The following is a 112,107-nucleotide window of genomic DNA, read 5'->3' on the forward strand; positions in this document are numbered from 1 at the left end:
TGGTGCTCACCGGCGGCGGCCCGGGCGTGATGGAGGCGGCGAACCTTGGTGCCTACGTCGACTCGGTGGACGAAGCCGTCGAGGAGCTGGCCGCGGCGCCGTACTTCACCGATCACCAGCCGTACACGGCGGCAGCGCTCGCGGTGCGCGCCCGGTACACCACCGACGACCCCTGGGCCGGAGGGCTCTCGATCCCGACCTGGCTCTACGGGCACGAGCCGGCGAACTTGTTCGCGGGTCAGATCGCGAAGTACTTCTCGAACGCGATCCGCGAGGACACGATCCTGCGGGCCGCGCGCGGCGGCATCGTGTTCGCGCCGGGCAAGGCCGGCACCGTGCAAGAGGTGTTCCAGGCGGCGACGAAGGCGTTCTACGGCAGCGACGGCGCGTCGGGCCCGATGGTGTTCCTCGGGAAGCGCTATTGGACCGAGGTGCTGCCGGTGGAGGCGCTGCTGCGGCCGCTGATGGCGCAGGCGCCGGCGTCGACGACGGGTATCCACCTGACCGACGACGTCGAGGAGGCGGTCGCGCTCCTGGTGCCGCGCTGAGACGAGAGCGTTCCGGTGGGCCGGAGCCCACCGGAACGTTCGCTCACTTCTTGGCGGTGCCGGCCGAGCGGAGGGACTGGCAGGCCTCGACGACGCGGGTGGCCATGCCGGCCTCGGCCAGCTTGCCCCACGCCCGCGGGTCGTAGGCCTTCTTGTTGCCGACCTCGCCGTCCACCTTCAGGACGCCGTCGTAGTTCTTGAAGGCGTGGTCGACGATCGGGCGGGTGAACGCGTACTGGGTGTCGGTGTCCACGTTCATCTTCACGACGCCGTAGTCGAGCGCCTCGTGGATCTCCTCCAGCAGCGAGCCCGAGCCGCCGTGGAAGACCAGGTCGAACGGCTTGGCGTCGGCGGCGAGGCCGAGCTTCGACGCCGCCACTTCCTGGCCGCGCTTGAGCACGTCGGGGCGGAGCTTCACGTTGCCCGGCTTGTAGACGCCGTGCACGTTGCCGAAGGTCGCGGCGAGCAGGTAGCGGCCCTTCTCGCCGGCGCCGAGGGCGTCGATCGTGTGCAGGAAGTCGCCCTCGGCCGTGTAGAGCTTCTCGTTGATCTCGTGCGCGACGCCGTCTTCCTCGCCGCCGACGACACCGATCTCGATCTCGAGAATGATCTTCGCCGCGGCGGCCTGGGCGAGCAGCTCCTGCGCGAGCTTCAGGTTCTCGTCCAGGTCGATCGCCGAGCCGTCCCACATGTGTGACTGGAACAGCGGGTTCTCGCCGGCCGCCACGCGGTCCTGGCTGATCTTCAGCAGGGGCCGGACGAACCCGTCGAGCTTGTCCTTCGGGCAGTGGTCGGTGTGCAGCGCGATGTTGACGTCGTACTTCTTGGCTACCTCGTGCGCGTACGCGGCCAGCGCGACCGACCCGGTCACCATGTCCTTCACGGTCGAGCCGGACAGGTAGTCGGCACCACCGGTCGACACCTGGACGATGCCGTCGCTCTCCGCCTCCGCGAAGCCGCGGATAGCCGCGTTCAGGGTCTGCGAGGACGACACGTTGATGGCCGGGTAGGCGAAGGCACCGGCCTTCGCCTTGTCCAACATCTCGGCGTACACCTCGGGGGTGGCGATAGGCATTAGTGCACTCCTCGGGGTCGCGGTCTTCTGATCTCGCAGTATTCCTTGCCGCCGACGAGCGTCGCAGCCGCCCAGCACCGCAAAGCGGGAAGCATCACGCCGAAACGGTCTCCTCTTCGTGGACGACCTCGGGCACCGGGCGGGGCACTCGAACGAAAAGCACCACGGCGACGCCCACCACGGCCGCCGCGATCGCGCCGAGCAGCATCAGCCGGGCGATACCGGCGGCACCGGCCTCCCGCACGGCCGCCTCGACGAGCCCCCGGGCCTGCACCGGCACGGCCGACAGGACCTGCAGGCCCGCCCCTGCCCCGACCGCGTCGGCGAGCTCACGCGACCCGTCCAGCCGGGACGTCATCTCGTCGGTGACCCGGGCCTGGAACACCGCACCCCACACCGCCACGCCGACCGCGACGCCCAGTTGCCGCAGGGTGTTCACGACACCGGTGGCCATTCCGGCCCGCGCCGGTTCCACCGCGTTCAGCGAGGCCTGCGTCACGACCGCACCCTGCGCGCCCATGCCGAGACCGGCCACCACGAAGCCGGGGATCAGCGCGGTCCACGCCGAGTCACCGTCCAGCCCGGTCATCAGAGCCATGCCGACGGCCGCCACCAGCACCGTTCCCCCGATCGCCAGCCGCGGGGACACCCGGTGCGACAGCTGCGCGGCCAGCGGCGCCGCGACGAACGACGCGACGGTCAGCGGCAGGAACCGCAGGCCCGCCTCGAACGGCGTGTAGCCGAGCGTGTTGAGGAAGTACAGCGAGAGGTAGGTGGTGGCCCCGATCAGCACGGCCGAGATCGTGAACACCGAGATCGCCGCGCCGGTGAACATCGAAGATCGGAACAGGCTCAGGTCCATCATCGGCTGCTCCGCCGTGGCCTGCCGCACGACGAAGGCGACAAGCAATACGCCGGCGACGACGAACAGCGCGACGATCCGCGTCGAGGACCATCCGTCCGCGTGCCCCCGGATCAGCCCCAGCAGGAGCGCGAACAAGCCGGCGGTGAGCAGTGCGGTGCCCGGCCAGTCGGCTCGACGCGGGTTCTCCGGACGCGACTCGGTGAGCCGCAGCCACGTCACCACCAGCGCCGCGACGCCGATCGGCACGTTGATCAGGAAGATCCAGCGCCACCCCGGGCCGTCGACGAGCGCTCCGCCCACGAGCGGGCCCACGGCGGTGGCGCCGGTGAGCGTCGCGCCGAAGACGCCGATGGCTCCGGCCCGCTTGCGCGGCTCGGGGAACGCCGCCCCGATCAGCGGCACCGCGGTGGCGAACAACAGCGCCGCGCCGACGCCCTGGAACGCCCGGAACGCGTCCAGCGAGAGCGCGGACCAGGCCAGCGCACACAGCAGCGAGCCGAGGGTGAAGAGCACCAACCCGGCCGCGAAGATCCGCCGGCGGCCGATCCGGTCGCCCAGCGTCGCCGCCGTGAGCAGGAGCGCCGCGAGCGGCAACGTGTAGGCGTCGACCACCCACTGCAGGTCGGCGAGGTCGGCGTCGAAGTCACGCTGCAGGTCACCCAGCGCCACCGCGACCACGGTCAGGTCCAGCAACAGCATGAACACGGCGGCGCAGACGACGGCCAGCGTCCATCTGGGGTGTCGATCGGTCTTCCCCATCGGGCCCTCCTTCGGTGTACGACCGTAGCCTTACGGCTGTAGGTGTACGCCTGTAGTGCTACGCCTGTCAATCGTCGATAGACTTGACGCATGACGACGGATGTGTCCCCACGCAGGCGGCCTTCGCGGCGCGGCGAAGGGGAACGGCTGAAGGGCGAGATCGTCGCCGCGGCGGCCGCGCTGCTCCAGGAGACCGGCGACCTGAGCACGCTGTCGCTCCGCGCGGTCGCCCGGAAGGTCGGCATCGCGACCACGTCGATCTACCTGCACTTCGAGGATCTGCACGCGCTGGTGCGAGCGGTGAAGAACCACTGGCTCGACATGCTCGTCGAGGAGGTCGAGGCGGCGGCCACCACGGCCGGCCTGGACCCGTGGGCACGCGTGCGGGCGATCGCGCACGCCTACGTCGACGCCGGAATGAACGACCCGGCGCGCTACCAGGTGCTGTTCCAGTCCGAGCTCGTTCGGATGCCGCCGGGCGACACCTACCTGGGCTCCCGGGCCTACGACACGGTGCTGGAGCGGGTGCGCCAGGCGGTGCCGCCGGACGTCGACGCGAACATGCTCACCGTGCAGTTCTGGTGCTCGCTGCACGGCACCGTCATGCTGCGCCAGTCCCGGCCGAACTTCCCCTGGCCCGACCTGAACGGCCAGGTCGACGACCTGGTGGACCGGCTATCTCCGCACGGCGTCTGACTATCTCCGCACGGCGTCCGACGCGGCGCGCGCGGCGACCAGGACCGGATCCCACACCGGGGAGAACGGCGGCGCGTAACCCAGGTCGAGACCGGTCATCTCGTCGACCGTCATCTGGTTCCAGAGCGCGACCGCCAGCACGTCGATGCGCTTCGCCGCTCCGCTACCGCCGACGATCTGCGCACCGAGCAGGCGCCCGGTGCCCTGCTCGGCGAGGATCTTGACCGTCATGCTCTCGGCCCCGGGGTAGTAGCCGGCGATGTTGTGCGACTCGATCTTCGCGGTGACGTACGCGAACCCGGCCTTCTCGGCCTCTTTCTCCTGCAGCCCGGTACGGGCGATCTCCAGGTCGCAGGCCTTCGTCACGGCCGTACCGACCACACCGGGGAACGTCGCGTAACCGCCACCGATGTTGATGCCCGCGACCCGGCCCTGCTTGTTGGCGTGCGTGCCCAGCGGGATCGCCGCCGGCTGATCGGTGACGCGGTGACGCACCTCGACGCAGTCACCGGCGGCCCAGATGCCCTCGTGGCCGGGCACCCGCATCCGCCGGTCGGTGACGATGCCGCCGCTGGGACCGATCGGCAGCCCGGCGGCGCGGGCGAGCTCCACCCGTGGCCGCGTGCCGAGCCCGAGCACGACGATGTCGGCCGGGAACTCCCCGGCGTCGGTGGTGACGGACTTCGCCCAACCGTCTCCGTCCAGCTCGACGCCATGCACCGTGACGCCGGTGCGGACGTCGATGTCGAACTTCTCGAGCATCGCGGCGACCAGTTCCCCCATGTCGGGGTCGAGCGTCGTCATCGGCTGCGGGGACCGCTCGAGGAGCGTGACCTGCAGCCCCTTGCGGATCAGGGCCTCGGCCATCTCGACCCCGATGTAACCGCCGCCGATCACGACCGCGCGCCGCGCGCCGCGTTCGACGAGCGTCGCGCTGACCGCGTCACCGTCGTCGAGCGTCTGGACGCCGTGCACGCCCTTGCCGTCGATGCCGGGCCAGTCGGGCAGCACGGGCTCGCCACCGGTGGCGATCACGAGCTGGTCGAAGTGATGGGACTCGGCGTCCACCGTGACCGTCCGCCGCTCCAGGTCGATGCCGGTGACGGTGTGGCCGGTGCGCACGTCGATGTCCCGCTCGCGGTGCTGCTCGGGGGTACGCGCGACCAGGTCGTCCTGGTCTTCGACCAGGCCACCGATCCAGTACGGGATGCCGCACGCGGAGTAGGACGTGTGCACGCCCCGCTCGAACGCGAGGATCTGCAGGTCCCGATGGTCACGCCGGCGACGCGCCTGACTCGCGGCGCTCATGCCCGCCGCGTCGGCTCCCACCACGATCAGCCGCTCTGCCACTTGCACACGCTAACCCGGTTGAACAGCAAGTAACGCACAGCACTCACTCAGTCGGGCCCTAGGAAGGTCACGGTAGCCTCGGGCCGTGCAGGTATCTCAGACCGTCCTCGCCGTCAACCAGCTGCTGGCCGATGGCCCGTTGGACTTCATCGACCCGGCGTCGCTGATCACCAAGTTCGGCGTCTTCGGCATCTGGGTGATCCTGTTCGCCGAAACCGGCCTGCTGGTGGGCTTCTTCCTTCCCGGCGACTCACTCCTGTTCCTCGCCGGCATCGCCGCTTCCGCGACCGGCGCGTCGATCGTCGGCGCCTCGCTGAGCCTGCCGGGCCTGCTGATCGGCGGACCGCTCTTCGCGATCGCCGGCGCTCAGTTCGGTCACTTCCTCGGTAGGAAGTACGGCCGGAGATTGTTCGACCGGCCGAACTCACGGCTTTTCAAGGGCATCTACGTCCAGAAAGCCGAGCAGGCGTTCGAGAAATTCGGCCCCGCGAAGGCCGTGGTGTTCGCGCGCTTCATTCCGATCGTGCGGACGTTCCTCAACCCGGTCGCCGGAATGCTCGGCATGCCCACCCGGCAGTTCTTCATCTGGAACGTGGTCGGCGCGATCCTGTGGACCGACGGAATCGTGCTCCTCGGCTACTTCCTCGGTGGTGTGGTCGACGCGACGTTCCCGATCGACAAGTACCTGGTGCCGGGCATCGCGATCATCATCCTGCTGTCGATCCTGCCGGTGCTGGTCGAGTTCGTGCGGGACCGCCGCCGAAAGAAGAAGGAACCGGTGACGACTCCGCCGGCGCATTGAGCGTTGTCGGATACTCGACCGGGCACACCCGGACACCGGACCCGGCTGGCTCCGCGCTGCTAGTCTCCAGCCAGCTCAGCCGTGGCATCGGCCTCGGAACAGGACCAGGCGGAGAACGAAAATGACGACGTCGGCGAGCGATCTCGGACCGTTCACCGGTCTGCGCTTGGTCCACGCCACGCCGACGGTCGAGCTCTTCACCGGCCTCGAACGCAACGGACGGCGCCCGGTGGTGCTGATCGCGCTCACCGAGCAGGCCGGACGCGACCCGAACTGGTCGGCCGAATTCACCGACGCGGTCGCGAAAGACGCCACGACGCTCGGCCCGCTCGACGTTCCGGTGCACGTCAGCGATTTATACGGACGACGTCCCTGGGCCGCATCCCGCATCGTGCCCGGCAAGCGCGGCGCCGAACGCATCCTGTCCGCGCTTCCCGGCGCGGTGCCGGAGGGCACGGATCCGAGCCAGCTGCTGCACCGTCCCGCGCCGCAGCGGCCGGGTGTTCCCCCCGGGCCGGGTGCGTACGCGCCGCCTGGAGGGAACGTCGCTGCTGGGCAGCGGCCACCTGCGGCGCAGTTCGCGTCCGGGCCGCCGGCGCAGTTCGCATCCGGGCCTCCGGCGCAGGTGAGCGTGCCGGGTTATCACCCGGCGCCGGGGCCGCCCGATGGTGCGCCGGTACCGGTTTCCGGCCCTGATGCACCGGTGCCGACGTCGTCGAGCGCGCCGTCCGCGGTGGAGCCGGCGACCGCACCCGCGGCCGGGGTGAGCGACGCCAAGCCCGTCGAGCCGATCCCCGTGACCGGTTCCCCAGTGTCTGTGCCTCCACCGCCGGGTTCGCCGGGCATCCCGCTGGCGGGCGCCCAGCAGACCAGCACCTCTCAGTCCGGCGGCTCTCAATCCAGCGCCTCTCAATCCGGTGACCCTCAGGCCGGTGGCTCGCAGACGGGTGCTTTCCAGGGCGGCACCGGCCAAGCAGGTACCCCGCAGCAGAACGCGTCCCAGACCGGCACGTCCCGGACCGGAACCCCGCAGGCGGGGGCCGATGCGGCGAGTGGGCCGCCGGCCTCGGGGGCAGCGGGTGCCGGGCTCGGGTCGCCGGTCGTTCCGCCGGTCACCGGTGGGTCGCCGCAGGCAGCGAGTGGGTCCCCGCAGGCAGCGGGTGGGTCCCCGCAGGCAGCGGGTGGGACTCCGGTCCAGGGGCCGGGGTCTCCCGTCCAAGGGCCGGGGTCTCCGGTGCAGGGGCCGGGGTCTCCGGCGCCGGCCGGATCGCCGCCACCCGGATCACCAGGTACACCCGGCACCCCGGGCCGCGTCCCGGCTGATGCCGTTCGCTCCGAGGGAGCACCGAAACTCGGTCCGCTCCCTCCGGGCGCTCACAACCCGACCGTGCCGATCCCGCACACACCCCCACCCGTCTCCGGCCTCGGCGGCCCGATCCCCCAACGCCCGGGCGGCCCGAGCCCCACCGGCCCCGCCGCCGCGAACTTCAGCGCACCAGGCACTCCTGGCGGACCAGGCGCTGGCGGGCACGGCGCTGGCGGGCACGGCGGCCCGGGCCAAAGCGGGCATGGTCAAGGCGGTCCCAGCGGTCCAGGCGGTCCCAGCGGTCCAGGCGGTCCAGGCGGTCCAGGCGCGCACGTCGGCTCAGGCGGGCACGTCGGCTCAGGCGGGCCCAGCGGGCCGGGCGGCGTCGGCCCCGGCGGCCCCGGCGGCCCCGGCGGACCCGGCGGACCAATCGGGGGGAACACCGGATCGTTCCCGCGCCCTCAGCTCCCCCCACCACCCCGCCGCAACGGTGCCCGCACCGTGATCCTCTCGCTCGTCGCCTTCCTGGCGGTCGTCGTCGTCGTGCTCTGCGGTGTAGCCGCGATCTTCCTGGCCACCGGCGACGATCAGGTCGACAGCGCCGCCACCTCGAACGCACCGCTCCCCGACTCGAACGCCGCCCCGGGCCCCAGTCGCAACGGCGAGCAGCCGAACGACGACGCCGATCTCCCGGCCTTCCGGAAGGCGCTCCCGGTCATCGTCACCGGCTCGATCTTCGACTCGGGCGAGCAGACCGACCTGATCCAGCGCGAAGGCTGGCCGTTCGCGTTCCGGGTTCCAGTCGGCTGGTTCTGCGACGAGGCGATGGTCATCGACGGCGCGAACAACGACGGCGTCGAGTGCCGTCCGCCGGGCCGGACGAACGGCTCCTCGGTTGCGGTGGGAATCCGCGACTGCGAGAGCCCGTGCGATTCCGAGACCCAGGAACTCATGAACCGGGACATCGCCTCCGGGACCCTCATCGAGGGTGACGCCACCACCTCGTACACCGAGGTCGCGAACCCGAAGGACAACGTCTACAGCCTGTTCGTGAGCCACTTCTTCGGTTCCGAGCCGGGCCAGCCGCTGCGCTGGCAGGTCGTCGTGCGTGGGTCGGGTCCGCACACCGACCGAGCCGCGATTCAAAAAGTGGCGAACGACATCCGGACTCAGACGCCGTAGGCGCGTTTCGGGTCTGTTACCGGGCTGTCGGCCGGGACGCAACTGGTTCCTGAGGTGCGATAGCCGTGTAGCCTCGTCCGGGCTGACCTCTACCGAAGGCCGAATGGCTGGTCCCGGCGGGCGGGTCACGTACGGAAGCGAGCGGAGCGAGAAGTTCGATGACCCAACCCGGCGACGAGTTAGGCGCGTTCACCCAAGTCCGCCTGGTGCACCACGCGGCGGTGGCCGACCTCTTCAGTGGCCTCGACCAGTCCGGCCGGCCGATCGTGATGGTCGCGCTCACCCCCGAGGCCGGTGCCGATCCGGCCTGGCGGTCGGCGTTCAGCGACCTGGTCAACCGGGACCGCGCCTCGGTCAACCCGGCTGATCCCCAGTTCGTCGCCGCGCACGCGGGTGACGTGCAGGGCGGGCGGCCGTGGGTGGCGAGTCGGTTCGAGCCCGGGCGCCGGGGGGTCGAGCGGATCCTCCACGTGATCCCGCAGGCACTTCCGCCCGGTGCCGACCCCACCGCGATGATCGGCTCCGCGCTCGCCGGCGCGCAGGCCCAGCAGTGGGCACCGCCGCAGCAGCAGTACTCCCCGCCGCCATCAGCCGCCCCCCAGTCAGCGCCCCCGATGTCAGCGCCCCCGATGTCAGCGCCCCCGATGTCAGCGCCCCCGATGTCAGCGCCCCCCATGTCGGCCGCCCCGATGTCCGGCCCGCCCATGTCCGGCCCGCCCATGTCCGGCCCGCCCATGTCCGGCCCGCCCATGTCCGGCCCGCCCATGTCCGGCCCGCCCATGTCCGGCCCCCCGATGTCAGCGTCTCCCATGTCGAGCCCGCCGATGTCGAGCCCGCCCATGTCCGGCCCGCCCCAGCCGTCGCCGTTCTCGGACCCGTTCTCGTCGCCGCTGAACCAGTCCGCGCCCCCGGCCTCGGCGCCCCCGGCCTCGGCGCCGCCGATGTCCGACCCCTTCTCCACGCCGATGGGCCAGCCATCGCAGGCGTCCGGCATCCCCGACCAGTACGCCCCGGTCTCCGGTGAGCCCCAGCCGGGCGGTTATTCCTCCGGCGGCTACCAGAACCAGCCCGCCGGCTACTACGCGGAGCCCGGCCCGTCCTCGTACGGAGACCCGGCCACCCCGTACGACCCGGCCACCCCGTACAACCCGAGCGACCCCAACAAGCCCGACGGCTCGTACGGTTCGGTCCCCCCGGAGGGCTCCAACCGACGCGGCGCCGGGATGCTGATCGGCCTGATCACCGCGGTCACCGCCCTGGTGATCGTCGCGGCCGGCTTCGCGGTCGTGTTCATCAACAGCGGGGACGAGAAGAAGCCGGTGAAGTCCGTCGCGGACAAGTCACCGTCGACCAGCCCGCTGCCGGCGCAGACCGCCAAGCCGAGCCCGACGCCGAGCCGTTCGCCGCTGCCCGACACCACGCCCACGCTCCAGGCCGACGCCGAGACGGCGAGCGTCATCGGGCCGACCTGGCAGGACGACGACCAGACCCAGCTGCTCGCCCTGAACGGCTGGCCGTTCGCCTTCCGGCTCCCCAAGGGGTGGAGCTGCCTGCGCGGCTCGATCGACGAGCTCCCCGACGCCAGTGCCTGGGGTTGCGTCAAGACCGAAGGCACCAGCCACCAGCAGCGGTTCAACATCATGCTGCGGCGCTGCGCCACCGGGTGCATCGCGACCGAGCAGACGACGATGACCGAGGCCTGGTTCGACGACGACGAGGAGGCGATCCTCAAGAAGTCGGACGCCACCACGACGTACGCCGAGACGGCCAAGAACGACGACGGCTTCTACGCCCTGTCGATCAGCCACTTCCTCGCCGAGAAGCCGGGCGGCGAGCTGACCTACCAGGTCGGCGTCTGGTTCCAGTCGCCCGACAAGTACAAGGACGAGATGCAGAAGTCTCTCAACGACGTCCGCACGCAGGCCCCCCAGCCGGCGTGACGTACTCCGCTCACTCCAGGCCGAGCTCGGCCAGGGAGTAGGCGGCGTAGTAGGGCAGGCCGGCGGACTCCACGGCCGGACGGGCGCCGCGGTCGACGACGACCGCGACGCCGACCACCTCGGCGCCGGCCGCCCGGAGCGCCTCGACGGCCGTCAGCACGCTTCCACCGGTCGTCGACGTGTCCTCCACCGCGAGCACCCGCCGACCGGCCACGTCCGGGCCCTCGATCCGCCGCTGGAGCCCGTGGGCCTTCTCGCCCTTGCGGACGACGAACGCGTCGAGTTTCCGGCCGCGGGCGGACGCGGCGTGCAGCATCGCGGTGGCGACCGGGTCGGCGCCGAGCGTGAGCCCGCCGACCGCGTCGTACGACAGGTTCTCGGTGGTGTCGAGCAGCACCCCACCGATCAGCGGGGCCGCCGCGTGGTGCAGCGTCACCCGCCGGAGGTCGACGTAGTAGTCGGCCTCCCTGCCGCTGCTGAGGGTCACTTTGCCGTGCACGACGGCGAGGTCACGGATCAGGGCGAGGAGCTCATCACGATCGGCCACGTCGTCAGCCTAGAGGTTGTCCAGGATCTCCCGTTCACGCGAGCGGGTGAGACGCTTCTCCTGCTCGGTGGCCCGCTCGGCGCCTTCTCCGGTCGGCAGGCCGTGCTCGCGCACCCACTCCCACACGTCCGCCAGCGACTCGGCCAGCGGGCGAATCCGCAGCCCGGTCTCGTAGGCGCCGGACACCCCCATGTCCCAGGCGTGGCCGGCGGTCGGCAGCCAGAGCGGCATCTCGGTCCACGGCTCCACCCCGGCGTCCAGCAGAACCTGGTCGTCGACCCAGGTGAACCGAGCGTCGGAGCCGGTCACCTCCCGGGCTGTCGCCAGCAACGATCCGAACGTCTGTGTCCCGGGCCGGGAGTTCACGTTGAAGACGCCGGGCGGGGCGGTCAGCATCCACTCGGCCATGTCCCGGGAGTCGATGAGCGCCATCGCCTGGTCCGCGCGTCCCGGCGCCAGCACCTCGCCTCCCTCGGCCACCCGGTTCACCCACCACGACACCCGCGCGATGTTGTCCTGCGGACCGAAGATCAGCCCGGACCGGTTGATCGTCGTGGCGTCCGGGAACGCCGCGAGCACCGCCCGCTCGCACCCCGACTTCAGGTATCCGTAGCTTCCGTCGTCGGGGCCGGCGTCGGGCGGGCAGTCGCTGACCGGCGAGCCCGGTCCCAGCGGTTTGTCGGGCCAGTCCGGGTAGACGTTCACGGTCGAGACGAACACGTACCGCCCGACGCGACCGGCCAGGCGTTCCGCTCCGAGGCGCACGTGCGCGGGCACGAACCCCGAGGTATCGACGCACACGTCCCACTCGTCGTCGCCCAGGGCGTCCAGACCGGCGGTGGTGTTCCGGTCCCCGAAGCGGGCGTCGACCGGGGGTGGCGGCGTTCCGTGGCGGCCTCGGGTGAGCGTGGTGACGTCCCACCCCGAATCGAGCGCGGTCCGCACCACCGCGCTTCCGAGTAGTTGGGTTCCTCCGAGCACGAGTAGTCGCATGGACCCACCCTCGACCCCGAGGGGTCGTCGGCGCCCTACGTTCGGCTACGAGCGAAGCCCGTCGGTCCCGGCGCTTCGTTGACGGCGATCATCGGCGCGTTCCGGTCGCCTCCGGTCGGCCGCGGCCGACGGCTTTCGCGGCCCGGCCGATGACCCGCAGGAAGATCGGGCGGGGCGCGTAGCGCACGATCCCGCCGAGCACCTTGTAGCGGACGCTCGGCACGCTCGTGGGCCGCCCTCGCCGCAGGTCGGCCAGTGCGTCGCGCACCACGTCGTCGGCGTCGAGCCAGAGCACGTCCGGGATGTCGGCGGTCGGGATCTCCGCCCGCTGGTGGAACTCGGTGCGGACGAAACCGGGGCAGAGCGCGATCACCCGCACGCCCCGGTGTTTCAGCGCGAGGTGCACCGACTCGCTGAACGTGATGACCCAGGCCTTCGTGGCCGAGTAGGTCGACCCGGGCGAGGTGGGTCCGAACCCGGCCACCGACGACAGGTTCAGGACGTCGCCGTGTCCGCGCTCGAGCATGCCCCGCACCGCGGCGTGCGTCAGGCGCATCACGGCCCGGACGTTGAGCGCCAGCATGCGCTCCTCGTCGGCGACCGAGTTCTCGACGAACCCCGACCGCAGCCCGATACCCGCGTTGTTCACGAGCAACTCGACCGGGCGCTCGGCGTCGGCCAGCCGGGCCTCGACACGCGCGCACCCGTCGTCGGACGCCAGATCGGCCGGCAGGATCTCGACCTGGACCGAGTACTTCTCGGTCAGCTCCTTCGCGGTGGCGGCCAGCCGGTCGCCGTCTCGCGCCACCAGGATCAGGTCCCGGCGTTCGGCCGCGAGCGCCCGCGCGAAAGCCGCGCCCAGACCGGCGGTGGCTCCGGTCACCAGTGCAGTCGTCACATGCCCCCCGAGAATGGCAGCGGGGCCGACGGTTTCGCGCCGTCAGCCCCGCGTCGTCCGATCGATCAGAACCCGGCGACCGGCTTACGGAAATAAGCGTTCGACGCCGGCAGCGCCAGCAGCACGATGATGCCGATGAAGCCGGCCAGCTCGATGAACGTGAGCAGGTACGTCACCGTGAGGTAACCACCCGGCAGGTAGTCGGCGTAGATCACCGCGGTGCCGATGCTCCCGACGCTCACGCAGCAGAGAGCGAGGCCGGACACCACCCAGGAGATGATCCGGGCGACGTTGGCGCCGCGGAGCACTCCGAGCGCGAGCGCGATGAACGCGGCCGCGAACAGCAGGCTGACGACGGTGGAGATCACCGAGCCGAACGTCTGGCCACCGGTGCCGGTGCTGGAGACGTTCTGAGCGTCCAGGTACTTGTCGACGGCGTCCTGGACGGTGTCACGGCTGATGAGCCCGAAGATCACGCTGATCAGCAGTAACACCGCTTCCCCCACGAGAAGCCCGGCCGCCGCCGTGACCGTGGTGGGCCGCGCACCCTTCGGGGCCTGACCGGGTAGCGGCGGTGGTGCCGCGTACGGCGGGGGTGGGTCGTAGCTCATGCCGTTCCTCTCTGCCGAGAAATGCCGAGTTCAGGCCCCTTACCCTGCCGTACTCTCAGCCATTCCTTAACCGACATTTAGCAGCTGACCCAGCTGTTTTTGCTCAGTACAGACCCCGAACCGCTTCCCAACCCGGATCCGGACGCCATTCCTGGCTCACGTTCGAAGCCTGTTGCGTCGCCCAGGTGGCCACCTGGTCGGGTACGACCCCGCTGCTGTCGGCGTAAAGGTGCAGTGTCCGCACGCTCGCGACGGTCACCACCGCGACGAGCACCGCCGAGTCACCGAGCCGCCCGAGCAGGCCCGCTTGAATTCCGTCGAGACCGGCTTCGTCGGCCGAGCCGGGCTCGAACGGGATGCGCACCCGGCCGTGCAGGTCGTAGAGCGGGTAGTCGAGCCGGGCGAACGGCACCCGCACCCGCACCGCCACCGGTCGGTCGCGGTCGTCGAAACCGTCGACCGTGACCCACTCGCCGTGCTGGTAGTGGGTGGACAACTCGACCACCGCCGCGCGCAGGGCGTCGACACCGTAGGGCTGGTCGTCGCCGGTGACCTTGACCTCGCCCAACCACCGTTCGACGTCGTCCTCGCCGAGGGCCCAGTCCAGCAGCAGGAACGAGGCCTGCAGGCGGATCGCCTCGTCCAACCGGGGAAAGTCGGGATGCCAGACCGAGACGTGGACCCGGGCGCGGTCGAGGTCGATCTCGAAGCCGAAGCGGGCCGAGCCGGGGTGGAACGGCCGGCCGCCGAGTTGCACCGACCCGGTGTACGCGGCCGGGTCGGGCTGGCGGGACGCGTAGTACTCCCAATCGGCGTCGGGGCCGGGGCCCGCGCGCAGCCACCGCTCGGTCACCGGACGCAGCGCCGGCGATCCTTCGGGACTCACCACCAGCGCGTGCTTGGACTGGCGGCCGGACGTCAGCTCCCAGGCCAGCTCGGGGTGGATGGCGCGCACCCGCCCGGTGAGGTCGCGGTGCAGCTTGCCGAGGTCGTCGCGGTCGAGCCCGGCACCGACCTGGTCCCTGGTCCGCTCCCACCACGTCCAGAACGCGGCAATGCTCTCCCGCGGGTCGCGGGGCCGTCGTTCGAACAGCGCCATGGAGGCAGTCTGCCAACCCGCGCCAATACGTGCCGCAGGGGTCCGGCCCGCTACCCAATGTTACGAGACGGTTACCGCGTCAATTACCCGACGAACCAATCCGGAGGCGCGTTCGCTTCGGATCATGGAGGAGGGAATCCAGCGGTAGCCCGTAATGTCCCGGCTACTGCGTGAACGGGTGCGGGGGGTAGCTACGGTGAGTCCGATTCTTGGCGTCCGTAAACTGACGCATCGGACGAGAAGCCGGCAGCGACCCGGGAGGTGTGACCGCTTGCGGTACCGGGGGTCCGTCCTGTTCGCGAGCCTGACGATCGGCGCGCTGGCCCTGGCCGGCTGCAGCCCGATCGACGGGAAGATGGTCACCTACGACTCGGTGGCCAACCACCTCCGGACGGCGGCGTCAACGCTGGAGAGCGCACCTGGCGTCCGTGTGACCGGCACGGTGAAGGATGCCGCGGGCCAGAACGTCTCGATCGACGTCAGGCTCAACGGCGCCGGCGACGGGGCGGGGAAGGTCAAGCGGAACGGCACGGTCGGGGACGTGCTCGTGGTCGACTCGACGACCTACGTGCGGGCCCGCGCACCCTGGTGGGGCACCGACAACCGGGCCGAGACCTACGACCGGGCCTGGGTGGCGGTCGACGACGGCACGGTCGGCATCGACCTCGCCGGGACGCTGCGCCCGAAGGCACTGGGCGAGCTCCTGGACTCCGGTTTCGGCTCCCTGCAGCTGGACGGCATGCCGACCCCGAGCGAGGTCAACGGCGTGCAGGCGCGCCGGGTGGAGGCGAACGCCGGGTCGGCCTGGGTCACGGTCACCAAGCCGTACCAGATCGTCCGGGTGGAAGGTGACCTGATCACCGGCGGCGAACGGGCTTCGGCGCTGAACATCGCGCTCACACCGGCCGCGGCCACCGCGCAGATCTCCCGGGACGTCGCGCTGACGCTGCCCGCGCTGCGTGCTGGCAGTTTCGACTCCTACCGGAGCTTGAAGTTCGACGGGCCGCTGAAGAGTTCCTGCACCGCGCAGAGCTGCATCATCACCGGCAAGATCCTGAACTCGTCCGACGACTCGCCGGTCACGGCCGTCCTCAACGGCAAGGTCATGGGCGGGCAGAAGGTGCTCGGCCGCTGCCGCTCCGGCCGCGCGCCGGTGGCCGCCGCCGGTGCCGCGACGGTCAGCTGCCGGATCATCTCCAAGGCGTGGCAGTCGTTCTACGCGACTGCGACCGCACCCGGCGCGGGAAGCTCGACGACGTCGTACCAGGTCAGCGCGAACGCGAGCGCGGTGGCACCGGCGCCGGAGGCGGTCGCCTGCCTGCCCGGCGCGATCGGCTGCGACGACCCGAAGATGACCGACTCCGAGGTCACCGCGACGCTCGACGCGAGCGGTCCCGGCTGGTACGAGCGGACGCCGTCCGACCGGGACGTCTCCGAGTGGCGCTCGATGATCCGCACCGCGGCGGCCAGCAGGGATCGGGTGCCGTGGGCGGCGGACGGCAAGCCGACGGTGGCGTACCTCGGGGCGGCCAAGGGCCGTCCGTTCGTGGCCCAGTTCGACCGCGGCAACGGAGACCTGGTCGCAGCCTACGGCCCCGAGGACGCCGAGACCGCCGCGATCCGTGCGGCGATCGCCGGTCAGACGCCCACCCGATAGGTTTCGGCCCGCCCGCTCGGGAGATCCTTGGTCCTTACCGATCAATGGAAGGACCGACGATGAGCGACGTGCCCAACCTGACGCTGAACAACGGAGTTCAGATCCCGCAGCTCGGCTTCGGCGTGTGGCAGGTCCCGCCGGACGAGGTCGTGGAGCCGGTCCGGCTCGCGCTGGAGACCGGCTACCGACACATCGACACGGCGGCCGCGTACGGCAACGAAGAGGGCGTCGGCCAGGCGATCCGGGAGTCCGGCATCGCGCGTGAGGACATCTTCGTCACGACGAAACTGTGGAACGCCGACCACGGGCGCGCCGGCGAGGCGTTCGACGTCAGCCTGCGCAAGCTCGGTTTGGAGTACATCGACCTGTACCTGATCCACTGGCCCCGGCCCGATCAGGACCGGTACGTCGAGGCGTACCAGGCGATGGAGAAGGTACTTTCGGAGGGCCGGGTACGGGCGATCGGCGTCTCGAACTTCCACCGGCCGCACCTGGAGAAGCTGCTCGAGAACACCGACGTGGTCCCGGCGGTCAACCAGATCGAGCTGCACCCGGGCTTCCCCCAGGACGAACTGCGGGCGTTCAACGCGCAGCACGGCATCCTGACCGAGGCGTGGAGCCCGATCGGCTCGGGCCGGGGGCTGCTCGAGGAGCCGCAGTTGGCGACGATCGCCGACGAGGTCGGCCGGACACCGGCGCAGACCGTGCTGCGCTGGCACGTCCAGCTCGGGAACATCGTGTTCCCGAAGTCGGTGACGCCGTCGCGGATCCGGGAGAACCTCGAGGTGTTCGACTTCGAGCTGAACGACGACCAGATGGCCGCGATCAGCGCGCTGCCCGGTGGGCGCCTCGGCTCGAACCCGGACACCGCGACCTTCTAGGACGCCGAAGGGGGCCCCGCGTCCGCGGGGCCCCCTTCGTGTTGCTCAGAGCTGAATGATCGGCTCGCTGCTGACGACGAGCGAGTCGCGCTCGGCGTCGACATCGACGTACACCGTGTCGCCGTCGACGACCTCACCGGCGAGCAGAGCGCGCGCGAGCTGGTCACCGATCGCCGACTGCACCAGCCTGCGCAGCGGCCGGGCGCCGTATACCGGGTCGAACCCGCCGATCGCCAGCCACTCCCGAGCCGCGGCGCTGACCTCCAGGGTCAGGCGCCGGTCCGCGAGCCGCGAACCCAGCCGGTCGAGCTGGATGTCGACGATCCGGGTCAGCTCCTCGGTGTCGAGCGAGTGGAACACCACCACGTCGTCGAGCCGGTTGAGGAACTCGGGCTTGAACCGCGCCCGCACGACCTCCATCACGGCGTCCTTGCGACCCTTGTCGTCCATGTGCGGGTCGGTGATCGCCTGCGAACCGAGGTTCGAGGTGAGCACCAGGATCGTGTTGCGGAAGTCGACGGTGCGGCCCTGGCCGTCGGTCAGGCGGCCGTCGTCGAGCACCTGCAGCAGGATGTCAAAGACGTCCGGGTGGGCCTTCTCGACCTCGTCCAGCAGGAGCACCGTGTACGGACGCCGCCGGATCGCCTCGGTGAGCTGGCCGCCCTCCTCGTACCCGACGTAACCGGGGGGCGCACCGACCAGCCGAGCGACCGAGTGCTTCTCGCCGTACTCGCTCATGTCGATGCGCACCATCGCGCGCTCGTCGTCGAACAGGAACTCGGCCAGCGCCTTGGCCAGCTCGGTCTTACCGACACCGGTCGGGCCCAGGAACAGGAACGAACCGGTCGGACGGTCGGGGTCGGCCACGCCGGAACGGGCCCGGCGCACCGCGTCGGACACCGCCGAGACGGCCTCCTTCTGCCCGATCAGCCGCTGCCCGAGCTCGTCCTCCATGCGCAGGAGCTTGGCGGTCTCGCCCTCGAGCAAGCGGCCGGCGGGGATGCCGGTCCACTGCGCGACGACGTCGGCGATGTCGTCCGGGCCGACCTCGTCCTTGACCATCGGCTTGACCGCTTCGGCGCTGCTCGCCGCCTCGGCCAGCTCCTTCTCCAGGTTCGGGATCTGCCCGTAGAGCAGCTGGGACGCCTGCGCCAGGTCACCCTCGCGCTGGGCCCGCTCGGCCTGGCCGCGGACGTCGTCGAGCTGCTGCTTGAGCTCACCGACGCGGTTCAGGCCGGCCTTCTCCTGATCCCAGCGGGCGTTGAGCTCGGCGAGCTCCTCCTGCCGGTCGGCCAGGTCCTGGCGGATGCGCTTGAGGCGCTCGAGCGAGGCGGCGTCGGACTCCTTCTCCAGCGCCAGCTCCTCCATCCGCAGCCGGTCGACGGCACGCTGCTTCTCGTCGATCTCGACCGGACGGGAGTCGATCTCCATCCGCAGCCGGGACGCCGACTCGTCGACCAGATCGATCGCCTTGTCGGGCAGGAAGCGGGAGGTGATGTAGCGGTCGGAGAGCGCGGCCGCGGCGACCAGGGCGGCATCGGTGATGCGCACACGGTGGTGCGCCTCGTAGCGCTCGCGCAGGCCCCGGAGGATCCCGATGGTGTCCTCGACGCTCGGCTCACCCACCAGCACCTGCTGGAAGCGACGCTCGAGCGCCGGGTCCTTCTCGATGCGCTCGCGGTACTCGTCGAGCGTGGTGGCGCCGACCATGCGCAGCTCACCGCGGGCCAGCATCGGCTTGAGCATGTTTCCGGCGTCCATCGACGAGTCGCCGGAGGCACCGGCGCCGACGACGGTGTGCAGCTCGTCGATGAACGTGACGACCTGCCCGTCGGAGCTCTTGATCTCCTCGAGGACGCTCTTGAGCCGCTCCTCGAACTCGCCGCGGTACTTCGCGCCGGCGACCATCGCGCCGAGGTCCAGCGAGATCAGCCGCTTGTCGCGCAGAGACTCGGGCACGTCACCCGCGACGATGCGCTGGGCGAGGCCCTCGACGACCGCGGTCTTGCCGACGCCGGGCTCACCGATCAGGACCGGGTTGTTCTTGGTGCGCCTGGACAGCACCTGCACGACGCGCCGGATCTCGGAGTTACGGCCGATGACCGGGTCGATCTTGCCCTCGCGGGCGCGTGCGGTGAGGTCGATGCCGTACTTCTCCAGGGCCTTGTAGGTGCCCTCGGGATCTTGCGACGTCACCCGGCGGTTGCCGCCGCGGACCGTGGTGAAGGCACTGACGAGTGCGTCTTCACCGGCGCCCACGCTGCGAAGCCAGTCGGACACCTCGCCGCCGGCCTTCGCCAGACCGGCTAGCAGGTGCTCGGTGGAGACGAACTCGTCGCCGAGCGGCTTCGCGATGCGCTCGGCCGCCTCGATCGCGTTGAGGGTGGAACGGGCGACCTGCGGCTGCGCAACGCTCGCACCGGACGCACTCGGCATCCGGCGGAGAGCGGCCGTCGCACGCGCCCGGACGTCGTCCGGACTCGCGCCGACCGCACGCAGCAGCGCCGGCGCGGTAGACCCGTCGACATCGAGCAACGCGGTAAGCAGGTGCGCCGGCTCCATCGTCGCGTGCCCGGCCTCGGACGCCGCGGACAGAGCAGTGGCCAGCACTTCGCGGCTCTTGGTGGTGAGGATCTCAGCGTTCATAGCTAGCTGCGGAGCTCCCGTCAGACAGAGGACTATTCGATCCGAGCAACGGCAACAAACTTGAGTGTATTCCACTCAACTTTGCCCGACGGAGGCAAGGGCACCCCGCCGGGCGTGGTCCGCGCCGCGGCTGGGATCCTCGCCCGATGGCGCAGCCGCTCGATCCCCGCCGTCTCCGTCCCCGCCGCCGCTGGTACGCCATAGCTGTCGCGATCGGCGTCCTGTTCGTCGGTTCAGGGATCGTCAGCGAGCGCGTCGGCCACGCTTCCGCCATCAGTATCATCCCGAAATTCCAGGTCTATTCCGACAAAGGTGCCACGGAGCAGCAACTGGCGGGCGGCCATGGTTATGCCCTCTACATCCCGGCGGACTCGCCCGGAAGCTGCGTGGTCGGCCTGGCGGACATGGGCGAGATCGCGGAGACGGCGGTCAGGTTCACCCGGGACGGGCAAGAGTGGGTCCACGTGGGCAACTTCGTCGTCACTTACTCGAAGGACAACGTGATCGAGTGTGAAGCCTCCCGGTACGCACTCAGTGATGAGTTCACCCACAGCGACTACCAGTTCCGGGAATCGCTCGGCGCGACGGGGCTGATCACGTTGTCCTGCCTGGGCATCACGATCGCCTTCTTCCTCGCGTTGATCGTCGGGCTCTCGCGGGGCTTCCACCGCAGGATCCTGCTGGCGCAGCGCCCTGTCGGGTAAGCGGCGTGCCCGTTCCCAGCACACCCGCCCTTCCCCACGATTGAGCCATGGACCCCCGACAAATTCGTCCGCGACGCCGCTGGTACGGCGTCGCCATCGGCATCGCCGTGCTGTTCACGCTGATCGGCGTCGGCGGTTTCGTCGCCGGAATCGTTACCGCGACGAACTCCGTGCCGGACTTCGACGGCACGTACACCGGCAAGCAGCAGTCGTCGGTACAGCTCGAGGCGGGCCGGAAGTACGCCGTCTACGTGCCGGAGACCGCCGCTACCGACTGCACCGTCGACCAGCGCGTCACCACGACGAGCCCGAGCGGGACGTTCTCGTTCACGCGCAACGGCAAGCAGTGGGTCCACGTCACGAACCTGGCGGTCGGCACGACCGGCGCCTACACGATCAACTGCAGCGCGCCGACGTACGCGGTGGGCCGGGCGCCCGAACTCGGCCAGTTGGCCGGCGGTATCGGCGGTGGGCTGGCGGCGCTGATGGGTCTGCCGTGCCTGGGCATCACGATCGGAGGCGTGATCGCGTTGGTGACCGGTCTGCGCCGGAGCAGCCACAAGAAGCGGCTACTCGCTGACCGCCCCCCAACCTGGTAGCAGCGGGGGCAGGTCGTCGTACGGCTGCGCGGGCTGACGGGGTCCCGGCTTGTGGCCGTCGTCCTTCACCCAGCGCAGACCGTGCTGGTCGGGCAACGCGCCCCATCCCCAGTACGCGGTGGGGAGTTCGGGTGGCTCGCCCAGCAGGGTCTTGCGCGGGTCGAACGGGCGCTCGATGACCGTGCACAGGTGCTGCCAGGCGTCGTCCCGGTCGAAGACGTACGCGAACGTGTCGCCTTGGTTGAGCTCACCGATCTTGGTCAGCTCGGTGTCCTCGAGCGGCCCGTCCTCGAGCACGAACTGCGCGGGTTTCGGCAGGTCCCACCGGCCGAGCGCGGAGTCGACGGCCGCGGCGAACTCGGCGAACGAATGCGAGCGCGCCACGGCGAACAGCCGTCCCGGCCGTGGCCAGAGCGGCCCGCCGGGGCCGGCGATCACCTCGACCTGGATCGCCAGCCAGTTTCTGCGTCGCACCCGTGTTCTCTCCTCGTCAGGCGTCACTCACCTGACCACAGTCTTCCCCAGCCTCAGCTGTTTGAATGGTTGAAGAGTTCGAGAAGGCGACCGAACTCAGCGACGTCCTTCTCGTCCCACTGCTCCAGCAGCCGCCTGACCTCACCCTTGCGCTGCTGGCTGACGCCGGTCAGCCGGGCGTGCCCGGTGGGCGTTATCGCCACGAGGTGCGCCCGACCGTCCGACGGGTCCGGGGTCCGCTCGACCAGACCCCAATCGATCAGCCGGCTCAACTGGCGGCTGACCGTCGACTTGTCGAGTGCGAAGCGCTCCCCGATCGTCGACGCCCGCAGCGGTCCTTCGGTGTCGAGCAACCGAAGGGTGGCGTACGCACTGAGTTCCAGCCCGGCGTGGACCGTGGACGCGCTTGTCACCATCAGTGTCCGCGCTTGCCGGATCAGGAGCGACAACTCTCGCTCCACCCGGTCGTGGTCCTGCTCGCTCACCGGCGCTCCTGTCGTCGGTACAGGTCTTCCGAGCAGGGTACTTGTTGGTATCTAGTCGGCGGTGTCGCTGCTCAGCAGATTCTTGGGTTCGCTCACCGAACGGGTGTTTGCAGTGGCAGTCCGGTCGACGCCGCCAACGGTTCGCCGGCCTCCAGCCGCTCCGCCGCGCGGGTGATGTTGCGGACCATCCCACCGAACACGATCCCGTGGAACGGCACGATCCCGATCCAGTACGCGTGGCCGACCAGACCACGCGGCAGGAAGACCGCACGCTGCCGGTAGCGGGCGCCCTCCGGGTCCGGGGCGACGCTCAGCTCCAGCCAGGCCCGCCCCGGCACCCGCATCTCCGCCCGGAGCCGCAGCAGCTTCCCGGGCTCGATCTCTTCGACCCGCCACCAGTCCAGCGCCTCGCCGACGTAGATCTCGTCGCGGTCGCGGCGTCCGCGACGGAGCCCGGCGCCGCCGACGATCCGGTCCATCCAACCCCGGATCGACCAGGCCAGGGGGAACGAGTACCAGCCGTTCTCGCCCCCGATCCCGACCACGACCCGCCAGAGCGTGTCCGGTGAGGCGTTCGCCGTCCGTTCGCGCACGTCGGTGTAGGCGCTGCCGCCCGACCAGTCCGGGTCGCTGGGCAGCGGGTCGCTCGGGGCGCCCGGCGTCGAGGCCCAGGCCCACGTCGTCTCGACCGCGTCGTCGCGGATGCGGCGCAGCGCGAGCTCGACCGCGTGGTCGTAGGGCGTCGCGCCCTCCGGCGGGTCCGGAACGTACTCGGCGATGTCGTGCTCGCCGCAGACCACCTCGTGGATCAGCGATTGGACCAGCGGGATCGCGATCGCCCTCGGCACCGGGGTCACGACGTTCACCCACTGCGCGGACAGCGTCGGGGTCAGTACGCCGACCGGCACGATCACCCGACGGGGCAGGCCGGCGACCCGTGCGTAGCGCTGCATCATGTCCGCGTACGTCAGGACGTCCGGGCCGCCGATGTCGAACGCCCGGTTGACGTCGGGCGGCAGTTCGGCGCACGCGACCAGGTAGCGCATCACGTCGCGGACCGCGATCGGCTGGATCCGGTTGCGCACCCAGCGCGGTGTCACCATCGCCGGCAGGCGCTCGGTGAGGTAGCGCAGCATCTCGAACGACGCCGAGCCTGACCCGATGATCACCGCGGCCTGCAGCACCACGGTGGGCACCGGGGAGTCGAGCAGGATCTGCCCGACCTCGGTCCGGGACCGCAGGTGGGGCGATAGCTTCTGCGCGGGGACCCCCTTCGGGTACAGCCCACCCAGATACACGATCCTCTTGACGCCCTGAGCAGCGGCGGCGTCGGCGACGGTCTCCGCCGCCCGGCGATCGAGGTCGTCGAACCCTTTTGTCCCCAGGCTGTGGACGAGGTAGTAGAGGACGTCGATGCCCTCGGCCGCTTTTCGCAGCGAGTCGGGGTCGGTGACGTCGCCTTGGACGATCTCGATCTTCTTGGCCCACGGGACGTCCCGGAGTTTCGCCGGTGTCCGCGCCAGGCAACGGACGTCGTGCCCCTGTTCGATCAGCCTGGGCACCAATCGGCCACCGATGTAGCCGGTAGCGCCCGTCACGAGTATGCGCATACAACGATCTTCACGCGGTATGTCCGTCTCCGCATTTTGAGCGACCGCGGGTCGGACGTAGCGGCCGACCGGATTCTTCGAAAGGCTTGGACGCGTGGAGCGGACTCTGGACGGCAAGGTCGCGCTGGTAACCGGCGCGAGTCGCGGTATCGGGTACGAAGTCGCAGCGGGGCTGGGCCGGGAAGGCGCCACGGTCGTGTGCGTCGCCCGCGACCCGGAACGCCTCGACGAGGCGGTCTTCAAACTGCGCACGGACGGCATCGACGCGGTCGCGGCCCCGTGCGACCTGGGCCAGCCCGGGTCGGTGGCCCGGCTGCCGGAGAAGCTCTCCGAGCTCGGAGAGGTCGACCTGCTGGTCAACGGCGCGGGGATCCTGGGCGGGCGCACGTCCAAGACCTTGAAGACGACGTACGCCGAGTGGCGCTCGGTGTCCGCGGTGGTACTCGACGCGCCGTTCCTGCTGATCCAGGCGTTCGCACCGGCGATGATGGCTCGCCGGAGCGGCCGTGTCGTGAACATCTCCGCTGACGAGGGACGCATGACCGGCCCCGGCAACACCGGCGGCGTCGCGCCCTACCGGGTGGCGAAGGCCGGCCTGAACGCGTTGACCCGCAACTTCGCCTACGAGACCGGGCTCGGCCGCCGAGGTGTCTTCGTCGACGCGGTCGCCCCGGGCCGCAGCCGCACCGACATGGGTGGCCCCGACGCGCCCCGCTCGGCCGCCGAGGGCGCGGAGACCGTGATCTGGCTCTGCACCCGCCCGGCGGCCCAGCCGGACGGCACCCCGGCTCCGACCGGTCTGCTCTGGCAGGACCGCGAGGCGCTGGCCTGGTAGGCACATTGAAGTGCCCTCTGCCGCGCGCGTCCCACCGCGGCGACAGTGGGGCGCGTGAAACCAATCCTCATCGTCGGAGCCGGCCCGGGCCTCGGCCTCTCGATGGCCCGCCGCTTCGGCCGCGACGGCCACCCGGTGGCGCTGATCTCCCGCCGGCCGGACCGTCACGACGCCTACGTCTCCTCGCTGCGCGCCGATGGCGTCACCGCGATCGCCGTCGCGGCCGACGTGACCGATCCGGACCGGACCCGGGCCGCGGTGGCCACCGTGACCGACCGGCTGGGCCCGATCGGCACGCTCTACTACGGCCCCGGCGCCGCTGACCCCACCGCCCACCCGGTGCCGATCGACCAGACCGAACCCCACCACCTGGACGAGGCGATCCGCGCGCTGGTCCGCCCCGCGGTGGACCTCACCGGCCTGGTGCTGCCCGGCATGCTCGACCACGGCGCCGGAACGCTGCTCTACGTGACCGGCCTGGGCGCGGTGGTGCCACTCCCGATGCTCGGCGCCCTGGCCCCCGCCTCCGCCGCCCTCCGCACCTACGCGCTGACGTTGAACGCGGCCCTGACCGATACCGGGGTCTACGCCGGCACCTTGGTGATCGGCGGCCTGATCGAACGGGGCGACATCCATCGGCACGCGGTGGCAACCTTCGGCCCCGAGGGCCTCCCCACCCTGAACCCGGACGAGATCGCCGACTCGGCCGCCGACCTGGCCACCACCCGCAAGACCCCCGAAAAGGTCTTCAACGCGCTGACCTAGAGCCCCGGTGCCGCCGTGGGCCCTGACCTGCGGCGCGCGGTGCCCACCGTTGCCCGCGGTAGACCCCCGGGCCCCTCCGCCAAAGTCACGGCGGGGGTCGGCTAGATGCGGTCGGCAGCTGCGAGAACCGAGCCGCGGAGGAGACCGGTAGCGCCGACGACTTCGACTCCCAGCAGGTGGCCGGCGGCGTCGAAGTCGAGCACGACGTCACCTCGTCCGGGTCGGTCGACGACGACCTGTTCGACGGCCTCCCCGTCCTGGACGTCATCGGCAATCTGGACGTAGGCCGCATCGACTTCCGCGTCGACCGTGATTCGCACACCGGTAGTCGACCATGAACCGACCTCATCCCGTCCGCCGTCGACCCACCCCCCGCGACCTCCTGGCAAGGATGGGCCACAGCTCCCCGGCCGAGTGGCCGGCCGATAACGTTGGCAGCCCGTCCCGGTGCGAGCCCCGCTGCCCTCATGGCGCGGTTGGGGCACGACAGCTCCACCGCCGCCATCGTCTACCAGCACGCGACGACCAGGCAGATCGCGAGATCGCAAAGGCAATCGCCCAGCACCTAGCCAGCCGCTAAAGCCTCGGCCGACGACGGCGAATCCGCTGCCCACGACAACTCAGAAGACCCGGATGACGGCGCCGGGCATCCTCGCCCCAACGAACTAATGGCACGCAAATGGCACGAGGGGTCAGCAGGACAGCGAGAGCAACCCTCGCACCGTGGGGTTTCCGGGGCTCGGCCCCGGAGCGAAATGGCGAAGGGGCCGAGGTCAGCGCATTCCGCTGACACACGACCCCTACCTCTGAGCGGGTGACGAGAATCGAACTCGCACTGTCAGCTTGGGAAGCTGATGTTCTGCCATTGAACTACACCCGCAGCGACAGCTACCTTACCGCCTTCTCTCCCCGTCGACACGGTGCCCCCGCACTACCCACGAATCTCCATTGTGCTCGAACTCCTGCAACGATGTAATCACTGCAACACATCACGGGAAGAAGCACGATGGAACGCACGTACTGGCGCCGCGCCGCGATCCGACGCGACGAAGAGGACGGGTTACACCGCCCCGTCGGCTGGCTGGAACTCTTCTTCGATCTCGTCTTCGTCGTCGTCATCGGCATCCTGGCCGAGGATCTCGCGCATGACCCGCACCATCTCGCGGGCTTCGCGCTGCAGTTCGCGGCCGTGTTCTGGGTCTGGAACGCGTTCACCTACTACACCGAGCGCTTCGAGACCGATGGCCTGGAGAACCGCTTCTTCACGTTCCTGGCGCTGCTCACGGTCGCGGGTCTGGCGATCTGGGCCCCGCACGGCGTCGATGCCGGGTTCGCCGGCGCCTACCTGGCCGCGCGCGGGCTGAACATCGCGCTCTGGCTCCGCGCCGCCCTGCACGAGCGCTCGTTCCGGCCGATCGCGCTGCGGTTCGCCGTCGGATACCTGCTCGCGACCGGGCTGATCGTCGCGAGCCTGACCACGGACAACGACGCGCTCTTCGCCGCGGCGGTGCTCGTCGAGATCGTCACGCCGGCGTTCACCACCAAGCAGCAGAGTGTCCTGCCGCCGCTGAGCCGCTCCAAATGGCCGGAGCGGTTCGGGCTGTTCACGATGATCGTCCTCGGCGAAGCGGTCGTCGGAGTGATCCACGGGCTCGACGAAGCCGAGAAGAATTTGACCGCGGGCGCGCTCGGCCTGGCGATCTGCTTCGCGTTCTGGTGGCTCTACTTTGATTTCGTGGCTCGCCGCCCGGCCCGCCAGGCGATCGCCACCGCGCTGGGCTGGGTCTACCTGCATCTGCTGGCGCTGCTCGCGATCACGGTGGCCGGCGCGATGATCACCGTTGCCCTCACCGGGCACGACGTTCCCGGCCTGCTGTTCGTCGGCGTCGGTGCGGCGCTGGCGACGATCGGTGTCCTGGAGTTGACGCTCGAGCGCGACCCGGACGAGCCGACCCACCCGGTGCTGAGCCCGGCGCTGAAGATCGGGCTCGGTGCCGCGTTGGCCGCCGTGGCTCTGCTGCCGGTGCACTGGGAAGCGACAGCGGCGTTGCTGACGTGTCTGGCCGTGCTCACGGTGCCGGCCGCGTACGGCGCCCACGTCTGGTACCGGCGGGCCGCGCCGCCCCGATAGCGGTCGATAGGGTGCGAGCATGCTGCTCTCCGACCGCGACCTCCGCGCCGAGATCGACGCCGGCCGGCTGGGCCTCGAACCGTACGAACCCGAGCTCGTCCAACCCTCGAGCGTCGACGTCCGGCTCGACCGGTGGTTCCGGGTCTTCCGCAACATGCAGTACACCCACATCGACCCGTCCGAGCAGCAGGACGATCTCACCGAACTGGTCGAGACGCCCGACAAGAGCCCGTTCGTCCTCCACCCTGGCGAGTTCGTCCTCGGCTCGACGTTCGAGCTCGTCACGCTCCCCGATGACCTCGCCGGCCGCCTCGAGGGCAAATCCAGCCTCGGTCGTCTGGGCCTGCTGACGCACTCCACCGCGGGGTTCATCGACCCGGGTTTCTCCGGTCACGTGACGCTGGAGCTCTCCAACGTCGCGAACCTGCCGATCACGCTCTGGCCGGGCATGAAGATCGGGCAGCTGTGCCTGTTCCGACTCTCCAGCCCGGCCACCGAGCCCTACGGCTCAGCCGTCTTCGGCTCCCGCTACCAGGGTCAACGCGGCCCCACGCCGTCCCGCTCGTGGAAGAACTTCCGCACCTGGTCTACAGAACGCTAGGGGCCTCACCGAAAACGGCGTGCAGAACGTCGTCCAGGGTCACCACCCCCACCGGGGTCACCCCGTCGGTCACCAGCACGAAGTGCACCCGCTCCCGCCGCATCAGCACCAGCAGGTCGGCGAGCGTCATCGACGGCGGCACTGCTTTCAGCGTCCGGATGATCGACGGGGCCAGCGGCGCCCGCCGCTCGGCACCGCTCATCCCGAGCACGTCTTTGACGTGCACGAATCCGACGATCTCCAGCGAGGACCGGTCGACCACCGGGAACCGTGACCGGCGCACACGCGTGGCGAGCACCTCCAGCGCGGCCGGGCTGATCTCCTCGTTGACGGTGTCGACCTGCGGCCACGGCACCGCCACCGTGCCCGCGGTCTTCTCGGCGAGCGAGAGCGCACCGGTGATGCGCCGGTGGTCCTCGGCGTCGAGCAGGCCCTCGGTGCGTGACTCGGCCACGAGGCTGGCCAGCTCGTCCGCCGTGTAGACCGTCTTCACCGCGTCTTGCGACTCGATCCCGAGCAACCCGAGCAGCGTCCGCGACACCCACTTCAGCGCGACCAGGATCGGCTTCGTGGCCTGCGCGAACCACAGCATCGGCGCGCCGAGCCACATCACGGCCTTCTCCGGGCCGGCCAGCGCGATGTTCTTCGGCACCATCTCGCCGAGCACCGTGTGCAGGAACACCACGATCGCCAGCGCGAGCACGAACGCGATCGGGTGCAGCAGATCGTCGGACACCCCGAGCGATCCGAACGGCGCTTCGAGCAGGTGCGCGAGCGTCGGCTCGGCGATCGCACCGAGCCCCAGCGAGCAGATCGTGATCCCGAGCTGCGCGCCCGCGATCATCAGCGGGATCTGCCCCATCGCCTTCAACGCCGCTGCCGCGCGCCGCGAGCCCAGCGCCGCGAGCGGCTCCAACTGCGTCCGCCGCGACGCGATGAGCGCGAACTCGCCGCCCACAAAAAACGCGTTCCCGAGCAGCAGCAGGAACGTCACGACCAGATTGAGCGTGTTCACTGCGCCTTCCCCCGCGAACCAGACAAAGACTTCTCTTCCGACGCCGCCGAGCCGGGCACCGCACGTGAGGTGCCCTCTCCGCGCTCGCCGCTCGCGGTGGCGGCTTCGCCGCCCGCGGCGTCGGAGGCAGCACGCACCGCGGAATCGGCTTCGGCGCGAGCGGCCCGCCGCTCCTCGAGCCAGTCCGGCGACGGCCGGACCTTCACCTGTTCGATGCGGTGCCGCTCGACCGACGTGACGACGAACGTCCAGCCGTTGTACTCGGCGCGCTCGCCTTCGACCGGGATGTGCCCCAGCTGGGACATCACGAACCCGGCAAGCGTCTCGTACGGGCCGTCTGGCAACCGGAACCCGGTCTGCTCGGCCAGCTCGTCCTCACGCAGCACGCCCGGCACCAAAACGGCCTGGTCCGCGTCCGGCGCGGTGATCCGCGGGGTGTCCAGGCCGGTGGGCGGGTCGTACTCGTCGTCGATCTCGCCGACCAGCTCCTCCACCAGGTCCTCGGTGGTGACGATGCCGTCGGTGCCGCCGTACTCGTCGACGACGATCGCGATCTCGGCGTTCCCGGCGCGCAGCGCGGCCAGTACCGCGTCGAGGTCGAGGCTCTCCGGCACCAGTACGGGATCGCGGGCGATCGACCGGGCCAGCGTGTCGCTCCGGCGCTGCGCGGGAACGCTCAGCGCGTCGATCACCCCGATGACGCCGACCACCTGGTCGAGCGTGTCGATGTAGATCGGGAAGCGGGTGTGCCCGGACTCGGTGGCCAGCGCGAGCAGGTCCTCGACCGTCGCGGTGGCCTCCAGCCCGACGACGTCGACGCGGGGCGTCATCGCCTCGGCCGCGCGCTTGTCGCCGAAGCGGATCGTGCGCTGCAGCAGCGTCGCGGTCTCGGTGGGCAGCGCGCCGGCGCGGGCCGAGATCGCCGCGAGCAGCCCGAGTTCCTCGGGCGAACGGGCGCTGGCCAGCTCCTCCTGCGGCTCGATGCCCAGGCGCCGGACGATGACGTTCGCGGTGCCGTTGAGCAGCGCGATGATCGGCCGGAGGATGATCGAGAACACCCGGAGCGGCCCGGCGGTCCAGAGCGCGAGGCCACGCGGGCGGGCCAGTGCGGCGTTCTTCGGCACCAGCTCGCCGAACAGCATCGAGATCAGCGTGGCGATGACGAGCGCCAACGCCACCGCGATACCGTCCGCGACCTCGTCGCTGCCCGGGATCACCGGCTCGATCAGCTCGGCGATGGCCGGCTCGGCGAGGTAACCGGTGAGCAGCGCGCTGAGCGTGATGCCCAGCTGCGCTCCGGAGAGCTGGAACGAGAGCGAGTGCAGGGCCGTGGAAAGCCGTTTGGCGGACCGATCACCCGCGGCGGCCTGTTCCGAGATGCTCGCGCGGTCGACGGTGACCAACGAGAACTCCGCGGCCACGAAGAACGCGTTCGCAGCCGTCAGCGCAACGAACGCGATCAGCGGTATTAGAACGTCAATGACCGGTCACCTCTTGGAGGCAACTATGTCGGGGTCTCACGGAAACTAATGGTACGGCTCGATGTCTCGCCGCACCCGTATCAGGTCTGCCCGACATGTAACGCATATGCGTACGGCGGCCACCCGTATTCGGGTGACCGCCGTCAGTGAAGAAATCAGCTGTGCGTCGGCTCGTTCGGGCCGATCTCCTCGGCCGAAACCGGGTTGCCGGTCGGCGTCGACGCGGGCTTCGCCGGCTCGGCGGCCGGCTGGATCGACTTCAGCAGCAGCTGCGAGACGTCCATGACCTCGACGGCGTCGGACGCCGTCCCGGCCGCCTTCGCTCCGGTCACCCCGTCGGAGAGCATCGTCAGGCAGAACGGGCAGCCGATCGCGACGACCTCGGCGCCGGTCGAGAGCGCCTCCTCGGTGCGCTCGACGTTGATCCGCTTTCCGATGCGCTCCTCCATCCACATCCGCGCGCCACCGGCGCCGCAGCAGAACGAGCGCTCCTTGAACCGCGGCATCTCGGTGAGGGTGGAGTTCGGCGACGCGTCGACGACCGCTCCGATCACCTCGCGCGGCGCCGAGAACACCCGGTTGTGCCGGCCCAGGTAGCACGGGTCGTGGAACGTGACGTTCTGTTCGATCGGCGTCACCGGCGTCAGCTTGCCGTCGCGCACCAGCGTGGAGAGCAGCTCGGTGTGGTGGACGACCTCGTAGTGGCCACCGTCCTCGCCGATCGTCGGGTACTCGTTCTTGAGCGTGTTGAAGCAGTGCGCGCAGGTCGCGACGATCTTCTTGTCCTTGGGCTGACGCTCCTCGAACGCCGCGTTCAGCACCTCGACGTTCTGCATCGCCTGCATCTGGAACACGAACTCGTTGCCGATCCGGCGGGCCGGGTCACCGGTGCAGGTCTCGCCGGTGCCGAGGATCGCGAACTCGACCTGCGCCTCGTGCAGGAGCGTCGCGACGGCCTTGGTGACCTTCTTCGCGCGGTCCTCGAGCGCACCGGCGCAACCGACCCAGAACAGGTACTCGACGTCCTCGGGCAGCGGTTCGCCCTGCTCGACCTTGCGGACCTCGAACCCGAGGTTCTTGGTCCACTCCTCGCGGTCGTTCGGGTTGGCGCCCCAGGGGTTGCCCTTGTTCTCGATGTTGCGGAGCATCACGCCGGCCTCGGACGGGAAGCTCGACTCGATCATCACCTGGTAGCGGCGCATGTCGACGATGTGGTCGACGTGCTCGATGTCGACCGGGCACTGCTCGACGCAGGCGCCGCAGGTGGTGCAGGACCACAGCACGTCCGGGTCGATGACGCCCAGCGAGTCCAGGTCACCGATCAGCGGACGCTCGGCCTCGGCCAGCGCGAGCGCGTTGACCCCGGCGAGCTGCTCCTCGGACCCCTTCTCCTCGCCCTCCACGGTCTTGCCGCCGCCGGCCGCCAGGTACGGCGCCTTGGCGTAGGCGTGGTCACGCAGGCCGGTGATCAGAAGCTTCGGCGAGAGCGGCTTGCCGGTGTTCCAGGCCGGGCACTGCGACTGGCACCGACCGCACTCGGTGCAGGTCGTGAAGTCGAGCATGCCCTTCCAGCTGAAGTGCTCGACCTGGCTGACGCCGAAGACGTCCTTCTCCGGGTCGGCCTCCTCGAAGTCCAGCGGCTTGCCCTCGCTGGTCATCGGCTTCAGCGCGCCGAGTGCCACCGCGCCGTCGGCGTTGCGCTTGAAGAAGATGTTGAAGAACGCGCTGAACCGGTGCCAGGCCACGCCCATCGTGGGGTTGAGGCCGAGCACGATCATCCAGGCGAACGAGATGATCACCTTGACCGCGGCGGTGAGCACGATCGCGGTCTCGAGCGCGCCCTCGGAGAGCCCGGAGAACGCCGCGCCGAGTGGGTAGCTGAACGCGAAGTGGATGCTCCACGAGTCGGCCTTGCCGGTCAGCGCCGCCTCGAAGCCGCGGATCAGCAGGATGCAGATCGGCACCGCGATGATCACGAACTCGACGAAGTAGGCCTGCCAGAAGTTCGACCCGGCGAACCGTGACTTGCGCTCCGGGTTGCGCGGGTGGGCCCGCTGCCGGATCACGATCAGCGCCGCGATGCCGAGGATCGTCGCCACCGAGAAGAACTCGGTCATCAACTCGTAAGGCCAGAAATGGCCGATGATCGGCAGCACCCAGTGCGGCGCGAACAATTGGCCGATGGCGTTGGCGAGCGTCGCGACCAACAGGATGAAGCCGAGCGCGACGAACCAGTGAGCGATGCCCACCGAATGCCACTTCATCATCTTGGTGTGGCCGAAGAACTCGCGGAGCATCGTCTTCGTGCGGTCGCCCTTGTCGTTCGTCCGCGAGTAGTCGGGCGCACCGAGCTTGATGGTGCGCACGATCGTGGCGATCGCGCGGACGAACAGGACGAGGCCGACGACGGCCACACCGAGGGCGATGACCGCGGCGACTATCTGGACAGCGTCCATTGCTGACGATCCTCCTGCGGATCAGCGCGCGCTTCTTTGAACGCACAACGGGCGTGCAGGCACCTTACGCCCGGCAGTACCCGCCAGTAACGTGACGCCGCTCTCGTTGTGGAAAAACTAACGCTGTCAGCCGACGTCGCGCAGGCCCGGCGGCAGCGCGCCGTACCGCTTCCGCCAGTACTTTGCCGCGTTCCGGGCCGCCAGCAGCTGCGCCAGACCGATCACCGCACCGGAGAGCAGGGCGAACCCGATCGCTTCCTTCCAGGCCACGTCGGGATCTTCCGGGTTGTTCGGCGGCGGGTTACCGGTGACCGCGCGCCAACTGCCGTCCAGGCTCTTCTTCGCGACGAAGGCCGCGGCGGCTACCGCTCCTCCACCAACGACCTTCCAGAGCACTTTGTCGGCGACGGTCTGCGACACGGTTCCTCCTCGGGTGAGCTGCACTCCCCTTGCCCATTAGTGCGGAACCCTACGCAGGCCGATCAGGCCGGGCTGAGCGAGCCCGCGATCTGCTCGAAGCCCGCCAGGTAGTCGTCGTAACTGCTCTGCGGGGCCCGCAGCGAGACCTCGTAGAACTGGCCGCCCTGCACGAAGCGGAAGATGCGCACCCGGTGCTGCTGGTTGACCACGACGCCCTGGTGGGTGAACTCGAGAACGGCACCCTGGTGCTCGCCGTAGGTCTGCTCCTCGAGCTGTACGCGCGCGTACTCGGGGAACGAGCCCTTCTTGGCCGCGACCGACTCCTCGCGCTCGAGCTGCTCCAGCGCGGTGCCGTCCGCCTTGCCGACGATGACGAGCACGTACGGGCTGCGTCGTAAGTCGGTGTTGTCGTCGGTGTGCTGGGCGGGAGTCAGCTGGTCGAAGTAGCAGCCGTCGTGCCCCTGCCGCTCGATCTCGGCCGGGTCCTCCATGCAGTAGACCTTCCACGTCTGCGGATAGCGCAGCGTGTACCGGTCGCCCTTGTACGTGTTCGCGGCCGGTTCGGGCGCCCCTGACGACGAGGGCGGAGCCTCGGTCGGCGAGCTCGTCGGGTCCGCGCCACCGGAGAGGTCGAGCCAGCCGTTCTTCCTCGCCACCACCCCCGCGGTGCCGGCGAGGAGCACGACGAGCAGAGCGGCCAGCAGCCAGAGTCCCAGCCGGCCCTTCCGCGGCGGCTCCGGAGCGGCCTGCGGCCCGGCGGAGTACGGCGGGGCGGAGTGCGGCGGGCCGGACGGCGGCCGGACGTACGCCGCCGGCGGCACCGAGGTCGGCCGGGCGGTGCCGGAGATCCGTCCAGTGGCCTGCCGGGCGCTCGACTCGTAGAGCCCGGAGACGTTGATTCCGGGGCTGCCGGAGACGGGCCGGGGCCCGGACAGGTCGGGAATCGACGAGGGGGTCCAGTCGGCGCGCGGGCTCGGCTCCAGCCGGTACTCCTGGGGCGTGCCCGACACCGGCGCGCCGGAGATCGACCCGGTCGGATCGCCGGGCATCCAGACGTTCTGCCGCTCGTCGTTGGGTGGCGGCGTGCCCCAGGACGTCGCGGTGAGGGTCTCGACCGGCAGCCCGTCGGCGACCCGGCGCAGTGCGGCCCGGGTGCGGGTGGCGTCCCAGCGCTGCTCGGGATCCTTGTCGAGCAGGCCGGCGATCACCGGCGCGAGGTTCCCGGCCCGGGGCGCCGGCGGAACCGGCTCCAGCGTGATCGCGGTGATGACCGCGAACTGCTCGTCGCGGACGAACGGCGCCTTGCCCTCGACCGCCGCGAACAGCGTGCAGCCGAGCGACCAGAGGTCGGCCGGCGACCCCACCTCCCCGCCGGTGAGCCGCTCCGGTGAGAGGTAGGCCGGCGAGCCGACCAGGTGGCCGGTGCGGGTCAGCGACGCGTCGCCGACGACCGACGCGACGCCGAAGTCGGTGAGCACCGCCCTCTCGCCCTGGTCCTCCCGCGTGACCATGACGTTTGCCGGTTTGACGTCCCGGTGCAGCACGCCGGCGCGGTGGGCGTGGTCGAGCGCGTCCAGGATCTGCAGACCGAGCACGGCCGCGCGTTCGGGCGACATCGGGCCGTCCTGGCGCAGGGTCTCAGCCAGGTTCCGGGCCTCGATGAACTCCATGACGATCCAGACCCGGTCGGGCTCCGGGATCACGTCGTAGACGCCGACGACACCGGCGTGGCGCAGACGGGCGGCCGCGCGGGCCTCGCGGAGGTACCGCTCCCGCAATCGTTCGGCTTCGTTCGCCGGCAAACCGTCGGGAATCGGGACTTCTTTGACCGCTACGTCGCGGTGCAGCAAGTCGTCGGTGGCACGCCAGACCGTGCCCATACCGCCCGACCCCAGATGCGGGCCCAGCCGATATCGGCCTCCGACGAGTTGACCGTTTGCCCCGTCCGTCACGGGCACGAGGCTAGATCGTCGGAAGGCAATCGTGTCACCCACTAGACGGGGAGGTGACAGTGTCCCGATTTGGGCATAGTCCAGAAAGCGCTGGATGTGCGCCCTGTCCGAATCTGACCCCGCTGGCGCGGAACAAGACACGGCGAGCTATCGTTGAGCCGATCAGCAAACTTGCGCGAGGTTGACTCAAGTTCGGTGAGCCTCGAATGAGAAAACTCTGCGGAGCACAGATCTCCGCAACCCCCTAGGAGGAGGGATCCATGGCACGAGCGGTCGGCATCGACCTCGGTACCACCAACTCGGTCGTCAGCGTCCTCGAGGGTGGCGAGCCGACGGTCATCGCCAACGCTGAGGGCAAGCGGACCACTCCGTCGATCGTCGCTTTCGCCAAGAACGGTGAGGTACTCGTCGGCGAGGTCGCTAAGCGGCAGGCCGTCACCAACGTCGAGCGGACGATCCGGTCGGTCAAGCGCCACATCGGCACTGACTGGACCGTCGACATCGACGGCAAGAAGTACACCCCGCAGGAGATCAGCGCCCGCGTGCTGCAGAAGCTCAAGCGGGACGCGGAGTCGTACCTCGGCGAGCCGATCACCGACGCGGTGATCACGGTTCCCGCGTACTTCTCCGACCACCAGCGGCAGGCCACCAAGGAGGCCGGTCAGGTCGCCGGCCTGAACGTGCTGCGGATCGTGAACGAGCCGACCGCGGCGGCGCTGGCCTACGGCCTCGACAAGGGTGAGACCGAGCAGACCATCCTGGTCTTCGACCTCGGTGGCGGTACGTTCGACGTCTCGCTGCTGGAGATCGGCGACGGTGTGGTCGAGGTGAAGGCCACCTCCGGTGACACCAACCTCGGTGGTGACGACTGGGACCAGCGCCTGGTCGACTACCTGGTGAAGCAGTTCTCCGCCACCAACGGCATCGACCTGTCGAGCGACAAGATCGCGATGCAGCGCATCCGCGAGGCGGCCGAGGTCGCCAAGATCGAGCTCTCCGGCCAGCAGTCCACGAACGTGAACCTGCCGTACATCACCGGTGGGCCCAACGGCGCACTGCACCTGGACGTGAACGTCTCCCGCGCCGAGTTCCAGCGGATGACCGCTGACCTGCTCGACCGCTGCAAGGGCCCGTTCCACCAGGCGATCAAGGACGCGCAGATCCGCGTCGCCGACATCGACCACGTGGTCCTCGTCGGTGGTTCCACCCGCATGCCGGCCGTCACCGACCTGGTGAAGGAGCTGACCGGCGGCAAGGAGCCCAACAAGGGCGTCAACCCGGACGAGGTCGTGGCCGTCGGCGCCGCGCTGCAGGCCGGTGTCCTGAAGGGCGAGGTCAAGGACGTCCTGCTCCTCGACGTGACCCCGCTGTCGCTGGGCATCGAGACCAAGGGCGGCATCATGACCCGCCTGATCGAGCGGAACACGACGATCCCGACCAAGCGTTCGGAGATCTTCACCACCGCCGACGACAACCAGCCGTCCGTGCAGATCCAGGTTTACCAGGGCGAGCGCGAGATGGCCGCGTACAACAAGAAGCTCGGAATGTTCGAGCTGACCGGCATCCCGCCGGCGCCGCGTGGCGTCCCGCAGATCGAGGTCACCTTCGACATCGACGCGAACGGCATCGTGAACGTGTCCGCCAAGGACCTCGCGACCGCCCGTGAGCAGAAGATGGTCATCTCGGGTGGCTCCGCGCTCAGCAAGGACGACATCCAGCAGATGATGCGCGACGCCGAGGCGCACGCCGAGGAAGACAAGCAGCGTCGCGAGCAGGCCGAGGTGCGTAACGTCGCCGAGTCCCTGCAGTACCAGACCGAGAAGTTCCTGGCCGAGAACAGCGACAAGATCCCGGCCGACAAGAAGACCGAGCTCTCCGAGGCTCTGTCCGAGCTCCGGTCCGCTCTCGGTGGCACCGACCTCGAGGCCATCAAGACCGCGCAGGAGAAGGTCGCGAAGATCTCCCAGGAGGTCGGCACCGCGATGTACGCGCAGTCCCAGGCCGCGACCGGTGCGGCCGAGGCCGGGGATGGCCCGACCGCCGGTGGCACCACGCCTCCGCCGTCGGCCTCCGCCGGGAACGACGACGTCGTCGACGCCGAGATCGTCGACGACGAGAACCGCGGCGGCGCTCACGAGAACCGCGGGGGCGCTCAGAAGTGAGCACGACGAACGACGGGCACTCCGAGGACCCGCAGCCGAAGGTCGTGATCCGCGACCGGCGCCGCATCGATCCGGAGACCGGGGCACCGCGAGAGGTCGCGGTGTCCAGCCTCAGCGGGGACACGGCGGGGGCTTCGGCCTCCGCCGGCCCCGCGGCGGATGGTCCGTCGGACGGCGGCTCAGGCGTCGACGCTCCGGCCGGTACCTCGGCCGGGGCGTCCGACAGCGTGGGGGAAGGAGGCGGTATGGGTGCGACGGAGACCACGGAGCAGACGGCTGACGGCAGTGATCTGGCGAAGCTGACGACCGAGCTTGCCGAGCGCACCGCCGACCTGAAGCGGGTGACGGCCGAATACGCCAACTACCGCCGTCGGGTCGAGCGTGACCGGCAGGCCGTGGCCGAGCAAGCAACGGGTGCGGTGCTCACCGCGCTGCTCCCGGTTCTCGACGACCTCGACCGGGCGCGGGCACACGGTGACCTGACCGGTCCCTTCGGCGCGGTCGCCGAGCAACTGGTCGCGATCCTCACCAAACTCGGGCTCGACGCGTTCGGCGAGAAGGGTGATCCCTTCGACCCGACGTTCCACGAGGCGGTCGCGCACACCACGAGTCCGGACGTCACCGAGACAGCCTGCATCGAGGTGCTGCGCAAGGGTTACTCGCTCGGTGACCGGCTGCTGCGGGCGGCGATGGTCGCCGTAGCCGACCCGGAGAATCCGAGCGACTCGGGAAATAATGGTGGCGTCGAGACGTCCGGTGAGTCGTCCGCCGAGTGACGAAGGGAGGCGCGCCCGGTGAGTACCAAGGACTGGATCGAGAAGGACTACTACGCAGTCCTGGGCGTGTCGAAGGACGCTTCCCCGGACGTCATCAAGCGGTCGTACCGCAAGCTCGCGCGTGACCTGCATCCCGACAAGAATCCCGGCAACAGCGAGGCCGAGGCCCGGTTCAAGGAAGTTTCCGAGGCCTACGGCGTCCTGTCCGACGAGCGGAAACGCCGCGAGTACGACGAGGCGCGCACGCTCTTCGGGTCTGGCGCGTTCCGGCGCCAGGCCGGGGCCGGGGGGTTCGGGGGCACCGGCCCCGGCGGTGTGCCGTTCGACTTCACCGATCTGTTCAACGCCTCCCAGGGCGCCGGTGGTCCCGGCGGGCCGGGGGCTGCCGGTGGGGCGCACCGCGCTCGCAGCGGCGGCCTCGGCGACCTGTTCGGCGCGATGTTCGGTGGCAGCAGGCAGCCCGGCTCGTCCAATCGCGGCGGTGACATCGAGACCGAGGCGACCCTCGATTTCTCCGAGGCCGCTCGTGGTGTGACCGTCCCGCTGCGGTTGCACGCGCCGGGCGTCTGCGAGACCTGCCACGGCAGCGGGGCCAAGGCCGGCACCAAGCCGCGCACCTGCCCGCTGTGTCTCGGCACCGGGCTGGTGAGCCGCAACCAGGGCGCGTTCTCGTTCTCCGAGCCGTGCCGTGAATGCCAGGGTGCGGGCACCGTCGTCGACGAGAAGTGCGCGGACTGCAAGGGCAGCGGTGGGGTCACCAAAACCCGCACGATGCACGTGCGGATCCCGGCCGGCGTCAGCGACGGGCAGCGGATCCGGCTCAAGGGCAAGGGTCAGCCCGGCCAGCGCGGCGGGCCCCCCGGCGACCTCTACGTCGTGGTCCACGTCCGCGGGCACTCGCTGTTCGGCCGGAGCGGGCTGAACCTGACGCTGACGGTTCCGGTCACGTTCCCGGAGGCCGTGGCGGGCACCGAGATCCGGGTGCCGACGCTCGACGGATCGGTGACCCTGCGGATCCCGCCGGGCACCCCGAGCGGACGAATCATGCGAGTGCGGGGCAAGGGCGTCCGTAAGGGCGATTCCCCTCCGGGTGACCTGTTGGTCACCATCGAGGTGGAGGTTCCGCAGAACCTCAACGAGGCGGCCCGGAAGGCGCTGGCTGATTTTGCCGCCGCTACGCCCGGCAACCCTCGGGCACACCTGGAACGGGAGGGAGCACGATGAGTGAGCCCGCCAAGCAGGAGTTCGAGATCGAGATCGACGTGGCCTTCGAAGGGCCCGTTTTTGTGATCTCGGTGGCGGCGCAGCTGTCCGGAATGCATCCGCAGACCCTTCGCCAGTACGACCGGCTCGGGCTCGTCCAGCCCGGTCGCTCGGCCGGTGGTGGACGTCGGTACAGCGCACGCGACGTCGTGCTGCTGCGCGAGATCTCCCGGCTCTCCCAGGAGGAGGGCGTGAACCTCGCCGGCATCAAGCAGATCATCGAGCTGACCAAGCGCGTTCGTGACCTCGAGGAACAGATCGAGGAGCTGGTGGGTGAACTGCGGCAGGCTCGGCGCGAAGCCGCCGAGGCCCAGGCCGCGATGCCGTACCGGGGTGAGTTGGTGCCCCTGAGCCAGACGGTGTTGCCGGTCTGGCGCCCCCGAGGACGTTGATCGTACGGAGAACCCGCCCGGGTCCGACCCGGGCGGGTTTTTTCATGCCCTCCGCGTGGCCGCGGTGACGAACATCGGGAGCGCGAGGAACAGGCGTTCCTGCTCGCCGCGAGCCCGCTGGTCGGCGATCCAGGTCTCGGTTCGCGCGTCGCTCGTCGCTTCGCCAGTGCGCGCCTTGGCCGCCAGGTCGGCGAGCATCGGCACCATCGTCGAACCGGTGAAGATCCAGGTGTGCACCTCGACGGTGACGTCGGTGAACCCCGCGTCGAGCAGGAGGTTGCGGCTGCGTCGGACGACGCGCGGGCCGCGGATCCGGTCGGCGGCCGCCTGCACGATCGTGCGGGTGAGCGCGGGGTCGTCGGAGTCGATGACGATCGTGTCCCAGTCCTGCCCGACGAGCACGATCCGACCCCGCGGCGCCAGCACCCTCCGCGCCTCGTCCACCGCGCGCGCCGGGTCGTCCAGGACGTGGAACACCTTGTCGGCGCGATATCCGCGCAGTTCGGCGTCGCCGAACGGTAGTTCTTCCGCGGTGGCGACCCGGTAGTCCACGGCGGGCCACCGTTCGCTCGCGACCGCGACCATGCGTTCGTCCGGGTCGACGCCGACCGCGGTCACGCCGAGCGCGGACATCTCCGCGGCCGCCCGGCCGGACCCGCAACCGACGTCGACCACCGCGCTGCCCGGCGCGAGGTCCAGCAACTGGTACGAGCGCCGGCGCAGCTCCTGGCCGCCGGGGATGCCGTCACCGATGTCGAGCAGGGCGATGAGCGCGTCGGTCTCCGCGTGGGTGCGTTTCATGCCGGCGATGCTGCGACTTCAAGCGCCCTTGAAGTCAAATACGGCGTCGAGCGCTGCTTCCAGGAGCTGGTCGGGTACGGGGGCGGTCTGCATCGCGGTGCGGTAGACCAGGGGCCCGATCAACACAGCCGCGGCGACCGCGTCGTCGACCGCGACGACGGCTTCGCCGGACGCGCGGGCGAGCGTCAGCGCGGCCCCGATCCGCTCGGTGATGTTCGCGACCGAGGCGTCACGCTGCCGCGCGATGTCGGCATCCCAGAGCGCACCGTGCATCAGCGTGAGTGTCACGGCGGCCACCTCCGGCTGGACCATCTCGTCGGCCAGCCGCCGGAGCTCCCCGAAGAGCCAGGTCCGCACCGGCGACTGCGGGTCGCGGAAGTAGGGCAGGTCGGCACCGGGCATCGTGGCCAGCAGGAGCTCTTCGGCCCGCGACCAGTGCCGGTAGACCGTGGCCCGGCCGACGCCGGCCTGCTCGGCGACCCGCTGGTGGGTCACCGCGCCGGGCCCGTGGTGGAGCAGCAGCTCACGCGCGGCCGCGAGCATCGCCTGGCGGCTGCGCTCGACGCGGGGATCGGTGGGTCTCACCGCATCAGCTTATGAGACAGCTTGACTCACAGAACGTCGGCACTAATCTATGAGACAGTCCGTCTCACAGATTGGGGAGCAATGATCAGCATGGTCACCGGGGCGACCGGTGGGATGGGTCGAGTCATCGTCCGGGAGCTGGCCCGGCGCGGCGGCACCGTGATCGCCGTCGCGCGGAGCCGCGTGGAGTTCGAGCCGAAGAACGTCGAGGTCATGACCGCGGACCTGTCCTCGCTGGCCGAGGTCCGCCGGCTCGCCGCCGAGTTCACCGCGAAGCACGACGCGCTGCACCTGCTGGTCAACAACGCGGGCGCGCACTTCCGCCACCGCGCGATCAGCGCCGACGGCGTCGAGATGCACATCGCGGTCAACCACCTCGGCGGGTTCCGGCTGACGAACCTGCTGCGTCCGGCGCTGCGGGCCGGGGCACCGGCGCGGGTGGTCAACGTCGTCTCGGCCGCGATGACCGACACGCGCCAGGTGAAGATCCGCCGCCGCCCGCGGCCGGTGTCGCTGGAGCCGGCCGAGCTGCCGGATCTCAACGGCGAGCGGGGGTTCGAGCCGTTCACCGCGTACGCGCGGGCCAAGTTACTGACCTTGATGGCCGGCTACCACCTGGCCGAGACCGTGGACGGCGTCACCGTCAACGCGGTGAACCCCGGCCTGGCCGGCACCAAGATCGTCGACGACATGATGCCGACGTTCATGCGGCCGTTCGGCGGCCTGGTCAAACGTTCGCTGCTGACGCCGGAGCAGAGCGCGGCGTTCATCCTCCGCGTCGCGACGTCACCGGACTTGGACGGCGTCACCGGGCGCTACTTCGACCGCGACGTCGAGGCCCGGTCTCCGGAGATCTCCTACGACCGGGCGCTGCGTGAATGGGTCTGGAACAGCTCGCTGGAGTTCAGCGAGGCACGCTGAACCCGGTTCAGGTGAGCGAGCGGATGCCCGCGACGTCGTACTCGGCCACCGAGGCGGAGAGCATCGCGGCCGACTGGTCGCCGTCGGGTCCGCTGCCGCGGAACGCTTCGACGGCCTGCTGGGACTCCCACCGCTCGAAGACGTTGATCCGCCCCGGCTCGACCAGATCCGCCGCGATCGAGAAGTCGAGACACCCCTCCGCGGCCCGCGCCAACTCCACGACACGCACGCACCCCGCGAGATAGGCCTCCCGGTCGGAAGCCTCCACCACGATCTGCCCAGCCACGATCACCATGCGTCTACTTTCGCCCCACCCGTCAAAAGTTGAACGTCAGGGCTTTGAAATCCTCGGTTTGGCGGCGGATGCCGACCTCGGTGGGGAGGCGCTCGATCGACGAGGCACCGAAGAAGCCGACCACACCCTCGGTGTGATCCAACACGTACTGCGCGTCCGCGGGCTCGGCGATCGGGCCGCCGTGGCACAGGCACAGGATGTCGGGGTTCACCCGGCGAGCGGCGTCGGCGAGCGCTTGGACGCGTTGCGCCGCGTCCTCCAGCGACAGAGCGGTCTGCGCCCCGATCGTCCCCGACGTCGTCAGCCCCATGTGCGGCACCAGGATGTCGGCGCCGGCCCGGGCCATGTCGGCGGCCTGTTCCTCGTCGAACACGTACGGCGCGGTGAGCAGGTCCAGCTCGTGGGCGGCCCGGATCATGTCGACCTCGAGTCCGAAGCCCATCCCGGTCTCCTCGAGGTTCGCGCGGAACACCCCGTCGATCAGCCCGACGGTCGGGAAGTTCTGCACCCCGGCGAACCCCAGGTCGCGAACCTGGCGCAGGAAGTGCGGCATCACCCGGAACGGGTCGGTGCCGCACACCCCGGCGAGCACCGGCGTCCGGGACACGACCGGAAGCACCTCGTTGGCCATCTCGAGCACGATCGCGTTCGCGTCCCCGTAGGGCAGCAGACCCGACAGCGAACCCCGTCCGGCCATCCGGAACCGGCCCGAGTTGTAGATGATCAGCAGATCGATCCCACCGGCCTCGGCCGACTTCGCCGTGATCCCGGTTCCGGCCCCTCCGCCGATCAACGGCCGTCCGGCCGCAACCGACGCCCGGAACTGCTCCAGAACGGCCTGCCTCATGCGGATGCTCCCTTGATGTACCCGTGCAACGCCTCCGCCGCCGCGGCGCCGAACCCAGCGTCGTTGATTGCCGCATCCCGCTCGTGAACGGACACGCCGGACCCCGCCAGCCCCGCTCGCAGCGCGTCGAACAGCGCTTCGTCCGCGGCCGCATCCCGGAACGGGCCACCGTCGACGTCGATCGCGCTCACCCCACGCAACGGCAGGAACAGGGCGGTCGGCCCGGTGGCGGCGGCGAGCTTGCCGGCGATGCGACGCCCCAGCTCCGCCATCTCGGCCGGCGTCGTCCGCATGAGCGTCACCGTGGGGTTGTGCACGAACAGGTTCCGGTCTTCGAACTGCGGCGGCACGGTCTCGCGCGGGCCGAAGTTCACCATGTCGAGCGCGCCGACGCTCACCACCTGGGGCAGGCCGAGCTGCCCGGCGATCTCCAGCCGCGACGGTCCGGCGCTGAGCACTCCTCCGACCAGGTCGTCGCACAGCTCGGTCGTGGTGAGGTCGCAGACGCCGGCGAGCAGACCCGACTCCACGAGTTTCTCCATCGCCCGGCCGCCCGTGCCGGTCGCGTGGAAGACGAGTACCTCGTAGCCGAGGTCGGTGAGGCGCTCGCGGGCCTCGTCGGCGGCCGGGGTGGTGACGCCGAACATCGTCAGGCCGACGAGCGGCTTCCGGTCTGCGGCCGGAACGCGATCGGCGTACGCGCGAGCCATGCCGGCGATACCCGCGGCCGCGTTGCCCAGGACGGCCTCGGAGACCGAGTTGATCCCGGCCACGTCCACGACCGAGTACATCAGCGTCGCGTCGACCTCGCCCACGTACGGCTGGACGTCGCCGCTGGCCATCGTCGACACGAGCAGTTTGGGAACGCCGATCGGCAGCGCCTGCATCGCGGGCGCGGCCACCGACGACCCACCCGAGCCACCCACGGCGAGCAACCCGTGCAGGCGGCCCTCGTCGAACAACCGGCGGACGACCACGGCCGCACCGGCGCCCATCGCGCTCATCATCTCGCCGCGGTCGCGGCGTTCCCGAAGCGTGTCGGGGTCCGCACCGGCAGCGCGCAGCACGTCGTCGGAGTGAACGTCGGCGAGCGTGCTGCTCGAGAAGGAGCCGACGTCGATGGCGACGACGTCGACGCCGGCCCCGCTGAGGCGGTCACGCAGCCACGAGTACTCGTCGCCTTTGGTGTCGAACGTGCCGAGCAACGCCACGGTCGCCATTGACCCGGTCCTTTCGCCGTGCGAACGATTACGCCGAGGCTAGGCGGCCGGCAGCCCTCAGATCTGGACCAATTTCCAGGGATTGGCCCACACCCGCACCCCTCCGCAGTGGGACAGTGCACGAGTGGCGATGACGGCACTGGACGCGAGTGAGGTCTGCCGTCTGCTCGGTGGCTGGACGACCGGCTCGGCCACCCTCACCGACGACCTGGTCGCCGCACTCGTCGAGCTGATCGACGCCGGGTTGGTGCCCGCCGGAGCCCTGCTCCCGCCCCAACGGCGCCTCGCCACCGCGCTCCTGGTTTCCCGTGGAACGGTGACGTCCGCCTACGAGTCCCTGGAAGCCCGCGGTTACCTGGCCACGAACCGTGGCTCGGGATCCCGGGTGCGGTCGGCCCGCGGCCAGTTGCACGGCCGTCCGAGCGGCCGGCTCTTCTCGTTCACCAGTGCGCCGGGCGACGTCATCGACCTGTCGACAGGTGCGCTGCCCGCCTCGCCGATCGCCGCGGACGTCCTGGCCCGGCCGCGCACCGAGCTGACCGCCTACCTGGCGACCGACGGCTACTTCCCGGCCGGGCTGCCGGTGCTACGCCAGGCCATCGCCGATCAGTACACCCGCGACGGGCTGCCGACCCGCTCGCAGCAGATCCTCGTCACCTCCGGGGCCCAGCAGGCCACCTGGCTGGCGGTCACCAGCCTGGCCGGAAGCGGCGACCTGGTGCTGACCGAGGAACCGACCTATCGCGGCGCGCTGGAGGTGCTCCGCTCCACCGACGCGCGGGCCGAGGGCATTCCGCTCGCCGGCGGCGGGCTCGACGTCGAGCAGGTGCGGCACGCGTTGAGCCGCAAACCCCAGGCCCTGTTCTGCCAGACCGCGATCCACAACCCGACCGGTCGGAGCATGAAGGACGGGAGCCGCACCGAGCTGGCCACCCTGATCAACGACGCGGGGCTCACCACCATCGAGGACACCTGCTCGGCGGATCTGACGCTCGCCGGTCCTCCGGTCGCCCGCACGCTGGCCGGGCTCGTCGACCCCGAGCTGCTGGTGACCGTCGGCAGCACCTCGAAGCTGTTCTGGGGCGGCGTCCGCATCGGCTGGATCCGGGCGAGCGAGACCCGCATCCACGGGCTGGTCGAGCTGCGAAAGGCCGTCGACCTCGCGTCGTCGGTCGCCGACCAGCTCGTCGCCGTCGAGTTGATCGCGCGCACCGACCTGGCCCGGCACCAGCGTCGCACCATGCTGACCGAGGCGCTGGCGGCCACCGAGGCGGAGTTGCGGTGCGCCTATCCCGACTGGCACTGGAACCCGATCGACGGCGGCTCGGGCCTCTGGGTCGACACCGGCCAGGACGCCGTCGCCCTGGCCGAGCGCGGCAAGCGGGCCGGCGTCCGGGTGGCCGCGGGCCCCGGTTTTTCCACGTACGACGGACAACGCACGTTCCTGCGGCTACCGGTCTGGCACGAGCCGACCATGCTGCGGGCCGGACTGACCGCACTCTCGTCCTAGGAGGAGTTCCATGGCCCGGTCGTACTACAGCACCGTGTTCGAGCACGACGCCGCCGCCGTCTGGGCGGTGGCACGCGACTTCAACGGCCTGGCGACCTGGTGGTCCGAGGCCTGCAGCGAGAGCAACATCGAGGACGGCAAGGCCGCTGACCAGGTCGGGGCCGTGCGGGCCTTCCGGCTCGGCGAGGCCACTATTCGGGAACGTCTGCTGGCGCTGTCCGACCTCGAGCGCACCTACAGCTACGAGTTCGTCGGCACGCCGCCGTTCCCGGTGACCGACTACATCGCGACGCTCCGCGTCACGCCGGTCTCGGACGGCCGCTCGTTCCTCGAGTACAGCGCGGTGTTCGAGTCGGACGAGGCCGCGCGCTGGACCGCGTTCTTCCCGGCCGAGGTGTTCGGGCCCGCGCTCGAGGCGCTGGGGTCCTACCTCTCCCGGTAGAGGGCCGCCAGTTCCGAGCCGATCCGGGCCAGCTGGGCCCGGACCGGCTCGGGCTCGAGCACCTCGACCTGACCGCCCCAGCCGGCCAGATTGCGGGCGATGTCGAGCGGGGTGGGGGCGCCGACGCGGACGGTCGAGCGGTCGTCGGCCTCGCTCCGCACGTGGCAGTGGCGACCGAAGTGGTCGCGCAGGATCGGCACGAACCTGGTCGCGATGGTGACCGTCGCCCAGGTGCGCGACCGGCGTTCCTCCACCTCGCCGACCACCTCGGCCCAGGCCTCGGCCAGGGCGAAGTCGTCCGGACGGGTGCTCGGCTCCTCGATCGGTTCCGCGTCGAGGATCCGGTCGACGCGGAACGTCCGCCGGCCGTTCGCGGTGCCGGCGATCAGGTACCAGATGTCGTCTTTGTCGACGAGCCCCCACGGGTCCACCAGCCGCTCGGTGCGTTCGCGGCGGCCGTTGACGTAGACCAGCCGGACCTTGCGCCTCCGGACGATCGCGGTCTGCAGTTCGTCGACGCGAGCCGGTCGGCTGCGGTCCCGCTCGCCCCATCGGGTGCTGTCGATCATCGTGGCGCCTGCGGCCGCTTCGGCGTCGGCGCGGAATGTCCTGGGCAGCGCCTGGACGAGTTTGCGCAGCGCGGTCTTCGCATCGTCGGACACCGCCGCGGCCGGCCCCACCAGGAGGAACAGCGCCTGGGCTTCGGGCGCGGAGAGACCGCTCAGGTCGGTGCGCGCACCCCCGACGAGCGACCAGCCCCCGCCGCGGCCGGGCTGGGGATAGACGGGGATACCGGCGGCGGAGAGCGCCTCGAGGTCCCGGCGGGCCGTGGCGACGCTGGTCTCGAGCTCGGCGGCGAGGTCGGCCGCGGTGATCCGGCCGCGGGCCTGGAGCAGCAGCAGGGTGGCCACGAGGCGGTCGGCGCGCATGCGTTGAGTGTGTCGCCGAAAGTGCTCAGGAGGTGAGCACTTTGGGGTGGATGCTGAACTCAACCCCGTTCGAAGGAGCTTGGAAATGCTGCGAGGACTCACCACGATCACGTACTTCGCCGACGACGTGCCGGCGGCGGTGGCCTGGTACTCGACGCTGCTCGGCGTCGAACCGTACTTCGCGCGGCCGGTCGAAGGCCCGCCGGCTTACGTCGAGTTCCGCCTCGGCGACTACCAGCACGAACTCGGTCTGCTCGACCGCCGTTTCGCACCGCCGACGGCCCCCGGCGCGGGCGTGGTGGCGTACTGGGCCGTGGACGACGTCGAGGCCGCCTACGCGCGGCTGCTCGAGCTCGGCGCCACCGAACACGACAAGCCCACCGAGCGCGGCCCCGGCTTCGTCACCGCGTCGGTCGTCGATCCGTTCGGCAACGTTCTCGGCGTGATGTTCAACCAGCACTACCTGGACGTGCTGGCGACCCGCTGATCTCGTCGAGCGCCCACCGCTGGAAAGCCCGAGCCTCCGGTCCGGACGGCGGTCGTCCACCCGCGCGTGCGGCGATCGCCTTCTCGATCGACGCGACGCGCGCGGGGGCCGCCCCGGTGGCGACGCGGCGGCCGGCCGGGACCTTCGGGAGCCAGCCGCCGTGGCGGTGTTTCACCAGCGAGCGGCACGCGCCGAGGATCGCGTCCTCGGTGCCGGGGGCCGGGTCGTCACCGGACGGTGTCGGCAGGGCGATCCACCAGCTCAGGGCGTCGACCAGGAGCTGGTGCAGGTCGGTGGGCGAGACGTCGGCGAACGCCTCCACCGCGGGCGGGCCGACCAACGTCCGGCCGGACTGGTGCAGGATGCTGCGGTCCAGCGCGTACCAGAAGTGACCGTCGGCGACCGGCCGCGCGTCGGGAGCGTAGGTCTCGCGGAAGTCCATCCGCGGCCCGGTGTTCAACTCGACCTCGAATCCCGGCTCGGCCGAACCCGAACGCGCCACCGCCTCCCGGTAGACGACCAACTCGAGACCACGCGCCGGGCAGGGAAGGTTCTCGTGCCGGAGCGCGGCCACGAGGGCGCGTTTCCGCTCCCCCGCAACCGCGTCCGAGACCGTGAGCGCCACGTCGACGTCGCTGCGGCCGGGCTGGAAGGCGTCCAGTCCGATCGACCCGGCCGCGTAGACGCCCACGAGGTTGTCTCCGAGCACGCTGTGGGCGGCCGCGATCAGATCGTCGAGGTAGCGCCGAACATCACCGTCCATCCGATCATCGTGCGGCCGGGGCGGCGGCCGGGCCGTCCAGCGGTCAGCGTGTCTTGCGGGCGAGCAGGAACGCGTGCGGTGCGGTCATCGTCTCGTCGGGCTCGCGGCGCATCCGGGTGTGGACGCGCAGGCCGGCGGCCTCCAGCAGCTCCACCACGCGTTCGACCGGGTGACGCAGGTAGTCGAGGTCGACCGGGATGCCGAACAACTCGTCGAAGTGCCGCGTCTCGCCGTCGGTCTGGAAGATCAGCAGCGCGTGGCCGCCCGGTGCCAGGACCCGGGCGAACTCGCCGATCGCCGTCGACAGCAGTTCGTCGGGAACGTGGATGATCGACCACATCGCGGAGAGGCCGGGCAGCGACGCGTCGGGCCGGTTCAGCGCGAGCATCGAGCCGACCTCGAACTCGAGGTACGGGTGACGTTCGCGGGCCACCGCGACCATCCGTGCGGAGAGGTCGATGCCGGTGGGTTTCAGGCCCATCGCGTGGAGGAACGCGGTCTGGTCACCGGGGCCGCTCCCGACGTCGACGACCCGCGCCCCGGCGCCGGAATCGGCGATGACGAGCTCCGCGAACGCGGCCACGAACGCGCGGTCGATCGGGCGGGTGCCCAGGTCGTCACCGGCGAAGTGGTCGGCGTACTCGGCCGCGATCGCGTCGTACCCGGCTCGCGTTCGTTCGATCTGCGTCATGGCCGTGCACGCTAGGGGTGGGGTACGACAAGGTGGAGCGATGACTGGCGTCGTAGAACTGCCGTCGGGGGCCCGGGTGCGTGGGCGCCGGATGCGTGACGTGCCCGACACTCCGGCGGACTTCCTGATCGCGCTGGTACCCGGGCCGCTACCGGCCTGGCCGCACCGCCGGATCGTCTGGCCCGACTTCTGGGTCCCGCGCGATCGGGCCGACGCGATCGACGCGCTGAGCGAGGCGCTGACGAAGGCGCACGACGGGGCGTTCGTCGAGGTGGCGTGCATGGGCGGGCGAGGCCGGACCGGTACCGCGCTGGCGGCGCTCGCGGTGCTGGACGGGATGCCCGCGGGCGACGCGGTGGCGTGGGTGCGAGGTGCCTACCACCGCAAGGCGGTCGAGACCCCCTGGCAGGCGCGGTGGGTGCGCTCCCTCGGGACGAACTGAACGGGCGCGATCTCCCGAAGGAGACCGCGCCCGAGGTGGTACGTGTGCCGGCCCGGCAGCCGCCTCTCGGCGAGTGGCCGCTCGTAGCGGCTTAAGGTGAGGCCCGGGGGCATGGACCGGACCGGCACTCTGTAAAAGGTACCCGGCCCTCGGATCATTCCCACCCCTCCGAGACGTTTCTCGCACGATCGATCGCCGGGTCTCCGCGCCCGCCTGCCTAGGCTGAGATCGATGGTCTGGATCCCGATCGCCGCCGCAGTCGCGCTCCTGGCGTTGGCGCTCGGCGCCGTCGGGCTCCCGTCCGCGACGCTCTTCGCCGCGCTGCTCGTCGGCGTCGTGGTCGCCGTCCGACCCTTCGCCCGTCGGCCTCGGCCGGAGGCCGTCGTCGTCGTCGGCGCCGACGACGAGGAAGCGACCACCCGGGTCGAGCTGCCCGAACTGGCGAACCGGATCGCCCAAGCGTGTGTCGGCGTGCTGACCGGTGCGCTGGTGCAGCCGAGCGCGCTGGGCTCGCTCGCGAGCGACTGGCTGGTCGTTCTCGCCGCGGTCCTCGCCACGCTGCTGGTGAGCCTCGCCGCCGGTGCGCTGCTCGGCCTGCACCGCGACGTCGACACCGTCACGGGCTCGTTCGCTCTGATCGCCGGGGGCGCGTCCGGGCTCACCGCGATCAGCCGGGACCTCGGCGCCGACCAGCGGGTCGTCGCGGTCGTCCAGTACCTGCGGGTGCTCGTCATCGTGGTCTCGATGCCGATCGTGGCCGGAACGCTCCCGGCCGGCGACGGAACCGGCTCCGAACTGACCCCTGGCCACGGAAGCCTGGTGTTCACGGCCGTCTGCGTCGTCGTCGGTGTGGTGCTGGCCCGGCTGCTGCCCCGGGTGCCCGCGCTCTCGCTACTCGGGCCGATGGTGCTGTCTGCGGTGCTGACCGTCACCGGCTTCGCGCACGGGGCCACCGTCCCCACCGCGATCGAACAGGTCGCCTACGCGATCATCGGACTCCAGGTGGGGCTGTCGTTCACCCGCGAGAGCCTGCGCTCGGTCCGCCGCCTGCTCCCGCTCGCGATCACGTTGGTGCTGGTGCTGATCGTGGCCACGGCCGCGGTCGGTATCCCGCTGCTGAGCCTCGCCGGCGCGTCCCCGCTCGACGGCTATCTCGCGACCACCCCCGGCGGGCTCTACGCCGTGCTGGCCACCGCGACCAGCACCGGCGCCGACACGACGCTGATCCTCACCGTGCAGATCCTGCGGTTGCTCGTCATGCTTCTGCTCGCCCCGTTGATCGCGACGCTGCTGAGCAAGAGAATGAGGCATCCCAGGTGAGAGGCAGCAACCGTGGACAACGACTACGGGTACGTCGACGGCAACGCCGCCGCAGGCCCGTTACAGGAACTGCTGGCGGTGGAGGCCACCACCGTGCGGGGGCAGTGCACCACCTGCGGCCGGACGTCGATGCTCGCCGACACCCGCGTGTACTTCGGCGGTCCGGGCCTGGTGATGCGGTGCCGGGGCTGCGGCTCGGAGCTACTGAGCGTCGTCACCACACCGACGTCGACCCGGCTGGACGTCAGCGGTCTGACCTGCCTGACCTTCCCGCTCGACGCCTGACCCCCATTCGGTGTACAGAACCGGACACCGACCGGTTCTGAGCCACGAAGCGGATATCTTCCCAAGTCATGGGGCCCATCACGGTGTCGGTGCTCGGTCCGGTACGGGCCACCCGGCTCGGTGTACCGATCGACCTCGGCGGACCACGTCAACGCTCCGTCGTCGCCCGGCTGGCCATCGCCCAGAAGCACGTCGTCTCCACCGACCGGCTCATCGACGACCTCTGGGACGGTGAGCCGCCGCCGAAGGCCCTGGCCACGCTCCAGGTGCACGTGTCGCACCTGCGCCGGGCGTTGGAGCCGGAGCGGGCCCGGCGCACCGCGGCCACGGTGCTGGTCAGCGCCGCGCCCGGCTACGCGCTGGCGCTGCCGACGGACGCCGTCGACGCCTGGCGGTTCGAGGCCCTGCTCGAGCAGGCGCAGGCCACCGACGATCCGTCGACCCGGAGCGAGTTGCTGGCCCGCGCGCTCGACTGCTGGTCCGGCCCCGCGTACGCGGAGTCCGCGGACGCGTCCTGGGCGGTACCCGAGATCGCCCGGCTGGACGGCCTGCGTCTGGTCGCCCTGGAAAGCCGGGCCGACGCCGAACTGGCGCTCGGCCGGGCCGCGCTGCTCGTGCCCGACCTGCAACGACACCTGCACGACCACCCCACGCGGGAAGACGCCGTCCGGCTGCTGAGCCTGGCGCTCTACCGCAGCGGCCGGCAGGCGGAGGCACTCGCCGTGCTGCGTCAGGCCCGCGCTCACCTGGCCGACGAGCTGGGCATCGATCCGAGTCCGGCCCTGCGCCGCCTCGAGTCGTCGATGCTCGCCCAGGCCCCCGAACTGGACGTGCCTCGCGCCGCCGCACCGCTCCCCGAGATCACCACCGGAGCCGCGGAGCCGACCGAAGAGCGGCGTGCGCCCGAGACGGCACGCGTCATCGGGGCGGTCACCAGCCGGACGGGCGCCGGCGTCGTCTGGGTCGCCGGTGAAGCCGGGGCGGGCAAGACGACGCTTGCTGAATCCGTCACCGCGGAACTGCGCCACCGGGGCTGGCAGGTCGCCTGGGGGCGCTGCCCGGAGGTCGACGGCGCGCCGCCGGCCTGGGCCTGGAGCGAGGTCGTCCGGGCGCTACCCGGCGACGCCGACGACCCGGGGCTCGCGCCACTGCTGGCCGAGCGCCCGGTCGAGGGCGCGACCGGCGACGCGTTCTGGCTGGCCCGTGCCGTCGCCGCCCTGGTCACGGAGGTGACGAAGAGCGCTCCGCTGCTGATCGTGCTCGACGACGTCCACCGCGCGGACGGCCTCACGCTGCAACTCCTGCGCCAGATCGTCGACCAGGTGGCGCTGCTGCCGGTCGTCGTCCTCGCGACCTACCGCGGCTCGGAGGACGGCGACCAGCTCGCGGCCACCCGGGCCGCCCTCGCCGTGGCCAGCACGCACCGGGAGTCCCTGACCGGCCTGGACGACGACGGCATCGAGCGGCTCGCGCGCACCGCCGGTCTCCCGCTCGTCGATCGGGAGGTCGTCACGCTGCTCCGGGAGCGCACCGGCGGCAACCCGCTCTTCGTCCGCGAGCTGGCCCGCCTGATGGCCGCCGAGGGCACGGCGGCCGCGCGCACCGTCGTCCCGACCGGCGTCGGTGACGTGCTGCGGCGGCGGATCGCCCGGCTCCCCGGCCCGTCGGTGACCGTGCTGCGGCAGGCCGCGGTACTCGGCCGGGAGGTCGACGTCGATCTGCTCGCCGACGTGGCCGGCCGCGACCCCGACGAGATGATCGACGCACTGGAGACCGCGGTGCTCGCGGGGCTGCTCGACGAACCGGCGCCCGGCCGGGTGCGGTTCGCGCACGCGTTGATCCGCGACACGCTCTACGCCGACACCCCGGTGCTGCGCCGGACCCGCCTGCACGCCGCCGCGCTCCGCACCCTGGCCGGCCGGGAGGCCGACGCGGCCACGCTCGCCCACCACGCGGTGGCCTCGGGCAACGACGAGCAGGCGATCGGCTACGTGGTCGCGGCCGCCCGCGCCGCCGAGAAGCTGGGGGCGCTCGGCGAGGCCGCACAGCAGTGGGCCACCGCGGTCCGGCTGGCCGCCGGCCGGAGCCCCGCCGAGCAGCTCGAACTGCTCCTGCCCTCGATCTCGGCGCACGCCCGCGCCGGTGACGCGATGACCGCGCGGACGCAGCAGCACACCGCGGTGCGGATCGCGACCGAACTCTCCGACGATGACCAGCTGGTCCGGGCGTTGGCGGCCTGGGACGCACCGCTGGTCTGGCGGGTCCGCGAGCAGAGCACGATCAGTGCCGACCTCCTCGACCCGCTCCGCGGGCTGCTCCGCGATCGAACGCTCCCGCAGAGCGTCCGCATCGGCTTGTTGTGTGCCTTGTTCCGGGAAATCGAAGGCGCGGACGACGACGAAGCCCTGCGGACGAGCGCGGAAGCGCTCGACCTCGCCCGGACCGAGGGGAACGCGCGGCTGCTGTGCGAGGCGCTCAACGTGCGCACGTACGCGGCACTCGGCCCGGATCTCGCCGATCAGCGCGACGCGCTGGCCGCCGAGCTGCTCGAGGTGGCCACCGAGGCCGGGCTGGTCGACTACCAGGCGGTGGCGCACTGGCTGCTGTTCCTGACCTGCGCCGGCCGCACCGATCTGACGCGGGCACGCGCACACGTCGACCAGGCGGTGGCGCTGTCGAGCAGCGGTCAGCTCGGCCACCTGCTCGGGGTCATCGGGATCTTCTCCGGTGCGCTGCTCGTGCTGGCCGGGCGTCACGACGAGGGGCTGCGGCAGTACGAGGTGGTGGCGGCGCGGCTGGCCGAGACCGGCGCGACGAACGGCGGGTTGATGGCGCTCGTCGGCCGATTCGTCGTGGGGTTCGAACGGGGCGACCTGTCCCCGGTGGTCGGCGACGCGGACTGGTTGGCCGACGCGATCCCCGGCGCGATGTCCGAGGTGGTGACGTTGTGCCGGCTGGACGCGGGGCGGGAAGCGGACGCGCGGGCGGCCTGGGCGAACCGGGTGCCGGTCGCCAGGGACTACTTCTGGCTGATGACGACCGCGGTGCGTGCGCACGCGGCGGCCCGGCTCGGGGACACCGCCGAGGCGGTCGTCGCGCGGAAAGCCCTGCTGCCGTACGCCGGGCGGGTGGCCGGGCTCGATTCCGGCACGATGCCGGTCGGCCCGGTCGACGACGCGCTGGCCGCGGTCGTGGAGTTCCTGGGTGACCCGGACGGCGCCGCCGCCCACCGATCCGGCGCCGCCCGGGTCCGTGAGCGCGTGGCGGCCGAGCTACGAGCGCTGGGTCTCTGAACCGAAGACGACCCGCTCGCGGCGGCGGAAGCGCGGCACCAGGAGCGCGATCATCAGCCGCACGGGCAGCGGGGCCTCGGCCCGGAGCGTCGCGTACTCGGCCGGTGTCGTGGCCGCCACCACACGCGGGATCTCGAACGTGAGCGACGCGCGCTTCCGGATACGCGACTCGACCTCCTGCCAGTTGCCCACCGACACGTACTCCTCGATCACCGGGAACACCGACACCTCTTCGTCGGCGATGTGCTCGTTCAGCAGGTCACGCAGCTCGGCCAGGCCCACGGCCAGGACGGTCGCGGTGTCCTCGCCGGGCGCGGCCGCGAACCGGGTCGCCGCCGAACGCAGCTGATCGAGCCGCGGATCGAGCACGCTGTGGTCGTCGGTGAGCGCGGTGAGGTCGATGTGCGGCCCCGCCGACGCCGCGATCACCGGCCACAGGATCTCGTCCTCGGCGGTGTGGTGGTGGTGCACGGAGTCGGCGAAGTCCACGACGTAGGCGGCGACCGCCTGCGCCCGCTTCCGGTCGTACGCCGTGCGCCCGGCGGCCAGGTCCGCGGCGAGCGCGACGAGCCGGGCCGCGTCCTTGAGCATCACGCGGTGGGCGAGCTTCATGCCGAGGATGTCGGGGACCGGTTCGCCGGCGGAGCGGGGGCGGACGTCGATCGGGGTCGTCATGGCGGGGCCTCTCTCTGGTGGTGGGCGGCACCTCGGACTGTGGGCGGAGCCGCTTGGAAAGCTCTTGCGATCGGCCTGGCAACTCAGGGACAAGCGCGTGGGCGCACGGTGCGGGCCATGACAACCACGACCGTCGTCGCCCCGCCCACCAGCACCAACGCCAAGGCACTGGCCGTCGTCGCCGGCGGAGTGCTCTTCGCCGTCGGCAACGCGATGCACCCCTGGGAGCACAACGAGGCCGCCTTGAGCGCTCCCACCTGGGCCGGCGCGCACGTCGTCTTCGCCACCGGGGCCGTGCTGATCGCGGCCGGCCTGGGAGCACTGAGACAGCGGCTGGCCCGGTCGAAGGCCGCCGTCGTCGGGCTCGGGTTCCTCTGGGTCGCCCTCGTGCTGATGCCGGTGAGCTCCTACGCCGAGGCCTACGTTGCCCCGGCCGTCGGCCGGGACGGCTTCACCGCAATCGAGGAGTCGACGATCCTGTTCGGGCTGGTGTCCGGCCTGCCGCTGCTGATCGGTCCGCTGCTCGTCGTCTTCGGTGCGCTGCGGCACAAGCTCCTGCCGACCTGGATCACGCTGTCCTTCCTGGGGACGACGCTCGGCCTCGTGCTCGGCCCCGCAGTGCCCAAGGAGGGCTACGCGATCATTCCGGGCACGGTGATCTTCGGTCTCGGGGTCGCCGCCGCCGGTTGGCTTTCCCGGAAGCCCGAACGTTTCATGTGAAACGCTCCGCCCATGACCGTGATCGCGCACGTGAGTGACCTGCACCTGGACGGTGGCCCGCGCGCGGCGGGTCGGGCCGGCGCCGTCTTCGACTACCTCGATCGCTGCTCGGTCGACGCCATCCTGGTGACCGGCGACATCGCCGACCACGGCGCCCCGGCCGAGTACGAGGAAGCCGCGAAGTTGTTCGCCGACCGGGACAACCTCTTCACCTGCCCGGGCAACCACGACCGGCGCCGGCCCTACCGAACCGTCCTCCTCGGCGACCCGACCGGCGGCGACGAGCCCGTGAACCGGCTCCACCGCCTCGGCGCCGACGGCCCGGCGTTCCTGCTCTGCGACTCCTCGATCCCCGGACGCCACGACGGTATGCTCGCCGAGGAGACGCTCGCGTGGATCCGGACGTCGCTCACCACGCTTCCGCCCGACGTCCCGGCCTTCGTCGTTTTCCACCATCCCCCCGTCGTGCTGCACCAGCCCTACATCGACGAGATCCGGCTGGCCGACGCGGACAGCCTGGCCCTCGTGCTCGGCGACTTCCCGCAAGTCGTCGCCGTCCTCACCGGGCACGCCCACACGGCCGCCGCGTCCACGTTCGCGGGGCTGCCGTTACTCGTCGGCCCCGGCGTGGTCTCCACCCTGCTGCTGCCGTGGGAGGGCGATCGGATCGTCGACCTGGACGCCCCGCCGGCGCTGGCGTTCCACGTCTGGGACGACGGGCGGCTCACGACCCACTACCCGGGTAATCGGTTAGGGCGGCGGCCTAGGCTTCGGCTGTGCTGCCCCATGTCACTGCCGTCCGTTACGTGACGCCGCTCCGTGAGGGCGGCTCGCTCCCCGGCCTGATGGAGGCCGACGACCTCGGCACCTACGTCGTGAAGTTCGTCGGCGCCGGTCAAGGCCGCAAGACGCTGATCGCGGAGATCATCTGCGGCACGCTCGGCCAGGCGCTGGGGCTGCCGATCCCGGACCTCGTCACGGTCGACGTCGCACCCGCTCTGGCCGGCGGAGAGCCCGACCAGGAGGTGCAGGATCTGCTCCGCGCCAGCGCCGGGTTGAACCTCGGCATGGACTACCTGCCGCGCGCGCTCGACTTCGACGCGACCGCGTTCAGCGTCGACGCCGGGCTGGCCGGCCGGGTGCTCTGGTTCGACGCGCTCGTTGGCAACGTCGACCGGTCGTGGCGGAACCCCAACATGCTGTACTGGCACGGCGATCTGCAGCTCATCGACCACGGGGCCACGCTGACCTTCCACCACAACTGGCCGGGAGCGGCGAAGTCCGCCGACCGTCCGTTCGACGCCACCCAGCACGCGCTGATCGCCTGTGCGCCGGCCGGCGGGGAGCCGCCGGCGCTCGACGCCGCCGACGCCGCGCTGGCGCCGCTCGTGACCGCCGATTCGCTGGGCGCCGCGGTGGCGGCCGTGCCGGACGTCTGGCTCGAGGACGAGCCCGGGTTCGACTCGCCGGACGACGTCCGCCGCGCTTACGTCGAGCGCCTGCTGGCTCGCCTGGCCGCCCGTCCGGCGTGGCTCCCACCGCTCGAGGAGACGGCCCGGACCGCCCGCGGTTCGCGCCGGAGCGTCGCGTCGAACCGGCCCACCTGGCTCGAGGGCACCAAGTGAGCACGCGGCACGTGTTCGAGTACGCGGTCCTGCGGGTGGTGCCCCGGGTGGAGCGCGGCGAAGCGATCAACGCCGGGGTGCTGCTCTACTGCCGTCCGCTGAGCTACCTGGGTTCGCGCGTGCACCTGGACGCCGACCGCCTGCACGCCCTCGACCCGCGGGCGGACGCCGAGGCGATCACGCTGGCGCTGAAGGCGGCCGCCCGGACCTGCTCGGCCGACGCCGTCGGTCCGGCCGGCGAGGAGGAGATCGGTCGCCGCTTCCGGTGGCTCACCGCACCACGGAGCACGGTGATCCAGCCCGGCCCGGTGCACACCGGTCTCACCGACGACCCGGACGGCGACGCCGACCGCCTGCTACGCGTGCTGGTGCTGCCGGTCGACTGACCGCACGGTCGCCCCGCGCAGCCCGACGTGGGCGAGCGAGAAGAGCAGTGCGCCGTCGAGGTAGTGGCAGTACATCGCGCCGAGGTACGACGGTCCGCCCCACGCGTTGTGGGTGAAGTTGGGATCGAGCCCGGCGAACACCTGCTCGCCGATGCGCCAGCACATGTAGAGCTGGAGGAACACGAGGAACGCGGCCGCGGCCCAGCGCAACGGGTTGCGCGAGGTCCGGAACGTGGCCCCGATCCGGCTCGTGATCGGCCGCAGCAGCGGCGAGAACACGACCTTCGCTCCGAGTGGGCTCCGGCGCGCCGCGATCACCCACCACACCGCGACGACCGCGGTGATCACGAGGTGCGGTATCCACGCCTCCGTACCCGGGACGTGACGCTCGATCGCGTCGTCGCGGTGGGCGAGGTACCAGGCGACGCCGCTGGCCAGACCGATGCCGGTGGAGACGGTGGCCAGGACGAGAGCGGGACGCGAGAAGGTGTTCATGCCGTTCACCGTGACGCGGAGGGGCGTGGTCGCGCGTCGCACCGGGTAGTGATCCGGCTCGTCATGCTGAGGAGTGACGCGCCGGCCCGCCGGACGTCACTAGCGTTCGTTCCGTGCGAACGAACCGAGCCGACCTCGTCGACGCCGCGCTCGCGATGGCTTCGTTCGGAGTGTTCACCGGGCCGATCGTGGTCGGCGTGGCCGATGGCACCGGGCCCACCTGGGCGATCGTGGCGCTCGGGCTGCTGGCAGCAGTGCCCCTGGCCGTACGGCGGCGGGCACCGGTGGCGGTGCTGGCCGTGGTGGCCGCCGCGCTCGTCGTCGCCGCGGCGACCGGCGTCCGCTTCACCGTGTTCGTGAGCAACGGCGGGCCGGCGCTGGCCATCGCGGCGTTCACCGCCGCCGAACGGCGGCCGAGGCGGGTCGCGGTGATCGCGGCGGGGGTGGCGGTGGCGGCCGTCACCGCCACCGAAGTTACCGCGATCGGACTGCACCCGGACGTCGAGCAGGACGCGATCCAGCTGGTCACCGCCGTTCCGGCGGCGTTCCTCGGATACGCGATCGCGGTCCGGCGCCGCTACGACGAGCAGCTGCGCGAGCGCGAGGAGCAGCGGGCCCGGGAGGAGGAGCGGCGGATCCGGGCCGAGGAACGGCTCCGTGTCTCCGCCGACGTGCACGACATCGTGTCGTCGACGCTGAGCATGATCGCGGTGCGCTCGGGGGTGGCCCGGGTCGTGCTCGAGCAGCAGCCGGACGAGGCCCGGGTGGCGCTGAGCACGATCGAATCGGCGAGCCGAGCGGCGCTCGACGAGCTCCGGGCCGTGCTGCACGCGCTGCGCGAGTCGTCGGCGGCCCCGTCCGCGCCGACGCTCGCCGACCTGCCCGAGCTCGTGGCCACCGCCGACTGCGACGTGTCGCTGAGCACGCCGCCGCAGGTCAGCGCCCCGCCGCTGGTGCAGGAGTCCGCGTACCGAATCGTCCAGGAGGCGCTCACGAACGTCGCCAAGCACGCCGGTCCCGTCCCCACCCGGGTCGACGTGACGTGCGTGGACGGAGGGTTGTCGGTGTCGGTGGTGAACGCTGCGGGCCGGGCGTCCGTCCCCGGTGGTTCCGGCTTCGGCCTGGTCGGGATGCGCGAACGCGTCGCGCTGCTCAACGGCACGTTCGACGCCGGTCCGCGCCCCGACGGCGGGTTCGCCGTCGTCGCGAACTTCCCGGTGGGAGTCGACCGTGGCTGACATCCGGGTCCTCGTCGTCGACGACGAAGCGCTGATCCGCGCCGGGTTCCGGGTCCTCGTCGACGCGTCACCGGGCCTCACCGTCGTCGGCGAGGCGGCCGACGGAACGGCCGCGGTGCGTCAATGCCGGGCGTTGCGGCCCGACGTCCTGCTCATGGACATCCGGATGCCGGGCATGGACGGGCTGGAAGCGACCCGGCACGTCGTCGGCGACGCGACGCTCGACGCCCGGGTGCTGATCGTCACGACGTTCGGCGAGGACGAGCACGTGTTCGCCGCGCTGCGGGCCGGGGCCAGCGGGTTCGTGCTGAAGGACACGCCGCCGGAGGACCTGGTGGCGGCGATCCGGGTCGTCGCGTCCGGTGAGTCGTTGCTGACGCCCCGGGTGACCACCCGGCTGATCGCGGAGTTCGTCCGCCGGGAACCGGTGGTGCGCACGACCGAGCTCACCGGCCTGACCGAGCGCGAGCGCGAGGTGCTCGTGCAGGTGGCGGCCGGCATGTCGAACACCGAGATCGCCGAGTACTTCGTGGTCAGCCTCAACACGGTGAAGACGCACGTCAGCCGGCTGTTGATGAAGTTGTCGGCGCGCGACCGGGCGCAGCTGGTGGTGCTGGCCTACGAGTCGGGGCTCGTGGTCCCGGGCAGCTGAGCCACGAAGTCGGTGAGCAGGCGCGCGAACGTGGCGCGCTCGTCGTCGGACCAGGTCTTCATCGCGGTCGCGAACATCGACCGGCGGAAGCCGTGGAGGTGCTCGGAGACGTTCCTCCCGGCTTCGGTGCGGGCGAGGAACGCCCGGCGGCCGTCGGACTGGTCGGCGACCCGGACGAGCCAGCCCGCGTCGACGGCGGCGGCCACCACACGGCTGGCGCGGGGCTGGTCGACCTGCAGCGCGGTGGCGACGCTCGACACGGTGGCCCGGTCGTCGGCGGCCTCCACCACGTCGAGGACGTCGTAGGCCGCGGTGCTCTCGCCGTGCCCGGCCGCCCGCGCGAACGTCCGCCGGGTCATGCTCCGGCGCATCGCGACGACGGCCCGCTCGACCGCGTCGACCTCGGTGCTCATAGATGCTACTTTACATCTAGTTGTTTCCTCGCATGGAGGTGAACCGTGGATCGACCGATCGGGTACTGGGTGAAGAACCTCGACAACGTCCTCGAGGGTTCCCTCGATCGCACGCTGGCCTCGCGTGGCGTCGGGCGGCGGCACTGGCAGACGCTGAACCTGCTGGCCGACGCGCCCCGGACGGTCGCGGAGGCCACGGCGGAGCTGGCCCCGTTCCTCGGGCCCGGCGAGATGCTCTCGGTTCTGGCCGAACTCGAGCGGTTGGGCTGGGTCGAGGGTGGCGATCGGTTCGTGCTGACCGCGGAGGGCCAGGCGGCACTGGAGTCGTTGCGTACCGAGGTGACGCAGATGCGTCAGCGGGCCACCGAAGGGCTCTCGGAGGACGACTACCGGACGACGGTGGCGACGCTCCGTCGAATGGCCGAGAACCTGGCCTAGAAGCTCGTCGCCGCGGCGACGGTGCGGGACGCGTACGAACTGCCGAAGAGGACGCAGTGCACCAGCAGCGGGAACAGCTGGTGCAGGCCGACGCGCTCACCCCAGCCCGCGGCCAGCGGCGAGGCCTCGTCGTAGGCGGCGAGCACGGTCTCCAGGAACGGAAGGCCGAACAGCGCGAGCATCGCCAGGTCGGTTTCGCGGTGCCCGCCGTAGGTCGCCGGGTCGATCAACCACCAGCCCTCGACGTCGCCGACCCGTCCGGGGAGAACGTTGCCCGACCACAGGTCACCGTGCAGCCGCGCGGGCGGTTCCGGCGGGCCCGCGACATCCGGGACACGCGCCAGTGCGGCGTCGATCGTGGACGCTTGCCCGGCGGTCAGCGCCCCGCCGTCACGCGCGCGTCGCAGCAGTGGCTCGCACCGATGTTTCACGTAGAACGTCGGCCAGTCCGGCTCGGGGGTGTTCGGCAGCGGCAGCGTGGCCAGCACGCCGTCGGTCTCGGCGCCGAACGTCGGCTCTCCGGTCGCGTGCAGCGCCGCCAGGCGGCGGCCGAACTCCCCGGCCCCGGCCGCGGTGGGCGTGGTCCGGTCGACCCAGGCCGTGACCAGCATCTCCGGCACGGCGGTGAAGACCTCGGGAATCCTCACGGCCCCGGCGTCGGTGAGCCGTCGCAGCGAGCGGCCCTCGGCCGGAAGCGCGGCGCTCGGCTCCGCGGTGACCTTGGCGAACAGGCTCGTACCGTCGTCGAGCGTCCAGCGCTCGACCCGGCCGCCCTTCGCACCGCCGAGTGGCGTGATGCGAATCCGCTGGTGCTCGACGAGCCGCGGAATCGTCTCCGGGTGCGCACGCAGGTAGTCGAGGTCCACTGGTGTTTTGTAACAGCATGGAGATGCCGACGGTCGTCCGCGCCGGAAATACCAACAGCCTGGTCGACGTGCCGGGAATCCGCGTCGGCCAGGCGCAGCGACGCGGTGACGGCTGGCTGTCCGGGGTGACCGTGGTGCTGCCGCCGCCGGACGGTGCCGTCGGCGGCGTCGACGTGCGCGGCGGCGGGCCCGGCACGCGTGAAACCGATGTGCTCGACCCCCGGAAGCTGGTGGAGAAGGTCCACGGCATCGTCCTGACCGGCGGATCCGCGTTCGGGCTGGCCTCGATCGACGGTGTCGTCAGCCGGCTCGCGGACGACGGGATCGGCTTCCCGGTCGGGAACGGCGTGGTTCCGATCGTGCCGGGCGCGGTCATCTTCGACCTGGCCCGCGGCGGCGACTTCCGATCCACACCCGACGCCGCGCTCGGCGCCGCGGCGTACGACGCGGCGACGGCCCACGTCGAGATCGGCAGCGTCGGCGCGGGCACGGGTGCGGTGGCCGGCGGGTTGGCCGGCGGAGTCGGGACGGCCAGCGCGGTCCTCAGTGACGGGTACACCGTCGCCGCGCTCGCGGTCGTGAACGCGGCCGGCAGCGCGGTCGATCCGCGTACCGGCGTGCTCCACGGCATCAGCGACGGTCTGCCCGGCGAGTTCGACCTACGCGCGCCGGCCCCGGAGGAGGTGGAGCGCTGGATCGGACCGTCCGAACCCGGCCGGTTCAACTTCAACACCACGCTCGGCGTCATCGCCACCGACGCGCCGCTGAGCAAGGCCGGCTGCGGCGGGCTGGCCTCGGCGGCCCACGACGGGCTGGCCCGTGCGCTGCGCCCGGCCCACACGATCACCGACGGGGACACCGTGTTCGCGCTGTCCACCGGCGTCGGCGAGCCGCTGACCGGTATCGACCAGCGTGCCGTGCAGATCGTGGCGGCCGACTGCCTGAGCCGCGCGATCGCCCACGGCGTCCTGGCCGCCTCCGATCGCCGGGACGCGCGCTCGTACCGGGCGTTGTTCCCGAGCGCGATTCGCTAGATTCCGGTCCGCCGACGAGGCTCACGGGGCTACCGTGACCGTCCATGGCACGGGCTTGGGCCGTCGGCGCGGCCGCGTCGGTTTTCGCGCTCCTGTTGTACGAGAGCGCACGAGGCTGGGCTTCGACGATGGGGCCCGACCTGGTGACCCCGCTGTTCCTCCTGCTGTCCTACGTCGGCATCGGCACCGCCACCGGACACGCCGCGGTCTCGCTGACCGGCAAGCCCCGGCGGGCGTGGCCGGCCGTCCTGGTGGTCTCGGTGGTGGGGGCCGTGCTCATCGGCTGGGGGCGCGACGCCGAGCTGCTGCGCCCGGCGCTGGGTGCGATCCCGGCCGCGCTGGGCGGCGGAGCGTGCACCGCGGTGGGCGGGTGGCTCGGGTTGGTGCTGCCGAACGTCCATCGGGCGGCGGCACCGGTGTCGGTGCTGAGGTCGCTGAAGACCGTGGAGCTCCGCCCGCGGCGGACGCCGGTGACCACCGCCGGCCGCCATCACGAACGGCCGGCTCCGCCTGCGCCGACCGACGAGCCCGACATCCTCGAGTTCGGTCGTTAGAGCTCGATGCGCTCGGCGCCGGCGTAGATGTTCATGGTCTCGCCGCGCAGGAACCCGACGAGCGTCATACCCGCCTCGGCCGCGAGGTCGACCGCCAGCGTCGACGGTGCCGACACCGCGGCCAGTAAGGGCACACCCGCCATCACGGCCTTCTGCACGAGCTCGAACGACGCCCGGCCGCTCACCATCAGCACCTGGCTCTTCGCCGGCACGGCGCCCGCTTTGAGGGCCGCGCCGAAGACCTTGTCCACCGCGTTGTGCCGCCCCACGTCCTCACGGACGATGCTCAGCTCGCCGTCCGGACCGGCGAGCGCGGCCGCGTGCAACCCACCCGTGCGGTCGAACACGCGCTGGGCCTCGCGCAGCCGGTCGGGCAGCTTCGCCAGCACGTCCACGCCGATCCGCAGCGGATCCTCGTCGACCCGGAACGAGCTCTGCGTCCGCACCGCGTCGATCGACGCCTTGCCGCAGATGCCGCACGAGCTCGTCGTGTAGACGTTCCGCGTGATGTCGGGCGTCGGCGGCGCCACCCCGGCCGCCAGCACGACGTCCATGACGTTGTAGGTGTTCTGCCCGTCCGGGCCGGTGCCCAGGCAGTAGCGCGCGCCCGCCACCTGCTCCGGTGCCGTCACGACGCCCTCGCTGAGCAGGAACCCGTGCACCAGGTCCACGTCGTCGCCGGGCGTCCGCATCGTCACCGCGAACGACTGCCCGTTGACGCGGATCTCCAGCGGCTCCTCGGCCACGAGGGTGTCGGGTCGGCGAGTCTGTTCGGAACCGTTCACACGAACCACCGGTCGGCGTCCGGTCACCCTGCCCATGGTGTTCTCCTCGCGGTCGACAGTATTCAGCGTACTTTCGATTCGTGGATTCGTACGGGGCGATCGTGCTCGCCGGTGGACAGGCCCGGCGGTTGGGCGGTGTGCACAAACCCGGTCTGCTGATCGGTGGCGTCCCGTTGCTGCACCGGGTGCTGGCCGCGGTGCCCGGTGCGCGCCCCCGCGTCGTCGTCGGGCCCACTCAGCCGGTTCCCGCCGACGTGCTGGTGGTGCGCGAGAGCCCCGCGGGTGGCGGACCGGTCGCGGCGCTCGCCGCGGGATTGACGGCCGTCGGCGACGTCGAGCTGGTCGCGTTGCTCGCCGGCGACCTGCCGTTCCTCACCGTCGCGGTGCTGGCGTCGCTGCGTGAAGCCGCCCGTGACCAGCCGGGCGCGGTGCTGATCGACGCCGACGGCCGGGACCAGTTCCTGGCCGGGGTGTACCGCGTCTCCGCCCTGGCCGAGGCGCTGCGCTCCGTCGGGCCCCCGTCCGGGGTGCCGATGCGGCGGGTCGTCGCCGGGTTGCAACTGGCCCGCGTGCGGGTATCGCCCGACGGCGCACCGCCGTGGCTCGACTGCGACGATGCCGACGACGTCCGGGCCGCCGAGCGGCTCGCGTCCGGAGACGACGTCCGGGCCGCTGAGCGGCTCGCGTCCGAACACACCGAGGAGGCAAGCGGATGAGCACCTTGGACGACTGGGTGGCAGCCGTCACCGTGGACCTGGGCCTGGAACACCGGGTAGACCGCGCGCTGGTGCTCGACCTGGCGCGCGACGTCGCGCACGGCGTCGCCCGGCCGGCCGCGCCGCTGACCACGTTCCTGCTCGGCCTGGCCGTGGGGGCCGGCGCCGATCCCCGGGAGACCGCGGCGAAGATCGCCGCGCTCGCCGAGGGCTGGGACCCCGACCGGGTCTCCGAGACGACGCTGGAGGACTGAAGCCGTGATAGTCGCTTTTTCGGTCAGCCCGATGGGAACCGGCGAGTCGGTCGGGGAGGCCGTCGCCGCGGCGGTGCGGGTGGTCCGCGAGAGCGGCCTGCCCAACCACACCGACGCGATGTTCACCTCGATCGAGGGTGAGTGGGACGAGGTGATGGACGTGGTGAAGCGGGCCGTCGAGGCCGCCGGGGTCGGCGCCGGCCGCGTCAGCCTGGTACTCAAGGCCGATATCCGACCGGGCGTCACCGACGGCCTGACCAGCAAGGTCGCCACCGTCGAGCGCTTCCTGGCGGACTAGATCCCGCTCTGGACGAGCCAGTTGTCGCCGCTCTTCACGAGCGTGAAGCCACTGCCGCTGCTGACGTCGGGCGCGGCGTGGTGCGACGTCTTGGTCGTCGTCTTCTTCTTGCCGTTCTTGTCCTTCTTGGTGGTCTTCGTGGTCTCCTCGACCTCGAGATCACCATCGCGGACCGTGGCGGTTGAGCCCTTGACTTGGACGTCGTTCACGTCGATCTCGTCCAGGTCGTCACGTACGCCGCTGGACAGGTCGGCGTACCGCTTGCTGAGCGCGGAGGCGCAGTCGCCGCCCAGCTTCTGCTTGGCCTTCGAGTCGACGTAGTCGCAGGCTTGCCGGTAATCCTGCTCGCCGACCTCGTCGAGATACTCGGACAGCGCCGTCCGAACCTTGTCCTCGTTCGAGGACGAACAGCCCGTCAGCACCGTGGCCAGCGTGGCTGCGGCCGCCGTCGCTAGGAGGACAGGACCTAACCGCATGACTCTCTTTTCTCCTTCATAACCGGACCTCGTGTCCGATCCCACAACGAGTGTGCGGTGGAAGCGTCGAAGGAAGGATTGTTGAGTCAGCCACCCGTCATACGGGCAAGTAGGGCAGCACTAGGGTTGCCGAAGCGCGCCTGAGGCCGCGAACGCATGACACAGGAGGCGCCATGCCGGGATTCGACTGGTCCAGTGTGCCCACCAGGCTGGCCGCCGAACTGGCGCGTGAACTCGCGCTGGAAGAGGCGGCGGGAGGCCCGGCGGCCGCACTGCGGGCCACGTTCGGTCCGGTACCGCGCGTCGATTTCGTCCGGATTGCGTGGCCGATTCTGCGTGACGGCTGGCTCGTCTCGGACGCCGACGCACGCTCCGACGTCGTCGCCGGACTACGCGCCGCCGGGCTCGGCGACCACGAGACGGCTCCGCGCGGCGCCGACGCACAACTCGCCTACCTGCGGTCTTGCCGGAACAACCGGCGGCTGCGACAACTCGTGCTCGACCGGTTCCTGGAACTGGGTGAAGATGACGTCCACGAGATCCGTGAACCGGGCGAAGACGGGGGGCCAGTGCCGAAGCCGAAGCGTGCCAACTCTCGACGGCGCCCGGTGGAGGGCTCACCTCTTCCGCTCCCCGAGGACCCGTCGACGGTGGACCTCGGCGCGAAGGTCGAGGCCGCCTGGAGCGAGCTGCGTTCGGCGCTGGCCGGCGTGCTCGCCCAGCTGGAGCTCGGCGCTCAGCTCACGATGACGCTCGACCCCACCGCGGGCGGCACCGGTGACGCCACGTACACGGTCGAGTTCGTGATGTTCGACGAGAACCTGCTGCACGCCGAGGCGGTCGGCAACGCCGCGCTGCCACCGGGGCACCGGCTCGACCGGCACGCGATCGCCGATCTGGTGGCGCTGGGGTGGTCGCCGCCCGGCGTCGTCGACGGCACCACCGACAACTTCGGACTCCAGATGCCGACGTCGGACGCCGACCGGTTGGCCGCGATCGCGATCCGGACGCTGCGCGAGGTCTACGGCACACCGCACCCCGCGTTCCTCACGTACTCGGCCACCGCGCTGGAGGGTGAGGTCGAGGTGCTCTCGCTCGGCGCCGCCCGGCGGGTGCCCGGCGGCGGTTCGTCCGCGGGCGCGCCCGCCGCTCACGATCCGGCGGCTCCGCTGCCCGACCGCGTCCGCGCGGTGGTCTCCGAGCTGCTGGCGCGGCCGGTCGACGAGCTCCCGCTGGACGCCGACGGCGACATCGCGATCCGCAGCGGCTCGGCGATGGTGTTCGTCCGGATCACCGACGACCCACCGCTGGTCGAGGTGTCGTCGCCGGTGTTGACCGAGGTACGGGCCACGCAGCGGCTCTACGAGCGGCTCTCGGCGCTGACCAAGACGCTGCCGGTCGGCCGGTTGTACCTGGAGGACGACACGGTCTGGGCGTCGGTCGGGGTGTTCGGCACCGACTTCCAGCCGACCCACCTGTCGACCGCGATCCGGGTCATGACCGGCCTGGCTGACGTGCTCGACGACCGCCTCCAGGGCGACTTCGGGGGCAAGGTCTTCTTCGGCGAAGCACTCCCGGAACGCCGCGAACCGGGGCCGCACGGCGAGCGGACCGGGATGTACCTGTGAGTTCGGGGTATCCGTTGCACGGTTTCGTCGGTGGGCTCTGGTAGGAATCCCCCCAAGACGCGGGCTCGGAATAGGAGCCCGACGCACTGGAGGAGGCAGGATGCCGACCACCCGCAGCCGAGGGCTGTCCACTGCCGACCTCGACTCGCTCCGTACGGCGGTCGAGGCCGGACGGAAGCCCAAGGTCCAGTTCACCTCGGCGGCCGGGCAGATCGCCGGCCAGATCGGCCAGGTCGTCCGCCTGGACGACCCGTCCGCCGACGAGTGGGTCGTAGTTCGGTTCGGTCGGGACGAGCTCCCGTTCGCCCCGACCGATCTGCAGATCGCGCCGAAGGCCCCGCCGCGTCAGAAGGCCGTCCCCAAGGCGGCGATCGCGCCTGCGGGTGTCGAGTCCGTGGCCACGGCGCCGAGCGCACCGCCGGCCGCGGTGGCCGCCGCCACGTCCACCGCCACCCGCCCGGTCACCGCGGCCGCCACCCCGGCCGAGGCCGCCGCTTCGGCCAAGCCGGCCACTACGGCCAAGCCGGCCGCACCGGTCACTGCGACCAAACCGGCCGCACCGGCCGCCGCGGCTCGGGTGGTCGAGGCGCCGAAGCCGGCGCCTACCGCTCCGCGGCCCGTTTCACCGACGGTCGACGACGGTGCGGCGAAGCCGGCCGCGAAGGCGCGTCCCGCGCGCAAGGCCGGCGCCAAGCGTGCTCCCGACCTCACGGTGACGCTCGCCCACCACGAGGGCCACTGGACGGTCTCCGCCGCCCGCGGGGCCCGGGTCCTGGTGAAGCCGACGTCCGTCCGCGCGGCCGACGCGCTGAAGATGGTCGGGCTCCTCGAGTCGCCCGCAGTCGCCGACGCCGTCGACGAGATCGTGTCCGCGGCTCGCGCCGAGGCCGAGGAGCAGGCCGAACGCCTCCGGCAGCAGCTGGCCGAGGTCGAGGCGGCGCTGGCCGATCTGTCGGACCCCGAGGAGTAGGCCCTAGTAGGCCGGTTGGCCGGTACTTCGTCACGTTCGCCCCGCCTGCCGACGGTAATCTCCGTGGCGGACACGCCGAGTGATGACGGCGGCAGCTCGACCGGAGAGCGAAGGGCGGGGCTCGGGGTGACGACCGACGAGGGTGTACATGCCACCTCGTGGCCGGCAGTACCCACCGCGGGGGGCGTCGCGGATCGGTTGATCTCGCCGTTACGAGCTCTCCGGGCCGGCCTCGACGAGGTTCGTTCCGGGCTGCCGCTGCGCGGCAGTGAGGACGCCGCCGCGGTGGCGTCCGGCCTGGCCGACCAGATCGACGACTACCTGCTGCCCCGGCTCTCGCACCCGGGGACGCCGCCGGTGCTGGTGATCGGCGGCTCCACCGGCGGCGGCAAGTCGACGCTGCTCAACACGCTCGTGGGCGCACCGATCAGCCCCGCCGGCGTGCTGCGTCCCACCACGCGCTCGGCCGTGCTCGTCTGCCATCCCGACGACCACGCCACGTTCGTCTCCGGCGGCCCGGTCCCGGGGCTGCCCCGCACGGCGGACGGCGCACCGGGCACGGTGCGTGTCCGGTCGACCGAAGCGGTGCCGCCCGGCCTCGCGCTCGTCGACGCGCCCGACGTCGACTCGGTCGTGGCCGAGAACCGGCAGCTGGCCGTCCGGCTGCTCGGCGCCGCCGACCTGTGGATCTTCGTCACCACCGCGGCCCGCTACGCCGACGCGGTGCCGTGGGACCTGCTCCGCGGCGCGGTGGCCAGGGGTGCCGCGGTCGCGATCGTGCTGTCCCGGGTCAACCACCTGGCGCACGCGACGGTCAGCACGCACCTGCGCGAGATGCTGCGCGCCGAGGGGCTCGGCGCCGCGCCGCTCTTCGTCATCGAGCAGGTCGCTCTAGAGGAGCACGGCCTGCTACCGGAGCAGGCCGTGCGGTCGCTGCGGATGTGGACCGGCCGCATCAGCGCGTCGGAGGAGCAGCGCACGACGATCGTCCGGCAGACGCTCACCGGGGCGATCGCGGCGGTCCGCGACCGGGTCGACACGGTGGCCGACGCCACCAAGGCCCAGCAGGGTGCCGTCACGACGTTGCGGGGGCAGATCGGCCAGGCCTACGCGGCGGCCGAGGCCCGGTTGCGTGCGTCGGTGGAAGATGGGGTCCTGTTCCGGGGCGACGTCGTCGGCCGCTGGCAGGAGTACGCCGGCAACGGCGGTCTGGCCGCGATCCTCGACGCGCGGTCGGGCAGCAAGAGCGGTGTGCTGAGCGGCCAGGCCTCGATCCGGGCGGCCCGGATCAGGGCGGGGCTGGTCGGCGGGGTCGTCCGCCTCTTCACGTCGGTCGCCGACGAGGCGGCGGCCGAGCTGGTCGCCGCGTGGCGGACGAATCCCGGCGGGGCGGCCGCCGCCGAAGCGGTCACCGAGCGTGCGTCCGCGGAGGCCGCGAAGAAGGCCGAGGACGCCACCAGGGCGTGGCTCGACGGCGTGGACGCGTCGATCGCCCGCGCCGACGGGAGCATGCGGGCCGGGGTGGTGCCGGTCGTCGTCTCCGCCGCTCTGCAGGACGGCACGCTGCCGGTCGGGCGGGAAGTGGACGTGGCCGGCGGCACCGTGACGCTCTCGGCCGAGCTGCTGGCCGAGGTCTTCGAGGACGAGGGCGTGCGGGCGGCCGGGCGGACCGCGCGCGCCGATCTGCTCGACCGGCTGGCCACCGCGCTGGCGTCGGAACAGCACCGGTTCGCCGCGCGCCTCGACGAGCTCGACCCGCCGATCGGGCTGGCCGACCGGCTCCGGGATGCCGCCCGGGCCATCGACCGCAACCGCTCGGTCGTCGATCAGCTCTTCGCCGATCCGTCCACGCTCGATCTGCGCCCGAATCCGAGCCCGGCCGCGCGGGATCTGTCAGAGCTCCCGTCGACGGAGACGTTGCAGGCGGTAGCGGCCGCGCTGCGTCCCTCGACGACGTTCGACCTACGACCGGCGCCCGACGACACCGCGAGCGACTCCTCAGACGCGACGAGTAGCGAAGCATCCGCCGAAATGACCGAAAACCCAGCCGAGCCTGTGGACAGGGCACCGGCCGTGCCGACGGCGGCTAACGTCGACCCCGACGACACACCGGAGCCCGACGACTCGCCGAAGGGATCGTGATGAGCCGACCGTCCGCCGCGGACGAGCTGCCCTCGATCGCCGCGCGCCTGACGTCGCTCGAGCGCGTGATGGGCGTGGTCGACAGCCGCGTGGACGACAACGCGTTAAGGTCCGCCCGCGATGTCACCCGCCAGATCACCGAGCGGATGTCGCTCTCCCCGGCCCACACGGTCGTCGCGCTCGCCGGGGCCACCGGCAGCGGCAAGTCGTCGATCTACAACGCGCTCGCCGGCCTCGACCTGTCCGAGGTCGGCGTCCGCCGTCCGGTGACGAACGCGCCCCACGCCTGCGTCTGGGGGCCCGACGGCGCCGGCCCGCTGCTCGACTGGTTGAGCATCCCGTACGACAACCGCACCGGCCGGGAGAGCGCGCTCGACGCCGATTCCCAGGCCGAGCTCCGCGGCCTGGTCCTGCTCGACCTGCCCGACCACGACTCCACCCAGCTGGCCCACCGCCTCGAGGTCGACCGGCTGGTGGAGCTCGTCGATCTGCTGGTCTGGGTTCTCGATCCGCAGAAGTACGCGGACGAGGCCGTGCACTCGCGGTACCTGCGCCGCCTGTCCCGGCACGCCGGTGTCACGCTCGTGGTGCTCAACCAGGTCGACATGCTCAGCAGCGCGGAGACCGAGGCGTGCCTGGCCGACGTCCGCAGGCTGCTCGACGCCGACGGGCTGCGCGGTGTGCCGCTGGTGCCGCTCTCGGCGCTGCGCGGCGACGGCATGCCCGAGCTGAAAGACCGCATCACCGCCACCGTGTCGTCCCGCCAGGCCGCGGTGCGTCGGCTCGCCGCCGACCTCGACACCGTGGCCGACGAACTCGCGCCGCTGGCCGGGCCGGAGGTTCGCGAAGGCGTCGACCGTGCCGCGGCCAAGCGCCTGTACACGACGCTGGCCGAGGCCGCAGGCGTCGGTGCCGTCGGCGAGGCGGTCGAGCGGGGCTTCAAGTTCACCGCGAGCCGCAGCTTCGGCTGGCCGTTGATCCACTGGTTCGGCCGGACGAAGTCCGATCCGCTGGCACCGCTGCGTGAGAACGCCACCAAGACGCGACGCCGCACGACCGCGCGGCCGGCCGTGCTGCACCCGGTGCAGCTCCCCGCGGTCGAGGAGTCGCTCCGCCTCCTCGCCGACGAGACAGCCGAGGCGCTGCCCGATCCGTGGCCGCGGCTCGTGCACCGCGCGGCCCGCTCCGAGATCGATCAGCTGCCCGACGCGCTCGATCGGGCGGTCGCCACCGCCGACCTGGGGCTCGCCCGCCGTCCGCTGTGGTGGTGGGGGTACCGGGCGGTCCAGTACCTGATGGTGTTGGCGCTGCTCGGCGGCCTGGCGTGGACGCTGGGGCTGGCCATCGCGGCCGCGGTCGGCGACGCCCTCGAGGTCGGCGACCTGGTGGTGCCGCTGACGCTGCTGTTCGGTGGGCTGGTGCTGGGCCCCGTCCTGCACGTGGTCGGCATGATCGTGGCGCGGCGAGGCGCGCGGCAGGCTCGTCTCCGGGCCGAGCAGGCCGTGCTCGACGCGGTCACCACGGTTGCCCGCGATCGGGTGCTGGGTCCGGTGCGAGCCGAACTCAGCGCCTACGCGCAGGTGCGCGACGCGCTGCTCGAGTTCGGCATCTCCACCGGCTTAGATACCGCGCCCGCTGCGGAATCCGGCCCGGACGTCGAGGCGGAGGCGCCGAGTGGGTTGGGGCCGCTCCCGCCGGCGTCGAACTATCCGGACCCGTTCGAGCGCCCGGCCGCCCACCCGGCGCCGGACACGACCACTGAGCGGCCCGGTCTGGTCGGTCCCCGGCCCGTCCGGCCGAGCACGATGTTCTCCGAGGCGGCCTCGACGAGCGCCCCGACACCTTCCGGCGCCGTCGAGCCGGAGACGGGACAGGCGATGACCCACTCGACCCCGCCCGGCAATCCCGACCGCCCGGCTTCCCCACCGCCGCCCGAGCCCGATCGTCCGCTGTCCGAGCCTGATCGTCCGCTGTCCGGTGCTGGTCGCTCCGAGACGTCGCGGCCGGCCGCGCCGGGATGGGCGGGAAGTGTCCCTCCGCCGCCGCGCCCCGACGCCGTGCGTCGCGGCGCGATCCCCCCGGCCCCGGCGACGCCTCCGGTCGCGCCCGGGTTACGTCCGTTCCCGGGCGCGAACACTCCCCCGCCACCGGTGGGGTCCCCGCCGATTCCGGGCCTGCCGCGCCCCGGCACTCCGATCTCGTCTCCTTCGAGGTCCGGGCAGCCGAACGCCGGCTTCCCGACCCAACGCCCGGGCGGCTCCTCACCTGAGCGTTCGGGTTCCGACTCGCTGACCGCGCGCCCGACGTCTCCGGGTCGTCCCGGCGGGGATCCGTCGGCGCTACGACCCGGCGATCCGTCCGCGCTACGACCCGGTGTGGATCCGTCGGCGGTGCGGCCCGGTGCGGATTCCGCTGCGGCACGGCCTGGCGACGGGGCGGCCTCGGGTCGGCTGGGCGCGGACTCGGCTGCTGCGCGGTTGGGCGCCCGGGCGGCGCGGGCCGGAGCCGAGCTGGACACGGCTCGTTCCGGCGCGGCGGAGGACGGGGGGCCGTCGCGGTCGCCGCACCTCCGTCGCAGCGGACCCAAGCTTCCCCCGGCGCCCCCGCCGCGCCCCGAGGTCGAAGCCGACCCCGAGGTGGTCTGGGCCCGCACCCGCCCGAACGCGCCCGCAGACGGGTACGCCCCCGGCGGCCCGTCGACTCGCGAGCCCGCCGACCGACCGTCTCGACGCTCCGATCCGTCCCGGCCCGACCCGGACACTGCCCCTTCTTCGGGATCCGAGGCACTGCGGGAAGACCAAGCGGAACAGTCCGGGCGCAAGGGCCTGCGCGGGTTCTTCAACCGACGCAAGGAGTCAGCCGACGTGGTCGACCGCTGGTGGGCAACCGCCGACGACGGCGACGACCCGTTCGGCCGCCCGTCCTCCGGCCCGTCCGACGACGATTCCCGAGTCCCCGGCCAGCGCTGAATTCCCGGGGCGCGCCTCGTTTCGTGTGACGTTCGAGCCAGTTTCCGCAGCTCCAGGCCGGTCACCTCTGTTAGGGACACGAAATATTCGCCCCTAGGAGGGATTCGATATGGGTACGCGTTCCACCGCCCTGGACGAAACCATCCGCTCCGAGGTGGGTCACCTCCTCGAAGGTGTCGCGGTCGATCTGATCGCCCTGTCGCTCAACCTGAAGCAGGCGCACTGGCACGTGCAGGGCGCCACCTTCAAGCAGGTCCACGAGCAGCTCGACGAGGTCCTCGCCGACGTCAGGACCTACTCCGACGACGCCGCCGAGCGGGCCGTCACGCTCGAGATCACCATCGACGGCCGCCCCGCCGCAGTGGCGAAGTCACCGGTCGCGGATTTCCGCACCGGTTGGCTCGACGCCCAGGAAACGATCGCGCTGGTAGCCGACGAGGTGGCCGCGGTCGCCGCCCGGGCTCGGGAGACGCTCCCCACGCTCGAGGAGAAGGACGCGGTCTCGCACGACCTGGTCGTGCAGATCGTCACGGGCTTGGAGAAGCACCTCTGGATGCTCCGCGCCCAGACGCGCTGACCCCCGAGGTTCGTCGAGCGCCGAACCGCACGAGGCGGGCCCCGAACACCGGGCGCCCGCCTCGCGGCATCTCGCCCGGCCCAACCAGGCGGTCGCAAAGGCCTCCGCCTGCCGCCACACCTCACGGCACCCCGACACAAGCGCCCTACCGCGCAGCCCCACCGCCGCGCAGCCCCACCGTGCGCCTACCGCCCCATCAGCCGGCGGACGATCTCCGCCACAGCGTTGACAAAAGCCTCGTTGTCCAGCTGCTCGTCCCACGCCGTCTGGACCAGCAGGCCCTGGTAGACCGCGATGAAGACGCGGATCAACGCATCCGGATCCATCCCGGGCGGCACCTGCCCCCGTACCGCCTCGCACGCCTGCTCGATCCCGTCTCGCGCGAGTGCTCGCAACTCCTCGGAGCGGACCGACTCGGCCCACACCTGCAGGGCCAGGCGCGCATCCGGCGCTTCCGGCGTACCGATCTCACGCAGCAGTTCCAGATACGCCCCGGCGCCGTCCCCGGAGGTCAACGCCGAAGCGCGGTGTGCGTGCCATTCGCGGACGATCTCGGTGATCATCTCGTCCTTGCTGGAGAAGTACCGGTACACCAGCCCGGCGCTGATCCCGCACTCCCGCACGATGTCCTGCATCGACGTGCGATGAAAGCCGTCCCGCGCGAAGCACGCGGCCGCCGCGTCGAGGATCTGCTGCCGCCGCGCCTGCAGATGCGCCTCACTCACCTTCGGCATGCGCACCCGCCCGCCCGATCCGGTTCTCCGTACCCCCGTCGGCCCGCACAGCCGATTCGCCCTCCGCACGCACAGCCACTGCCTCAGCCCCGCCCTCGGCGACATCAGCCCCGCCCTCGGCGACACCCGCCCGCACAGTCCCGCCTTCGGCGACACCCGCCGGTACGACCGCGTCTCCGGCCGCGCCCGACTGCGAAACGCCGCCCCCATCGTCGGCGCTCACGCGAACCCGCGCGATCCGGTAGAACTCCGCCGCCGTGTCCGGCCGTCCGTACAACCGCGCCACGTCCCGCGTCGAAACATCCTCCGCCAGCAACAACCCCCGCTCCTCCAAGTACCGCCCCAACAAAGCCGGATCGAACCCGAACGTCCACGGCTCCCCCACCGCCGTGACCGCCCCGCGCCAGGCATCCGCCACCCCGGCGTCCAGCGCCACCCGGTCGACGTACGTGAAAATCACCTCGCTACCCGCAGGCAACGCCCCGCCGAGGTACCGGAGCATCTCGTCGACGGCCGCCTCGGTGAGGTAGTTCGTCACGCCCTCCCACACCACCACGGTTCGCGCCGAGGAGGAGAAGCCCGCCGAAACCAGCGCCGCCGCCAACGAGTCGCGAAGGAAATCCAACGGCACGAAGCGGACGTCGTCCCGCCCGTGTCCCGTCACGACCTGCTTCTTCACCGCCTGGGTCGCCGGATGATCGACCTCGAACACGTCGACGTACTCCAGCGCCGGAAGCCGGTGCGCGCGGCTGTCGAACCCGGCCCCCAACACGAGCGCCTGCCGAGCGCCCCGGCGGACGGCATCGCCGACCCAGTCGTCGATCAACCGGGTCCGAACCACCGCGGACGCGCGCGGGCCGCCCCACCGGAAGTCGATGTAGCGCTCCAACCGCCGCCCGACGGGCCGGAACCGGGCCGCCCACACCGCCGCTCGGTAGCCGCGCGGAAGGAACAGCCGGGCGTACGAATCGTGGAACAGGCCGTCCCGGCGCGCCGACTCCAGCGCACGGAACAGCGCCACGTGAACCGCGGTCCTACTACCGGTAGCCAGCACCGACCCAGAATAATGAATGAACGTCCATTTTTATAGTCCTGCACTAGCCTCAAGGAGCAACTAGCGACGAGAGGGACGGACCGTGGAGCTACTTCATTCCGGCAAGGTTCGGGACGTCTACCTGGACGGAGACGACCTGATCCTGGTGGCGTCCGACCGCGTGTCGGTCTACGACGTCGTGCTCCCCACGCCGATCCCCGACAAGGGTGCGATCCTCACCCAGCTCTCGCTCTGGTGGTTCGACCAGCTTCACGACGTGGTCCCGAACCACGTCATCAGCACTGACGTCCCCACCCGGTGGGCCGGCCGCGCGATCCGCTGCCGTCGTCTGCGCATGGCTCCGGTGGAGTGCGTCGCCCGGGGCTACCTCACCGGTGGCGGGCTCACCGAGTACCAGCAGACCAGGACGGTGTCCGGGATCGAGTTGCCGCCCGGCCTGGTCGACGGCGACAAACTGCCGGAACCGATCTTCACCCCGTCCACGAAGGCGACCGAGGGCCACGACGAGCCGATCTCGTTCGACGAGGTCCAGAACATCGTCGGCGCGGACGAGGCGAACCGGCTGCGCGACCTCACGCTCGAGATCTACCGGCGCGGTGCCGACCTGGCCGCCGAGCGGGGCATCATCGTCGCCGACACCAAGGTCGAGTTCGGCTGGGCACCCGACGGAACGCTCGTGCTCGCCGACGAGGTCCTCACGTCGGACTCGTCACGCTTCTGGCCCCGGGACGAGTGGGAGCCCGGCCGCCCGCAGCGCTCGTACGACAAGCAGTTCGTCCGCGACTGGGCGACGAGCACCGGGTGGAACAAGCAGCCGCCCGCACCGGAGATCCCCGACGACATCGTCAAGGCCACCCAGGCCCGGTACGTCGAAGGCTACGAGCGCCTGACCGGGAATAAGTGGTTGAACGGGCAACTATAGCTGTCATGCGTGTAGACATCTGGTCGGACATCGGCTGCCCCTGGTGCTACGTCGGCAAGCGCCGGTTCGAGAACGCGCTCGCCGCGTTCGAGCACCGCGACGACGTCGAGGTGGTCTATCACTCGTTCGAGCTCGACCCGAGCCATCCGACCGACAAGACCGTGCCGGTCACCGAGATGCTCATCGGCAAGTTCGGGATGCCGAAGGCCCAGGTGGAGGCGGCGGAGAAGCGTCTCGAGGACACCGCGGCCGCCGAAGGGCTCGCCTACGACCACGGTCGGCACGCCGGCAACACGTTCGACTTCCACCGCCTCGCGCATTGGGCCGCCGAGCAAGGGAATCAGCAGGAACTGCTCGACCACGCCTACGCCGTGCACTTCGGTGAGGCGAAGTCCGTGCACACGGTCGACGCGCTGGTCGAGCTCGCCGCAGGCGCCGGGCTCGACCCGGACCGGGCTCGAGAGGTCCTCAACGACAAAACCCGGTACGCCGACGCCGTGCGCGCCGACGAGAGCCAGGCACGTGAGCTCGGGATCAGCGGCGTGCCGTTCTACGTCCTCGACATGAAGTACGGCGTCTCCGGGGCCCAGCCCACCGAGGTGTTCGCGGAGGCGCTGGCAACGGCCCACGGCCGCTCCTAACCCCTGTTACCAGGAGTGATAGTCGAACGGACGTGAGTGTCTCCTTGCCCCGGCTCACCGGTCGGGGTCAAGGTTGACCTCATGGACCCGCATCTCATGGCGACGCTGCATCGCGTCGCCGCCTCCGGTGGCCCGGTGATCGTGGCCGCCGCGGGCACCGAGAGCTGGGCCGCGGTGAAGAACCAGTTCGTCAAGATCCTCGGACACGGTCACCGCGGCCGCGAGGAGGTCCAGTCGGAGCTCCTCGAGGAAACCAACCAGGCGATCGCGCACGCACCCGCAGGCCTGGTCGATCAGGTCACCCACGACCAGCAGAGCCGCGCGCAACAACTGCTGCTCCAGGCGATGCTCGTGGACCCGTCCGTCTCCGAGGACCTGGAGAAGCTGGTCGCGGAGCTGAGCCCGCCGCCGGACGACGACGAGGAGCCGGCACCCGAACCGCCGAGCAACCGCCCGCCCGTGCTGCGGCCACGCATCCTCGGCGCGCCATGGGCCTGATCAGCGCCCGGGCGCACCGGATCCGGACGGCGTGGGCGTCGGCGTCGGTGTAGGTGTGGGCGACGCGGACGGGGTGACCGGCACCGGTCCGGGCCGAACCCGCACCCGCCCCACCGCCGGCCGCCGTCCGTCGGCGGGGTCCGCCGTACCAGCGGAGTCAGGCGCGGCGTCGGTAGGCCGTACCGACCCCTCCCCAGGGGACGCCGGCTCGGCCTCCGGCATCACCGCGCCCGACTCGCCGGGTCTCGGTGTCGTGTCGTCCATGCTCCAGAACTCCTCGTGCTCGCTCGCCCCGCCTCCGGCCTCGACCGGGGGCGGCTCCGACGTTTCGCCGGTCGGTTCGATCCGTGGTTCGGCCGACGCCGACGTCGACGCCGGCGCGGACGGGCCGGTCGCACGTGGCCGGCGTGGTCCGGGCTCCGACCAGCCGAACGCCGATTCACGCGACGGCCTCACCGAGCCCGCTCCGCCTTCCGGTAGCCGGTCGACACGGTCGGGCGCCGCGGCCCCGGATTCCAGCGGCGTGATGCGCACCAGGTCGACGCCGGCATTGGCGACGACGAGCAGCGCCGCGGTGGATCCGGTCGCCAGCGCACAGAGCGCGACCGCCCCGCCCCACTGGGCGCGACGACGGCGCGGAGAAGGGCGATACAGCGTCCGCATCACCACTCCTCCCCGCCGGCGACGGCAACCGTGCTGACCGTCCCATCGTCCGCTGCTCGCCCGCCGCCGGGCGAGCCTGGCACCCCCGGCGTTCGCCCAGGCTCCGCTGCCCGATCGGGGGACGGCACTGTTCACCAACGCGAAGTTCGGTAATGCTGACGACGAGGGCTACCTACGTCCTCGACGTACCGAACGCCCGTTGCCGACCGCGCCACCCCTGCGAGCGGCATCGGTATCGATCACCTCCGTGCGGTGACCCCGCCCCGGAGGGCACGAGCGAGGAGATCGGCATGTCCGAGTCCGCCCCCGAAACTTCCCGACCACTCGGCGAGGCCGCCGTGGCCGAGCGAGGCTTCGTCCAGTTGCTCACCCCAGAGGGCGAACGCGTTCACGACAGCGACTACGACGTCCACCTCACCGACGCCGAATACCGCGGCTTCTTCCGCGATCTGGTTCTCGTCCGGCGCGTCGACGCCGAAGCCACCGCACTCCAACGTCAGGGTCAACTCGGTCTCTGGGCCTCCCTGCTCGGCCAGGAGGCGGCTCAGATCGGCTCCGGTCGAGCCCTCCGCCCGCAGGACATGGCCTTCCCCACCTATCGCGAGCACGGCGTCGCCTGGTGCCGTGGCGTCGACCCGCTGCACGCGCTGCGCATGTTCCGGGGCGTCGACCTCGGCGCAGCCGACCCGCACGAGCACAACTTCGCGATGTACGCGATCGTCATCGGCGCCCAGTGCCTGCACGCCACCGGTTACGCGATGGGCATCCAGAAGGACGGCAAGGTCGGCGGCGGCGATGGCGAGGCCGTGATCGCCTATCTCGGCGACGGTGCGACCAGCCAGGGCGACGTCAACGAGGCGTTCGTCTGGGCCGCCGCGTTCGCCGCGCCGGTCGTCTTCTTCTGCCAGAACAACCAGTACGCGATCTCGGCTCCGACCGACCGGCAGACGCGGGTCCCGCTCTACCGGCGAGCGGCGGGTTTCGGCTTCCCCGGCGTCCGCGTCGACGGCAACGACGTGCTGGCCACCTACGCGGTGACCCGGCGCGCGCTCGACGACGCGCGGAGCGGTCAGGGTCCGTCGTTCATCGAGGCGTTCACCTACCGGATGGGCGCGCACACCACGTCCGACGACCCGACCCGCTACCGCATCGCGGCCGAGCTCGAAGAATGGCGGCTACGGGACCCGATCGAGCGGCTCCGCTCGTTCCTGGTCCGCCAGCAGGTCGTCGACCAATCGTTTTTCGAAGAGGTCGACGCGGAGGCCGACGCGCTCGCCGCGCGGGTGCGCGCCGGCTGCCTGGAAATGCCCGATCCGGAGGCCGCGCACCTGTTCAACCACGTTTATTCGGGTGAACATTCGGTGCTGAAAGAGCAACAGGAAGCGTTCGCGGCCTATCACTCGGAATTCCTACCTTCTGACGACGAAGTCGGGCGGAGTACCGTCCCCGGCCGGGAAGGGAGCCGTCGATGACGTCGATGACGCTGGCCAGGGCATTGAACGCCGGGCTGCGCAGCGCACTGGACACCGATTCGAAAACGCTGATCATGGGAGAGGACGTCGGACGGCTCGGAGGCGTTTTCCGAGTGACCGACGGTCTTCAGAAAGACTTCGGAGAGCATCGAGTAATCGATACACCGCTGGCGGAATCGGGCATTATCGGAACGGCGATCGGGCTCGCTATGCGGGGTTACCGACCGATCTGCGAAATTCAGTTCGACGGGTTCGTGTACCCGGCCTACGACCAGATCGTCAGCCAGCTCGCGAAGATCCACTACCGCTCGCAGGGCCAGGTGAAGCTGCCGGTCGTCGTCCGGATCCCGTTCGGTGGCGGAATCGGCGCGGTCGAGCACCACAGCGAGTCGCCCGAGGCCTACTTCGTCCACACCGCCGGGCTGAAGGTCGTGACCTGCTCGAACCCGGCCGACGGTTACACGATGATCCAGCAGGCGGTCGCATCCGACGACCCGGTGATCTTCTTCGAGCCGAAGCGGCGCTACTGGGAGAAGGGCGAGGTTCCCGACGAGGCGCCGCGGTCCGACTGGTACCCGCTGCACTCGACCCGGGTGGTGCGACCGGGTACCGACGCCACGCTCGTGGGGTACGGGCCGATGGTGCGCACGTTGCTCGAGAGTGCGGACGCGGCGGTGGAGGACGGACGTGACCTCGAGGTCATCGATCTGCGGACGCTGTCCCCGCTCGATCTGGAGCCGGTGTACGCGTCGGTGGAGCGCACCGGACGGCTGATCGTGGTGCACGAGGCGCCGTTCACGCTCGGGCTCGGGTCGGAGATCGCGGCGCGGGTCACCGAGCGGTGCTTCTACGCGCTGGAGGCTCCGGTGTTGCGAGTGACGGGGTACGACACGCCGTACCCGCCGTCTCGCCTGGAAGACGACTACCTGCCCGACCTCGACCGGGTTCTCGACGCGGTCGACCGCTCGTTCGAGTTCTGAGGAGACGGTATGGCGGACATTCGCACGTTCGACCTGCCTGACCTCGGCGAAGGGCTCACCGAGGGGGAGATCCTGCGCTGGCTGGTGGCTGCGGGGGACACGGTCACGCTGAACCAGCCGATCGTCGAGGTGGAGACCGCGAAGGCCGCGGTGGAGATCCCGTCGCCGTTCGCCGGGGTGGTGACCGTGCTCCACCACGAGGAGGGCACCACCGTGGAGGTCGGTTCGCCCCTCATCGCGATCGACACCGCCCCCGATGCGGCTTCCCCGCCGTCGTCGGTTCCCGGAGCCCATGCTGACGCCGATCAAGCCGCGCCTGCGCTCACCGCGCCCGACGCCGCTCCCGGAACCGCCGGGGTGGACGCGCCACTCGGAGCCGGCAGCGGTTCCGGTGGCGCTGGGGTGAGCGCGTCAGCAGGCGGAGGCGGCTCCACCGGGAGCGAATCTGTCGCGGGCGGGACCGCCGCGGGCAGGACCGCCGGGAGCGGGACCGTCGGGAGCGGGGCCGCCGGAGGCGGGGAGCCGGAGGGGGGCGGCTCGGGTGAGTCGGGTGGTGGCGAGGCGCCGGGTGGGCGTACGCCGGTGCTCGTGGGGTACGGGCCCCGCAGCGGTGGGCCGGCACGGCGACGGGCGCGCAGGCACGCCGCACCCGAGTCGGAGAACACCTCTCTCAGCGGCTCGGGTCTCAGCGGCGACCGCGCCGAACCGACCCCGGACGACACCCTCCCGCTGCTCCCGACGATCCCCGACGCGCTCGCCGCCGGGGCGAAACCGGTGCGGCACGGTGGTCTCGAGATGGGCCGGGCCGCCGAGCGGGCGGCCACCGCGGCCGGCACCGTCACCGCGCTGCCCACCGGTGGGGTCCACCGCGCGCACCCCACGATCACGGCCCGCCCCCGGGCGAAGCCTCCGGTGCGCAAACTGGCCCGCGACCTCGGCGTCGACCTGGCCACGATCTCGGCGACCGGCCCGGACGGCACCGTCACCCGCGACGACGTCCGCGCCGCGGCCGTGAGGGCCTCCACCGGTGCTCCGGCGGCGCTGTCACCCGACGCGGCACCGATCGGCGGGGCAGCACCGTTCGGCGGGGCAGCCACCGATCCAGCCTCGCCGACCTCCGCCGGAGCGGTGCCGGACAGCGGCGCGGCGCCGGACAGCGGCGCGATGCCTGGCAGCAGCGCGATGCCTGGCAGCGGCGCGGCGTCGGGCAGCAGTGCGGGGTCGGTGGAGAGCATCGGGGCGGGCGCGTTCCCGGGCGGGGTGCGCGAGCAGCGCGTCGCGGTGCGGGGAGTGCGCAAGTTGACCGCGGCGGCGATGGTCGACAGCGTGGCCACCGCGCCGCACGTCACCGAGTGGCTCACGGTCGACGTGACCAGGACGCTGCGCGCGGTCGAACGCCTCCGGGCGAACAGGAGCTTCGCGGACGTCCGCGTGAACCCGCTCCTGCTCGTCGCCAAGGCGGTGACCCTGGCGACCCGGCGCCACCCGGAGCTGAACTCCAGCTGGGTCGACGGCCCCGACGGCGCCGAGATCGTGCTCAAGGACTACGTGAACCTCGGCATCGCCGCCGCCACCCCGCGCGGACTGATGGTGCCGAACATCAAGGACGCCGGCCGACTCGGACTGCCCGAGCTCGCGGCGGCCCTCGATTCACTGGTCAGCGTGGCCAAGGCCGGTCGCACTCCCCCGGCCGACCTGGCCGGAGGCACGATCACGATCACGAACGTCGGGGTCTTCGGCGTCGACGCCGGAACGCCGATCCTCAACCCGGGCGAGGCCGCGATCCTCTGCGTCGGGCAGATCGCCGAGCGCCCCTGGGTGCACAAGGGTGTCGTGAAGCCGCGGTCGGTCTGTCAGCTCGCGCTGTCGTTCGATCACCGCATCGTCGACGGCGAGGGTGGGTCGAAGTTCCTGGCCGACGTCGGGCGGTTCCTCGAGGACCCGGAGGGCACCGCACTCGCCTGGTCGTAGCGACCCAGATCACAGCGCGTAACCCACACGGCGCCCCGTTCTCGTCCGATGACGAGTGCGGGGCGCCGCGCTGTGTCAGCTCGACGACCAGACCTCAGTGGGGCGTCTCACCGTAAGTTCGATGGAATATTCGCGCCCCTTGCCGCATTATTGAAGGCGTAGAGCTAATAACAGCGACGGAAAGAAGGTAGTACCGTGTCCACGTTTAGCCAGCGGTTCCGTGAGCGGCGCACTGCGCACCGTCGTGCCCGGGCCCTGGAGAGGGTTCTGGCACGGGTGCCGGACGGCACGATGCGCGACGAGATCCTCGAGATCGCGAGCCGGCAGAGCTAAGTCGGCGCGGCGGGCCTTGACCCCGCCGACGCGAGTCTCGACCGGTCGTGGGAGTGCGCCACGACCCTGAGCCCGGTGCCCCTCGAGGGCACCGGGTTTCGGCGTTTTTGACGCCAACGTGTAATAGGAGTTGCCGTGTTCGTACCCTGTCACCGGTTGACCCGATAGCGTCCCAAATCTCGGACCCGTATCCGCACCGGTGGAGGAGTCGCGCGATGACCGAGGGCACTCGCCCGCCTGAGCCGCAGTCCCCGGATCCGGAGGTGCCGCCCTCGTCCGGGCCTGGGGCTTCGGACACGCCCGCGGCGCCGTCGTCGGCTAAGAGGCCTCCTGCGCCCGAGCCGGACGATCCGGAGGCGACCCAGGTCATCCCGCCGAGGCCGGCCCAGACCCCCGCGCCCCCAGACCCTGCCGCTCCCGGTTCTACGGCCCCCGGCTCGGCAGCCCCCGGCTCCGCAGCTCCGAGCTCCGGGGTGCCCAGCTCCGGGGTGCCCAGCTCCGGGGCTCCGAGCTCTGGGGCTCCGGGCCCTGCCGCTTCGGGCTCTTCGGCCTCGGGCAGTGCGACCTCAGGCGCTGGGACTTCAGGCGCTGGGACTTCAGGCGCTGGGACTTCAGGCGCTGGAGCCCCGGGCACTGGAGCCCCGGGCACTGGAGCCCCGGGCACTGTGGGCGCGGCTTCTTCGGATTCGGGCCGCGCAGGTTCGGGGGCGGGGCCTACGGGCTCGACCTCGGCCGGCCAGGCTCAGACCGGCTCGACTCCGGCTGATTCCGAGGCGACTCAGGTGATCCCGCCTCCCGCCCAGGACTCGCGGGAAACCGTGCAGATCTCCACTCCGACATCGGCGCCTCCGGCCGCACCGCCATCGCCCGGACCGTCGACCGCCGGCTCCACCGCCGCGCAGTCGGAGCCCGCCGCAGCTCGGCCGACCTCCGGCGCTCCGAGCTCGGGCGCACCGAGCGGAACGACCCCCGCGACCCCATCCGTGTCCGGTCCACCCGGAACCTCCCGGCCGACCTCAGCCCCGCCCGTGTCCAGCCGACCCGTGTCCGGACCACCCGTGTCCAGCCCGTCTGGGACCTCGCGACCGACCTCAGCGCCGCCTTTGTCCAACCCGCCCGGGACCTCGCGGCCGACCTCGGCCCCACCCGTGTCCAGCCCGCCTGGGACCTCGCGACCGACCTCAGCGCCGCCTTTGTCCAGCCCGGCCGGGACCTCGCGGCCGACCTCGGCTCCGCCTGTGTCCGGTCCGCCCGGGGCAGGCGCACCGACTTCGGGTGGGCCTCGGCCGCCGGTGATCCCACCGGTGACGCCTCCGACCGCGCCTCCCCCGCCGACCCCCGGCACGCACCAACAACCTGCCGGCTCGGTCTACGGCGGCCCCCAACCCGGCACCATGCCACCCAGCTCGTTCCCACAACCTGGCCAGACGACGCAGCCCGGGCAAGCAACCCCCCAACCCGGCCAGCCCGAACCACACCTCGGCCAAGCCGGAACCCACCCCGGCCAAGCCGGAACCCACCCCGGCCAAGCCGGAACTCAGCCCGGCCAGCCCGGAACGCAGCCGGGCCACCCGGGACAGCCCGGTCACCCGGGACAACCCGGGCAGCCAGGTCAGCCCGGCCAACCCAACGCACAAGGCGGCTGGGCCGCCACCGGCACACCCCCACCCAGCACCGCGTACGGTCCGCCCCCGCAGGGCTACGCCGCTCCCGGCGCACGCCCCCCGGGCGCACCGCCCGTCCCCACCCCCGCCGCACCAGCCGGCCCCAAGAAGCCCTGGTACAAGCGCGGCCCGATCCTGGCCGGCGTCGTCGCCGCGATCGTCGTGCTGTTCCTCTGCGTCGGCGGCGCGCTCTGGGGCGCCAGCGCCGTGGTCGGCAGCGACTACTCGACCGGCAAATGCATCAAGCGCGAGGCCTCCGGCGACAAGGACCGCGCGATCCCGGTCGACTGCGGCACCGACGACTCCTACAAGATCATCGACCGCGCCAACGGCACGACGACCGTCGAGGACGGCTCCTGCCCGCCCGACACCACCGACGCGTTCGTCAACTTCAAGGACGAATACGTGCTCTGCCTGCGTAAAGAAGACTAGGACCCGTGACCAATCAAGCGTTCCGCGTCCGGGCCCCACAGCTCCAGGGTCGCGGCTGGCTGAACACCGCCGGCCGCGACCTGTCCCTGGCCGATCTGCGCGGCCGCATCGTCCTGCTCGACTTCTGGACGTTCTGCTGCATCAACTGCCTGCACGTGATCGACGAGCTCCGCCCGCTGGAGGAGGAGTTCGGCGACAAACTGGTCGTGGTCGGCGTCCATTCCCCGAAGTTCGAGCACGAGCGTGACCCGGAAGCACTCAAAGCCGCGATCGAGCGCTACGACGTCCCGCACGCGGTGCTCGACGACCCGGAGCTGCTCACCTGGCAGCAGTACGCGGCTCGCGCCTGGCCGACGCTTGCCGTCGTCGACCCCGAGGGTTATCTGGTCGCGAGCATGTCCGGTGAGGGCCACGCGGAGGGGCTCCGCCGCCTGATCGGCGAGCTGATCGAGCGGCACACCGCGAAGGGCACGCTGAGCACCGACGGCGTGCTGCCCGAGCGGACGAAGCGGGAAGACACCGAGCTTCGATTCCCCGGCAAGATCGCGCTCCTGCCCACCGGCAACTTCCTGGTCAGCGATTCCGCGCACCACTCGATCGTCGAGCTGGCCCAGGACGGCGAGACCGTCCTGCGACGCATCGGTGACGGCACCCGTGGCGCGGACGACGGTACGAACCCGCGGTTCTCCGAGCCCCAGGGCCTCTGCGTGCTGCCGGAGGACGTCGCGAAGGCCGTCGGCTACGACGTCGTCATCGCCGACACGGTGAACCACAAACTGCGCGCGCTCACCCTCGAAACGGGAAGCATCACGACTCTCGCCGGTACCGGCGAGATCTGGCGCGGAGCCCCCGGCGACCCGGTGGACATCCCCGAGGATCCCCGGGAAGCCCGCCTGAGCTCCCCGTGGGACGTGGCCTGGTACGAGCAGAGCGTCATCGTCGCGATGGCCGGCACCCATCAGCTCTGGTCCTTCGACCCCGTGACGAACCACCTCGCCGTCTACGCCGGCACGACCGTGGAGTCGCTCAAGGACGGCCCGAAGGACGAGGCCTGGTTCGCCCAGCCGTCCGGCCTGGCCACCGACGCGTCGAAGCTCTGGGTGGCCGACTCCGAGAGCTCGGCTCTGCGGTGGATCGAGAACGGCGAGGTCCACACCGCCGTCGGCAAGGGCCTGTTCGATTTCGGCGCGATGGACGGCAAGGCCGACGAGGCACTGTTCCAGCACCCGCTCGGCGTCGCGGTGCTGCCGGACGGCTCGATCGCGGTGTGCGACACCTACAACAACGCGATCCGACGCTACGACCCGACCACCGACGAGGTGTCCACGCTGGCCACCAACGTGCCCGAGCCGTCCGGGGCGGTCGTCGCCGACGGCACGCTCGTCGTCGTGGAATCCGCGGCCCACCGGGTGACCCGGCCGGTGCCACCGGGCGCCGCCCAGGAGATCGCACAGCAGCGGCACCGCACGAAGCGCCCACCGGTGGAGCTGAGCCCCGGGCCGATCCGGGTCGAGATCGTGTTCGAGCCGCCGGCCGGGCAGAAGCTGGACGACCGCTACGGCCCGTCCACCCGCCTGGAGATCTCGGCGAACCCGCCCACGCTGCTCGACGCGGGCGGGGGCGTCACGACCGAGCTCGAACGACGGATCACGCTGGCCGGTGACGAGAACGAGGCCGAGCCCTCCGAAGAGGGCGATGGCGTGTTGCAGGTGATCGCGCACGCGGCCAGCTGCGATGTGGAGGGTCCGAACCCGGCGTGCCACCTGAGCCGGCAGGACTGGGGTATCCCGATCCGCCTGGTGCCGGGCGCGCCGAGCGAACTCGTCCTCATGCTCCGGGGTGTGAACGCCTGAAAACGAGGAAGCCCCGACCGCGAACGGTCGGGGCTTCCTGGTGACGCCTTACAGCGGAGGCGGCGGCTGAGTCGGATCGTCGGTGTAGATCCGCTCCCGGTTCGTCGTGCTCGCGCGCTTACGCGGACCCCAGTAGAAGACGCTGATCAAGATCCCGACGACGCCGACGAACATCAGGATCCAGCCGACCGCCTGAAGGTTGATCCCCTGCAGGTCGACCGTGACGGCAAAGGCGAATATTGCGCCAAGGGCGATGAGGAAGAGCCCCGCGCCGATACCCATGTCGACCTCCCGGTCGTGTACGCCGGATGCCACGCGGCACCCCGGTTGCGTCGCCACGGGCCTCGTACCCGGCAGAGGCCCACCCGACACACGAATCACACACCCGTGTGAACGGGCCCGACGCTACTCCAACCAGGGTACGACGGTATGCCGAAACGGTGACGGCCAGGCACGTGTCAAAACGCGCTTTCGGGAACCTCCATCACGTCCAGGGTGGTCGCTTCGAGCACAGCGCGCCGGGCCGACAGCTCCGGGAGCACCTGCGCGGCGAAGAACCGGGCCGAGGCGATCTTGCCCACATAGAAGTCGTCGGACGATCCGGCGTCGAGCGCCCGGATGGCCACCTCGGCCTGCCGGAGCAGCAGCCACCCGACGACCAGGTCGGTCGTCGACAGCAGCAGGCGGGTCGTGTTGAGACCGACCTTGTAGACCGAAGACGGGTCCTCGCCCAGCGACATCAGCTGGGTGACGCTCCACCCGACCATCGCCTGCACGTCGTCGAGCGCGGTCTTGAGCAGCGTGCGCTCGTTCTTCAGGCGCCCGTTGCCGCTCTCCGACTCGATGAACGCGGCGATCTCGCCGGCCAGCACGCCGAGCGCCTTGCCGCCGTCCTTGACGATCTTCCGGAAGAAGAAGTCCTGGCCCTGGATCGCGGTCGTGCCCTCGTAGAGGGTGTCGATCTTGGAGTCGCGGATGTACTGCTCGATCGGGTAGTCCTGCAGGAAGCCCGATCCGCCGAACGTCTGCAGCGACTCGGCGCCGAGCAACTCGTACGACCGCTCCGAGCCACCGCCCTTCACCATCGGCAGCAGCAGGTCGTTCAGCCGCGCGGCCGCCTCGGCGGCGGCGGCGTCACCCGAGGACTGAGCCAGGATCACCTCGTCCTGCACCGACGCCGTGTAATGCACGAGCGCGCGCAGGCCCTCCGCGTAGGACTTCTGACGCAGCAGGCTCCGGCGGACGTCGGGGTGGTGGATGATCGTGACCCGCGGCGCGGTCTTGTCGCCCTGCCGGGTCAGGTCGGCGCCCTGCACGCGGCTCTTGGCGTAGTCCAACGCGTTGAGGTAGCCGGTGGAGAGCGTCGCGATCGCCTTGGTGCCGACCATCATCCGGGCGGCCTCGATGATGTTGAACATCTGCCGGATGCCGTCGTGCACGTCGCCGACCAGGTAGCCCACGGCCGGGTGCTTGTCGCCGAACGTCAGCTCGCAGGTCGTGGAGACCTTCAGGCCCATTTTCTTCTCGACGTTCGTGACGTAGGCGCCGTTGCGCTCGCCCAGCTCACCGGAGTCGTCGAAGAGGAACTTCGGCACCATGAACAGGCTCAGGCCCTTGGTGCCAGGGCCACCGGCACCTTCGACGCCGACCGGCCGGGCCAGCACGTAGTGGATGATGTTGTCGGCCATGTCGTGCTCGGCCGACGTGATGAAGCGCTTGACGCCCTCGAGGTGCCAGGTGCCGTCGGGCTGCGGGATCGCGCGGGTGCGGCCGGCACCGACGTCCGAACCGGCGTCCGGCTCGGTGAGCACCATCGTGGAGCCCCAGTGCTTCTCGACGAACAGCTTGGCCCAGGTCTTCTGCTGCTCGGTGCCGAGCTTGTAGAACACGCCGGCGAACGCGTAACCGCTGGCGTACATGTGCAGGGCCGGGTTCGAGCCGAGTACCAGCTCGGAGATCGCCCACACCAGCTGGCGCGGGCTGCGGATGCCGCCGATCTCCGGGAGCACGTCGAGCTGCCAGGCCTCGGAGTCCTGCAGCGCCCGGTACGACTTCCGGAACGACTCGGGCAGCGTCACCGAGTTCGTGGCCGGGTCGAACACCGGCGGGTTGCGGTCGGCGTCGACGAAGGACTCGGCCAGCGGTCCTTCGGCCAGCTCGACCATCTGGGTGAGGAACGCGCGCGCGGTCTCCTCGTCGATCGCGTCGAACGGGCCGTTGCCCAGGCGATCACCGGCGCCGAAGACCTCGAAGAGGTTGAACTCGAGATCGCGCAGGTTGGCTTTGTAGTGGCTCATCGCGGGTCCTCCCCGTGCAGACTGGCCCGCCACCATGACGAGCCCGCTGTACCCATCGGTATACCGCCCAGTAACATTCGCCATGTTACCGGTCGGTAATGCTCGCGCGCATGAGTATGAGCGGGCTCACATGCGTGAGCCGTCAACAAATTGGCGAGAGGTGACGGTCCCCGCCCCATCGACGTCCGACAAATGCGACTTAGTGGCCGACGTCGAGCGCTCCGCGCCAGCAACTAATCGCCGGAGATCGGGTCCCACTCCCAGGCCGGTCGAGCCGCGGCGTTCGAGGTCTCGGGCTTGCGCTCGGAGCCGGTGTACTCGAGCAGGATCAGCGCGATGTCGTCGTCGAGCACCCCGTGCACCCAGCCGCGCAACGCGTTGACGAGCGAGGTGAGCCCGTCCTCGACGGTGCCGTGCCCGGCGATGCGCCAGGCGCGCTCCCGGATCGGGAAGAACTCACCGTTCCTCCGCGCCTCGGCCAGCCCATCGGTGAACAGCAACAACCGGTCCCCCGGCTCCAGCCGCTCGACCCGCGGCCGCACCACCGGCAGGAACCCGAGCGGCGGAGCCGGCGACGGCGGCTCCAGCGCGATCACGTCGCCCCGGCGCAGCAGCAGCGGCGCCGGATGCCCGCAGTTGAGCACGGTCAGGGTTCCGCCGCGCTCCTCGATCAGGCACGCGGTGACGAAGTCCTCGTAGCCGACCGAGCGCGCCACCGCACGGTCCAGGTCGGCCACGATCGCCCGCAGGTCGACCCGCTCGTGCGCGACGTGCCGGTAGGACCCGAGCACGCTGCTGGCGAGCCGGACCGCTTCCAGCCCCTTCCCACGCACGTCCCCGATCAGCACCCGGGTGCCGTACGGCGTGCTCATCGCCTCGTAGAGGTCACCACCGATGTCCGCCTCCGCGTTCGCCGACACGTACCGCACCGCGACCGACATCGTTCCGATCCGCGGCCCGATCGGACGCAGCACGGCCTGCTGGGCCACCGCGGCCAACTTGCTGAGCGTCGCCACTCGCTTGGACGTGCGGTCGCCGAGCATCGACAGCCAGGCCGCGAGCGCGGTGAAGACGAGGATCGCGGCCAGCCGCAGTACCTGCTGGGGTGCGAACGCCTCGCCGTCCACCATGCCCAGTGCCGCCCCCAGTACGAAGCAGAGGGCTCCGACCGCGAACGTGGCCCGGTACGACGCCAGCGCGGCTGCGAGGAACGGCGGCGCGACGAGCAGCCCGACGAACTGCAGACCCGGCATCGCGACGTCGAACGCCGCGATCGCGAGCGCCAACAGGCATGCGCCGACTATTCCGGTGCGTGGTGACACCACCGGATCCCCGAGGTGCGGGTTCGTTGGCATCGACGGGCCCACCCCTGACAGCACAGCGTGGCGCGTCTGCGCACGGACCTTCCATAGGATGCCCGTTCGGTTGCCACTCGACGCGTCGCCACGACGAGAACCGGCCGTGTGCTCGCTGGTCTCGCCCGTTCGACCGAGGGAGGTATGACCGTTTGATGACGCTTTACGACCCACGGTGATGGTCTAGCTCGACCTCTCGTACCAGTCCGCGGACGTGCAGCCGCTCACGGACGGCCGGCTGCGCACCGTCCACGATGACCGCCGCACCGAGATACCGCGCACCGGCCGCGGTCACGATCTCGGCCAGCGCCGAGAGCTGGGCACCGGTCTCCACCCAGTCGTCGACGACGAGCACGGCATCGTCCGGACCGAGGTGGCGGGCCCGCACACCGAGCATCACCGGCCGGCCGTCGTGCCCCGGGCCACCGGCGCGGGTGATCAGCTCGTCGGCGAGCTCGGCACCGCTCAGGTCGCGGTAGGCCTCGACGAACCCGACGCCGATCGAGCGAGCGACGAGCGGCCCCAGCAGGAAACCGCTGGTGGCCGGAGCGGCGACCACGGTCGGCAGCGCGGGTGAGAGCGCGGCGAGCGCGGGGCCGATCCGGTCGAGGATGACCGGATCGCGCCACCACCCGGACCGGTCGGTGAGCAGGTGGTCGCACCAGTCGCCGGGGTCGATCCAGCGGAAGGTCTCGAGGAGGCGTACGCGCAGGTCAGGATCGGCGGGCGTAACAGGGCTCTCCGACGGGTCGACCGAGAGCGGGGCACTCGACACGGGGACACCGTAGGTACAGGCTCCAAACACGTCAACGTCACTCGCACGGATGGGGAAACCTGGGCGCCATGGGAGCAGCAATCGAGGTCGACCGGCACCAGGTGCTCGCCTACCGGGTGGGGGCACAGCAGCTCGACCGGTCCGAACCGGAGATCACGCGGCTGGCCGTGCTCGACCTCGGAGTGGCCGACACGCCGCCGGGTTCGGCCCGGGTGGCGTTCGCGGCGCGGCTGCCCTCGCTCGAGGACGACGACTCACTGGTGACCGTGTGGGGCGCGCGCGGTGCGCCGTTCGTGCACCGCGCGGCCGACCTGCCCCCGCTCGCCGCCGCCCTGTTCCCCCGCGACGAGGCGGACGCGAAAGCGCGGGTCGGCGCGTCCACGGCGAGGATCCCCGGCGACGATCTCGACGCCGTGCGCGCCACCGCCTCGGCGCTGCGTGAGGTCGTCACCGCGCCGATCAGCAAGGGCGCGATGAGCACGGCGCTGACCGCGCGCCGGCCGGAGCTGGCCTCCTACTGTCCCGGGTGCCAGGTCGATCACCTGAGCGACCAACTGATCCGCGTCGCCGGTCTGGCCGGCGGCATCCGGATCGAGCCCGGCACCACACCGCTGATCGTGTCGCCGATCGCCGGCCGGGTGCCGGACCCCGGAGACGCCGATGCGCCGCTGCCCGCGTCGGCGTATCTACGGCTGCACGGGCCCGGCACGCAGGCCGAAGTGGCGGCCTACTTCTCGGCGAGCAAGGCCAGGGTCGCCGAGGACTGGCCCGGGGATCTGCTCGAGGTGCGGGTGGACGGGAAGGCCGGGTTCTGGATTCCCGCCGACGCCGAGTCCGCGCTGCGCGATCCCGCCGCACCCGACCCGGTGCGGCTGCTGCCGCCGAGCGATCCGTACCTGCAGACCCGTAACCGGAACCTGCTCGTGCCGGAGAAGGCCGAGCAGAAGGCGCTCTGGCGGCCGATCGGGAACCCGGGCGCGATCCTGGTCGACGGGGAGATCGCCGGCACCTGGCGTCCGAAGCTCGCGGGCAAGCGCCTCACGATCACGCTCGAGGCGTTCCGCCCGCTCCCGCCGGCCGCGCGGTCCGCGATCGACGAGGAGGCCGGGAACGTCGCCACCGCTCGCGGCGCCACGGACGTTCGCATCACCTGACGGCCGGACCGCACATTCCGTGCCCACGGACCCGCAGATGTGACCAGAATTCACAGAATGACGGGGAGTGCACTGGTACTCGGCGGGGGCGGAGTCACCGGCATAGCCTGGGAAATCGGGCTACTGGCCGGGCTGCTCGACGCCGGAGTCGACCTGACCACGGCAGATCTGATCGTCGGCACCTCGGCCGGCTCGGTGGTGGGGACGGTCGTCGCGACCGGCGCCGACATCGAGGAGCTCTACCAGAACCAGCTGGAGCCCAGCGGTAGCGAGATCCCCGCCCGGATGGGTACGACGACGCTCCTGCGCTGGGGATTCGCCGCGGTGACCAGCCGGAGCCCGGAACGGTTCCGGGCCCGGGTCGGCGCGCTGGCCCGGCGCACCCGCACCGTGCCGGAGGACGAGCGCCGCCAGGTGATCGCCTCCCGGCTCCCGGTGCACGACTGGCCCGATCGTCGGCTCGTGCTGACGGCGGTGGACGCCGTCACCGGTGAGCTCGCCCCGTTCGACCGGAACAGCGGCGTGTCGCTGGTGGACGCCGTGTCGGCGAGCTGCGCGGTGCCCGGCGTCTGGCCTCCGGTGACCGTGAACGGCCGGCAGTACATCGACGGCGGGGTCCGGTCGACCGCGAACGTCGATCTCGCGTCCGGGTGCGATCGGATCGTCGTGCTCGCGCCGCTGCCCCGCGGCGGCGGGCCGATGCCGGGCGTCTCGACGCAGGTCGCGCACCTCGGCGACTCGGCCCGCGTCGCCGTGGTCACGCCGAATCAGGCGGCGCGGGCCGCGTTCGGCCGCAACGTGCTCGATCCGGCTCGCCGACCGCCGTCGGCGCGCGCCGGCCGCGCCCAGGCCGCCGACGTGGCGATGGCCGTCCACTCGGTCTGGTCGGATCACTGAGCCGTCAGACGCGGCGGAACTTCGGCCAGAGGCCGGACCAGGGCTCGCGAGGGTTGCGGCAGAGCCAGATCGGGACGCCGTTCTCCTCGTTGTCGACGTCGACACCCACGGCGACCGAGCCGGCGCGCTCCACCGAGCCGAAGTAGCGCCGCAGGTGGGCCGGATCGTCGAACCCGACGGCGACGACGACGTCGGCCGATTCGGGTGGTCGGCCGAAGTCGGCGACGCTCATGTGCCCCGAGTAGACCGGCACCGTGCCGTACCGGCTGACCGCGCCGGCCTCGCCGTAGTTGCTGGTGACGACCACCGCGCCGGGCGGCGTGACCCGCTCGATCGACGCCACGGCGGCCGGCCAGCCGATCGTCTCCCCGGCGTCGTAGTTCACCGCGACGACGGCGTCGGGCACCGAGGAGGCCGACGTGATCGGCAGCATCAGCAGGGCGGCGAGGACCGCGCAGAACACCATTGCGGCGGCGAGCCCGACCCGGCGGAGCGCCAGCCGGCCGCGGCTGAGCCACCCGACCAGCGGAATCGCGCCGACGCCGGTCAGGGCCATCAGCATCGCGACGTCGTAGTAGCCCTTGCCGCCACCGATGAGCACGACCGCGGCGATCACCACCCACGCCCAGGCCACCGCCCGGTACGGACGCCACTCGGGGCGCCGGAAGAGCGCGACGAGGCCGGCGATCCAGACGACCGAGGCGATCGGGCTGACGATCACGAACTGCAGGGCGACCGCGACGGGACGGCCGGCGTACGAGCTGTCCCCCGACGCGATCTGGGCGGCGACGTCGAGCTGCGGAAACCCGTTCGCGATCTGCCAGACCACGTTCGGCGTCACGATCAGGACCGCGAGCGCGGCTCCGGCGAGCACCCAGCGGTCGCGCAGCAACCGGCGCGGGCCGGCGACCAGGAGACCGCCGACCAACCCGACCGCCAGCAGACCGACCAGGTACTTGTTCAGCAACCCCAGGCCGGCGACCGCGCCGATCAGCACCGCTAAGCGGGTGTCGCCGGTACGCAGCACCCGCAGCGTCAGCCAGAGCACGACCAGCCAGACCACGACGTCGACCGTCGTGGTCGACAGCAGGTGCCCGAACGCGAACGCCGCCGACGACGTGGCGATCAGCACCGCGGCGAGCAACTGGGCCGCTCGTCCACCGCCGAGCTCACGGGCGATCAGGGCGACCAGCAGCACGCAGGCGCCGGCGATCAGCGCCGAGGGCGTCCGGAAGACCGTCAGGTTGCCGGGAGCGATCGTGTCGGCGAGCCAGGCGATCGCCGGGGTGAGCGGCGGCTGGTCGACGAAGCCCCAGTCGAGGTGGCGCGCACAGAGCAAGAAGTACAGTTCGTCGCGGTGGTAGCCGTACCGCCCGGCGAACCCGAGCAGGACGGCGGTGACCGCAGCGGCGATCACCCAGACCCAGTGTTCGAGCGGCGGAAGGGTGCGCTGCTCGGCTTCGACCTGCGCCATGACCACAGCATGAGGGGTGCGCGCCAAGTCGGGCATCGGATTCGTAGTCAATTGACTCAGGCGGTAACTCGTTGCTCCGGTTACGCTCGGATCATGGCTGTGGTTCCGCTCGGGCTGCCGGCCGTGCCGGCCCAGCGCCAGGGCACGGCGGCCGACCGACCCGTCGGTGAACGCGGGCTGGTCGACCGATTCGGCCGTACCGCGACCGATCTCCGCGTCTCGCTCACCGACAAATGCAACCTCCGGTGCAGCTACTGCATGCCACCGGAGGGCCTGCCCTGGCTGCCGTCCGACCGGCTGCTCAGCGACGACGAAGTGATCCGGCTGGTCACCATCGCGGTGGAGCGGCTCGGGGTGACCGAGGTGCGCTTCACCGGTGGCGAGCCGCTGCTGCGGCGCGGGCTCGTCGACATCCTGCAGGCCATCACCGCGCTGCGGCCACGGCCGGAGACGATGCTGACGACGAACGCGATCGGGCTCGCCCGCCAGGCCACGGCGCTGGTGGACGCCGGGCTCGACCGGGTGAACGTCTCGCTCGACACGCTCGACCGCGAGACGTTCCGGCAGCTGGCGCACCGGGACCGCCTGGCCGACACGCTGGCCGGTCTGCAGGCCGCGACCGAGGCCGGCCTGACCCCGGTGAAGATCAACAGCGTGCTGCTGCGTGGCGTCAACGAGCACGAAGCGACCGCACTCGCCGAGTTCGCGCTGGAGAACGGCCACGAGCTGCGGTTCATCGAGCAGATGCCGCTCGACGCCCAGCACTCGTGGGAGCGGACGTCGATGGTGACCGCCGCGGAGATCCTGGCCGCGCTGCGAACCCGATGGGCGCTGACGCCGGACCCGGCGCACCGCGGTGCCGCTCCGGCCGAGACCTGGCTCGTCGACGGCGGCCCCGCGCGTATCGGCGTCATCGCGTCGGTCACCAGGCCGTTCTGCGGCGCCTGCGACCGCACGCGGCTGACCGCCGACGGGCAGGTGCGCAACTGCCTGTTCGCCACCGGCGAGACCGATCTGCGCGGCGCGCTGCGCTCCGGCGGCACCGATGCGGAGATCGCGGACCTGTGGCGGACCGCGATGTGGGGCAAGCTGGCGGGGCACGGTATCGACGACCCGTCGTTCCTGCAGCCCGACCGACCCATGTCAGCCATTGGAGGCTGAGTGAACGTCACGGTGCGGTACTTCGCCGGAGCCCGAGCCGCGGCCGGCATCGAGGAAGAACCCGCGGACGCGGGAACGCTCGGCGAGCTGCGGACGCAACTGGTGGCCGCCCACGGGGAACGGCTGGAGCGCGTACTCACCGCCTGCTCGTTCCTGGTGAACGGGGTGGCGGCGAAGGAGGAATCGGTGCGGCTGCCGGCCGGCGGCACCGTCGACGTGCTGCCGCCGTTCGCCGGTGGGTAGCCCCTCAGGATCCTTTCAGGCGCCGACCCCTACGCTCCGCTAGGGCTCGCTAGCACTGTCTAGCGTTTGAACTATAAAGCCCTAGAATCATCTACAGGGAGCGCTGTGGGCGTCGTCGTCATCGTCGTGGTGGCTGTTGCCGTCGTCGGAGGCATCCACGGTTATCTGTGGTGGCGGCTGGTCGCGAGTCCCTTCTCGTCGAAACGGATCCGGTGGATCGGGTTCGGCGCGGCCGTGCTGATCGTCGCCACCGCGATGTTCGGTCTACGCGGTGCCCCGGACGTGCTGCCGGGGCCGCTCGGCACCGTGGTGAGCTGGGCCGGGCCGCTCTGGATCGCGGTGATGTTCTACCTGGTGCTGATCCTGCTGGTGCTGGAGCCGGTGCGCCTGATCGGCCGCGTCCTGATCACTCGCCGGGCACGCGCCCGGAAGGCGTCGACGCCGACGCCGGCCACGGTCGGCGCGCCTCCGGTCGACAGCGGGCCCAGCGAGGACCAGGCCGCCCAGGCCGAGAACTGGGGCCACAACCGGCGAGTGTTCCTCGCCAGGGCGCTCGCGGTCACGGCGGGCGTCGGTGCGCTCGGCACCGTCGGGTACGGCACCACCGAGGCACGCAACGTCCGGGTGAAACGGGTCCCGATCACGCTCCCGCGTCTCGATCCGGCGCTGAGCGGGTTCCGGGTCGCGTTGCTCACCGACATCCACATCTCCGCGACGCTGCACCGGCCCTTCGTCGAACGGGTCGTCAACCGCGTGAACTCGCTCGACGTCGACGCGGTGGCGATCGTCGGCGACCTGGTCGACGGCAGCGTGGACGAGCTCGGCGAGGACGCCAAAGCGCTGAGCGCGCTCCACTCGACGCACGGCACCTACTTCGTCACCGGCAACCACGAGTACTACTCGGGCGCCGAGGAGTGGGTCGAGTACCTGCCGACGATCGGCGTGCAGGTGCTCCGTAACCGGCGGATCGAGATCCCCGGCGGCGCCGGGCTCGACCTGGCCGGCGTCGACGACGTCACCGCGGCCGACTCCGGCGTGCCCGGCCACGGCGCGAACCTCTCCGCCGCCCTCGACGGCCGTGATCGGGACCGGCCGGTCGTCCTGCTCGCACACCAGCCGGTGCAGTGGCCGGAGGCGGTCGACCGCGGCGTGGACCTGCAGCTCTCCGGGCACACGCACGGCGGGCAGATGTGGCCGTTCACGTACGGCGTCCGGCTCGAACAGCCGGTGGTGTCGGGGCGGGCCACCGACGGCGACAGCCAGATCTACGTCAGCCGGGGCGTCGGCTACTGGGGTCCCCCGGTGCGGGTCGGCGCGCCGCCGGAGATCAGCCTGATCGAGTTGCGTTCTCTCTGAGCCTCTCTACGTAATTCTAGGAATCGACGAAGAAAGCTCTAGACACGCATCGATGCGGTCGCGATGACCCCTGCCCGGGGGTCTACCATTCTCCGCAAACAAGGTCCGAGCGGGCAGTTGACTCGATCCGGCATCATCGGGGTCCTCGTGTGTGTCTGCAGCTCAGCGGCCCCACGTAAACAACACAATTGATCACTGAACCACCGAGTGTTTCCTCGCGTGACCGGGGCATCCCTCTGTGGCCGGTGTGGCCCCAACGCGGAAGGGCGCTGCGTTATGACCCATGCTGTTCCTCGGCCCCGTAAGACTTCGTCGCGCACCAGCGTCACGCGGCACCCGGTCACGCCGGTCCGCGTCGCCGGCGCCGCTGACCGCCGCTCGCTCGCCGCACCCGACCGCGTCCCGCTCGATCGCCAGCCCCCGCTCCCCAAGCGGCAGCCCGGCGCGGCCCTGGACGCCGTCCACCGCAACAGCATCATCCAGGTCAACCGCGATGCGAACGGTGCCGTCCCGGCCTCCGACCGCTGGTTCCGCGCCAACGTCGAGCCCGACACGTCGACAAACCTCTAGCGAGATCTACCACTTTCGCTAGAAAGCCCGATACGGTCCGATCGTATGGACCCGGTCCGTAATCCGTATGCGCCCGGAGCCGGTCAGCGCCCGCCGGAACTGGCCGGCCGCGACCGCGAGCTCGACCAGTTCGACGTCGTCCTCGAACGGGTGGCACGCAGACGTCCCGAACGGTCGATGATCCTCACCGGGCTGCGTGGGGTCGGCAAGACCGTGCTGCTCAACGCACTCCGTTCGCAGGCCATCGGGCGCCAGTGGGGCACCGGCAAGATCGAGGCCCGTCCCGACCAGACCCTGCGCCGCCCGCTCTCCGGGGCTCTGCACATGGCGGTGCGCGAACTGTCGTCCCAGCACCGCGCGCTCGATCAGATCGACGACTTCCTCGGCACGCTGAAGGCTTTCGCCCTGCGCTCCAACCCCACCAGCGGCAAGATCCGCGACCGCTGGCAGCCCGGCATCGACGGGCCCGCGATCAGCGGCCGCGCGGACTCCGGTGACATCGAGATCGACCTGGTCGAGCTGCTCTCGGACGCGGCCGACCTGGCCGGCGCGGTCGGTACGGGCGTCGCTCTGTTCATCGACGAGATGCAGGACCTGGGCGCCGAGGACATCTCCGCGCTCTGTGCGGCCTGCCACGAGCTCTCCCAGACCGGTGCTCCGCTGATCGTCGTCGGGGCCGGGCTCCCGCACCTGCCGGCGTTGTTGTCGGCCAGCAAGTCGTACTCCGAGCGGCTGTTCCGCTACGTCCGGATCGATCGGCTCGACCGGGCCGCCGCCGACGTCGCGCTGCTCGCGCCGGCCGAGCGTGAAGAAGCCACGTTCGATGCCGACGCGCTGACCGCGCTGTACGAGGCCGCTGATGGTTACCCCTACTTCGTTCAGGCCTACGGCAAGGTCACCTGGGACGTCGCGCCCCGCTCACCGATCACCGCGGCCGACGTGAAGGTGGCGGCGCCGGAGGCGGAGGCCGAGCTCGCGGTCGGATTCTTCGGCTCCCGGTACGAGCGGGCGACCCCGGCCGAACGTGAGTACATGCGCGCGATGGCGTCCCTCGAGGGTGATGCGAGCGAGGCGGTGTCGACGTCGGAGATCGCGGTCTCGCTGGGGCGCAAACCGTCCAGCCTCTCCCCGGCACGGGACAGTCTGATCAAGAAGGGGCTGATCTACTCCGCCGAGCGGGGAACAGTTGCCTTCACAGTGCCGCATTTCGCCCGGTACCTTCGCACCCAACCGGCGTGACTTAGTAAAAGTGGCGGGGACCGGGCAGAGTGGGCGGGGATGACCGACCGCTTGGGAGCACCTCGATGACCGGTGAGCTCACGGATGACCTCGAAGAGGCTCCTCAGCCCGTCACCGACCGGCCGCGGCGTACGTGGAGCCGCCGTCTGACCACGTTCGGGATGGCGTGTGCGCTGGTGGTCGGCGCCGCCGCGCTGACGCTCGAGGTCGAGGAACAGCGCGACCGCGACCAGCGGAGCCTGATCGTCGCCGAGCAGGAGCGGCTTCAGCGCATCGAGACCGTGCTCACCGCGGACGACGCGATCAGCCGCACCACCACCACCGAGGACGGCGCCCGGGTGTCGACGGTGTTCTCGGCCGAGCACCACGCGGCGATGGTGACGTACTCGGATCTGCCGGACATCGACCCGAAGCAGACCTATCAGATCTGGCGGGTACGCAACGAACAACCCCGGTCGATGCGCGTACTGGCCGCGGACGCTCGGGAGGGCACCGCGCTGGTGCTCGATCTGACCGACGGGGACGCGATCTCGTTCACCGTCGAGCCGGAAGGCGGCTCCGGTCAGCCCACCGGCGACATCGTCGTCGCCCTGCGGCTCAACTAGCTCGCCGCCCCGCGGCTCACGGAGCTTCGTGCAGCCGCTGCGGCCTGATCGCGGCCCATTCGAGTGAGTGGCGGATGCCCTCCTCGACCCCGTACTTCGGCTCCCAGCCCAGCAGTTCGCGAGCCAGGCCGTTGCGGGCGTAGGCGCCGACGACGTCGCCCGGACGGGCCGGCGCGTCCTCGTGCGGCAGCGGTTCGCCGATCACCGCTTCGAACGCGGTGACCAGTTCGCGCACCGTGGTGCCGGTGCCGCTGCCCAGGCACACGACCCGATAGTCGGGCACGATGTCGTCGAAGCGGCGGAGGCCTTCGACGTGTGCCCGCGCCAGGTCCCAGACGTGCACGTAGTCACGGATGCCCGTGCCGTCCCGGGTCGGCCAGTCGGTGCCGGTGATGTGGAACGGCGCCCGGTCTTCGTAGGACTGCACCAGCTTGCCCAGGGCGTGCGACGGCCGGGCCACCTGGAGACCGGTACGCAACTGGGGATCGGCGCCGATCGGGTTGAAGTAACGCAGCGACAACGTCCGCAACGACGATGCTTTCGCGACGTCACGCAGCACGTTCTCGACCATGACCTTGGTGGTCGCGTACGGGCTCTGCGGGTCGATCACCGAGTTCTCGTCGACCGAGAAGTCGGCCTCCGTGCCGTACATCGACGCCGAGGAGCTGAACACGATCCGCTGCACGCCGTTGCGACGCAGGTGGTCGACCAGTTCGATCGACTTCGCGACGTTCTCGCGGTAGTACCGCAGCGGATCGGCCATCGAGTCCGGTACGACGATCAGCGCGGCGCAGTGGATGACCGCGTCGATATCGGGGTGATCGGTGAAGATCCGGTCGATCAGCGCACCGTCGGCGATGTCACCCTGGTAGAACGGTCGTCCTTCGGTGAACTCTCGCCTCCCGGTAGCCAGGCTGTCGAGAACGACCGGCTGAATCCCGCCGTCGAGGCAGGCCGAACCGATCGTGCTCCCGATGAAGCCGGCACCGCCGGTGATCAAGACCTTCACACTCGAGTTCCTTCCGGTGGCCTAAATCGTCGCCGATGGTATCGGCTGCTGACGACGTCTCACGGCGCTGCGGAGAGCAACCACCCGGAATGATGACCTACCGTGACGACTCCGGATACTAAGCGAGACTTCAGGGGCAGGCGACCCACTCGTCGGTGCCGTCCTCGAACACCTGACGCTTCCAGATCGGAATCCGCGCCTTCACCGCGTCGACCAACTCGGCGCAGAGCGCGAAGGCCTCGGCCCGGTGCGCGGTGCTGACCGCGCAGGCCAGCGCGGTGTCACCCAACCGGAGGGGGCCGATGCGGTGACTGACCGCGATCGCCTCGACGCCGTCACGCTCGGCGAACTCGGCCGCGATCTTCTCGAGCACCTCACCGGCCGACGGATGTCCGGTGTATTCCAGTTCGGTCACGGTCCGCCCGTGGTCGTGATCGCGCACCACCCCGGCGAAACCCACCACCGCACCGGCAGCCAGATCCGCGACGGCCTGCTCGTGCTCGGCCACGGAAATCGGAGATTCAGTGACCTGGGCCACCACGACCCGGTGGCCGGCCACGCGGATGGTCTCCGGCATCGTCTCGCTGCTCATGTGGTCATCCAACCACCGGAACTTCAGTTGGGCATCGGAACGAAGTCCGCGCGGGTGCCACTCGGCGCAGTGGTGTCCGGACGGACGATGACGAACCCATCCGCTCCGGCGACCCCGCGGAGCATCGCCGACCCGGCGTGCGGCAGCGTCACCGCGCCGTCGGGCGTCAGGCGAGCCAGCGCCAGGTGGGTGAAACTACCCCGCCCCGGCACGTCGTTGGCGACCGACACCGACGCCAGCGGTGGCAGAGGCGCACCGGACAGCCCCGCGATCAGCGGCGCCGCCAGCGTGACCAGCCCGATCACCGCCGACTGCGGGTTGCCCGGCAGCCCCACCAGCCAGCCGGCGCCGGGCCCGGTCAGCCGGGCGGTGAGCATCGGGAAGCCGGGGCGCACCGCCACCGTGTCGACGACGTAGGACGCGCCCAGCGTGGCCAGCGTGGGGTGCAGGTGGTCGACGGGTCCGTGCATGGTGCCGCCGGTGGTGACGACCACGTCGGACCGGGCGGCCGCGGCACGCACCGCGGTCTCGTGCGCCTCCAGCGTGTCGGCGGCCCGTGTCACCGACACGACCTCGGCTCCGAGGCGGCGCATCCAGGCGGGCAGCGAAGGCCCGAGAGCGTCACGCACCCGGCCCGCTCCGGGCGGCCCGCTGTCCAGCAGTTCGTCCCCGAACACGACGACCGCGACCCGGGGCCGCCGGCGCACCGCGAGCACGTCGTGGCCGCAGGCCGCCGCGAGCGCCAGCACACCGGGCGTCACCCGGACGCCCGGCGGCAGCAGCACCTCACCGGACGCCGCTTCCTCGCCGGTCGGACGCCACTCCTGTTTGTCGGGGAGCGGCGCGGTGACCCAGGAGCCGTTCTCGACCTCGGAGCTCTCCAGCCGGATCACGTGCTCGGTGCCGACCGGAACCATCGCGCCGGTGGCGATCTCCACCGCGGTGCCGGGCACCACCGTGATCTCGCTGGCGTCGCCGGCCAGAACCTGGCCGACCAGACGCCAGGGCGCCGGGCCGGCGACCGCGTAACCATCCACGCTGGACGTGTCGAACGCCGGTAGCGCGGTGAGCGTGACGAGGGGCGTCGCCAGCACGGCGCCGTCGGCCTCGGCCAGCGGCACCGGGCGCCCGGGAAGCGGGGTCGCCGCCGAGTGGACGGCCGCTCTGGCGTCGTCCCAACTGATCGGATCGGTCACGCGTGCCCTCCGGGGTGGTCTCCGCCGTGCAGCTGATCGATCGCGTGTGCCAGCACGGGGCCGAGCACGGCCAGCCCGTCCTTGGCGCCACCGCGGGAGCCGGGAAGGTTGACGATCAGCGTGCGACCGGCGACCCCCGCGATGCCGCGCGACAGCATGGCCGTCGGGATCCGCGGTACCGCGTACGCGCGGAGCGCTTCGGCGATGCCGGGGATCTGGTAGTCGAGCACGGCCGCGGTGACGTCAGGCGTGCGGTCGGTCGGGTTGATGCCGGTTCCGCCGCTGGTCAGTACGGTGTCGACGCCGTCGGCCACCGCCGCGCGCAACGCGTCGCCGACCGGGTCGCCGTCCGGGACGACGACGGGGTCGCCGACCTCGAACCCGAGCGCGCGCAGGCCCTCGACGAGCAGCGGCCCGCTCGTGTCCTCGTAGACGCCGGCCGCGGCCCGGTTGGACGCGACGACGATGCGCGCGGTGCGGCTCATCGGTCCGCCGGCCGTCGCCAGGAACCGGTCTTGCCGCCGTCCTTGGCCTCGCAGCGCACGGCGTCCAGCGAGGCCGCCGGATCGACCGCCTTCACCATGTCGATGAGCGTCAGGCCGGCCGCGGCCACCGCGGTCAACGCTTCCATCTCCACGCCGGTGCGGTCGGCGGTACGCGTCGTCACGGTGATCGCGATTTCCGCGTCGCCGATTTCGAAGTCGACGGTCACGCCGTGCAGTGCGATCGGATGGCACAGCGGAACCAGGTCGGGGGTGCGCTTGGCGCCCATGATCCCGGCGACGCGGGCGACCGCGAGCGCGTCGCCTTTCGGCAGGCCGTCGCGCCGGAGCAGGCCGATGACCTCGGTCGTCGTGCGCAGGAGGCCGGTGGCCACGGCGGTTCGGACGGATTCGGACTTCGCGGAGACGTCGACCATCCGAGCCGACCCCGCCGCATCGACGTGACTGAGCTCCGGCATGGCTCCAGAGCTTACTGTCCGTCCCTGGCCGCATCCGGCAGCGGCCTGGTTCGATAATGTCCAGTCGTGAGTGCACCGCTACGCGGCCGGCTGGCCGACGGCCAACCGGTCACCCTGCTCGCCGAACTTGTCGACCCCGCCGAGGCCGATTCCGCGGTCGCGGCCGGGGCGGAGGGCGTCGGTCTGCTTCGGAGCTGGTTCGCCGTCCGTCCCGACGGTTCCCCCGTGCCGACCGGAGATCAACTGAGCGGCTACCGACGTGTGCTGCGCGCCTTCCCCGGTGCCCGGGTGACCATCGAGGCCCTCGATCCCGGGGAACGCCAGGGCGCGTTCGGGATTCGCGGCGTGCGCGCGCTGCAAGCCCGTCCGGACGTGCTCTCCGCTCAGCTCGACGCGATCGCCGGCGCGATGCGGGAGACCGGCGCGCACTCGGTGGACGTCGGGGTCGTCACGTCGATGGTGAGCGAGCCGGACGAGGCCGCCTGGTTCCTCGAGGAAGCGCGGTACGGCGGGGTGGCCACGGCCGGCGTGCTCGTCGACCTGCCTGCGGCCGCGTTGCTCGCCGGCACGATCTTGCGCACGGCGTCGTTCGCGACGATCGACCTCGACAGCCTGACCCGGTACGCGGTGGCGGCGGACCCGTCGGCCGGAAGCGGCCACTGGTACGACCCGTGGCAGCCGGCCGGCTTGCGCCTCGCCGAGCTCGTCGGGGCGTCCGGTTCGTTGGCGGGCAAGGAGATCAGCGCGCGCGGTGCCGCTGCGGCCGATCCGCTGCTCGCCTGCGTCCTGATCGGTCTGGGCATCACCAGCCTGGTGCTGCCGGTCGACCGGCTCGAGACGGTGCGTACCGCGCTGGCCGAGCACAAGTTCAGCGACTGCCTGCGCTACGCCGAGCTGGCCACCCGGGCGGCGTCGGCGGCCGACGCCAAGCGCCGCGTGGTCGCGGCCGTCGACCGCTAGGCCGTGTCCTGTGAATCTCGCTCGCAGCGAGGCACCGCTCAGGCGCGCACGGATTCGCAGAACACGGCCTTACGCGCCGGTGGTACGGGTGGACGTGACCAGTTCGCGCAGCGAGACGCCGGAGCCGATCCGCTGCCAGCGACGCTGGGTCCAGGCGTGCAGCGTCCAGCCGTCCCTGGTGACCGCGGCCAGCACCCGTCCGTAGCGCTGCGCGACCTCCTGTAGCAGCGTCTGGATCCCGGTCTCGACCTGCACGGCCCGCCCCTGCTGGGCCGGGCTGAGCGGCTCGGTGCGGGCGACGTCGTGCTCGATGCCGCCGAGGCGCTGCGGTAACGCCGTGAGGACGCGGCCGACCGCGTCGCCGAGGGTCAGGTCGATCTCGGGCGGGGCGTACCGGCTCTGAGCGCCCCGGTGGGTCACCGCGAGGCCCCAGCGCAGCCGCCCGCGCGGGTCGACGGCGATCGCGAACTCCGCCCGCGCGTCCACCCCCAGCACCGGGCGCAGCAGCGACTCGACCGGCACGTCACCGGGCGGCCGGACGAAGTAGACCAGGCGCCCACCGGGCCGGCCCGCCGTGAGCCGCGCCAGGTACTCGGCCACGACCTCGCGGGGATCGCTCAGGTCGGTGGCCAGGACGCCGTCGCGGGCCAGCGCGCCGATCGAGCGGATGCCGTGGCTGCACAGCCAGTCGACGTCGACGCCGAACGCCTCGGCCCAGGCGACCGCGGTGAGTTCCCGGGGCACCCGCGCGCAGCGCACGCCCTGGTCGTTGACGAAGAACTCCACGTCGGGCGTCTTACCGATCCGCAGGTTTGTGGTCTGTCCACGCCCGCCGGGGCCGATCAGCGTCACGACCGCACCGAGGTGGACCAGACGGGTGTCGTCGCAGCCGGAGCAGTACGGGTCCGGTGCCCGCCCGACGCCGGCGCAGCGCGGACAGTCCGGCGTCGCGACGTCGTCCAGATAGGTGCACGAGCATTCGCGCCACGCCACCCCGGACACGCAACGCGCGCAGCGCTGCGTCGGAATCGACGGGCCCAGCCAGGGCGGGGTCTTCAGGTCGTCGACGCGACCGACCACCCGCTCGACGGTCGACCGCACCTGGCCGGTCTGCTGCGCCGCGAGCAGTTCCCGCTCCTCGACGACCTGCAGGGCGGAGAGTTGCCAGCGGCCGTCCCGCCAGGTGGCGCTGCCACCGGCCGCACCACCGGCCGTGATCGAGACGGCGGCGACGAGGTCCTCCACCGTCCACGCCGACGTGCCGTCACCGGCCGGCGGCGGTGCGGCGACCACCCAGTGGCCGGCCGCGGTGGTCGCGCCCTTGGCCTGCTCGACCAGATCGGACGGGGTGTGCGCGAGTAACGACTCGACGAGCGTCGACGTACCCGGGTACCAGGCCTGACCCTGCCGGGGGTGGGCGCCGGGAACCTCGAACGCGACCGACCAGAACCCGTCCAGGAACCGGACGACCAGATCGAGCCGTCCGGCGTCGGCGGCGCGGCGCAACTCCACGAGCCGCTGCTCGGGGTCGGTCTCGGCCCGGACGCCGTCCGGGTAGCCGACGTACAGGTGCCACCGGCGGCGCCCGGCCCACTCGGCGATCGCGGCCTGTTCGGCGGCGGCCTTCTCGGCCTCCGGCGACGCGGGCGACCAGGTGTCGGGCAGGTAGATCGGGGTGGCCAGGTCGTGGCTGGAGAGCGGCCGGTCGAGCATGTCGTAGAGCGTGTCGACACCGACGCGGGTGGCCAGCTCGCCGACGATCGCCGAAAGGTCGATGATCCAGCGGCCGGGCCGGGCCTCCCACGGCACCGGCTCGAACGCGCCGGGGACGACCTGCACGGAACCGGTCTGGCCGGTGACGGCGTTGACGACCGTGACCACGCCCTGGGCGAGCAGCGACCCACCCTGGCGACACGGGAAGCACATCACCGTGGTCTCGCCGGTGCCCCGGCAGATCTCGCAGTCCGGGTACGGGTCGGAGTCGGAGAGCAGGAGACGGCCGCTCACCAGGAACTCGGTTCCGTTGTGCCGACAGGCGCACGGAGCGATCCTGAATCCGAGACCGTCGCACGCCGGACAGGCGATGAGCGCGGGCTCGACCGGAGCGGTGTCTGTCATGGAACCTCTTCGGGTTGCCTCGACCCTGTACTTCACACTCGCAGAGCGTGTCTAGCGAGCGCTTCACGGTAGCGTTTGTACCGCCGTTGCGGGAGAGGTATCTGTTAAACATTGCCGTACGTTTGGCAACCGTCGACATAATCTCCGGTTAAGTCCCGCTTTGAACTTTTCTTAGTTTTAGACGCCATTAAGGTTTATCGGCCTGTCAGAGCCAGGTTCCGTGCCGCGCGCTCTCGGACCTCTGCACGACACTGTGACAAGGTTGTGTCAACTGACGGGAAGCCACGTTTGACCAGGCCGGGCCGGGCAAAACTGTCTTTATCGGGCCGAAAGGAGCCATGAATGTCCGGCCTACCGAAGGACCACAAGCTGGGGAAGGTGTACCGCTACGGCGGTGGCCTCACCGGAACGGCGCTGCTGACGTTCGGCGCCCTCGGCTTCGTCAACAAGCTGGATTTCTTCTCCACCTCGGGCAAGGAGATCGCCGGCCTGTCCTCGAACGGCGCGCTGTCGTTGATCTCCGTTGTCGTCGGCGTGTGCCTGCTCGGGTGCGCCGTGATCGGCGGCAACACCGCCTCGTGGGCCAACTCCGTGTTCGGCTGGGCGTTCATCCTGAGCGGCCTGGTGAACCTGACGATCATGCGTACCGACCTGAACTTCCTGGCGTTCCGGATGACGAACGTCATCTTCTCGTTCGTGGTCGGCACGGCGCTCATCACGTTCGGGATGTACGGCCGGGTGAGCGGGGCGCTCCCGCCGGACAACCCGTACTGGCGTGAGCGTCACGGCCTCCCGCCGGAGGTGCAGGAAGGCGAGGACCTGGAGATGGAAGCGCTGCTCGGTGGAGCCACCGACGGCGACCGGGGCGCTGATCCGCACAACATGGCCGGGATCGCCACACGCATTGAACCGGGGTCGCCGGCGCCGCTGCTGTCCGGTGGCCCGATCCTCGGCGGAGCGCCGAAGCAGCAGTAAGGGCTCGTCCGAGGCCCCGCTCCCACGACGGGAGCGGGGCCTCGTCACGTCCGGGCCCGCTCGGCCAGCAGCAGCCGTGGTGTCAGGCCGGTCAGCGCGCCGATCTCCCGGGTGGCATGTGGTTGGTCGGCGTACCCGGCCGCGGCCGCCGCCGGACCGAGGCCCTCCCCGGCCCGCTGCAGGAACTCGTGCAGGCGGGCGACGCGCTGGAGCGTCTTCGGGCTCAGGCCGGTCTCGGCCCGTACCAGGCGGCGGAGGTGCCGGGGCGAGTAACCGGCCCGCTCGGCCACCGCGTCGACCGACGGGGCACCGGCCGAGGTCAGGGCCTCCACGATGCCGACCGTGGCCGGGTCCGGCCGGACGTCACGCCACTGCCGGGGGACGCCGTCCCAGATCTCCTCGGCGACCCGGCGGGCGGCGCGGTCACCGAGGAGCGCGTCCAGGCCGACCGTGCGGTCGGTCAACTCGTCGGCGTCCACGCCGAAGATCGCCCGGACGGCGTAGGGCTCGATCCGGAGGCCGGCGATCCGCGTACCGGCGACGAGTCGGGGCAGTTCGACCCTCGTCGGTGGTCCGACCAGCACCGCGCGGCCGTCCGCGGTCACGAGCACGTCCGCGCAGTTGTCGGGGAGTACCCGCTGCACGTGGTCGGCGCTGGTGACCTCCTGGCTCCACCCGCAGCGGGCCAGGTGCGCCAGGCCGGGTACCGGGAACTCCCGGTACGAACTCTGGCCGGTTCGTTCAAGACCGGGCGTCGTCGCGGCGGCAGAGTGGTCGTCATGGAACAGAAGCTGAACGTCCTCACGCTCGGCGTCCGCGACCTGGACGCCAGCCGCCGGTTCTTCGTCGACGGACTGGGCTGGAAGCCGAGCCTCGACGTACCCGGCGAGGTGATCTTCCTGCAGATCGGTCACGGCCTCCTCCTCTCGCTGTGGGATCGCGAGGCGATGGCGGCCGAAGCCGGCGAGTTCCACCGAGGTGGCGACGCGATGCCGATCACGCTCGGACACAACGTCGACAGCGAGGACGAGGTGACCGCTGTACTCGATCGTGCCACCGCGGCCGGGGGTTCAATCATCGCTCCGGCCACCCGCCGCGACTGGGGCGGCGTCTCCGGCTATTTCGCCGACCCGGACGGCTTCCGGTGGGAGGTCGTCCACAACCCGGGCCTGACGTTCTCCCCCGACGGCACCATCACCTTCGCCCCGCCGCCAGAATGAACCCGTGGAACCTTCGTTCACCGAGCTCTATCCGGACATCGTGGCGGCCGGGAGCCTCGCGGCCGCGCTGGAGCGGACCGCCGCCGAGCTCGGGCTCGACCTGGGCGAGGTGCAGTTCGCCGACCCGATGGTGCTGCTCGAATGGGCAAGCATTCCGCACGTGCTCGCGGCCGGCCGGCCGCTGTGGGTGCGAACGACGCCGTTCGAACGTGTCTTCGGCATCGACGGGCGGGCACCCGGCGGCGAGCCGTTGCGAGGCAACACTCCCGACCTGAGCGAGGTGGTTCGTGCCGCGGCGGCCTGGCGCGGCGGCGCGAGCCTCCGGGAGGTCCGCCAGGCGGCCACCTTCGTGAACGGCGCTTAGACCCCGGTGCTCATGTCGACAAATCGACTGAAGTGACCCTGGAAGGCCACGGTCACCGTGTCGGTGGGGCCGTTACGGTGCTTGGCCAGGATGAAGTCGGCCTCGCCGGCGCGCGGCGACTCCTTCTCGTAGTAGTCCTCGCGGTGCAGTAGTAGCACCATGTCGGCGTCCTGCTCGATCGAGCCGGACTCCCGCAGGTCGGACAGCTGAGGACGCTTGTCGGTGCGCTGCTCGGGGCCACGGTTGAGCTGCGAGGCGGCGATCACCGGCACCTCGAGTTCCTTCGCCAGCAGCTTGAGGCCACGGGAGAGCTCCGCGACCTCCTGCTGGCGGGACTCGACTTTCTTGTTGCCGGTCATCAGCTGCAGGTAGTCGATGACGATGAGGCGCAGGTCGTGGCGCTGCTTGAGCCGCCGGGCCTTGGCCCGGATCTCCATCATCGTCATGTTCGGCGAGTCGTCGATGAAGAGCGGAGCCTCGCTGACCTCGCCGATGCGCCGGGCCAGCTTCGTCCAGTCGTCTTCCGAGAGCTGGCCCGAGCGCAGGTGGTGCAGCGGCACACGGGCCTCGGCCGAGAGCAGACGCATGGTGATCTCGATCTTCGACATCTCGAGCGAGAACACCGCGGCGGTGAGGTGGTTGCGGATCGACGCCGAGCGGGCCACGTCGAGGCCGAACGTGCTCTTACCGAGACCGGGCCGGGCGGCGACGATGATCAGCTGGCCCGGGTGCAGTCCGTTGGTCAGCCGGTCGAAGTCGGCGAAGCCGGTCGGGACACCGCTCATGATGCCGCCGGTGGCGCCGATCGCCTCGATCTCGTCCATCGTCGGCTGGAGCAACTCTTCCAGCACCGTGTAGTCGTCGCTGCTGCGCTTCTCGGTGACGTCGTAGATGGCCTGCTGCGCCATGTCGACGACGTCGTCCACCTCGCGCCCGGCGCCGGCGGCCGACCCGTAGCCGAGCTGGACGATGCGGGTGCCGGCCTCGACCAGGCGACGCAGGATCGCGCGCTCCGCGACGATGCGGGCGTAGTACGCGGCGTTGGCCGCGGTGGGCACCTGCTGGATCAGCGTGTGGACGTACGGCGCGCCGCCGACCCGGGCCAGCTCGGCGCGGTCGGCCAGCGCGGCGACGACCGTGACCGGGTCGGCCGGCTCGCCCCGGCCGTAGAGATCGAGGACGGTGTCGAAGACGAGGCCGTGCGCGGGCTTGTAGAAGTCGTTCGAGCGCACGATCTCGACGACGTCGGCGATCGCGTCCTTCGAGAGCAACATGCCGCCGAGCACGCTCTGCTCGGCCGCGAGATCCTGCGGAGGGGTGCGATCAAAATCGCTCGGGGCCGAATACGCCTCGACCTCGTCGGTGACGGCCACTCGCGTCCCCTCCCCCCGGCAAGCTGTTCACGTCATGTCGTACCGGAAGGGTCCGACAGTTCGCTGGGACGACCTTAGAAAGCCGGGGCGCTAGTGAACAAACCGGCCTGTGCACAGGCCTGTGGATAACCCTGTGGAAGACAGGGGGTAACTCTGTGTGGTAGCTGTGCAGGACGCTGTGAACTGAGCGACCTGAACACCGTTTGTGCGGTCGCTGACCAGCGGAAAGGACAGTCCACCGGGTGTGGACGGCAATTAGTCGTCCCATCGGTGTCGCG

Annotated in this window: 112 protein-coding genes, 1 tRNA gene and 1 pseudogene (1 of these 114 cut by a window edge); 64 read left to right on the top strand and 50 right to left on the bottom strand. The window is 71.1% G+C overall.

Annotation, left to right across the window (positions count from 1 at the left end):
- Positions 1-548, top strand: the 3' portion of a protein-coding gene (locus CRYAR_RS41645; RefSeq protein ID WP_157018505.1) for an LOG family protein. Its footprint begins 535 nt before the window's first position; only the last 548 of its 1,083 coding nucleotides appear in the window; the start codon falls outside the window, past its left edge; it ends in the stop codon at positions 546-548.
- Between the two features lie 43 nt (positions 549-591).
- Here the strand turns inward: CRYAR_RS41645 and fbaA are convergent, their stop codons facing one another.
- Positions 592-1,623 (bottom strand): class II fructose-bisphosphate aldolase, encoded by a 1,032-nt coding sequence (gene fbaA / locus CRYAR_RS41650; protein ID WP_035859251.1) that lies wholly within the window; start codon positions 1,621-1,623, stop codon positions 592-594.
- A gap of 94 nt (positions 1,624-1,717) precedes the next feature.
- Positions 1,718-3,247: an MFS transporter gene (locus tag CRYAR_RS41655; protein ID WP_051571771.1), complete on the bottom strand. Its 1,530-nt coding sequence runs from the start codon at positions 3,245-3,247 to the stop codon at positions 1,718-1,720.
- 90 nt (positions 3,248-3,337) lie between these two features.
- Here CRYAR_RS41655 and CRYAR_RS41660 point away from each other — a divergent pair, with 90 nt between their 5' ends.
- A complete protein-coding gene (locus CRYAR_RS41660; protein WP_035859252.1) occupies positions 3,338-3,943 on the top strand; it encodes a TetR/AcrR family transcriptional regulator in 606 nt (201 codons plus the stop codon).
- Here the strand turns inward: CRYAR_RS41660 and CRYAR_RS41665 are convergent, their stop codons facing one another.
- Positions 3,944-5,293, bottom strand: a complete 1,350-nt coding sequence (locus CRYAR_RS41665) for an FAD-dependent oxidoreductase (protein ID WP_035859254.1) — start codon at positions 5,291-5,293, stop codon at positions 3,944-3,946.
- Positions 5,294-5,378: 85 nt separating this feature from the next.
- Between CRYAR_RS41665 and CRYAR_RS41670 the strand changes: the two genes are divergently transcribed.
- Complete coding sequence (locus CRYAR_RS41670) at positions 5,379-6,095, top strand: DedA family protein (protein ID WP_035859256.1); 717 nt, start codon at positions 5,379-5,381, stop codon at positions 6,093-6,095.
- Between the two features lie 642 nt (positions 6,096-6,737).
- Here the strand turns inward: CRYAR_RS41670 and CRYAR_RS50530 are convergent.
- The gene (locus tag CRYAR_RS50530) at positions 6,738-6,872 is read right to left on the bottom strand and encodes a hypothetical protein (protein ID WP_281174670.1); all 135 of its coding nucleotides are present in this window, start codon (positions 6,870-6,872) and stop codon (positions 6,738-6,740) included.
- Positions 6,873-7,902: 1,030 nt separating this feature from the next.
- Here CRYAR_RS50530 and CRYAR_RS41685 point away from each other — a divergent pair.
- Complete coding sequence (locus CRYAR_RS41685) at positions 7,903-8,583, top strand: hypothetical protein (protein WP_035859263.1); 681 nt, start codon at positions 7,903-7,905, stop codon at positions 8,581-8,583.
- Positions 8,584-8,741: 158 nt separating this feature from the next.
- The gene (locus CRYAR_RS47865) at positions 8,742-10,523 is read left to right on the top strand and encodes a hypothetical protein (RefSeq protein WP_157018507.1); all 1,782 of its coding nucleotides are present in this window, start codon (positions 8,742-8,744) and stop codon (positions 10,521-10,523) included.
- Between the two features lie 10 nt (positions 10,524-10,533).
- Here the strand turns inward: CRYAR_RS47865 and pyrE are convergent, their stop codons facing one another.
- The 5 genes from pyrE to CRYAR_RS41720 form a co-directional block, all read right to left on the bottom strand.
- Entirely contained in the window at positions 10,534-11,070 is a 537-nt protein-coding gene (pyrE, locus tag CRYAR_RS41700) for an orotate phosphoribosyltransferase (protein ID WP_035859266.1), read from the bottom strand.
- A gap of 9 nt (positions 11,071-11,079) precedes the next feature.
- A complete protein-coding gene (locus CRYAR_RS41705) occupies positions 11,080-12,063 on the bottom strand; it encodes an NAD-dependent epimerase/dehydratase family protein (protein ID WP_035859275.1) in 984 nt (327 codons plus the stop codon).
- Positions 12,064-12,151: 88 nt separating this feature from the next.
- Positions 12,152-12,961 carry an SDR family NAD(P)-dependent oxidoreductase gene (locus CRYAR_RS41710; RefSeq protein ID WP_035859277.1) on the bottom strand — a complete coding sequence of 270 codons (810 nt, stop codon included), beginning with the start codon at positions 12,959-12,961 and terminating at the stop codon, positions 12,152-12,154.
- Positions 12,962-13,026: 65 nt separating this feature from the next.
- On the bottom strand, positions 13,027-13,572 hold the full coding sequence (locus tag CRYAR_RS44420; protein ID WP_051571779.1) for a hypothetical protein: 546 nt from the start codon (positions 13,570-13,572) through the stop codon (positions 13,027-13,029).
- A gap of 103 nt (positions 13,573-13,675) precedes the next feature.
- Positions 13,676-14,671 (bottom strand): hypothetical protein, encoded by a 996-nt coding sequence (locus tag CRYAR_RS41720; RefSeq protein WP_051571781.1) that lies wholly within the window; start codon positions 14,669-14,671, stop codon positions 13,676-13,678.
- 271 nt (positions 14,672-14,942) lie between these two features.
- On the opposite strand from CRYAR_RS41720, the gene CRYAR_RS41725 reads away from it, so the two are divergent.
- Positions 14,943-16,328 carry a hypothetical protein gene (locus CRYAR_RS41725; RefSeq protein ID WP_035859299.1) on the top strand — a complete coding sequence of 462 codons (1,386 nt, stop codon included), beginning with the start codon at positions 14,943-14,945 and terminating at the stop codon, positions 16,326-16,328.
- Between the two features lie 59 nt (positions 16,329-16,387).
- Positions 16,388-17,209, top strand: a complete 822-nt coding sequence (locus tag CRYAR_RS41730) for an aldo/keto reductase (RefSeq protein ID WP_035870023.1) — start codon at positions 16,388-16,390, stop codon at positions 17,207-17,209.
- 45 nt (positions 17,210-17,254) lie between these two features.
- On the opposite strand, the gene clpB is transcribed toward CRYAR_RS41730, so the two are convergent.
- Positions 17,255-19,855 (bottom strand): ATP-dependent chaperone ClpB, encoded by a 2,601-nt coding sequence (gene clpB / locus CRYAR_RS41735; protein ID WP_035859302.1) that lies wholly within the window; start codon positions 19,853-19,855, stop codon positions 17,255-17,257.
- 146 nt (positions 19,856-20,001) lie between these two features.
- Here clpB and CRYAR_RS41740 point away from each other — a divergent pair, with 146 nt between their 5' ends.
- The gene (locus CRYAR_RS41740; RefSeq protein WP_035859307.1) at positions 20,002-20,559 is read left to right on the top strand and encodes a hypothetical protein; all 558 of its coding nucleotides are present in this window, start codon (positions 20,002-20,004) and stop codon (positions 20,557-20,559) included.
- 47 nt (positions 20,560-20,606) lie between these two features.
- Positions 20,607-21,158: a hypothetical protein gene (locus CRYAR_RS41745; protein WP_157018509.1), complete on the top strand. Its 552-nt coding sequence runs from the start codon at positions 20,607-20,609 to the stop codon at positions 21,156-21,158.
- Here CRYAR_RS41745 and CRYAR_RS41750 read toward each other — a convergent pair.
- From CRYAR_RS41750 to CRYAR_RS41760, 3 genes are all read right to left on the bottom strand, one after another.
- Positions 21,129-21,632, bottom strand: coding sequence for a hypothetical protein (locus CRYAR_RS41750; protein WP_051571783.1), 504 nt, complete (start codon positions 21,630-21,632; stop codon positions 21,129-21,131). The genes CRYAR_RS41745 and CRYAR_RS41750 overlap by 30 nt on opposite strands.
- Positions 21,633-21,685: 53 nt before the next feature.
- On the bottom strand, positions 21,686-22,117 hold the full coding sequence (locus CRYAR_RS41755) for a MarR family winged helix-turn-helix transcriptional regulator (RefSeq protein ID WP_035859309.1): 432 nt from the start codon (positions 22,115-22,117) through the stop codon (positions 21,686-21,688).
- 92 nt (positions 22,118-22,209) lie between these two features.
- Entirely contained in the window at positions 22,210-23,727 is a 1,518-nt protein-coding gene (locus tag CRYAR_RS41760) for an SDR family oxidoreductase (RefSeq protein WP_051571785.1), read from the bottom strand.
- Between the two features lie 94 nt (positions 23,728-23,821).
- Here CRYAR_RS41760 and CRYAR_RS41765 point away from each other — a divergent pair, with 94 nt between their 5' ends.
- Entirely contained in the window at positions 23,822-24,562 is a 741-nt protein-coding gene (locus CRYAR_RS41765) for an SDR family NAD(P)-dependent oxidoreductase (protein ID WP_035859310.1), read from the top strand.
- Between the two features lie 54 nt (positions 24,563-24,616).
- Complete coding sequence (locus tag CRYAR_RS41770) at positions 24,617-25,327, top strand: SDR family NAD(P)-dependent oxidoreductase (protein WP_157018511.1); 711 nt, start codon at positions 24,617-24,619, stop codon at positions 25,325-25,327.
- Positions 25,328-25,428: 101 nt separating this feature from the next.
- Here CRYAR_RS41770 and CRYAR_RS41775 read toward each other — a convergent pair whose 3' ends face one another.
- On the bottom strand, positions 25,429-25,647 hold the full coding sequence (locus tag CRYAR_RS41775; protein ID WP_035859316.1) for a DUF2283 domain-containing protein: 219 nt from the start codon (positions 25,645-25,647) through the stop codon (positions 25,429-25,431).
- A gap of 489 nt (positions 25,648-26,136) precedes the next feature.
- Positions 26,137-26,207, bottom strand: a tRNA-Gly gene (locus CRYAR_RS41780).
- Positions 26,208-26,333: 126 nt separating this feature from the next.
- On the opposite strand from CRYAR_RS41780, the gene CRYAR_RS41785 reads away from it, so the two are divergent.
- Positions 26,334-27,458 (top strand): low temperature requirement protein A, encoded by a 1,125-nt coding sequence (locus tag CRYAR_RS41785; protein ID WP_051571789.1) that lies wholly within the window; start codon positions 26,334-26,336, stop codon positions 27,456-27,458.
- A 19-nt stretch (positions 27,459-27,477) separates the two neighbouring features.
- Positions 27,478-28,059 (top strand): dCTP deaminase, encoded by a 582-nt coding sequence (gene dcd, locus CRYAR_RS41790; protein ID WP_035859320.1) that lies wholly within the window; start codon positions 27,478-27,480, stop codon positions 28,057-28,059.
- On the opposite strand, the gene CRYAR_RS41795 is transcribed toward dcd, so the two are convergent.
- The 5 genes from CRYAR_RS41795 to CRYAR_RS44425 all read right to left on the bottom strand — a co-directional run bounded on the left by CRYAR_RS41795 (position 28,046) and on the right by CRYAR_RS44425 (position 35,383).
- Entirely contained in the window at positions 28,046-29,074 is a 1,029-nt protein-coding gene (locus tag CRYAR_RS41795; RefSeq protein WP_211247900.1) for a hemolysin family protein, read from the bottom strand. The two genes, dcd and CRYAR_RS41795, sit on opposite strands and share 14 nt — an antisense overlap.
- On the bottom strand, positions 29,071-30,543 hold the full coding sequence (locus CRYAR_RS41800) for a CNNM domain-containing protein (RefSeq protein WP_084701658.1): 1,473 nt from the start codon (positions 30,541-30,543) through the stop codon (positions 29,071-29,073). The genes CRYAR_RS41795 and CRYAR_RS41800 overlap by 4 nt, the downstream gene beginning before the upstream one ends.
- Positions 30,544-30,710: 167 nt before the next feature.
- On the bottom strand, positions 30,711-33,011 hold the full coding sequence (locus tag CRYAR_RS41805; RefSeq protein ID WP_051571791.1) for a (Fe-S)-binding protein: 2,301 nt from the start codon (positions 33,009-33,011) through the stop codon (positions 30,711-30,713).
- Between the two features lie 126 nt (positions 33,012-33,137).
- Positions 33,138-33,431, bottom strand: coding sequence for a DUF4235 domain-containing protein (locus CRYAR_RS41810; RefSeq protein ID WP_035870044.1), 294 nt, complete (start codon positions 33,429-33,431; stop codon positions 33,138-33,140).
- A gap of 62 nt (positions 33,432-33,493) precedes the next feature.
- On the bottom strand, positions 33,494-35,383 hold the full coding sequence (locus CRYAR_RS44425; protein WP_157018513.1) for a serine/threonine-protein kinase: 1,890 nt from the start codon (positions 35,381-35,383) through the stop codon (positions 33,494-33,496).
- A gap of 260 nt (positions 35,384-35,643) precedes the next feature.
- Here CRYAR_RS44425 and dnaK point away from each other — a divergent pair, with 260 nt between their 5' ends.
- From dnaK to CRYAR_RS41835, 4 genes are read left to right on the top strand one after another with little or no spacing between them, the layout of a single operon-like run.
- A complete protein-coding gene (gene dnaK / locus CRYAR_RS41820) occupies positions 35,644-37,545 on the top strand; it encodes a molecular chaperone DnaK (RefSeq protein WP_035859323.1) in 1,902 nt (633 codons plus the stop codon).
- Positions 37,542-38,321, top strand: coding sequence for a nucleotide exchange factor GrpE (grpE, locus tag CRYAR_RS46635; RefSeq protein ID WP_084701660.1), 780 nt, complete (start codon positions 37,542-37,544; stop codon positions 38,319-38,321). Before dnaK ends, grpE begins: the two co-directional genes overlap by 4 nt.
- A gap of 18 nt (positions 38,322-38,339) precedes the next feature.
- Positions 38,340-39,545: a molecular chaperone DnaJ gene (dnaJ, locus tag CRYAR_RS41830; RefSeq protein WP_035859325.1), complete on the top strand. Its 1,206-nt coding sequence runs from the start codon at positions 38,340-38,342 to the stop codon at positions 39,543-39,545.
- Positions 39,542-39,976: a heat shock protein transcriptional repressor HspR gene (locus CRYAR_RS41835; RefSeq protein WP_051571799.1), complete on the top strand. Its 435-nt coding sequence runs from the start codon at positions 39,542-39,544 to the stop codon at positions 39,974-39,976. The genes dnaJ and CRYAR_RS41835 overlap by 4 nt, the downstream gene beginning before the upstream one ends.
- A 42-nt stretch (positions 39,977-40,018) precedes the next feature.
- On the opposite strand, the gene CRYAR_RS41840 is transcribed toward CRYAR_RS41835, so the two are convergent.
- Positions 40,019-40,777 (bottom strand): methyltransferase domain-containing protein, encoded by a 759-nt coding sequence (locus CRYAR_RS41840; RefSeq protein WP_035859327.1) that lies wholly within the window; start codon positions 40,775-40,777, stop codon positions 40,019-40,021.
- A gap of 18 nt (positions 40,778-40,795) precedes the next feature.
- The gene (locus CRYAR_RS41845) at positions 40,796-41,362 is read right to left on the bottom strand and encodes a TetR/AcrR family transcriptional regulator (protein WP_211247901.1); all 567 of its coding nucleotides are present in this window, start codon (positions 41,360-41,362) and stop codon (positions 40,796-40,798) included.
- Between the two features lie 81 nt (positions 41,363-41,443).
- Here CRYAR_RS41845 and CRYAR_RS41850 point away from each other — a divergent pair, with 81 nt between their 5' ends.
- Positions 41,444-42,283: an SDR family NAD(P)-dependent oxidoreductase gene (locus tag CRYAR_RS41850; RefSeq protein WP_035859340.1), complete on the top strand. Its 840-nt coding sequence runs from the start codon at positions 41,444-41,446 to the stop codon at positions 42,281-42,283.
- 7 nt (positions 42,284-42,290) lie between these two features.
- Here the strand turns inward: CRYAR_RS41850 and CRYAR_RS41855 are convergent, their stop codons facing one another.
- Genes CRYAR_RS41855 through CRYAR_RS41865 form a run of 3 tightly spaced genes read right to left on the bottom strand, consistent with a single transcriptional unit; the run spans position 42,291 to position 44,645 of the window.
- Positions 42,291-42,578 carry a putative quinol monooxygenase gene (locus CRYAR_RS41855; RefSeq protein ID WP_035859342.1) on the bottom strand — a complete coding sequence of 96 codons (288 nt, stop codon included), beginning with the start codon at positions 42,576-42,578 and terminating at the stop codon, positions 42,291-42,293.
- 22 nt (positions 42,579-42,600) lie between these two features.
- Positions 42,601-43,425, bottom strand: coding sequence for a phosphoenolpyruvate hydrolase family protein (locus CRYAR_RS41860; RefSeq protein ID WP_035859344.1), 825 nt, complete (start codon positions 43,423-43,425; stop codon positions 42,601-42,603).
- Positions 43,422-44,645: a Tm-1-like ATP-binding domain-containing protein gene (locus tag CRYAR_RS41865; protein WP_035859346.1), complete on the bottom strand. Its 1,224-nt coding sequence runs from the start codon at positions 44,643-44,645 to the stop codon at positions 43,422-43,424. Before CRYAR_RS41865 ends, CRYAR_RS41860 begins: the two co-directional genes overlap by 4 nt.
- A gap of 130 nt (positions 44,646-44,775) precedes the next feature.
- On the opposite strand from CRYAR_RS41865, the gene CRYAR_RS41870 reads away from it, so the two are divergent.
- Together CRYAR_RS41870 and CRYAR_RS41875 are read left to right on the top strand one after the other, a co-directional pair.
- Positions 44,776-46,155, top strand: coding sequence for an aminotransferase-like domain-containing protein (locus CRYAR_RS41870; protein WP_035870057.1), 1,380 nt, complete (start codon positions 44,776-44,778; stop codon positions 46,153-46,155).
- 10 nt (positions 46,156-46,165) lie between these two features.
- Positions 46,166-46,597 (top strand): SRPBCC family protein, encoded by a 432-nt coding sequence (locus CRYAR_RS41875; RefSeq protein WP_035859347.1) that lies wholly within the window; start codon positions 46,166-46,168, stop codon positions 46,595-46,597.
- On the opposite strand, the gene CRYAR_RS41880 is transcribed toward CRYAR_RS41875, so the two are convergent.
- Positions 46,582-47,526, bottom strand: a complete 945-nt coding sequence (locus CRYAR_RS41880) for a helix-turn-helix transcriptional regulator (protein WP_035859348.1) — start codon at positions 47,524-47,526, stop codon at positions 46,582-46,584. The two genes, CRYAR_RS41875 and CRYAR_RS41880, sit on opposite strands and share 16 nt — an antisense overlap.
- 85 nt (positions 47,527-47,611) lie before the next feature.
- Between CRYAR_RS41880 and CRYAR_RS41885 the strand changes: the two genes are divergently transcribed.
- On the top strand, positions 47,612-48,013 hold the full coding sequence (locus CRYAR_RS41885) for a VOC family protein (RefSeq protein WP_035859350.1): 402 nt from the start codon (positions 47,612-47,614) through the stop codon (positions 48,011-48,013).
- On the opposite strand, the gene CRYAR_RS41890 is transcribed toward CRYAR_RS41885, so the two are convergent.
- Together CRYAR_RS41890 and CRYAR_RS41895 are read right to left on the bottom strand one after the other, a co-directional pair.
- Positions 47,976-48,776 (bottom strand): hypothetical protein, encoded by an 801-nt coding sequence (locus CRYAR_RS41890; protein WP_035859353.1) that lies wholly within the window; start codon positions 48,774-48,776, stop codon positions 47,976-47,978. The two genes, CRYAR_RS41885 and CRYAR_RS41890, sit on opposite strands and share 38 nt — an antisense overlap.
- Before the next feature lie 43 nt (positions 48,777-48,819).
- Positions 48,820-49,467: a class I SAM-dependent DNA methyltransferase gene (locus CRYAR_RS41895; RefSeq protein WP_035859354.1), complete on the bottom strand. Its 648-nt coding sequence runs from the start codon at positions 49,465-49,467 to the stop codon at positions 48,820-48,822.
- A gap of 40 nt (positions 49,468-49,507) precedes the next feature.
- Between CRYAR_RS41895 and CRYAR_RS41900 the strand changes: the two genes are divergently transcribed.
- From CRYAR_RS41900 to CRYAR_RS41915, 4 genes are all read left to right on the top strand, one after another.
- Positions 49,508-49,909, top strand: coding sequence for a protein-tyrosine phosphatase family protein (locus CRYAR_RS41900; RefSeq protein WP_035859357.1), 402 nt, complete (start codon positions 49,508-49,510; stop codon positions 49,907-49,909).
- Between the two features lie 231 nt (positions 49,910-50,140).
- Positions 50,141-51,229, top strand: a complete 1,089-nt coding sequence (locus tag CRYAR_RS41905) for an AbrB family transcriptional regulator (RefSeq protein ID WP_051571803.1) — start codon at positions 50,141-50,143, stop codon at positions 51,227-51,229.
- A 12-nt stretch (positions 51,230-51,241) separates the two neighbouring features.
- Positions 51,242-51,514 carry a DUF6510 family protein gene (locus tag CRYAR_RS41910; protein ID WP_035859364.1) on the top strand — a complete coding sequence of 91 codons (273 nt, stop codon included), beginning with the start codon at positions 51,242-51,244 and terminating at the stop codon, positions 51,512-51,514.
- A 68-nt stretch (positions 51,515-51,582) separates the two neighbouring features.
- Positions 51,583-54,807, top strand: a complete 3,225-nt coding sequence (locus tag CRYAR_RS41915) for an ATP-binding protein (RefSeq protein ID WP_035859521.1) — start codon at positions 51,583-51,585, stop codon at positions 54,805-54,807.
- Here the strand turns inward: CRYAR_RS41915 and CRYAR_RS41920 are convergent.
- Positions 54,787-55,482 (bottom strand): hemerythrin domain-containing protein, encoded by a 696-nt coding sequence (locus CRYAR_RS41920; protein ID WP_035859522.1) that lies wholly within the window; start codon positions 55,480-55,482, stop codon positions 54,787-54,789. The two genes, CRYAR_RS41915 and CRYAR_RS41920, sit on opposite strands and share 21 nt — an antisense overlap.
- Before the next feature lie 117 nt (positions 55,483-55,599).
- On the opposite strand from CRYAR_RS41920, the gene CRYAR_RS41925 reads away from it, so the two are divergent.
- From CRYAR_RS41925 to CRYAR_RS41940, 4 genes are read left to right on the top strand one after another with little or no spacing between them, the layout of a single operon-like run.
- A complete protein-coding gene (locus tag CRYAR_RS41925) occupies positions 55,600-56,202 on the top strand; it encodes a hypothetical protein (protein ID WP_157018515.1) in 603 nt (200 codons plus the stop codon).
- Positions 56,203-56,214: 12 nt separating this feature from the next.
- Entirely contained in the window at positions 56,215-57,012 is a 798-nt protein-coding gene (locus CRYAR_RS41930; protein WP_063725838.1) for a metallophosphoesterase, read from the top strand.
- Entirely contained in the window at positions 56,979-57,827 is an 849-nt protein-coding gene (locus CRYAR_RS41935; RefSeq protein WP_035859525.1) for a HipA family kinase, read from the top strand. Before CRYAR_RS41930 ends, CRYAR_RS41935 begins: the two co-directional genes overlap by 34 nt.
- Positions 57,824-58,213 (top strand): DUF3037 domain-containing protein, encoded by a 390-nt coding sequence (locus tag CRYAR_RS41940; protein ID WP_035859528.1) that lies wholly within the window; start codon positions 57,824-57,826, stop codon positions 58,211-58,213. Before CRYAR_RS41935 ends, CRYAR_RS41940 begins: the two co-directional genes overlap by 4 nt.
- On the opposite strand, the gene CRYAR_RS41945 is transcribed toward CRYAR_RS41940, so the two are convergent.
- Positions 58,184-58,708 (bottom strand): hypothetical protein, encoded by a 525-nt coding sequence (locus tag CRYAR_RS41945; RefSeq protein WP_157018517.1) that lies wholly within the window; start codon positions 58,706-58,708, stop codon positions 58,184-58,186. The genes CRYAR_RS41940 and CRYAR_RS41945 overlap by 30 nt on opposite strands.
- Positions 58,709-58,821: 113 nt before the next feature.
- On the opposite strand from CRYAR_RS41945, the gene CRYAR_RS41950 reads away from it, so the two are divergent.
- Complete coding sequence (locus tag CRYAR_RS41950) at positions 58,822-59,946, top strand: sensor histidine kinase (RefSeq protein ID WP_035859536.1); 1,125 nt, start codon at positions 58,822-58,824, stop codon at positions 59,944-59,946.
- Positions 59,939-60,598, top strand: coding sequence for a response regulator (locus CRYAR_RS41955; protein WP_035859539.1), 660 nt, complete (start codon positions 59,939-59,941; stop codon positions 60,596-60,598). The genes CRYAR_RS41950 and CRYAR_RS41955 overlap by 8 nt, the downstream gene beginning before the upstream one ends.
- Here CRYAR_RS41955 and CRYAR_RS41960 read toward each other — a convergent pair.
- Entirely contained in the window at positions 60,565-61,011 is a 447-nt protein-coding gene (locus CRYAR_RS41960; protein WP_035859541.1) for a MarR family winged helix-turn-helix transcriptional regulator, read from the bottom strand. The two genes, CRYAR_RS41955 and CRYAR_RS41960, sit on opposite strands and share 34 nt — an antisense overlap.
- 45 nt (positions 61,012-61,056) lie before the next feature.
- On the opposite strand from CRYAR_RS41960, the gene CRYAR_RS41965 reads away from it, so the two are divergent.
- Positions 61,057-61,449 carry a MarR family winged helix-turn-helix transcriptional regulator gene (locus tag CRYAR_RS41965; RefSeq protein ID WP_035859544.1) on the top strand — a complete coding sequence of 131 codons (393 nt, stop codon included), beginning with the start codon at positions 61,057-61,059 and terminating at the stop codon, positions 61,447-61,449.
- On the opposite strand, the gene CRYAR_RS41970 is transcribed toward CRYAR_RS41965, so the two are convergent.
- Positions 61,446-62,315 carry a fructosamine kinase family protein gene (locus CRYAR_RS41970; protein ID WP_035859548.1) on the bottom strand — a complete coding sequence of 290 codons (870 nt, stop codon included), beginning with the start codon at positions 62,313-62,315 and terminating at the stop codon, positions 61,446-61,448. The genes CRYAR_RS41965 and CRYAR_RS41970 overlap by 4 nt on opposite strands.
- Positions 62,316-62,338: 23 nt before the next feature.
- On the opposite strand from CRYAR_RS41970, the gene CRYAR_RS41975 reads away from it, so the two are divergent.
- Together CRYAR_RS41975 and CRYAR_RS41980 are read left to right on the top strand one after the other, a co-directional pair.
- On the top strand, positions 62,339-63,349 hold the full coding sequence (locus tag CRYAR_RS41975) for a P1 family peptidase (RefSeq protein ID WP_035870062.1): 1,011 nt from the start codon (positions 62,339-62,341) through the stop codon (positions 63,347-63,349).
- Positions 63,350-63,393: 44 nt separating this feature from the next.
- Positions 63,394-63,903 (top strand): hypothetical protein, encoded by a 510-nt coding sequence (locus CRYAR_RS41980; RefSeq protein ID WP_157018519.1) that lies wholly within the window; start codon positions 63,394-63,396, stop codon positions 63,901-63,903.
- Here CRYAR_RS41980 and fdhD read toward each other — a convergent pair.
- Complete coding sequence (fdhD, locus tag CRYAR_RS41985; protein ID WP_035859556.1) at positions 63,900-64,724, bottom strand: formate dehydrogenase accessory sulfurtransferase FdhD; 825 nt, start codon at positions 64,722-64,724, stop codon at positions 63,900-63,902. The two genes, CRYAR_RS41980 and fdhD, sit on opposite strands and share 4 nt — an antisense overlap.
- A 44-nt stretch (positions 64,725-64,768) precedes the next feature.
- Between fdhD and mobA the strand changes: the two genes are divergently transcribed.
- Genes mobA through CRYAR_RS42000 form a run of 3 tightly spaced genes read left to right on the top strand, consistent with a single transcriptional unit; the run spans position 64,769 to position 65,956 of the window.
- Positions 64,769-65,404: a molybdenum cofactor guanylyltransferase gene (gene mobA, locus CRYAR_RS41990; RefSeq protein ID WP_063725839.1), complete on the top strand. Its 636-nt coding sequence runs from the start codon at positions 64,769-64,771 to the stop codon at positions 65,402-65,404.
- A complete protein-coding gene (locus CRYAR_RS47870) occupies positions 65,401-65,658 on the top strand; it encodes a DUF6457 domain-containing protein (RefSeq protein WP_035859558.1) in 258 nt (85 codons plus the stop codon). The genes mobA and CRYAR_RS47870 overlap by 4 nt, the downstream gene beginning before the upstream one ends.
- Positions 65,659-65,662: 4 nt before the next feature.
- Complete coding sequence (locus CRYAR_RS42000) at positions 65,663-65,956, top strand: MTH1187 family thiamine-binding protein (protein WP_035859560.1); 294 nt, start codon at positions 65,663-65,665, stop codon at positions 65,954-65,956.
- Here the strand turns inward: CRYAR_RS42000 and CRYAR_RS42005 are convergent.
- Positions 65,953-66,432 (bottom strand): hypothetical protein, encoded by a 480-nt coding sequence (locus CRYAR_RS42005; RefSeq protein ID WP_157018520.1) that lies wholly within the window; start codon positions 66,430-66,432, stop codon positions 65,953-65,955. The two genes, CRYAR_RS42000 and CRYAR_RS42005, sit on opposite strands and share 4 nt — an antisense overlap.
- 173 nt (positions 66,433-66,605) lie before the next feature.
- Here CRYAR_RS42005 and CRYAR_RS42010 point away from each other — a divergent pair, with 173 nt between their 5' ends.
- From CRYAR_RS42010 to CRYAR_RS42030, 5 genes are all read left to right on the top strand, one after another.
- On the top strand, positions 66,606-68,060 hold the full coding sequence (locus CRYAR_RS42010) for a T3SS (YopN, CesT) and YbjN peptide-binding chaperone 1 (RefSeq protein WP_211247905.1): 1,455 nt from the start codon (positions 66,606-66,608) through the stop codon (positions 68,058-68,060).
- A 100-nt stretch (positions 68,061-68,160) separates the two neighbouring features.
- A complete protein-coding gene (locus tag CRYAR_RS42015; RefSeq protein ID WP_035859566.1) occupies positions 68,161-69,030 on the top strand; it encodes a hypothetical protein in 870 nt (289 codons plus the stop codon).
- Between the two features lie 126 nt (positions 69,031-69,156).
- Entirely contained in the window at positions 69,157-71,172 is a 2,016-nt protein-coding gene (locus tag CRYAR_RS42020; RefSeq protein ID WP_169745162.1) for a GTPase family protein, read from the top strand.
- A complete protein-coding gene (locus CRYAR_RS44430; protein WP_051571808.1) occupies positions 71,172-74,141 on the top strand; it encodes a GTPase in 2,970 nt (989 codons plus the stop codon). Before CRYAR_RS42020 ends, CRYAR_RS44430 begins: the two co-directional genes overlap by 1 nt.
- 109 nt (positions 74,142-74,250) lie before the next feature.
- The gene (locus tag CRYAR_RS42030) at positions 74,251-74,718 is read left to right on the top strand and encodes a Dps family protein (protein WP_035859568.1); all 468 of its coding nucleotides are present in this window, start codon (positions 74,251-74,253) and stop codon (positions 74,716-74,718) included.
- A gap of 185 nt (positions 74,719-74,903) precedes the next feature.
- Here the strand turns inward: CRYAR_RS42030 and CRYAR_RS42035 are convergent, their stop codons facing one another.
- Both CRYAR_RS42035 and CRYAR_RS42040 read right to left on the bottom strand, forming a co-directional pair.
- Complete coding sequence (locus CRYAR_RS42035) at positions 74,904-75,452, bottom strand: TetR family transcriptional regulator (protein ID WP_035870076.1); 549 nt, start codon at positions 75,450-75,452, stop codon at positions 74,904-74,906.
- Positions 75,436-76,506 carry a class I SAM-dependent methyltransferase gene (locus tag CRYAR_RS42040; protein WP_281174671.1) on the bottom strand — a complete coding sequence of 357 codons (1,071 nt, stop codon included), beginning with the start codon at positions 76,504-76,506 and terminating at the stop codon, positions 75,436-75,438. The genes CRYAR_RS42035 and CRYAR_RS42040 overlap by 17 nt, the downstream gene beginning before the upstream one ends.
- 82 nt (positions 76,507-76,588) lie before the next feature.
- On the opposite strand from CRYAR_RS42040, the gene CRYAR_RS42045 reads away from it, so the two are divergent.
- The 3 genes from CRYAR_RS42045 (at position 76,589) to CRYAR_RS42055 (ending at position 78,567) form a co-directional block, all read left to right on the top strand.
- Positions 76,589-77,428, top strand: a complete 840-nt coding sequence (locus tag CRYAR_RS42045) for a phosphoribosylaminoimidazolesuccinocarboxamide synthase (protein WP_035859570.1) — start codon at positions 76,589-76,591, stop codon at positions 77,426-77,428.
- A 5-nt stretch (positions 77,429-77,433) separates the two neighbouring features.
- Positions 77,434-78,069, top strand: a complete 636-nt coding sequence (locus CRYAR_RS42050; RefSeq protein WP_035859574.1) for a DsbA family oxidoreductase — start codon at positions 77,434-77,436, stop codon at positions 78,067-78,069.
- Between the two features lie 81 nt (positions 78,070-78,150).
- Entirely contained in the window at positions 78,151-78,567 is a 417-nt protein-coding gene (locus tag CRYAR_RS42055; protein ID WP_035859579.1) for a hypothetical protein, read from the top strand.
- Here the strand turns inward: CRYAR_RS42055 and CRYAR_RS44435 are convergent, their stop codons facing one another.
- Positions 78,568-79,230, bottom strand: a complete 663-nt coding sequence (locus CRYAR_RS44435) for a hypothetical protein (RefSeq protein ID WP_157018524.1) — start codon at positions 79,228-79,230, stop codon at positions 78,568-78,570.
- A 290-nt stretch (positions 79,231-79,520) separates the two neighbouring features.
- Here CRYAR_RS44435 and pdhA point away from each other — a divergent pair, with 290 nt between their 5' ends.
- The 7 genes and pseudogenes from pdhA to CRYAR_RS42090 all read left to right on the top strand — a co-directional run bounded on the left by pdhA (position 79,521) and on the right by CRYAR_RS42090 (position 87,935).
- Positions 79,521-80,702 carry a pyruvate dehydrogenase (acetyl-transferring) E1 component subunit alpha gene (gene pdhA / locus CRYAR_RS42065; RefSeq protein WP_084701662.1) on the top strand — a complete coding sequence of 394 codons (1,182 nt, stop codon included), beginning with the start codon at positions 79,521-79,523 and terminating at the stop codon, positions 80,700-80,702.
- Positions 80,699-81,682 (top strand): transketolase C-terminal domain-containing protein, encoded by a 984-nt coding sequence (locus tag CRYAR_RS42070; protein ID WP_035859583.1) that lies wholly within the window; start codon positions 80,699-80,701, stop codon positions 81,680-81,682. Before pdhA ends, CRYAR_RS42070 begins: the two co-directional genes overlap by 4 nt.
- A 9-nt stretch (positions 81,683-81,691) precedes the next feature.
- Positions 81,692-83,653 carry a dihydrolipoamide acetyltransferase family protein gene (locus CRYAR_RS50040; protein WP_035859587.1) on the top strand — a complete coding sequence of 654 codons (1,962 nt, stop codon included), beginning with the start codon at positions 81,692-81,694 and terminating at the stop codon, positions 83,651-83,653.
- 195 nt (positions 83,654-83,848) lie between these two features.
- Positions 83,849-83,986, top strand: coding sequence for a hypothetical protein (locus CRYAR_RS48335; protein WP_169745163.1), 138 nt, complete (start codon positions 83,849-83,851; stop codon positions 83,984-83,986).
- A gap of 457 nt (positions 83,987-84,443) precedes the next feature.
- Positions 84,444-84,752, top strand: a pseudogene (locus CRYAR_RS51430) (hypothetical protein); the annotation flags it as partial.
- A gap of 1,060 nt (positions 84,753-85,812) precedes the next feature.
- On the top strand, positions 85,813-86,082 hold the full coding sequence (locus tag CRYAR_RS42085) for an LppU/SCO3897 family protein (RefSeq protein WP_035859593.1): 270 nt from the start codon (positions 85,813-85,815) through the stop codon (positions 86,080-86,082).
- A 5-nt stretch (positions 86,083-86,087) separates the two neighbouring features.
- The gene (locus tag CRYAR_RS42090) at positions 86,088-87,935 is read left to right on the top strand and encodes an NHL domain-containing thioredoxin family protein (RefSeq protein WP_035859600.1); all 1,848 of its coding nucleotides are present in this window, start codon (positions 86,088-86,090) and stop codon (positions 87,933-87,935) included.
- A 48-nt stretch (positions 87,936-87,983) separates the two neighbouring features.
- On the opposite strand, the gene CRYAR_RS42095 is transcribed toward CRYAR_RS42090, so the two are convergent.
- From CRYAR_RS42095 to CRYAR_RS42110, 4 genes are all read right to left on the bottom strand, one after another.
- Positions 87,984-88,217: a DUF6458 family protein gene (locus tag CRYAR_RS42095; RefSeq protein ID WP_035870084.1), complete on the bottom strand. Its 234-nt coding sequence runs from the start codon at positions 88,215-88,217 to the stop codon at positions 87,984-87,986.
- A gap of 176 nt (positions 88,218-88,393) precedes the next feature.
- On the bottom strand, positions 88,394-90,232 hold the full coding sequence (locus CRYAR_RS42100; protein WP_035859604.1) for an acyl-CoA dehydrogenase: 1,839 nt from the start codon (positions 90,230-90,232) through the stop codon (positions 88,394-88,396).
- Between the two features lie 233 nt (positions 90,233-90,465).
- Positions 90,466-91,587, bottom strand: coding sequence for a PP2C family protein-serine/threonine phosphatase (locus CRYAR_RS42105; RefSeq protein WP_035870087.1), 1,122 nt, complete (start codon positions 91,585-91,587; stop codon positions 90,466-90,468).
- A gap of 163 nt (positions 91,588-91,750) precedes the next feature.
- Positions 91,751-92,362 carry a phosphoribosyltransferase family protein gene (locus CRYAR_RS42110; protein WP_084701664.1) on the bottom strand — a complete coding sequence of 204 codons (612 nt, stop codon included), beginning with the start codon at positions 92,360-92,362 and terminating at the stop codon, positions 91,751-91,753.
- 68 nt (positions 92,363-92,430) lie between these two features.
- Here CRYAR_RS42110 and CRYAR_RS42115 point away from each other — a divergent pair, with 68 nt between their 5' ends.
- Complete coding sequence (locus CRYAR_RS42115) at positions 92,431-93,516, top strand: DNA glycosylase AlkZ-like family protein (RefSeq protein ID WP_035859608.1); 1,086 nt, start codon at positions 92,431-92,433, stop codon at positions 93,514-93,516.
- 57 nt (positions 93,517-93,573) lie between these two features.
- Entirely contained in the window at positions 93,574-94,413 is an 840-nt protein-coding gene (locus CRYAR_RS42120; RefSeq protein WP_035859613.1) for a patatin-like phospholipase family protein, read from the top strand.
- A 4-nt stretch (positions 94,414-94,417) separates the two neighbouring features.
- On the opposite strand, the gene CRYAR_RS42125 is transcribed toward CRYAR_RS42120, so the two are convergent.
- Positions 94,418-95,887, bottom strand: a complete 1,470-nt coding sequence (locus CRYAR_RS42125; RefSeq protein ID WP_035859616.1) for an ArnT family glycosyltransferase — start codon at positions 95,885-95,887, stop codon at positions 94,418-94,420.
- Between the two features lie 93 nt (positions 95,888-95,980).
- On the opposite strand from CRYAR_RS42125, the gene moaA reads away from it, so the two are divergent.
- From moaA to CRYAR_RS42155, 6 genes are all read left to right on the top strand, one after another.
- Positions 95,981-97,048, top strand: a complete 1,068-nt coding sequence (gene moaA / locus CRYAR_RS42130; protein WP_051571817.1) for a GTP 3',8-cyclase MoaA — start codon at positions 95,981-95,983, stop codon at positions 97,046-97,048.
- Complete coding sequence (locus CRYAR_RS42135) at positions 97,049-97,291, top strand: MoaD/ThiS family protein (protein WP_035859618.1); 243 nt, start codon at positions 97,049-97,051, stop codon at positions 97,289-97,291.
- A gap of 105 nt (positions 97,292-97,396) precedes the next feature.
- Positions 97,397-98,647 carry a metallophosphoesterase gene (locus tag CRYAR_RS42140; RefSeq protein ID WP_035859622.1) on the top strand — a complete coding sequence of 417 codons (1,251 nt, stop codon included), beginning with the start codon at positions 97,397-97,399 and terminating at the stop codon, positions 98,645-98,647.
- 276 nt (positions 98,648-98,923) lie between these two features.
- On the top strand, positions 98,924-99,217 hold the full coding sequence (locus CRYAR_RS42145) for a hypothetical protein (RefSeq protein ID WP_035859625.1): 294 nt from the start codon (positions 98,924-98,926) through the stop codon (positions 99,215-99,217).
- Positions 99,218-99,262: 45 nt separating this feature from the next.
- A complete protein-coding gene (locus tag CRYAR_RS42150; RefSeq protein ID WP_035859627.1) occupies positions 99,263-100,456 on the top strand; it encodes an ATP-binding protein in 1,194 nt (397 codons plus the stop codon).
- A gap of 65 nt (positions 100,457-100,521) precedes the next feature.
- Complete coding sequence (locus CRYAR_RS42155; protein WP_035859630.1) at positions 100,522-101,061, top strand: anti-sigma factor; 540 nt, start codon at positions 100,522-100,524, stop codon at positions 101,059-101,061.
- 16 nt (positions 101,062-101,077) lie between these two features.
- On the opposite strand, the gene galE is transcribed toward CRYAR_RS42155, so the two are convergent.
- The 5 genes from galE to moaC all read right to left on the bottom strand — a co-directional run bounded on the left by galE (position 101,078) and on the right by moaC (position 104,819).
- Positions 101,078-102,070, bottom strand: coding sequence for a UDP-glucose 4-epimerase GalE (galE, locus tag CRYAR_RS42160; RefSeq protein ID WP_035859633.1), 993 nt, complete (start codon positions 102,068-102,070; stop codon positions 101,078-101,080).
- Positions 102,071-102,200: 130 nt separating this feature from the next.
- Positions 102,201-102,647, bottom strand: coding sequence for a molybdenum cofactor biosynthesis protein MoaE (locus CRYAR_RS42165; RefSeq protein WP_211248082.1), 447 nt, complete (start codon positions 102,645-102,647; stop codon positions 102,201-102,203).
- Positions 102,648-102,685: 38 nt separating this feature from the next.
- Positions 102,686-103,858 (bottom strand): molybdopterin molybdotransferase MoeA, encoded by a 1,173-nt coding sequence (locus CRYAR_RS42170; protein WP_035859635.1) that lies wholly within the window; start codon positions 103,856-103,858, stop codon positions 102,686-102,688.
- A complete protein-coding gene (locus tag CRYAR_RS42175; protein ID WP_035859638.1) occupies positions 103,855-104,343 on the bottom strand; it encodes a MogA/MoaB family molybdenum cofactor biosynthesis protein in 489 nt (162 codons plus the stop codon). The genes CRYAR_RS42170 and CRYAR_RS42175 overlap by 4 nt, the downstream gene beginning before the upstream one ends.
- Positions 104,340-104,819: a cyclic pyranopterin monophosphate synthase MoaC gene (moaC, locus tag CRYAR_RS42180; RefSeq protein WP_035859641.1), complete on the bottom strand. Its 480-nt coding sequence runs from the start codon at positions 104,817-104,819 to the stop codon at positions 104,340-104,342. Before moaC ends, CRYAR_RS42175 begins: the two co-directional genes overlap by 4 nt.
- Positions 104,820-104,885: 66 nt before the next feature.
- On the opposite strand from moaC, the gene CRYAR_RS42185 reads away from it, so the two are divergent.
- Positions 104,886-105,779: a putative PEP-binding protein gene (locus CRYAR_RS42185; RefSeq protein ID WP_051571821.1), complete on the top strand. Its 894-nt coding sequence runs from the start codon at positions 104,886-104,888 to the stop codon at positions 105,777-105,779.
- A gap of 69 nt (positions 105,780-105,848) precedes the next feature.
- Here the strand turns inward: CRYAR_RS42185 and CRYAR_RS42190 are convergent, their stop codons facing one another.
- Positions 105,849-107,786 carry a hypothetical protein gene (locus CRYAR_RS42190; RefSeq protein ID WP_157018526.1) on the bottom strand — a complete coding sequence of 646 codons (1,938 nt, stop codon included), beginning with the start codon at positions 107,784-107,786 and terminating at the stop codon, positions 105,849-105,851.
- A 453-nt stretch (positions 107,787-108,239) separates the two neighbouring features.
- Here CRYAR_RS42190 and CRYAR_RS42195 point away from each other — a divergent pair, with 453 nt between their 5' ends.
- Positions 108,240-108,872 (top strand): DUF4383 domain-containing protein, encoded by a 633-nt coding sequence (locus CRYAR_RS42195; RefSeq protein WP_063725841.1) that lies wholly within the window; start codon positions 108,240-108,242, stop codon positions 108,870-108,872.
- Positions 108,873-108,916: 44 nt separating this feature from the next.
- On the opposite strand, the gene CRYAR_RS42200 is transcribed toward CRYAR_RS42195, so the two are convergent.
- Entirely contained in the window at positions 108,917-109,660 is a 744-nt protein-coding gene (locus tag CRYAR_RS42200) for a helix-turn-helix domain-containing protein (RefSeq protein ID WP_051572395.1), read from the bottom strand.
- Between CRYAR_RS42200 and CRYAR_RS42205 the strand changes: the two genes are divergently transcribed.
- Entirely contained in the window at positions 109,652-110,092 is a 441-nt protein-coding gene (locus CRYAR_RS42205; protein ID WP_035870109.1) for a VOC family protein, read from the top strand. The two genes, CRYAR_RS42200 and CRYAR_RS42205, sit on opposite strands and share 9 nt — an antisense overlap.
- A gap of 4 nt (positions 110,093-110,096) precedes the next feature.
- A complete protein-coding gene (locus tag CRYAR_RS42210) occupies positions 110,097-110,456 on the top strand; it encodes a hypothetical protein (protein ID WP_051571823.1) in 360 nt (119 codons plus the stop codon).
- Here CRYAR_RS42210 and dnaB read toward each other — a convergent pair.
- Entirely contained in the window at positions 110,453-111,829 is a 1,377-nt protein-coding gene (dnaB, locus tag CRYAR_RS42215) for a replicative DNA helicase (protein WP_035859647.1), read from the bottom strand. The genes CRYAR_RS42210 and dnaB overlap by 4 nt on opposite strands.
- Between the last annotated feature and the right edge of the window lie 278 nt (positions 111,830-112,107).

The sequence above is a fragment of the Cryptosporangium arvum DSM 44712 genome, assembly GCF_000585375.1.
Taxonomy (GTDB): Bacteria; Actinomycetota; Actinomycetes; order Mycobacteriales; family Cryptosporangiaceae; genus Cryptosporangium; species Cryptosporangium arvum.

Coding starts and splice junctions, on each gene's coding strand:
- fbaA (WP_035859251.1), bottom strand. CDS start 1,623: ATGCCTATCGCCACCCCCGAGGTGTACGCCGAGATGTTGGACAAGGCG.
- CRYAR_RS41655 (WP_051571771.1), bottom strand. CDS start 3,247: ATGGGGAAGACCGATCGACACCCCAGATGGACGCTGGCCGTCGTCTGC.
- CRYAR_RS41660 (WP_035859252.1), top strand. CDS start 3,338: ATGACGACGGATGTGTCCCCACGCAGGCGGCCTTCGCGGCGCGGCGAA.
- CRYAR_RS47865 (WP_157018507.1), top strand. CDS start 8,742: ATGACCCAACCCGGCGACGAGTTAGGCGCGTTCACCCAAGTCCGCCTG.
- CRYAR_RS41705 (WP_035859275.1), bottom strand. CDS start 12,063: ATGCGACTACTCGTGCTCGGAGGAACCCAACTACTCGGAAGCGCGGTG.
- CRYAR_RS44420 (WP_051571779.1), bottom strand. CDS start 13,572: ATGAGCTACGACCCACCCCCGCCGTACGCGGCACCACCGCCGCTACCC.
- CRYAR_RS41720 (WP_051571781.1), bottom strand. CDS start 14,671: ATGGCGCTGTTCGAACGACGGCCCCGCGACCCGCGGGAGAGCATTGCC.
- CRYAR_RS41730 (WP_035870023.1), top strand. CDS start 16,388: ATGAGCGACGTGCCCAACCTGACGCTGAACAACGGAGTTCAGATCCCG.
- clpB (WP_035859302.1), bottom strand. CDS start 19,855: ATGAACGCTGAGATCCTCACCACCAAGAGCCGCGAAGTGCTGGCCACT.
- CRYAR_RS41740 (WP_035859307.1), top strand. CDS start 20,002: ATGGCGCAGCCGCTCGATCCCCGCCGTCTCCGTCCCCGCCGCCGCTGG.
- CRYAR_RS41745 (WP_157018509.1), top strand. CDS start 20,607: ATGGACCCCCGACAAATTCGTCCGCGACGCCGCTGGTACGGCGTCGCC.
- CRYAR_RS41760 (WP_051571785.1), bottom strand. CDS start 23,727: ATGCGCATACTCGTGACGGGCGCTACCGGCTACATCGGTGGCCGATTG.
- CRYAR_RS41785 (WP_051571789.1), top strand. CDS start 26,334: ATGGAACGCACGTACTGGCGCCGCGCCGCGATCCGACGCGACGAAGAG.
- dcd (WP_035859320.1), top strand. CDS start 27,478: ATGCTGCTCTCCGACCGCGACCTCCGCGCCGAGATCGACGCCGGCCGG.
- CRYAR_RS41805 (WP_051571791.1), bottom strand. CDS start 33,011: ATGGACGCTGTCCAGATAGTCGCCGCGGTCATCGCCCTCGGTGTGGCC.
- dnaK (WP_035859323.1), top strand. CDS start 35,644: ATGGCACGAGCGGTCGGCATCGACCTCGGTACCACCAACTCGGTCGTC.
- CRYAR_RS41835 (WP_051571799.1), top strand. CDS start 39,542: ATGAGTGAGCCCGCCAAGCAGGAGTTCGAGATCGAGATCGACGTGGCC.
- CRYAR_RS41840 (WP_035859327.1), bottom strand. CDS start 40,777: ATGAAACGCACCCACGCGGAGACCGACGCGCTCATCGCCCTGCTCGAC.
- CRYAR_RS41850 (WP_035859340.1), top strand. CDS start 41,444: ATGATCAGCATGGTCACCGGGGCGACCGGTGGGATGGGTCGAGTCATC.
- CRYAR_RS41855 (WP_035859342.1), bottom strand. CDS start 42,578: ATGGTGATCGTGGCTGGGCAGATCGTGGTGGAGGCTTCCGACCGGGAG.
- CRYAR_RS41860 (WP_035859344.1), bottom strand. CDS start 43,425: ATGAGGCAGGCCGTTCTGGAGCAGTTCCGGGCGTCGGTTGCGGCCGGA.
- CRYAR_RS41865 (WP_035859346.1), bottom strand. CDS start 44,645: ATGGCGACCGTGGCGTTGCTCGGCACGTTCGACACCAAAGGCGACGAG.
- CRYAR_RS41870 (WP_035870057.1), top strand. CDS start 44,776: ATGACGGCACTGGACGCGAGTGAGGTCTGCCGTCTGCTCGGTGGCTGG.
- CRYAR_RS41875 (WP_035859347.1), top strand. CDS start 46,166: ATGGCCCGGTCGTACTACAGCACCGTGTTCGAGCACGACGCCGCCGCC.
- CRYAR_RS41880 (WP_035859348.1), bottom strand. CDS start 47,526: ATGCGCGCCGACCGCCTCGTGGCCACCCTGCTGCTGCTCCAGGCCCGC.
- CRYAR_RS41885 (WP_035859350.1), top strand. CDS start 47,612: ATGCTGCGAGGACTCACCACGATCACGTACTTCGCCGACGACGTGCCG.
- CRYAR_RS41890 (WP_035859353.1), bottom strand. CDS start 48,776: ATGGACGGTGATGTTCGGCGCTACCTCGACGATCTGATCGCGGCCGCC.
- CRYAR_RS41895 (WP_035859354.1), bottom strand. CDS start 49,467: ATGACGCAGATCGAACGAACGCGAGCCGGGTACGACGCGATCGCGGCC.
- CRYAR_RS41900 (WP_035859357.1), top strand. CDS start 49,508: ATGACTGGCGTCGTAGAACTGCCGTCGGGGGCCCGGGTGCGTGGGCGC.
- CRYAR_RS41905 (WP_051571803.1), top strand. CDS start 50,141: ATGGTCTGGATCCCGATCGCCGCCGCAGTCGCGCTCCTGGCGTTGGCG.
- CRYAR_RS41915 (WP_035859521.1), top strand. CDS start 51,583: ATGGGGCCCATCACGGTGTCGGTGCTCGGTCCGGTACGGGCCACCCGG.
- CRYAR_RS41920 (WP_035859522.1), bottom strand. CDS start 55,482: ATGACGACCCCGATCGACGTCCGCCCCCGCTCCGCCGGCGAACCGGTC.
- CRYAR_RS41925 (WP_157018515.1), top strand. CDS start 55,600: ATGACAACCACGACCGTCGTCGCCCCGCCCACCAGCACCAACGCCAAG.
- CRYAR_RS41930 (WP_063725838.1), top strand. CDS start 56,215: ATGACCGTGATCGCGCACGTGAGTGACCTGCACCTGGACGGTGGCCCG.
- CRYAR_RS41945 (WP_157018517.1), bottom strand. CDS start 58,708: ATGAACACCTTCTCGCGTCCCGCTCTCGTCCTGGCCACCGTCTCCACC.
- CRYAR_RS41960 (WP_035859541.1), bottom strand. CDS start 61,011: ATGAGCACCGAGGTCGACGCGGTCGAGCGGGCCGTCGTCGCGATGCGC.
- CRYAR_RS41975 (WP_035870062.1), top strand. CDS start 62,339: ATGCCGACGGTCGTCCGCGCCGGAAATACCAACAGCCTGGTCGACGTG.
- CRYAR_RS41980 (WP_157018519.1), top strand. CDS start 63,394: ATGGCACGGGCTTGGGCCGTCGGCGCGGCCGCGTCGGTTTTCGCGCTC.
- fdhD (WP_035859556.1), bottom strand. CDS start 64,724: ATGGGCAGGGTGACCGGACGCCGACCGGTGGTTCGTGTGAACGGTTCC.
- CRYAR_RS47870 (WP_035859558.1), top strand. CDS start 65,401: ATGAGCACCTTGGACGACTGGGTGGCAGCCGTCACCGTGGACCTGGGC.
- CRYAR_RS42005 (WP_157018520.1), bottom strand. CDS start 66,432: ATGCGGTTAGGTCCTGTCCTCCTAGCGACGGCGGCCGCAGCCACGCTG.
- CRYAR_RS42010 (WP_211247905.1), top strand. CDS start 66,606: ATGCCGGGATTCGACTGGTCCAGTGTGCCCACCAGGCTGGCCGCCGAA.
- CRYAR_RS42015 (WP_035859566.1), top strand. CDS start 68,161: ATGCCGACCACCCGCAGCCGAGGGCTGTCCACTGCCGACCTCGACTCG.
- CRYAR_RS44430 (WP_051571808.1), top strand. CDS start 71,172: ATGAGCCGACCGTCCGCCGCGGACGAGCTGCCCTCGATCGCCGCGCGC.
- CRYAR_RS42030 (WP_035859568.1), top strand. CDS start 74,251: ATGGGTACGCGTTCCACCGCCCTGGACGAAACCATCCGCTCCGAGGTG.
- CRYAR_RS42035 (WP_035870076.1), bottom strand. CDS start 75,452: ATGCCGAAGGTGAGTGAGGCGCATCTGCAGGCGCGGCGGCAGCAGATC.
- CRYAR_RS42050 (WP_035859574.1), top strand. CDS start 77,434: ATGCGTGTAGACATCTGGTCGGACATCGGCTGCCCCTGGTGCTACGTC.
- CRYAR_RS42055 (WP_035859579.1), top strand. CDS start 78,151: ATGGACCCGCATCTCATGGCGACGCTGCATCGCGTCGCCGCCTCCGGT.
- CRYAR_RS44435 (WP_157018524.1), bottom strand. CDS start 79,230: ATGCGGACGCTGTATCGCCCTTCTCCGCGCCGTCGTCGCGCCCAGTGG.
- pdhA (WP_084701662.1), top strand. CDS start 79,521: ATGTCCGAGTCCGCCCCCGAAACTTCCCGACCACTCGGCGAGGCCGCC.
- CRYAR_RS42070 (WP_035859583.1), top strand. CDS start 80,699: ATGACGTCGATGACGCTGGCCAGGGCATTGAACGCCGGGCTGCGCAGC.
- CRYAR_RS50040 (WP_035859587.1), top strand. CDS start 81,692: ATGGCGGACATTCGCACGTTCGACCTGCCTGACCTCGGCGAAGGGCTC.
- CRYAR_RS42095 (WP_035870084.1), bottom strand. CDS start 88,217: ATGGGTATCGGCGCGGGGCTCTTCCTCATCGCCCTTGGCGCAATATTC.
- CRYAR_RS42100 (WP_035859604.1), bottom strand. CDS start 90,232: ATGAGCCACTACAAAGCCAACCTGCGCGATCTCGAGTTCAACCTCTTC.
- CRYAR_RS42105 (WP_035870087.1), bottom strand. CDS start 91,587: ATGCCAACGAACCCGCACCTCGGGGATCCGGTGGTGTCACCACGCACC.
- CRYAR_RS42115 (WP_035859608.1), top strand. CDS start 92,431: ATGGGAGCAGCAATCGAGGTCGACCGGCACCAGGTGCTCGCCTACCGG.
- CRYAR_RS42120 (WP_035859613.1), top strand. CDS start 93,574: ATGACGGGGAGTGCACTGGTACTCGGCGGGGGCGGAGTCACCGGCATA.
- CRYAR_RS42125 (WP_035859616.1), bottom strand. CDS start 95,887: ATGGCGCAGGTCGAAGCCGAGCAGCGCACCCTTCCGCCGCTCGAACAC.
- moaA (WP_051571817.1), top strand. CDS start 95,981: ATGGCTGTGGTTCCGCTCGGGCTGCCGGCCGTGCCGGCCCAGCGCCAG.
- CRYAR_RS42145 (WP_035859625.1), top strand. CDS start 98,924: ATGACCCATGCTGTTCCTCGGCCCCGTAAGACTTCGTCGCGCACCAGC.
- CRYAR_RS42150 (WP_035859627.1), top strand. CDS start 99,263: ATGGACCCGGTCCGTAATCCGTATGCGCCCGGAGCCGGTCAGCGCCCG.
- CRYAR_RS42155 (WP_035859630.1), top strand. CDS start 100,522: ATGACCGGTGAGCTCACGGATGACCTCGAAGAGGCTCCTCAGCCCGTC.
- CRYAR_RS42165 (WP_211248082.1), bottom strand. CDS start 102,647: ATGCCGGAGACCATCCGCGTGGCCGGCCACCGGGTCGTGGTGGCCCAG.
- CRYAR_RS42175 (WP_035859638.1), bottom strand. CDS start 104,343: ATGAGCCGCACCGCGCGCATCGTCGTCGCGTCCAACCGGGCCGCGGCC.
- moaC (WP_035859641.1), bottom strand. CDS start 104,819: ATGCCGGAGCTCAGTCACGTCGATGCGGCGGGGTCGGCTCGGATGGTC.
- CRYAR_RS42195 (WP_063725841.1), top strand. CDS start 108,240: ATGTCCGGCCTACCGAAGGACCACAAGCTGGGGAAGGTGTACCGCTAC.
- CRYAR_RS42205 (WP_035870109.1), top strand. CDS start 109,652: ATGGAACAGAAGCTGAACGTCCTCACGCTCGGCGTCCGCGACCTGGAC.